At 40.8% G+C, this 115,343-nt stretch carries 104 protein-coding genes, 1 tRNA gene and 1 riboswitch (2 of these 106 running past the window's edge); of the genes, 48 read left to right on the top strand and 57 right to left on the bottom strand.

What is annotated here, in order from left to right; all coding sequences use genetic code 11:
* On the bottom strand, positions 1–786 hold the 5' portion of the coding sequence (locus AC570I_RS16610) for a helix-turn-helix domain-containing protein (protein ID WP_497406366.1). It extends 129 nt beyond the left edge of the window; 786 of the gene's 915 nt are visible here — the first part of the coding sequence; it begins with the start codon at positions 784–786; its stop codon lies off the left edge, out of view.
* 179 nt (positions 787–965) lie between these two features.
* Here AC570I_RS16610 and AC570I_RS16615 point away from each other — a divergent pair, with 179 nt between their 5' ends.
* Both AC570I_RS16615 and fabF read left to right on the top strand, forming a co-directional pair.
* Entirely contained in the window at positions 966–1,577 is a 612-nt protein-coding gene (locus tag AC570I_RS16615) for a TetR/AcrR family transcriptional regulator (protein WP_497406367.1), read from the top strand.
* A gap of 226 nt (positions 1,578–1,803) precedes the next feature.
* Positions 1,804–3,054: a beta-ketoacyl-ACP synthase II gene (gene fabF, locus AC570I_RS16620; protein ID WP_497406368.1), complete on the top strand. Its 1,251-nt coding sequence runs from the start codon at positions 1,804–1,806 to the stop codon at positions 3,052–3,054.
* Here the strand turns inward: fabF and AC570I_RS16625 are convergent, their stop codons facing one another.
* Entirely contained in the window at positions 3,055–3,705 is a 651-nt protein-coding gene (locus AC570I_RS16625; RefSeq protein WP_497406369.1) for a YceH family protein, read from the bottom strand.
* Between the two features lie 174 nt (positions 3,706–3,879).
* Between AC570I_RS16625 and AC570I_RS16630 the strand changes: the two genes are divergently transcribed.
* From AC570I_RS16630 to AC570I_RS16650, 5 genes are all read left to right on the top strand, one after another.
* Positions 3,880–4,503 (top strand): (2Fe-2S)-binding protein, encoded by a 624-nt coding sequence (locus tag AC570I_RS16630; protein WP_047800539.1) that lies wholly within the window; start codon positions 3,880–3,882, stop codon positions 4,501–4,503.
* Positions 4,500–5,483, top strand: a complete 984-nt coding sequence (locus AC570I_RS16635) for an FAD binding domain-containing protein (RefSeq protein ID WP_497406370.1) — start codon at positions 4,500–4,502, stop codon at positions 5,481–5,483. Before AC570I_RS16630 ends, AC570I_RS16635 begins: the two co-directional genes overlap by 4 nt.
* A gap of 2 nt (positions 5,484–5,485) precedes the next feature.
* Positions 5,486–7,615, top strand: coding sequence for a xanthine dehydrogenase family protein molybdopterin-binding subunit (locus tag AC570I_RS16640; RefSeq protein ID WP_497406371.1), 2,130 nt, complete (start codon positions 5,486–5,488; stop codon positions 7,613–7,615).
* Between the two features lie 73 nt (positions 7,616–7,688).
* Complete coding sequence (locus tag AC570I_RS16645) at positions 7,689–8,741, top strand: NAD(P)-dependent alcohol dehydrogenase (protein WP_497406372.1); 1,053 nt, start codon at positions 7,689–7,691, stop codon at positions 8,739–8,741.
* Positions 8,742–8,850: 109 nt separating this feature from the next.
* On the top strand, positions 8,851–9,186 hold the full coding sequence (locus AC570I_RS16650; protein ID WP_497406373.1) for a Dabb family protein: 336 nt from the start codon (positions 8,851–8,853) through the stop codon (positions 9,184–9,186).
* Between the two features lie 76 nt (positions 9,187–9,262).
* Here AC570I_RS16650 and AC570I_RS16655 read toward each other — a convergent pair whose 3' ends face one another.
* The 3 genes from AC570I_RS16655 to AC570I_RS16665 form a co-directional block, all read right to left on the bottom strand.
* A complete protein-coding gene (locus AC570I_RS16655) occupies positions 9,263–10,507 on the bottom strand; it encodes a homoserine dehydrogenase (protein ID WP_497406374.1) in 1,245 nt (414 codons plus the stop codon).
* 131 nt (positions 10,508–10,638) lie between these two features.
* A complete protein-coding gene (locus AC570I_RS16660) occupies positions 10,639–11,697 on the bottom strand; it encodes a homoserine O-acetyltransferase family protein (RefSeq protein ID WP_497406375.1) in 1,059 nt (352 codons plus the stop codon).
* A gap of 27 nt (positions 11,698–11,724) precedes the next feature.
* Positions 11,725–13,056 (bottom strand): O-acetylhomoserine aminocarboxypropyltransferase/cysteine synthase family protein, encoded by a 1,332-nt coding sequence (locus tag AC570I_RS16665; RefSeq protein ID WP_497406376.1) that lies wholly within the window; start codon positions 13,054–13,056, stop codon positions 11,725–11,727.
* Positions 13,057–13,342: 286 nt separating this feature from the next.
* Positions 13,343–13,453: riboswitch (SAM riboswitch) on the bottom strand.
* Positions 13,454–13,666: 213 nt separating this feature from the next.
* On the opposite strand from AC570I_RS16665, the gene AC570I_RS16670 reads away from it, so the two are divergent.
* Positions 13,667–14,674: a hypothetical protein gene (locus tag AC570I_RS16670; RefSeq protein ID WP_497406377.1), complete on the top strand. Its 1,008-nt coding sequence runs from the start codon at positions 13,667–13,669 to the stop codon at positions 14,672–14,674.
* Between the two features lie 52 nt (positions 14,675–14,726).
* Here AC570I_RS16670 and AC570I_RS16675 read toward each other — a convergent pair whose 3' ends face one another.
* Entirely contained in the window at positions 14,727–16,997 is a 2,271-nt protein-coding gene (locus tag AC570I_RS16675; RefSeq protein ID WP_497406378.1) for a glycosyltransferase family 4 protein, read from the bottom strand.
* 140 nt (positions 16,998–17,137) lie between these two features.
* On the opposite strand from AC570I_RS16675, the gene ku reads away from it, so the two are divergent.
* Positions 17,138–17,908 carry a non-homologous end joining protein Ku gene (gene ku / locus AC570I_RS16680; RefSeq protein ID WP_047800529.1) on the top strand — a complete coding sequence of 257 codons (771 nt, stop codon included), beginning with the start codon at positions 17,138–17,140 and terminating at the stop codon, positions 17,906–17,908.
* A gap of 61 nt (positions 17,909–17,969) precedes the next feature.
* Here the strand turns inward: ku and dnaB are convergent, their stop codons facing one another.
* Positions 17,970–19,535, bottom strand: coding sequence for a replicative DNA helicase (gene dnaB / locus AC570I_RS16685; RefSeq protein WP_497406379.1), 1,566 nt, complete (start codon positions 19,533–19,535; stop codon positions 17,970–17,972).
* Positions 19,536–19,731: 196 nt separating this feature from the next.
* Here dnaB and rlmB point away from each other — a divergent pair, with 196 nt between their 5' ends.
* Positions 19,732–20,499: a 23S rRNA (guanosine(2251)-2'-O)-methyltransferase RlmB gene (gene rlmB / locus AC570I_RS16690; RefSeq protein ID WP_497406380.1), complete on the top strand. Its 768-nt coding sequence runs from the start codon at positions 19,732–19,734 to the stop codon at positions 20,497–20,499.
* A gap of 82 nt (positions 20,500–20,581) precedes the next feature.
* Here rlmB and AC570I_RS16695 read toward each other — a convergent pair whose 3' ends face one another.
* The 3 genes from AC570I_RS16695 to AC570I_RS16705 all read right to left on the bottom strand — a co-directional run bounded on the left by AC570I_RS16695 (position 20,582) and on the right by AC570I_RS16705 (position 22,597).
* Positions 20,582–20,794, bottom strand: coding sequence for a hypothetical protein (locus AC570I_RS16695; protein WP_047800526.1), 213 nt, complete (start codon positions 20,792–20,794; stop codon positions 20,582–20,584).
* A gap of 158 nt (positions 20,795–20,952) precedes the next feature.
* Positions 20,953–21,330 carry an SRPBCC domain-containing protein gene (locus tag AC570I_RS16700; RefSeq protein ID WP_497406381.1) on the bottom strand — a complete coding sequence of 126 codons (378 nt, stop codon included), beginning with the start codon at positions 21,328–21,330 and terminating at the stop codon, positions 20,953–20,955.
* Between the two features lie 76 nt (positions 21,331–21,406).
* Positions 21,407–22,597, bottom strand: a complete 1,191-nt coding sequence (locus tag AC570I_RS16705) for an acyl-CoA dehydrogenase family protein (protein ID WP_497406382.1) — start codon at positions 22,595–22,597, stop codon at positions 21,407–21,409.
* Between the two features lie 112 nt (positions 22,598–22,709).
* On the opposite strand from AC570I_RS16705, the gene folB reads away from it, so the two are divergent.
* Complete coding sequence (gene folB / locus AC570I_RS16710) at positions 22,710–23,078, top strand: dihydroneopterin aldolase (protein ID WP_497406383.1); 369 nt, start codon at positions 22,710–22,712, stop codon at positions 23,076–23,078.
* 3 nt (positions 23,079–23,081) lie between these two features.
* Complete coding sequence (locus AC570I_RS16715) at positions 23,082–24,491, top strand: FAD-binding oxidoreductase (RefSeq protein ID WP_497406384.1); 1,410 nt, start codon at positions 23,082–23,084, stop codon at positions 24,489–24,491.
* A gap of 55 nt (positions 24,492–24,546) precedes the next feature.
* Here AC570I_RS16715 and AC570I_RS16720 read toward each other — a convergent pair whose 3' ends face one another.
* On the bottom strand, positions 24,547–24,987 hold the full coding sequence (locus AC570I_RS16720; RefSeq protein ID WP_497406385.1) for an acyl-CoA thioesterase: 441 nt from the start codon (positions 24,985–24,987) through the stop codon (positions 24,547–24,549).
* Between the two features lie 116 nt (positions 24,988–25,103).
* Between AC570I_RS16720 and AC570I_RS16725 the strand changes: the two genes are divergently transcribed.
* Both AC570I_RS16725 and AC570I_RS16730 read left to right on the top strand, forming a co-directional pair.
* On the top strand, positions 25,104–25,538 hold the full coding sequence (locus tag AC570I_RS16725) for an Hsp20/alpha crystallin family protein (protein ID WP_047800520.1): 435 nt from the start codon (positions 25,104–25,106) through the stop codon (positions 25,536–25,538).
* A 239-nt stretch (positions 25,539–25,777) separates the two neighbouring features.
* Positions 25,778–27,094 carry a nicotinamide mononucleotide adenylyltransferase gene (locus tag AC570I_RS16730; protein WP_497406386.1) on the top strand — a complete coding sequence of 439 codons (1,317 nt, stop codon included), beginning with the start codon at positions 25,778–25,780 and terminating at the stop codon, positions 27,092–27,094.
* Between the two features lie 57 nt (positions 27,095–27,151).
* On the opposite strand, the gene AC570I_RS16735 is transcribed toward AC570I_RS16730, so the two are convergent.
* The 8 genes from AC570I_RS16735 to AC570I_RS16770 form a co-directional block, all read right to left on the bottom strand.
* Positions 27,152–27,850 carry a LytR/AlgR family response regulator transcription factor gene (locus tag AC570I_RS16735; protein ID WP_497406387.1) on the bottom strand — a complete coding sequence of 233 codons (699 nt, stop codon included), beginning with the start codon at positions 27,848–27,850 and terminating at the stop codon, positions 27,152–27,154.
* Entirely contained in the window at positions 27,847–28,863 is a 1,017-nt protein-coding gene (locus AC570I_RS16740) for a sensor histidine kinase (RefSeq protein WP_497406388.1), read from the bottom strand. The genes AC570I_RS16735 and AC570I_RS16740 overlap by 4 nt, the downstream gene beginning before the upstream one ends.
* Positions 28,864–29,050: 187 nt before the next feature.
* Complete coding sequence (locus AC570I_RS16745; RefSeq protein WP_497406389.1) at positions 29,051–30,274, bottom strand: ABC transporter permease; 1,224 nt, start codon at positions 30,272–30,274, stop codon at positions 29,051–29,053.
* An 11-nt stretch (positions 30,275–30,285) separates the two neighbouring features.
* A complete protein-coding gene (locus AC570I_RS16750; RefSeq protein ID WP_047800516.1) occupies positions 30,286–31,032 on the bottom strand; it encodes an ABC transporter ATP-binding protein in 747 nt (248 codons plus the stop codon).
* Positions 31,032–32,225 carry an efflux RND transporter periplasmic adaptor subunit gene (locus AC570I_RS16755; protein WP_497406390.1) on the bottom strand — a complete coding sequence of 398 codons (1,194 nt, stop codon included), beginning with the start codon at positions 32,223–32,225 and terminating at the stop codon, positions 31,032–31,034. Before AC570I_RS16755 ends, AC570I_RS16750 begins: the two co-directional genes overlap by 1 nt.
* Positions 32,226–32,267: 42 nt before the next feature.
* Positions 32,268–33,560 (bottom strand): TolC family protein, encoded by a 1,293-nt coding sequence (locus AC570I_RS16760; RefSeq protein ID WP_497406391.1) that lies wholly within the window; start codon positions 33,558–33,560, stop codon positions 32,268–32,270.
* 326 nt (positions 33,561–33,886) lie between these two features.
* A complete protein-coding gene (locus AC570I_RS16765) occupies positions 33,887–34,909 on the bottom strand; it encodes a S66 peptidase family protein (RefSeq protein WP_497406392.1) in 1,023 nt (340 codons plus the stop codon).
* A 392-nt stretch (positions 34,910–35,301) separates the two neighbouring features.
* Positions 35,302–35,472: a hypothetical protein gene (locus AC570I_RS16770; RefSeq protein WP_156166772.1), complete on the bottom strand. Its 171-nt coding sequence runs from the start codon at positions 35,470–35,472 to the stop codon at positions 35,302–35,304.
* A gap of 349 nt (positions 35,473–35,821) precedes the next feature.
* On the opposite strand from AC570I_RS16770, the gene AC570I_RS16775 reads away from it, so the two are divergent.
* Positions 35,822–37,117 (top strand): DEAD/DEAH box helicase, encoded by a 1,296-nt coding sequence (locus AC570I_RS16775; protein WP_497406393.1) that lies wholly within the window; start codon positions 35,822–35,824, stop codon positions 37,115–37,117.
* A 61-nt stretch (positions 37,118–37,178) separates the two neighbouring features.
* On the opposite strand, the gene AC570I_RS16780 is transcribed toward AC570I_RS16775, so the two are convergent.
* Positions 37,179–37,589: an organic hydroperoxide resistance protein gene (locus tag AC570I_RS16780; RefSeq protein ID WP_497406394.1), complete on the bottom strand. Its 411-nt coding sequence runs from the start codon at positions 37,587–37,589 to the stop codon at positions 37,179–37,181.
* Positions 37,590–37,947: 358 nt separating this feature from the next.
* Here AC570I_RS16780 and AC570I_RS16785 point away from each other — a divergent pair, with 358 nt between their 5' ends.
* The 3 genes from AC570I_RS16785 to AC570I_RS16795 are packed head-to-tail and all read left to right on the top strand — an operon-like array spanning position 37,948 to position 41,789.
* Positions 37,948–40,353, top strand: a complete 2,406-nt coding sequence (locus tag AC570I_RS16785; RefSeq protein WP_497406395.1) for a T9SS type B sorting domain-containing protein — start codon at positions 37,948–37,950, stop codon at positions 40,351–40,353.
* Entirely contained in the window at positions 40,353–41,348 is a 996-nt protein-coding gene (locus AC570I_RS16790; RefSeq protein WP_497406396.1) for a PorP/SprF family type IX secretion system membrane protein, read from the top strand. The genes AC570I_RS16785 and AC570I_RS16790 overlap by 1 nt, the downstream gene beginning before the upstream one ends.
* Positions 41,349–41,789 carry a hypothetical protein gene (locus tag AC570I_RS16795; protein WP_497406397.1) on the top strand — a complete coding sequence of 147 codons (441 nt, stop codon included), beginning with the start codon at positions 41,349–41,351 and terminating at the stop codon, positions 41,787–41,789. It begins immediately after the preceding gene.
* On the opposite strand, the gene AC570I_RS16800 is transcribed toward AC570I_RS16795, so the two are convergent.
* A complete protein-coding gene (locus AC570I_RS16800) occupies positions 41,779–43,896 on the bottom strand; it encodes an FUSC family protein (protein WP_497406398.1) in 2,118 nt (705 codons plus the stop codon). The two genes, AC570I_RS16795 and AC570I_RS16800, sit on opposite strands and share 11 nt — an antisense overlap.
* A gap of 852 nt (positions 43,897–44,748) precedes the next feature.
* Between AC570I_RS16800 and AC570I_RS16805 the strand changes: the two genes are divergently transcribed.
* On the top strand, positions 44,749–46,101 hold the full coding sequence (locus tag AC570I_RS16805; protein WP_497406399.1) for a PhoH family protein: 1,353 nt from the start codon (positions 44,749–44,751) through the stop codon (positions 46,099–46,101).
* Here AC570I_RS16805 and AC570I_RS16810 read toward each other — a convergent pair.
* Positions 46,098–47,309, bottom strand: a complete 1,212-nt coding sequence (locus AC570I_RS16810; RefSeq protein WP_497406400.1) for a TCR/Tet family MFS transporter — start codon at positions 47,307–47,309, stop codon at positions 46,098–46,100. The two genes, AC570I_RS16805 and AC570I_RS16810, sit on opposite strands and share 4 nt — an antisense overlap.
* A gap of 323 nt (positions 47,310–47,632) precedes the next feature.
* Here AC570I_RS16810 and gyrA point away from each other — a divergent pair, with 323 nt between their 5' ends.
* The 3 genes from gyrA to AC570I_RS16825 all read left to right on the top strand — a co-directional run bounded on the left by gyrA (position 47,633) and on the right by AC570I_RS16825 (position 52,583).
* Positions 47,633–50,221 (top strand): DNA gyrase subunit A, encoded by a 2,589-nt coding sequence (gene gyrA, locus AC570I_RS16815; RefSeq protein WP_497406401.1) that lies wholly within the window; start codon positions 47,633–47,635, stop codon positions 50,219–50,221.
* 25 nt (positions 50,222–50,246) lie between these two features.
* Positions 50,247–51,335, top strand: coding sequence for a tetratricopeptide repeat protein (locus AC570I_RS16820; RefSeq protein WP_047800501.1), 1,089 nt, complete (start codon positions 50,247–50,249; stop codon positions 51,333–51,335).
* Positions 51,336–51,434: 99 nt separating this feature from the next.
* Positions 51,435–52,583, top strand: a complete 1,149-nt coding sequence (locus tag AC570I_RS16825; protein ID WP_497406402.1) for a tetratricopeptide repeat protein — start codon at positions 51,435–51,437, stop codon at positions 52,581–52,583.
* Between the two features lie 177 nt (positions 52,584–52,760).
* Here the strand turns inward: AC570I_RS16825 and hemF are convergent, their stop codons facing one another.
* Together hemF and AC570I_RS16835 are read right to left on the bottom strand one after the other, a co-directional pair.
* Positions 52,761–53,654 (bottom strand): oxygen-dependent coproporphyrinogen oxidase, encoded by an 894-nt coding sequence (gene hemF, locus AC570I_RS16830; RefSeq protein ID WP_497406456.1) that lies wholly within the window; start codon positions 53,652–53,654, stop codon positions 52,761–52,763.
* Between the two features lie 146 nt (positions 53,655–53,800).
* Entirely contained in the window at positions 53,801–55,027 is a 1,227-nt protein-coding gene (locus AC570I_RS16835; protein WP_497406403.1) for an MFS transporter, read from the bottom strand.
* Positions 55,028–55,508: 481 nt separating this feature from the next.
* Between AC570I_RS16835 and AC570I_RS16840 the strand changes: the two genes are divergently transcribed.
* The 3 genes from AC570I_RS16840 to AC570I_RS16850 all read left to right on the top strand — a co-directional run bounded on the left by AC570I_RS16840 (position 55,509) and on the right by AC570I_RS16850 (position 58,081).
* Complete coding sequence (locus AC570I_RS16840) at positions 55,509–55,994, top strand: PaaI family thioesterase (RefSeq protein WP_497406404.1); 486 nt, start codon at positions 55,509–55,511, stop codon at positions 55,992–55,994.
* 9 nt (positions 55,995–56,003) lie between these two features.
* A complete protein-coding gene (locus AC570I_RS16845; RefSeq protein WP_047800497.1) occupies positions 56,004–56,633 on the top strand; it encodes an AlbA family DNA-binding domain-containing protein in 630 nt (209 codons plus the stop codon).
* Between the two features lie 68 nt (positions 56,634–56,701).
* Positions 56,702–58,081 carry an MATE family efflux transporter gene (locus AC570I_RS16850; RefSeq protein ID WP_497406405.1) on the top strand — a complete coding sequence of 460 codons (1,380 nt, stop codon included), beginning with the start codon at positions 56,702–56,704 and terminating at the stop codon, positions 58,079–58,081.
* On the opposite strand, the gene AC570I_RS16855 is transcribed toward AC570I_RS16850, so the two are convergent.
* The 8 genes from AC570I_RS16855 to AC570I_RS16890 form a co-directional block, all read right to left on the bottom strand.
* Positions 58,062–58,796, bottom strand: a complete 735-nt coding sequence (locus AC570I_RS16855) for a hypothetical protein (protein ID WP_497406406.1) — start codon at positions 58,794–58,796, stop codon at positions 58,062–58,064. The genes AC570I_RS16850 and AC570I_RS16855 overlap by 20 nt on opposite strands.
* Positions 58,797–58,834: 38 nt before the next feature.
* Positions 58,835–59,518 carry a pseudouridine synthase gene (locus tag AC570I_RS16860; protein WP_497406407.1) on the bottom strand — a complete coding sequence of 228 codons (684 nt, stop codon included), beginning with the start codon at positions 59,516–59,518 and terminating at the stop codon, positions 58,835–58,837.
* A gap of 33 nt (positions 59,519–59,551) precedes the next feature.
* Positions 59,552–60,454, bottom strand: a complete 903-nt coding sequence (locus AC570I_RS16865) for a histone deacetylase family protein (RefSeq protein WP_497406408.1) — start codon at positions 60,452–60,454, stop codon at positions 59,552–59,554.
* Positions 60,454–61,314, bottom strand: a complete 861-nt coding sequence (locus tag AC570I_RS16870; RefSeq protein WP_497406409.1) for a bestrophin family protein — start codon at positions 61,312–61,314, stop codon at positions 60,454–60,456. The genes AC570I_RS16865 and AC570I_RS16870 overlap by 1 nt, the downstream gene beginning before the upstream one ends.
* 6 nt (positions 61,315–61,320) lie before the next feature.
* Positions 61,321–62,616 (bottom strand): kynureninase, encoded by a 1,296-nt coding sequence (gene kynU, locus AC570I_RS16875; RefSeq protein WP_497406410.1) that lies wholly within the window; start codon positions 62,614–62,616, stop codon positions 61,321–61,323.
* A 65-nt stretch (positions 62,617–62,681) separates the two neighbouring features.
* Positions 62,682–63,170, bottom strand: coding sequence for a pyridoxamine 5'-phosphate oxidase family protein (locus tag AC570I_RS16880; protein ID WP_497406411.1), 489 nt, complete (start codon positions 63,168–63,170; stop codon positions 62,682–62,684).
* A 50-nt stretch (positions 63,171–63,220) separates the two neighbouring features.
* Complete coding sequence (locus AC570I_RS16885; RefSeq protein ID WP_497406412.1) at positions 63,221–63,826, bottom strand: DNA-3-methyladenine glycosylase; 606 nt, start codon at positions 63,824–63,826, stop codon at positions 63,221–63,223.
* An 11-nt stretch (positions 63,827–63,837) separates the two neighbouring features.
* A complete protein-coding gene (locus tag AC570I_RS16890; protein ID WP_497406413.1) occupies positions 63,838–64,314 on the bottom strand; it encodes a GAF domain-containing protein in 477 nt (158 codons plus the stop codon).
* An 81-nt stretch (positions 64,315–64,395) separates the two neighbouring features.
* Here AC570I_RS16890 and AC570I_RS16895 point away from each other — a divergent pair, with 81 nt between their 5' ends.
* Positions 64,396–65,082: a DUF3291 domain-containing protein gene (locus AC570I_RS16895; RefSeq protein ID WP_497406414.1), complete on the top strand. Its 687-nt coding sequence runs from the start codon at positions 64,396–64,398 to the stop codon at positions 65,080–65,082.
* Positions 65,083–65,127: 45 nt separating this feature from the next.
* Complete coding sequence (locus tag AC570I_RS16900; RefSeq protein WP_497406415.1) at positions 65,128–65,379, top strand: hypothetical protein; 252 nt, start codon at positions 65,128–65,130, stop codon at positions 65,377–65,379.
* A gap of 237 nt (positions 65,380–65,616) precedes the next feature.
* Here the strand turns inward: AC570I_RS16900 and AC570I_RS16905 are convergent, their stop codons facing one another.
* Entirely contained in the window at positions 65,617–66,387 is a 771-nt protein-coding gene (locus AC570I_RS16905) for a queuosine precursor transporter (protein ID WP_497406416.1), read from the bottom strand.
* A 148-nt stretch (positions 66,388–66,535) separates the two neighbouring features.
* Here AC570I_RS16905 and AC570I_RS16910 point away from each other — a divergent pair, with 148 nt between their 5' ends.
* From AC570I_RS16910 to AC570I_RS16930, 5 genes are all read left to right on the top strand, one after another.
* The gene (locus AC570I_RS16910) at positions 66,536–67,762 is read left to right on the top strand and encodes a multidrug effflux MFS transporter (RefSeq protein ID WP_497406417.1); all 1,227 of its coding nucleotides are present in this window, start codon (positions 66,536–66,538) and stop codon (positions 67,760–67,762) included.
* A gap of 120 nt (positions 67,763–67,882) precedes the next feature.
* Positions 67,883–69,028, top strand: coding sequence for a methionine aminotransferase (locus tag AC570I_RS16915; RefSeq protein ID WP_497406418.1), 1,146 nt, complete (start codon positions 67,883–67,885; stop codon positions 69,026–69,028).
* 22 nt (positions 69,029–69,050) lie between these two features.
* Complete coding sequence (locus AC570I_RS16920; protein WP_497406419.1) at positions 69,051–69,854, top strand: nitrilase family protein; 804 nt, start codon at positions 69,051–69,053, stop codon at positions 69,852–69,854.
* Positions 69,855–69,995: 141 nt separating this feature from the next.
* Entirely contained in the window at positions 69,996–71,030 is a 1,035-nt protein-coding gene (locus AC570I_RS16925) for a glycosylasparaginase (protein ID WP_497406420.1), read from the top strand.
* Between the two features lie 71 nt (positions 71,031–71,101).
* Positions 71,102–71,878, top strand: coding sequence for a copper homeostasis protein CutC (locus tag AC570I_RS16930; RefSeq protein WP_497406421.1), 777 nt, complete (start codon positions 71,102–71,104; stop codon positions 71,876–71,878).
* A gap of 4 nt (positions 71,879–71,882) precedes the next feature.
* Here the strand turns inward: AC570I_RS16930 and AC570I_RS16935 are convergent, their stop codons facing one another.
* The 3 genes from AC570I_RS16935 to AC570I_RS16945 all read right to left on the bottom strand — a co-directional run bounded on the left by AC570I_RS16935 (position 71,883) and on the right by AC570I_RS16945 (position 73,955).
* Entirely contained in the window at positions 71,883–72,287 is a 405-nt protein-coding gene (locus AC570I_RS16935; RefSeq protein ID WP_316800333.1) for a DUF983 domain-containing protein, read from the bottom strand.
* 85 nt (positions 72,288–72,372) lie between these two features.
* A complete protein-coding gene (locus tag AC570I_RS16940) occupies positions 72,373–72,921 on the bottom strand; it encodes a Crp/Fnr family transcriptional regulator (RefSeq protein ID WP_497406422.1) in 549 nt (182 codons plus the stop codon).
* A 47-nt stretch (positions 72,922–72,968) separates the two neighbouring features.
* Positions 72,969–73,955 carry a D-alanine--D-alanine ligase gene (locus AC570I_RS16945; protein WP_497406423.1) on the bottom strand — a complete coding sequence of 329 codons (987 nt, stop codon included), beginning with the start codon at positions 73,953–73,955 and terminating at the stop codon, positions 72,969–72,971.
* Between the two features lie 213 nt (positions 73,956–74,168).
* On the opposite strand from AC570I_RS16945, the gene AC570I_RS16950 reads away from it, so the two are divergent.
* The 5 genes from AC570I_RS16950 to AC570I_RS16970 all read left to right on the top strand — a co-directional run bounded on the left by AC570I_RS16950 (position 74,169) and on the right by AC570I_RS16970 (position 77,597).
* Positions 74,169–74,939, top strand: coding sequence for a PASTA domain-containing protein (locus tag AC570I_RS16950; RefSeq protein WP_316800330.1), 771 nt, complete (start codon positions 74,169–74,171; stop codon positions 74,937–74,939).
* A gap of 41 nt (positions 74,940–74,980) precedes the next feature.
* A complete protein-coding gene (gene mltG / locus AC570I_RS16955; RefSeq protein WP_497406424.1) occupies positions 74,981–76,012 on the top strand; it encodes an endolytic transglycosylase MltG in 1,032 nt (343 codons plus the stop codon).
* Entirely contained in the window at positions 76,012–76,419 is a 408-nt protein-coding gene (locus tag AC570I_RS16960; protein ID WP_316800328.1) for an acyl-CoA thioesterase, read from the top strand. Before mltG ends, AC570I_RS16960 begins: the two co-directional genes overlap by 1 nt.
* 8 nt (positions 76,420–76,427) lie before the next feature.
* Entirely contained in the window at positions 76,428–77,417 is a 990-nt protein-coding gene (locus AC570I_RS16965; protein ID WP_047800474.1) for a YihY/virulence factor BrkB family protein, read from the top strand.
* A 95-nt stretch (positions 77,418–77,512) separates the two neighbouring features.
* Positions 77,513–77,597 (top strand) — tRNA-Ser (locus tag AC570I_RS16970).
* 264 nt (positions 77,598–77,861) lie between these two features.
* On the opposite strand, the gene AC570I_RS16975 is transcribed toward AC570I_RS16970, so the two are convergent.
* From AC570I_RS16975 to AC570I_RS16990, 4 genes are all read right to left on the bottom strand, one after another.
* Positions 77,862–79,082: a DUF4374 domain-containing protein gene (locus AC570I_RS16975; protein WP_497406425.1), complete on the bottom strand. Its 1,221-nt coding sequence runs from the start codon at positions 79,080–79,082 to the stop codon at positions 77,862–77,864.
* A gap of 18 nt (positions 79,083–79,100) precedes the next feature.
* The gene (locus tag AC570I_RS16980; RefSeq protein ID WP_497406426.1) at positions 79,101–81,452 is read right to left on the bottom strand and encodes a carboxypeptidase regulatory-like domain-containing protein; all 2,352 of its coding nucleotides are present in this window, start codon (positions 81,450–81,452) and stop codon (positions 79,101–79,103) included.
* 334 nt (positions 81,453–81,786) lie between these two features.
* Positions 81,787–82,179, bottom strand: coding sequence for a response regulator transcription factor (locus AC570I_RS16985; RefSeq protein WP_047800471.1), 393 nt, complete (start codon positions 82,177–82,179; stop codon positions 81,787–81,789).
* 42 nt (positions 82,180–82,221) lie between these two features.
* On the bottom strand, positions 82,222–82,986 hold the full coding sequence (locus AC570I_RS16990; RefSeq protein WP_047800470.1) for a DeoR/GlpR family DNA-binding transcription regulator: 765 nt from the start codon (positions 82,984–82,986) through the stop codon (positions 82,222–82,224).
* A 155-nt stretch (positions 82,987–83,141) separates the two neighbouring features.
* Between AC570I_RS16990 and AC570I_RS16995 the strand changes: the two genes are divergently transcribed.
* From AC570I_RS16995 to AC570I_RS17005, 3 genes are read left to right on the top strand one after another with little or no spacing between them, the layout of a single operon-like run.
* Positions 83,142–84,749 carry a glycerol-3-phosphate dehydrogenase/oxidase gene (locus AC570I_RS16995; RefSeq protein ID WP_497406427.1) on the top strand — a complete coding sequence of 536 codons (1,608 nt, stop codon included), beginning with the start codon at positions 83,142–83,144 and terminating at the stop codon, positions 84,747–84,749.
* A 28-nt stretch (positions 84,750–84,777) separates the two neighbouring features.
* Entirely contained in the window at positions 84,778–85,452 is a 675-nt protein-coding gene (locus AC570I_RS17000) for a 3'-5' exonuclease (RefSeq protein ID WP_497406428.1), read from the top strand.
* Between the two features lie 3 nt (positions 85,453–85,455).
* Positions 85,456–86,988, top strand: coding sequence for a DUF294 nucleotidyltransferase-like domain-containing protein (locus AC570I_RS17005; RefSeq protein ID WP_497406429.1), 1,533 nt, complete (start codon positions 85,456–85,458; stop codon positions 86,986–86,988).
* A 25-nt stretch (positions 86,989–87,013) separates the two neighbouring features.
* Here the strand turns inward: AC570I_RS17005 and chrA are convergent, their stop codons facing one another.
* Positions 87,014–88,237 (bottom strand): chromate efflux transporter, encoded by a 1,224-nt coding sequence (gene chrA, locus AC570I_RS17010; RefSeq protein ID WP_497406457.1) that lies wholly within the window; start codon positions 88,235–88,237, stop codon positions 87,014–87,016.
* Positions 88,230–88,565: a tetratricopeptide repeat protein gene (locus AC570I_RS17015; protein ID WP_047800467.1), complete on the bottom strand. Its 336-nt coding sequence runs from the start codon at positions 88,563–88,565 to the stop codon at positions 88,230–88,232. Before AC570I_RS17015 ends, chrA begins: the two co-directional genes overlap by 8 nt.
* 127 nt (positions 88,566–88,692) lie before the next feature.
* Here AC570I_RS17015 and AC570I_RS17020 point away from each other — a divergent pair, with 127 nt between their 5' ends.
* The 5 genes from AC570I_RS17020 to AC570I_RS17040 all read left to right on the top strand — a co-directional run bounded on the left by AC570I_RS17020 (position 88,693) and on the right by AC570I_RS17040 (position 93,832).
* Positions 88,693–89,430, top strand: a complete 738-nt coding sequence (locus AC570I_RS17020) for an electron transfer flavoprotein subunit beta/FixA family protein (RefSeq protein ID WP_497406430.1) — start codon at positions 88,693–88,695, stop codon at positions 89,428–89,430.
* Positions 89,431–89,505: 75 nt separating this feature from the next.
* On the top strand, positions 89,506–90,474 hold the full coding sequence (locus AC570I_RS17025; protein ID WP_497406431.1) for an electron transfer flavoprotein subunit alpha/FixB family protein: 969 nt from the start codon (positions 89,506–89,508) through the stop codon (positions 90,472–90,474).
* A 51-nt stretch (positions 90,475–90,525) separates the two neighbouring features.
* Complete coding sequence (locus AC570I_RS17030; RefSeq protein ID WP_047800464.1) at positions 90,526–91,137, top strand: bifunctional nuclease family protein; 612 nt, start codon at positions 90,526–90,528, stop codon at positions 91,135–91,137.
* A 163-nt stretch (positions 91,138–91,300) separates the two neighbouring features.
* Positions 91,301–92,686, top strand: a complete 1,386-nt coding sequence (locus AC570I_RS17035; protein ID WP_047800752.1) for a nucleoside permease — start codon at positions 91,301–91,303, stop codon at positions 92,684–92,686.
* 24 nt (positions 92,687–92,710) lie between these two features.
* A complete protein-coding gene (locus AC570I_RS17040) occupies positions 92,711–93,832 on the top strand; it encodes a DUF3667 domain-containing protein (RefSeq protein WP_497406432.1) in 1,122 nt (373 codons plus the stop codon).
* Positions 93,833–93,864: 32 nt separating this feature from the next.
* On the opposite strand, the gene AC570I_RS17045 is transcribed toward AC570I_RS17040, so the two are convergent.
* The 14 genes from AC570I_RS17045 to AC570I_RS17110 all read right to left on the bottom strand — a co-directional run bounded on the left by AC570I_RS17045 (position 93,865) and on the right by AC570I_RS17110 (position 110,152).
* Positions 93,865–94,494, bottom strand: a complete 630-nt coding sequence (locus tag AC570I_RS17045) for a DUF6266 family protein (RefSeq protein ID WP_497406433.1) — start codon at positions 94,492–94,494, stop codon at positions 93,865–93,867.
* 269 nt (positions 94,495–94,763) lie between these two features.
* The gene (locus AC570I_RS17050; RefSeq protein WP_047800462.1) at positions 94,764–96,053 is read right to left on the bottom strand and encodes a citrate synthase; all 1,290 of its coding nucleotides are present in this window, start codon (positions 96,051–96,053) and stop codon (positions 94,764–94,766) included.
* A 136-nt stretch (positions 96,054–96,189) separates the two neighbouring features.
* Positions 96,190–96,717 carry a DUF3347 domain-containing protein gene (locus AC570I_RS17055; protein WP_497406434.1) on the bottom strand — a complete coding sequence of 176 codons (528 nt, stop codon included), beginning with the start codon at positions 96,715–96,717 and terminating at the stop codon, positions 96,190–96,192.
* A gap of 96 nt (positions 96,718–96,813) precedes the next feature.
* Positions 96,814–97,356: a hypothetical protein gene (locus AC570I_RS17060; RefSeq protein ID WP_047800460.1), complete on the bottom strand. Its 543-nt coding sequence runs from the start codon at positions 97,354–97,356 to the stop codon at positions 96,814–96,816.
* A gap of 145 nt (positions 97,357–97,501) precedes the next feature.
* Entirely contained in the window at positions 97,502–98,020 is a 519-nt protein-coding gene (locus AC570I_RS17065) for a hypothetical protein (RefSeq protein WP_047800459.1), read from the bottom strand.
* 133 nt (positions 98,021–98,153) lie between these two features.
* Entirely contained in the window at positions 98,154–99,065 is a 912-nt protein-coding gene (gene miaA / locus AC570I_RS17070) for a tRNA (adenosine(37)-N6)-dimethylallyltransferase MiaA (RefSeq protein ID WP_497406458.1), read from the bottom strand.
* A complete protein-coding gene (locus AC570I_RS17075; RefSeq protein ID WP_497406435.1) occupies positions 99,049–99,852 on the bottom strand; it encodes a hypothetical protein in 804 nt (267 codons plus the stop codon). The genes miaA and AC570I_RS17075 overlap by 17 nt, the downstream gene beginning before the upstream one ends.
* Positions 99,853–99,909: 57 nt before the next feature.
* Positions 99,910–100,272, bottom strand: a complete 363-nt coding sequence (locus AC570I_RS17080) for a hypothetical protein (RefSeq protein ID WP_497406436.1) — start codon at positions 100,270–100,272, stop codon at positions 99,910–99,912.
* A 50-nt stretch (positions 100,273–100,322) separates the two neighbouring features.
* Positions 100,323–101,417 carry an MBL fold metallo-hydrolase gene (locus AC570I_RS17085; RefSeq protein ID WP_497406437.1) on the bottom strand — a complete coding sequence of 365 codons (1,095 nt, stop codon included), beginning with the start codon at positions 101,415–101,417 and terminating at the stop codon, positions 100,323–100,325.
* 113 nt (positions 101,418–101,530) lie between these two features.
* Positions 101,531–103,087, bottom strand: coding sequence for a SusD/RagB family nutrient-binding outer membrane lipoprotein (locus tag AC570I_RS17090; protein WP_497406438.1), 1,557 nt, complete (start codon positions 103,085–103,087; stop codon positions 101,531–101,533).
* Between the two features lie 26 nt (positions 103,088–103,113).
* Positions 103,114–106,482 (bottom strand): SusC/RagA family TonB-linked outer membrane protein, encoded by a 3,369-nt coding sequence (locus tag AC570I_RS17095; protein WP_497406439.1) that lies wholly within the window; start codon positions 106,480–106,482, stop codon positions 103,114–103,116.
* 208 nt (positions 106,483–106,690) lie between these two features.
* Positions 106,691–107,851 (bottom strand): FecR family protein, encoded by a 1,161-nt coding sequence (locus AC570I_RS17100; RefSeq protein WP_497406440.1) that lies wholly within the window; start codon positions 107,849–107,851, stop codon positions 106,691–106,693.
* Positions 107,852–107,977: 126 nt separating this feature from the next.
* The gene (locus tag AC570I_RS17105) at positions 107,978–108,568 is read right to left on the bottom strand and encodes an RNA polymerase sigma factor (RefSeq protein WP_497406441.1); all 591 of its coding nucleotides are present in this window, start codon (positions 108,566–108,568) and stop codon (positions 107,978–107,980) included.
* Between the two features lie 231 nt (positions 108,569–108,799).
* Positions 108,800–110,152, bottom strand: a complete 1,353-nt coding sequence (locus AC570I_RS17110; RefSeq protein ID WP_497406442.1) for a Gfo/Idh/MocA family protein — start codon at positions 110,150–110,152, stop codon at positions 108,800–108,802.
* Positions 110,153–110,301: 149 nt separating this feature from the next.
* Here AC570I_RS17110 and AC570I_RS17115 point away from each other — a divergent pair, with 149 nt between their 5' ends.
* Positions 110,302–111,315, top strand: coding sequence for a LacI family DNA-binding transcriptional regulator (locus AC570I_RS17115; RefSeq protein WP_497406443.1), 1,014 nt, complete (start codon positions 110,302–110,304; stop codon positions 111,313–111,315).
* Positions 111,316–111,333: 18 nt separating this feature from the next.
* On the opposite strand, the gene AC570I_RS17120 is transcribed toward AC570I_RS17115, so the two are convergent.
* Positions 111,334–112,290: a helix-turn-helix transcriptional regulator gene (locus tag AC570I_RS17120; RefSeq protein ID WP_497406444.1), complete on the bottom strand. Its 957-nt coding sequence runs from the start codon at positions 112,288–112,290 to the stop codon at positions 111,334–111,336.
* A 77-nt stretch (positions 112,291–112,367) separates the two neighbouring features.
* Here AC570I_RS17120 and AC570I_RS17125 point away from each other — a divergent pair, with 77 nt between their 5' ends.
* Entirely contained in the window at positions 112,368–114,431 is a 2,064-nt protein-coding gene (locus AC570I_RS17125; protein ID WP_497406445.1) for a TonB-dependent receptor plug domain-containing protein, read from the top strand.
* A 26-nt stretch (positions 114,432–114,457) separates the two neighbouring features.
* A protein-coding gene (locus AC570I_RS17130) for an HmuY family protein (protein WP_497406446.1) crosses the window boundary here: on the top strand, positions 114,458–115,343 show its 5' portion. 194 nt of this gene lie beyond the right edge of the window; only the first 886 of its 1,080 coding nucleotides appear in the window; the start codon lies at positions 114,458–114,460; its stop codon lies off the right edge, out of view.

A 115,343-nucleotide genomic window follows, 5' to 3' on the forward strand; every position in this document is an offset into this window, starting at 1 on the left:
CGCTTTGGCTTCGCTTAATAAACGTTCTGTTATATAGTGTGTTGTGGTCTTTCCTGTAGTCTCTTTGATAGCCCGGTTGAGGTGATTTACGTGAACAGAAAGTTGAGCGGCATAATCCTTTGCCGATCGCATGGTGAAGCGCTGGGAAGGATTTTCAATTGGAAACTGGCGTTCGAGTAGTTCGGTAAACACTGAGGTGATACGCGAATTTGCGTCAGGATGTTTGTAAAGTACTTCCGATGGGTTAGTCTTTAATGCAAAGTGCGTAATTTCAGTTGTGTAATTTCTCAGCAAATCGTATTTATAGATGTAATCGCTGTTAATTTCATCCAGCATTTTTGAAAATATCGCCGAAATGTGTGCGTCCTGTTCATCATCCAGAACGTACGCTGGTTTGCCGCCCAAGGCAAACATAGGCAAGTCGCCAATCTTTCCCCGTATCTTTTCATTGAAAAAAGCTTCTGTGAAAATACAGAAATAGCCACGGACGTCGGTAATTTTGCCGCTCGCCAGTTCCCAGGTATAGGGTACCAACGGATTAAAAAACATAAGGGCAGTGCCATTTATCTCCACGCTTTTGTCGGCGTAGTGATAAATATTATGTCCGCGATTCAACGCGATTTTATAGAAATCCCGCCTGCTGTAGTTCATTGGAGGTTTATCATCGCCAAGGCAGTCTTCCATTCTGAAAACATTAAAGTGTCCAATATCTTTTTGTAAAGTGTCTGGAAGGAAATCAAATTTCTTCTGGTAGAAGTCTGCAAGGCTTTCAATTGTACTCATCATTCAAAGTTACAAAATTCAAACTAATAATAAAAAAGGCACTACCTGCAGAAAAAATTTGTAGAGCATCTGAATAGAATACTTACGCCAGTTCAACTCTGAAATTAAAAAGGAGATTACAATGATAAATTAATTTGCATGTAATATACCGATCGGTATATGATTGTCGAATCAAATTAAACATGATGACAAAGGCAGAGCAGACCATAAATTTCATTGTTGAAAAAACAGCATCGATCTTTAATACGAAAGGTTACGCAGGTACTTCGCTGAATGATATTACTGCAGCAACCGGCTTAACGAAAGGCAGTATTTACGGCAACTTTGCGAATAAAGACGAAGTAGCACTTGCTGCATTTGACTACAATTTCGCTAATAACGTTTCAAATATTGAATCGGAAATGAGTAATAAGGGAACAACCAAAGGGAAACTATTGGCATACGTAAGTATCTATGAGCGCTTTTTATTTAGTGGGATTTCAATAGGGGGTTGCCCGATTTTGAACACCGCCACCGACGCAGATGATACCCATCCCGCCTTGCGTGAGCGGGCTATTAAAGCAATATTGGCGTGGAAAAAAAGAATTATTGCATTGGTAGATGAAGGGATAATTAGTAAGGAAATCGACGAAGCGCATGATCCTGAACAAATTGCGTTGACGATCATTGCAATGATAGAAGGTGGTATCATGATATCAAGATTAACGAATAAAGCAGATTATTGGAGCCTGATTATGGATTCTTTAAAAAAGTACATCAACAGCCTTGACCTTGCCAAGCTATGCTGCAAGTAATGCGGCGCTTCACTCTTACACTACATCTTTAAGATTGAGTTTGGAAGGTACACCTGTAAAGGTATTTAATTAATGCAACCTAATTTGATTATGCCGGTAGGGAGAAGTTTTGTCCTAATTATGCGATAATAAGGATAGGAATTGGCACCTTTGCGGCGATAAGTAAAATGCATTGGGTTTAAATTGATGCATAGCCTGCACGCAGGAGAAAATTAAAAATAATAAAATGAAACGAGTAGTCGTAACTGGATTGGGGGCTATAACCCCGCTTGGAAACACAGTAGAAAACTTTTGGAAGAATATTTTAGATGGTAAAAGTGGCGTCGGGCCCATCACTAAATTCGATACCAGTAAATATAAAACCAATTTTGCTGCTGAAGTGAAAGATTTTGACGCAGCTTCTTTCATTGATAAAAAGGAATTAAAAAAGTACGATCTGTTTACCCAGTATGCCATCGCTTCAACTGATCAGGCCATTGCAGATGCGGGTTTAGACTTCGCTGCAATGTCAGATGATGAGCTTGCTGAAGTTGGTGTGATTTGGGCAACGGGAAATGGAGGTATCTCTACCTTTGAGCAACAGCTGGCGGAATTTCACCAGGGCGATAAAACGCCAAGATTTAATCCATACTTCATTCCAAAAATGATAGTGGACATTGCGGCTGGAGTAGTATCTATTCGCCATAAACTTCGTGGTCCGAATTACTGCACCGTATCAGCATGTGCTTCTTCGAACACGGCTATCATCAGTGCTTTTGATACCATCCGTTTGGGTAAAGCAAATGTTATGGTTGCCGGAGGTTCTGAAGCGGCAATCACAGAGGCTTCTGTGGGGGGCTTTAATGCAGCACAGGCACTTTCAAAACGCAATGACAGTCCTGAAACCGCATCACGACCATTTGATGTTACACGTGATGGATTTGTAATGGGTGAAGGGGCAGGAGCATTGATTCTTGAAGAGCTCGATCATGCTTTAAACCGCGGAGCAAATATCTACGGAGAAATTGTAGGCGGTGGGATGGCTGCCGACGCTTATCACTTAACAGGAACCCCTCCGGATGGAATTGGCGCAACCCTGGGGATGAAAAAAGCCTTAAGTGACGCAGGAATATCAGCTGATAAAATCGATTACATTAATGCGCATGCAACATCTACGGGTTTAGGCGATATTAGTGAACTTGTAGCTGTTAAAAATGTTTTCGGCGATTTGCCTGTTGTTGTTGGGGCATCAAAATCTATGACCGGGCATTTACTCGGTGCAGCGGGTGCCGTTGAAAGCCTGATTAGTATTCTGGCGATAAGAGATGGAATAATCCCTCCAACAATCAATACGCAACAGCTGGATGAAAAAATTCCCGAAGGACTTAACATTATTCTTGGAAAACCGATTAAAAAGGAAATCAATTATGTTCTTAACAATACCTTTGGTTTCGGCGGGCATGTTGCCAGTACAATTTTTAAGAAATACGAAGCTTGATTATTTGTCCATTAAAAGATTAACTACTTCTTTTAATTCCTCTAATTCTTGCTCTAATTTTAAAATACGATTTTCCAGTTCTTCATTGGGCTGGAAAATTGCTGTTTGAAAGCCTTCCTGCTCAGTCTCCTGAATTTCGCCCTGTTCTCCAAGCAGATGTGTAAACCTGGCTTCTTTTTGCCCTGCTTTTTTCGGAAGCAGCTTTGCAAATGCAGGTTCCTCTTCTGTTAATTTCTGTAACTGCTCCACGATTTCCTCGATGCTCTCAAACTCGTGTAAGCGACCTGAATTACTGTTGATTTCACCGGGCGTGAGCGGCCCCCGCAAAAGTAGCAGACAAAGTATTGACAGTTCTGAGGGCACAAGCGGATAGACGATACCCATATTATGTTTGTATTTGATTACCCTGCTTGAACCGCCGGTTGCTGTGGAAATGAGGCCTTTGATCTTAAGCGAATTTAAGGTTAATGTTACGGTTTCTTCATCGTAGTTTACAACCGGGTTTCGCGAGCTTTTCTGATTACACGCGGCGGTTAAGCTATTTAATGTCATTGGGTAATAATCGGGAGTGGTTCTGCTTTTCTCAATCAATGACCCTAATACGCGTTGTTCTTCTGCTGATAAGTCAGGTAGCGGCTTAATATCTTCCATTCGATAAAAATATATAAAGAAGCCGAATCCCGAAATTAATTTTATCAAAAAATGGATGGTGAGTTTCATAAATATTACACAGTAGAATTATTCTAAATTCATCAATCAGCCTTTTTTATCACATGGATTGACGAACTTTAAAACAAACAACATCTCAACAAAACATTTTTATCTATGCAACCATCTGATAAGGAATTTAATCCCGGCGATAGCCGGCGGGATTTTCTCAAGAAGAGCTCATTAATTACAGCGATTGCGCTAACTCCTGCTGTAGCGGTTAAAGCCGCAGAAAGCCAGGCAGATGAACGTTTCGCTGAACTGTTTGAAAAAATTCCATTGAATATAACGGTTAATAATAAGGCTTTTAAAACTTCTATTGAGCCGAGGGTAACGCTGCTGGATTACCTTAGGGAAGAACTTCACTTAACCGGTACGAAGAAAGGCTGTGATCACGGTCAATGTGGTGCATGCACAGTTCATATAGATGGCGAACGTGTAAATTCTTGCTTAAGTTTAGCCGTAATGAATGAGGGAAAAAAAATCACGACAATCGAAGGTTTGGCCAATGGCGAGGAACTGCACCCTATGCAGGCTGCATTCATTAAGCACGATGGATTTCAATGCGGATATTGTACACCCGGTCAGATTATGTCGGCAGTTGCCTGTGTAAATGAAGGACATACCGGTACCCGGGCAGAGATAAGCGAATATATGAGTGGAAATATTTGCAGATGTGGCGCTTATCCCAACATTGTTGATGCCATTATCGATGTGGTGAAAGGAGGTTCGAAACCATGATCAATTTCCAGTATCTACGTACTACCTCAGCGAAATCGGCTTTGAGCCTGATCGCAAAGGACCAGAACTCAAAGTTTATTGCAGGTGGAACCAATCTAATCGATTTGATGAAAAGGGGGGTATCTTCCCCTGAGAAACTGGTGGATATCAATCACGTGCCCTTAAAACAGATCGAGATGCACAAAGACATGATCATCATTGGCGCCCTGGCATCTAATACTGCTGTTGCAGAACATGAAATTATTAAAGATCATTTGCCGCTATTGGCCATGGCTTTAAACGCAGGCGCATCGGCACAGTTGCGCAATGTTGCTACTGTAGGTGGTAATATGATGCAGCGCACCCGTTGTGGCTATTTTTATGATACTGAGATGCCCTGTAATAAAAGGCAGCCAGGTTCGGGATGTGGTGCTGTTGGTGGGTTCAATAGGATGCATGCTATTTTTGGGACTTCAGATAAGTGCATAGCCGTTCATCCTAGCGATATGTGCGTTGCCTTAACAGCCCTCGATGCCACAGTAGTAATTGCCGGCCCTAAAGGAGAACATAAGATATTGTTTAAAGACTTTCATCGCCTGGCAGGAGATACGCCTCAGTTAGACAATAATTTAAAGGCAAATGAAATGATTGTGCGGCTGGAAATTCCTTTGAACAGTAAAGGCAGGAATTCGCATTATCTAAAAGTAAGAGATAGGGCATCATATGCTTTTGCGCTGGTTTCGGTAGCTGCAGGATTGGAAATAGCCAATCATATTGTAAATGATGTTCGTTTGGCTATGGGAGGTGTTGCCCATAAGCCCTGGAGGCTAACTGCTTCGGAGGATTTTTTAAGAGGTAAAGAAGCATCGCTCGAAAATTTTGAACAGGCAGCAAAAATAGCCATGAAAGATGCAAAAAGTTTTGGAGAGAATGATTTTAAGCTGGTGATGGCACCCAATACAATTATTGAAGCGTTAACCCTTGCAAAATCTAAAGTTTAACTATGCAAACAGCTATTTTGAAAGATCAGAACGATCGCGTCGACGGCATTGATAAAGTTATGGGAAGGGCGAAATATTTTGCCGAATATAACTTGCCTGGCCTAACCTATGGTGTGCTGGTTACCAGCACAATTACAAAAGGAAAAATCAGCTCATTTGATACCAGGGCTGCAGAAAAAGCACCTGGGGTAATATCGGTGATTTCTCACCTGAATAAGCCATCTGCCCCGGCTTATGAACAGGACGGGGGACCGGCAATGAAGATTTTTTATACAGATAAAATATTCTTTAACGGACAACCCATCGCTATCGTAGTAGCAAATACATTTGAAAGGGCAACTTATGCTGCTTCATTAGTTAAAGTAGGATACGAAAAGGAAGATTTTAACACTGATTTCGAAAAGGCTGTAAGCAATACGAAAGCAAAGAAACTTCAGGGTCAGCCTGATTATAAACGTGGAACAGAGAATGCATATAAAACTGCTGAGGTAAAAATTGAAGCGAACTATCATTTGCCAATTGAAACGCACAACCCGATGGAGTTGCACGGCATTATTGCTGATTGGCGCCCTAATAATCAGCTCACTGTATATGCCAAAACCCAGGGCGTAAAGGCCACTCAGGGAGCGATAGCCAATGTTTTTAAAATACCTGTAGAAAATATTCAGGTAAATTCTGAATTTGTTGGCGGCGGCTTTGGTATGGCTTTGCGTACCTGGCCCCTTGAAATCGCCACTGTTATGGCGTCAAAGCATATTGCCAGGCCGGTAAAAGTAGTGATTACCCGTATGCAAATGTTTACCATGGTTGGTAACCGTCCGGCCGCGATTCAAACCATTGGTTTAGGTGCCAAAAAAGACGGGACTTTAACAGGCATTACTCATCGTGCATTTGGTGAAACATCTGCCTATGAAAACTTTACAGAGGGCGTTGTTAATATGGCTAAATTCATGTACCAGTGTGATCATGTGAACACTCAATATACTGTTGTTCCGGTTGATTTAGGTGTACCTATCTGGATGAGAGGACCAGGTGAGGCTACGGGCGCATTTGCTTTGGAAAGTGCCATTGATGAAATGGCGCATGCCCTGGATATGGATCCGCTTGAGTTTCGGATCAAAAATGATCCTGAGAAAGATCAGCAAAGAAATAAGCCATTCTCAGATAAAAATATTAAAGAAGCTTACCGGGTTGGTGCAGAAAAGATTGGTTGGAGCGAACGGAAGAATAAACCCGGAAGCCTGGTTAATGGTCAATGGAAAGCAGGCTTTGGGGTTAGCATTGGTGTATTTAATGCCAACAGAGGCAGAGCCAGTGTCAAAGCGATACTAAAGTCAGATGGAACCTTATTGATGCAGAGTGCAACGAGTGATATTGGACCGGGAACTGGAACTGGCATGTCGCTGATTGCTAGTAAAATACTATCTATACCGGTAGAAAAGATTAAGTTTGAGCTAGGAGATTCCTCATTACCTCCTGCACCAAGTCAGGGAGGTTCGGCCACGCTTTCTACTGTAGGGTCGGCAGTAAATGATGCCTGTGTTTCCCTCAAATCAACTATCGCTGAACTTGCGGCCAATTCCAACATGGATGCTACTGCAAATTTCGTTGATGTATTAAAAAAGAATAATCTGCCATCTATCGAGGTCACTAAACAAAGTCAGGCAGGAAAGGAACGCGACGAATATTCCATGTATTCTTTTTCTATTCACTTTATAAAAGTAAAAGTGCATAGCTTAACGGGGGTAGTTAAGGTAGATAAAATTGTTTCTGTTGGCGATTCAGGAACCATTGTAAGTCCGAAAACAGCGCGTAGCCAGATGGTAGGCGGAGCGGTAGGTGGCGTAGGTATGGCGCTTACGGAGGAATCCGTGATAGATCATCGTTATGGGAGATATATCAATAATAATTTCGCTGATTATCACGTTCCCGTTAATGCCGATATCCCGGAGATAGAAGTGCACTTTATCAATAAACCTGATCCTTATATTAATCCCATGGGTGCCAAAGGAATGGGGGAAATTGCCCTCATCGGTTTTTCTGCGGCTGTTGCAAATGCCGTATTTAATGCCACAGGAAAAAGAATCAGGACTTTGCCAATTACCCCTGATAAGATTTTGACATCTTCCTGAAAGATGTCTTAAATGAATCAGATATGACGAAGCTTAGGCCGTTATCCTTTAGCTTTGGCCAAATTTTAATAATATGATAGCTGCAAAAGGATACGCTGTTCACAGCCAAACCGATAAATTGGCTCCATGGAATTTCGAAAGAAGAAATGTAGGGCCTAAAGATGTTTTAATTGATATTTTATATAGCGGAATTTGTCATTCCGATATCCACCAGGTTCGTAGCGAATGGGGGCCGGCACGTTACCCGATGGTTCCAGGGCATGAAATTGTTGGCCGGATAGCTGACGTTGGCGCTGAAGTAACTAAATTCAAGGTCGGACAGCTGGCGGGGATTGGGTGTATGGTAGACAGCTGTAAAGAATGTCCGACTTGCAAAGGTGGTCAGGAACAATTTTGTGAGAAAGGTGAAACGGTATGGACTTACAACAGTGTAGAAAGAGATAAAAAAACACCTACATATGGTGGGTACTCGAATAAGATTGTTTGCACAGAGGAGTTTGTAGTAAGTGTTGCCGATACGTTGCCGTTGGCTGGTGTAGCGCCGTTGCTTTGTGCAGGGATTACAACCTATTCACCGATCAAACGATGGGGCATTACTAAAGGTCATAAAGTTGCCGTTCTTGGTTTGGGCGGATTAGGTCACATGGCTGTGAAGTTTGCTGTTGCTTTTGGCGCAGACGTTACGGTACTGAGCACATCTCCTTCTAAAGAACAGGATGCCAAAAAACTGGGTGCGCATCATTTTGTGATCACTAAAGACCCCGAAGAACTGAAAAAATATGCTAAGCATTTTGATTTTATTATCGATTCGGTATCCGCACCTCACGACTATGAGATGTATCTGAAACTTTTAAACGTGAATGGTGTACATATTTGTGTCGGTTTACCTCCAGAGCCTTTAAAATTCCCAGGTTCGGCATTAATGCATGGCAACAGAGCGCTTACTGCATCGAGTATTGGTGGAATAGCTGAAACTCAGGAGATGCTGGATTTTTGTGCTGAACATGATATTGTTTCAGAAGTAGAAGTCATTAATATCAATTATGTAAATGAAGCTTATGAAAGGGTATTGAGCAGTGATGTGAAGTATCGTTTTGTAATTGACATGGATACGGTTGAAGGATAAGTTTTAATCCTTAAGGGTAACTATTTATAATATTATCTTAAAGCAGTATTTTAGAATACTGCTTTTTTTTTCGGCAATCATTTTTATATTTAGGATATATTTAATACAGATGATAGAAGATCTAAACGATAAAGGGAAAATCCAGCATTTTGTAATGTTTTGGTTAAAGCCACAGTTGAGCAAGACAGAAGTGCTTGAATTCGCGAATTTTTTTGAACGTCTGAAACCAATTGAACTCATCAAAACTTTTAGTTACGGGTTAGCAGCAAATACACCAGTTCGTCCGGTAACAGATAATTCATTTACCTATTCACTTACATTAACTTTTGATTCTATTGCAGATCACAACGCCTATCAGGAAGATAAGGTTCACCTGGATGCAGTTGAAGCATTTTCGAAAAACTGGTATCGCGTTGTGGTACATGATACCGTTATTTCAGTTTAGCTATACGCAAAAGGTCGGAATCGCTCCGACCTTTATGCTTAACAACAAAACAAATAAAAAAATTAACCTTAAAAAATTATATCGAAGCCAGTTCGGCTGAAAATACATTTTCAGCAACTTGCTCTTGCTTATAGATTTGTCTGCCAGTATAAGCTACAAACGTGGTTTTATCTAATAAAAGGTCCCGATTTTTAATCAGGCTTCCCAGGCTTACTGTTCCGATAATATATTTGTATTCATTTGCAGCATATCGCTCACTAATGTCATCAAACTCAAGCAAATGTACCAGCGCTTCGTCTGCATAACGTAGATAAATTTCCAGTAAGATATCTTCCGTATGATTGACCTTATTTTCCGAGTGATATTTTTTATACTCATAACGATAATCATACCTTAATGCTGCAATGTCTGAAAGAACTGCAGCACCTGTTGGATGTCCGCCCGCTCCCTTGCCGAAGAAAAATTGTTTGTCGGCAAATGCTGCCTGTACCGTTACAGCATTATATTCATTTTCAACATTATAGAGGAAATCGTCTTTGGCTACGAGCTTAGGAAGAACGTAGGTAACTACATCGCGGGTATTCACTTTACGTGCAGTAGGTACCAGTTTAATTTTAAAGTTTTTCTCCCGGGCATACTTGATGTCGTGCTGGGAAAGGTTTTGAATGCCTATGTTTAAGATAGCATCTGGATTTATAAATAGACCATATGCATGTGAGGTGGCAATGGCTAATTTGTACTTCGGATCATATCCACCCACGTCAAGAATAGGATCTGTTTCAGCAAAACCTAAATCCTGAGCTTCTTTTAATGCTGCGTCATAACTTTGATTTTCATTAAAAATTTTCGAAAGAATGTAATTCGATGATCCGTTAAAAATGCCACTCAATGCATGGAACAATTCGTTATCATAATATTCTTCCAGGTTTCTGATAATTGGTATACTGCCGCAAACTGCACCTTCGTAAAGTAAAGATGTTCCGTGTTCTTGCTGTAAGGCGACTAATTCTTCCAGGTGTGTAGCGATCATCTTCTTGTTAGCCGAAACCACGTTCTTGCCATTCTTTAAAGCAGTAGTTACAATTTCATATGCAGCGTCTGCATCATTGATCAGTTCGACAATGGTGTTAATTTCTGAATTATTTAAAATCTCATTCCGATCTGTTGTAAATAAATCCTTATTTAGGGTGCGCTTCTTCTTCGGGTCTTTGATTGCAATTTTAATGATTTCCAGGTTCAGGTTCTGGCTCTGGATAATATCCAGTAAACCCTGTCCTACAACTCCAAAACCAAATAAACCTATTTTTAAATTCTTACTCATGTTGTTTTATTGTATCAGATAGCGGGCATCCAACTCGAGAGTACCTTGATCATTTGACTGGTATGCCGCTGAAATGTTTTTTTGTTTAATTTATGGTTATAATTTTCTATTTTAATCGCCTGTTTATTGATTTAAGCGGTGTGTTGCAGCTTAATGATTTTCTTGTTTCTGCTTTCTTTAATAAATGTCCCGATGATATTGGTTAAGGCATTTGTTTCAATTAAAAAGCCGTCATGTCCATATTGAGAACTGATGGCGGCGAACTCCGCATTTTCAATATGATCAGCCAGGTATTTTTGCTCAGAAATCGGAAACAAAAAGTCGTTCTCGATACCGATTACTAAGGTGTTTGATTTGATTTGTTTCAATGCTTCAGCGATACTCTTCCTGTTGCGCCCAACATTGTGGCTGTCCATTGCCTTTGTGAGATAGTAATAGCTATAGGCATTAAAGCGGTTGGTTAATTTTTCACCCTGGTAATTCTGGTAAGATGATGCACGGAAGTGATCGGTTTTCTCATTTACACTTTCAACCTGTGTACTTCCATATGCATTATAGGTTCTATAGCTCAGTAATGCAATACTCCTTGCTGTTTTTAACCCTTTCAAGCCACCGCCCGGCTGATTAGCATAAAAGGTCCTATCGCTGGTAATGGCCAGGCGCTGACTTTCATTGAAAGCAATTCCCCAGGGAGAATGCACTGCGTTTGTGGCAACCAAAATCAGGTTCTCCATTCTAGCGGGTTCAGAAATGGCCCATTCTACGGATTGCTGTCCGCCCAGCGAGCCCCCGATTAGGAGTTTAATATCTTCGATGCCCAGGTGTAAAGCAAGTAACTGATGTGCTGATACAAAGTCCCTGATGGTAAACTGCGGAAATGACAGATAATATGGTAATCCGGTGGAAGGGTTTATACTTAGCGGGTTTGTGGTGCCATAGTTGGAACCCAATACGTTGGCGCAAATGATGTAGTGGTCATTCGGATTAAACAAGGCGTTTTGACCAAACAAGCCTTCCCACCATTCAAAAACATCGGCATTAGCTGTTAATGCATGGCAAACCCAGATGACATTATCCTTATTGCTGTTTAATTTGCCATAAGTTTGATAAGCGATTTGCAGATTCCGGATTTTCTTGCCGTTTTCTAATTTGAATGCTTTGTCGTAATGATATGTTGAAACTGTGCTCATTGTAAAATGTGATATGAGAAACTTTAACTAGGCCTGTAATGAATCAGATGATAAATTGATGTTTATCGCAGCAAATGCCTGTTCAAAATCAGATTTGATATCGTCGATGTGTTCAATACCTACAGAAATCCTTAGGGCATTAGGTTTAACCCCCGCGGCTAACTGTTCTTCTTCACGTAATTGTTGATGGGTAGTGGCTGAGGGCTGAATAATTAGCGTTTTGGCATCGCCAACATTAGCAAGGTGTGTAACCAGCTTTAAACTATTAATTAATGCTGTTGCCGTTTCCTTTGATCCGTTTAGCTCGAAAGATAAAACTGCGCCAAAACCATTACTCAGGTATTTTTTTGCCAGATTATTGTATTTGCTGCTAGGCAGGCCGGGGTAGGAGACTTCTTTAACTGCAGGATGGTTTTCCAGCCATATAGCCAGTTCAAGGGCATTATCAACATGCCGCTGAACACGAAGGGACAATGTTTCCAGACCTTGTAAAAGAAGAAATGAATTAAATGGGGAAAGCGCCGGACCAAGATCTCTTAGTCCTTCTACGCGTGCACGGATGATGAACTGAATATTTCCAAATGGACCATCAACACCAAACACATCGCTGAAAACCAAGCCATGATATCCTTCGGATGGCTCACTGAACTGAGGAAATTTTCCATTCCCCCAGTTATAATTACCTCCGTCTATAATCACTCCGCCAATACTTGTCCCATGTCCGCCTATCCATTTAGTGGCAGATTCGACCACGATATTTGCACCATGCTCCAAAGGTTTAAATAGATAGCCTGCGGCTCCAAAGGTATTATCAACGACCAAAGGTAATTCATATTTTCTAGCTATTGCGGCAATTTGTTCGAAATCAGGCACACTGAATGCAGGATTACCAATGGTTTCTAAATAAATTGCTTTTGTCTTTTCCGTAATTTTTTCTTCGAATTCTTCAGGTCTGTCTGGATTAGCAAAGTCTACCTGGATTCCCAGGCGTTTAAAAGCAATCTTAAACTGGTTGTAGGTGCCACCGTAGATATGTGATGAGGAAACCAGGCTATCGCCAGCTTCCAAAATATTATTCAATGCAATAAACTGCGCTGCCTGGCCGGATGCTACCGCTAAAGCGGCAACGCCTCCCTCTAATGCGGCAATACGTTTTTCAAAAACATCGTTAGTCGGATTCATAATCCTGCTGTAGATATTACCAAATTCTTTTAACGCAAATAAGTTAGCACCATGCTCGGCACTTTTAAAACCGTAAGAGGTGGTTTGATAGATAGGAACAGCTCTGGACCCGGTTGTCGGATCTATTTCCTGTCCTGCGTGAATTTGTAATGTTTCGAATTTATATGGAGTTGACATTTCTGAATTGTTTGAATGAGTGAGTATTTAATTTAAAGGAGGTGGATAATGATTTGATCAGTAAAGATCATTATGCTTAATCCAGTCAGGTTGCGTATCCTGGTATGCCAGGACCTTCCAGTTTGAAACAGATACAAAAAGGGAAGATTTATAAACTTACTGCATGCAACAGCACATACAAGTACTCATTCTAGGGGTACTGCAAAGCAAAGAGAAAGCGGTAATGTATGATTTACTTAACTTAGATTCGCCCTGCGATTGAAGATATAATGTTTTCATCAGTTAAAATTTATATTTCCAAATAACACCATGTTAATTGGTCTGGAATTGGCACCTTCTCTTTCTGAGGGTTGCCAGTGGGTCTCTGAGCCAGTCTCTCGCCACTTCTTTATAAATCAATCCGATTAAGATTGACTTTTATTTAGCTCGTCTGCCAAATAATATTTCAAATATCAGAATTAAAAATTAAATGACAAAATTAAATTCTGAAAATTATTCATTCATATGATCAGTTGCAGATTGTTGAGGTGCTTTCAACCTCACTGTTCCAGTGTTAACAAAAAATTAATAGTTAAAATACTATGTTTGTGTTACCTATAATCTATTCATTATGAAAAACACTAAAAATATTTGTTTTACCATCCTCTTTATGGTGGCAGGATTCAGTAAATCTAATGCTCAGTTCGGTGGTTTAAAAGACAAGTTGTTACAAATGGGAGCTGCTAAAGGTGCTAAAGCTTTGGGCGTAGATCAGCTATTAAAGCAACCTGCAGCAATTACAACTTCTTTTGAAGATGTAGATAGGGAAGGGGAAAAATTGCCGGAGTTCAACTCAGGGGTAAAATTTCAACCTTTATATTTATTGCCAAAAAATTCTGAAGGAGGATACGTTTTATGCGAAGGCTTTTATGAGATGACCAATAAAAGCTATTGCTTGAAAGCAGGAACATTTGCACCATCAAAAGGCGATGGATACATGTTTGCACCTGTACTAGGACCAAAAGAAGAAGTTGTTGTAGCCATTTTGAAAAGCGCAGAAAAACATCCTGAGGTAAACCAACATGATATTCAGTCACTGTTATGGACTATCATCGCCAGAACTATGTTTGCTGACTACTCGGGATCGGTAAAAGTTACCGCACTTCAACTGCTCAGCACAAAGCAGCTTACCCAATTAGAGGGTGGAGCACTCGGGATATTGCCTTTTGATGTGATGGAAAAAGCAAAAGATCAGCTTCCATCGGGTGTTCGCACCGTTTTTGAGGCAGAAAATAACATTCGCCAACTGGTTTCATCTGGCAACTATACCTATGCCGATCTGGAGAAATATGCAATTGTTGCAGGTATGGCGCCTCCCAGATCCGACGTCCCAAGCGGTATCTGGACAAAACATCCGGATGGATATTATATTCGATATTTTCCCTCAGGATATGCAATCACAAAAGTTCAGGTATATGTACCTAAAGAGCTAATGGCAAATGGGCAGAAAATTATATATGATGCAGCGGGCGACATTGCCTGCCCTGCGAATACAGGGTCACAGCGACTGGCTCAAACAAACGAGCCATTAAATGCAGATTATTCAATCAGAATAAACACAGCCTGCAAACCAAAATAAATAAAAAAGCCTGTCTTACGTAGGCGAGACAGGCTTAAATAGTAATATTCTTTTAACTAACTTTCCCTTGCTCTACCAGGGGGGAAGACAGCGTTTGGTATTCTGATTCAGCTGCTTTTAACACCGCCAGGTGAGATATAAAGTAAGCCAGTGTACTCTCTGCTCCCTGATTTCTATTTACGCTATTGAATTGAAGACCATCAGCACAGCCATTTGTTTCAAAGTCATATAAAGGGATGTGTAAACTATTATTGCCTAGAAACCATTCATAACTGGTGTGCATGAAGCTTAAATACTGATCATCTTTGGTGATCTCAAAAGTTTTTGCGTAAAGTAGTACCATCGCCATGGTTTCAATTGCCTGCTGATCGTAGATTGGATTTTTACCATGTTTTTTCATCCAACCGGCATTGCCGACCGGATTTAAATATCCGTTTTCAAATGAAAAAGTATTTAAGAAAGCAATACTTTCCATTGCAATACGATAAGATTCAACATCACCAGTAGCTTCCGAATGATATAAAAGTGCCAGTGGCAGAATGGCATTATCATAAGTCAGGATATCTTCATACCAATGCCATTCTCCATCTTTATTTTTAGCGTAGGCTTCTTTCAAAGAATTTGCCAATCTGTTTATTTCTCCGATTAGCAACTCATCGCCTCGGTGTACAGATAAATAATGAGCCAATCCTATAATGGTATTCGCCATGCCACGCAAATATTTCAGATCCTTAAAATGCATAATGGAGTGCGAGAATAATTCCCTTCCGAACTCCCGGTAAGAATTATTTGGAGCTGCAGATATCAGGTATCCCAGCGACCAGATTGTTCTTCCAAAAGAATCCTCAGAGCCCACTTCATCCAGGTAATTTCGATTGAAACTTAAAAAATTTCTAAAATTACCATCTTCACACTGCATATACTGGATAAAACTCAGATATACAGGCATTAGTTTCACAGCCTTTTGGTTTTTATCTTGCTCGTAGGCCATCAACGTCATAATTAACGCCCTTGCATTGTCATCTATACAATATCCCTCTTTCAAATTGGGAATGCCAAAACGTGCATGCTGAATGATCCCGGTATCATCTGTTAGCAATGAAATATGGTTCAGGTTCAATGCAGGCATTCTTTCCACATCGATAATAGGAGGGATGGAACGCTTAGGTTTCCTGTCATCTGTAAGTGCACTTTCAAGTGTTTCCAAATATACATTTCCAATTTGTGGCCAACGTAAATTCAAGCCATATTGGTAGGCGTTATTTTTCAGTTTAAGGTGCTTTTGTTCGTCATTCAACAGTTCCTTCAGGATTTCGGCAAGCTGCTTATCATTTTTAAAGTCAAACAATCTCCCTCTATCATCTGCAAGTAATTCCTGTGCATGCCAGTATGGTGTAGAAACAACAGCTGCACCGGCACCAACCGCATATGATAAAGTTCCGCTGGTAATTTGTGCCTCATTTAAGTAAGGGGTAATGTACAGATAACAAGCGGTAAGGTATTGATGTAATTCATCCTCAGATACAAATTTATTAACAAAAGCGATGTTTTTCTCTACTCCCAGATCTTTAGCAAGTGTTTTAAGGCTATCGCGGTATTCTTCTCCATTGTGCCTTACCACCCCTGGATGTGTGTTGCCGAGAATCACATATAATACTTCTGGATGTTGCTGGACGATACTTGGAAGGGCTTTAATAACAGTTTCCAGGCCTTTATTTCGGCTGATTAGACCAAAAGTAAATAGCACTTTCCTTCCTTTAAATAACTCGCTTCGTGAAACTTCATTATCCATTAACGGTTCTAAATCCGGAACGCCGTGCTCAATTAATTTAATAGCAGTTTTCGGAATCTGATAGATGCTAGTCAGGAATAAAACTGCCTTTTTACTCATCACCACTATTTTCGAGGATTTTGCAGCAATTTCTTTGATAATAGTTTGCTGCATAAAATTCGGTTCTTTTAAAACCGTATGTAAAACCGTAATAAATGGCTTCTTCAATCTGTTGATAAACGACAATAAAAATACGCCGCTATTGCCACCATATATACCAAATTCATGTTCGATGATACAGGTATCAATCTGACTGTTATTGATAAAATCTGCGGCTTCTATATAATCCTGTTGATTCTGTTGTCTGATTACAAATTTAACTTCTTCCGGGTATGCATGTTCATCAAGACTTTCAGATTCGTTCAATGCAACAACAAAACTTTCGCTGGCTTCATAGGAAGGATTTAAACTTAAAGCATTAACTAAATTCTGATTAAATGTGGCTAATCCACATTCACGTGGCGGGTAGGTGGAAATATAGGCGATCTTCATATGTACTTTTATAGATTAAATGCACATTAATAACATATTTATTGGGTAAATGGTTTTAAAATACGCTTTTTAATCAAAATAAGAGTAAAACAATATGTTTTAAGTACATGTTATTCATGCACATTTAAATATATTAGCTCATGAGATCGATTTGGAAAGGTTCAATTGGCTTTGGTTTGGTAAATATTCCGGTTAAATTATTTTCCGGTGTACAGGGTAGTCATCTGGATTTGGACATGTTGGATGAACGCGATCATGAAAAGATCAGATTCCAGCGGGTAAACGAGAAAACCCACAAAGAGGTTCCTTTTGATAAAATTGTAAAGGGTTACTTTCTAAAAGACAGGTATGTTATTCTGGATAAACATGATTTTGAAGAAGCTTCGCCAGAGAAGACGAAGATGATTGAACTGGAAAATTTTGTTGACATGAAAGAAATTAATCCTGTTTACTATGAAACTTCCTATTACACCGAACCTGAAAAACAAGGTAGAAAGGCTTATGCATTGTTACTGAAGGCACTTGAAAAATCCGGTAAAGCCGGTATTGCGAGGTTTGTGTTGCGTAATACTGAAAACTTGTGTGTTATTCATCCCATGCAAGGCGTTATTGTAGTCACGAAGATCAGATTTGAACAGGAAATCAGAAATTTATCGGAGATTGAAAAGGTAGAAGACATCACCATCACTAAAAAAGAAATGGATGTAGGATTGGCTTTGATTAAGCAGTATACCTCGAAATTTGACCTTAGTGCGTTCAAAGACGACTATAGTGATGAGTTACTTAAAATTATCAAAGCTAAAGCAAAAGGTAAGCGCGCCACAGTTAAGAAAATGAAACCACAGAAAGCATCGGGTGATGATCTTTACGAGCAGTTGATGCAAAGTTTAGGAGCAAAGAAAGGAGCTTAAAAAATCATAAAAAAAGGAAAAGTTTTAGCTTTTCCTTTTTTGTTATAATACCAGCTGGGTATTAAAACGGTGGATCATCATCATTATATTCGTCCATTTTTGAAGGACGGATAATCACATTACTTTGTTTCTCAAAATCCTGAGAGGGATACATGCCCGCCGACGGATCAGCAGCTGCAAATGAAGTAGGAGCAGCAAAATCTTCTTCTAAATCGGCAAACTTTACAAACTTACCAATGAATCGTAAGGGCACAATGCCAGTTTCACCATTACGGTGTTTAGCAATGATTACTTCACCTATACCGGCTTGTGAGCGGCCCTGCTCGTCTTCGGTAATACCATAATATTCCGGACGATAAAGGAAAAGTACCATATCGGCATCCTGCTCAATAGATCCCGATTCACGTAAATCGGATAGCATGGGGCGTTTACCTTGCAGTCCGGGTCTGCTTTCTACAGCACGACTCAACTGCGATAAAGCAAGCACAGGAACATCTAGCTCCTTGGCTACAGATTTTAGTGCCCTTGAAATACTACCGATCTCCTGCTCACGATTACCGCCACCTTTACCGCCTTCACCTTTTCCATGCATGAGCTGAAGGTAATCGACAATAACCAATTGAATATCATACTGAGACTTTAATCTTCTGCACTTTGCCCTGAACTCGAAAATATTCAAAGCAGGGGTATCGTCGATAAGCAGCGGAGCTTCCGTTAACCTGCCGATTTTACTATGTAGCTGCTGCCATTCCCATTCCTGTAAATTTCCCTTTCTTATTTTTTCCTGTTCAATTTCTGCCTCTCCGGCAATTAAACGATTCACCAGCTGGACTGATGACATCTCCAATGAAAACACCACGCAGGGCTTCTGGAAATCCACAGTGGCATTTCTTGCACAGGTAAGTACAAAAGCGGTTTTTCCCATCGCAGGACGGGCTGCTATGATCACTAAATCCTGTTTTTGCCATCCACCTGTAATTCTGTCCAATCCGGTAAAGCCCGTAGGCACTCCAGTTAATCCATCAGTCTTGGTTCTTAGTTCTTCCAGATTTGCAAGAGATTGCTTGATGATATCCTCCATTTTCTGAGTATCCCTGCGGAGGTTGTTTTGGGCAATATCAAAAAGTCCTTTTTCTGCGTGATCAAGAAGATCGAAGATATCAGTTGTATCTTCGTAAGCGTTCGTAATGATGTCCGTAGAAATCCGGATCAGTTCACGCTGTATATATTTCTGGGAAATGATACGGGCATGAAATTCAATGTTAGCTGCAGAGGCTACACGATTTGTAAGATTGGTGATGTAATATGCGCCGCCAACCATTTCAAGTGCACCCATTTGACGTAATTCCGATGTCACCGTTAAGATGTCTACCGGTTTTGATTTCTCAAACAGCATATGTATAGCTGCAAAAATCTTCTGATGGGCCTCATGATAAAACACCTCAGGTTTCAGAACATCGATTACAGCTGATAGGGCATCTTTTTCAAGCATCAGCGCACCTAACACCGCTTCTTCCAAATCCAGTGCCTGGGGAGGTAATTTTCCCATTGAGCTTACCGTTTTGCTTAGTCTTGCTTTGCGCGCTGATATGCTATTTTTTCCGCCTTGTTCGTTATCCATACTCATTTTACAAAAGTAGTTAAATTTTGACGCGATTGGCTGAACAAGTTACTAGCTGTTTGTTAACAAATTGATCGCGAATAAGATTTGTTTATAGGGTTTTCCATCGCTCAACACTTTGTGAGCTATAAATCGTTAATAAAGGGGATATAGATTATGCCTGAAGCATTAAATTGAATACTTTTGTAAAATATTTTGAAACATGAATAATTTTAGAAGACCGCAGAGAGCAAAAGAAAATAATGAATTTGTATTTGGTATCAGAGCCGTAATTGAAGCCGTAAAAGCAGGTAGAGATATTGAAACCATTTATCAGCAACGCGGTTTAGGCGGCGAACTGTTTCTTGAGCTTAAAGCACTTTTAAAAGACACGCTGATTCCGCTGAATTCTGTACCAGTAGAGAAGCTGAACAGAATGTCAACCAAAAATCATCAGGGGGTGATTGCTGTTATCTCTCCGATCACCTACCAGAATATTGAAGATATCGTTCCAGCCATTTTCGAAAAAGGGGAGGTTCCACTAATTTTGGTTCTGGATAGTGTAACCGATGTGAGAAATATGGGGGCTATTGCACGTACCGCTGCGTGTGTAGGTGTGCACGCCATTGTTGTTCCGTTGAAAAATGCAGCTCAGATCAATGCTGATGCCATAAAAACATCGGCTGGTGCACTGTTTAGCATCCCGATTTGCAGACATTCCAATCTTCATAAAACTTGTTTGTTTTTACAGGATAGTGGATTACAGATCGTAGCCTGCACAGAGAAAACAAATGATTTGATTTATGCACCTGATTATACCATGCCAACTGCAATTGTAATGGGTTCTGAAGATGAAGGGATTTCAAATGAGTTACTTCGGGTAGCAGATCATTTAGCCAAAATTCCTATGAATGGGAAAATTGAGTCGCTCAACGTCTCTGTTTCTGCCGGTGTAATTTTATATGAGGCTGTGAGACAGAGAACAGAGTAAAGCATAACAAACGCTGCTAAGAATACAATACATAAATAGTAATATTAAGAGAAGGCCATCTGATTTGTCAGATGGCCTTTTGCTATTTCTTTCTCGAAGTAACAAATACAACAACCCCGGCTATCAGTATAATTCCCCCGGCATAAGGTGGCCAGTTTACGCTTTTCTCTCGGTCAGCAGATATCTGTATTGGGCCAGCGTCCACAATCTTTTCCTTTTTTGTATAGCTGAAACCTGTCCACACCAACATGGCAATGCCAATTACGATTAATATGAGGCCTATAGTTCTGTTCATAGTTTTTATTTCATGAACAATTATACGTTTTAGATTGTTTTAAAATGACTGGCCTACTAAAATATTTCGGGCAAAATTGATCAGGGCTGTTCTGCATATAGCAATTGAAATGCCCGATAGCTAGATGATAAATTGCTTTGATTGAACGTAATTAATATCTATTCATCAAAGAAATCTACTAATCCTCCGAGGTAGTATTCTTCAATACCTTCCGTAAAATCTTTATAATCTTCATCAGGAATATTGGTTTGTTTAAACTCAAGTGATGTGCCTTTCTTATCCTCATGAAGTTTAATGGTTACGATTGATGGCTCACCATCCTCGCCAAAATACCATTGTTGTACAATTTTTTTATTTGGTTCAAATTCAATATTTTTTCCAACGATGTCTCCATCCCAGAAAGAGAACTCTGTACCTGGTTTTTCCTCAAATTCTACCTCCGCACCTGTCCACAGCTTGATACTTAAATCTTTTGTAAGCGCCAGATAAACTTCTTCAGGAGGTGCAGGGATGTAGGTGTATTTTTTAAAATCCATGAGCGATGTGCAAAATTTATTATATAATGTAAATTTAATATTTGGTAAAAGCTAGCGATTGCAAATATAAGCGATACTACTTAAAAGCATTTAATCCGGTTACATCCATACCGGTAATTAACAAGTGTATGTCATGAGTCCCTTCATATGTAACCACTGATTCTAAGTTCATCATGTGACGCATAATGGAGTATTCGCCAGTAATCCCCATGCCGCCCAACATTTGCCTCGCATTTCTGGCGATATCTAAAGCAATTTCTACGCTATTTCGTTTTGCCATGGAAATTTGTTCGGCAGTAGCTCTGTTTTCACTTTTTAATGTACCCAGTCGCCACGCCAAAAGCTGACCTTTGGTTATTTCTGTAATCATTTCTGCAAGTTTCTTCTGTTGTAGTTGAAACCCACCAATCGGTTTACCAAACTGTACTCGTTCCTTTGAATAGCGTAATGCCGTATCATAGCAATCCATAGCAGCGCCAAGCGCACCCCATGCAATACCATATCGCGCTTGATTTAAACAACCTAAGGGACCTTTTAGTCCACTAATTTCGGGGAACATGTTTTCTTTTGGAATCTTAACATTATCAAAAACAAGTTCACCGGTTGCCGATGCACGTAAACTCCATTTGTTGTGAGTTTCGGGTGTAGAAAAGCCTTCCATACCGCGTTCTACAACCAACCCGCGTATTTTACCGGCTTCATCTTTAGCCCAAACCACCGCGATGTCAGCAAAGGGCGCATTACTGATCCACATTTTAGCCCCATTCAATAAGTAATGTGTCCCCACATCTTTAATATTCGTAGCCATTCCCCCGGGATTCGATCCATGATCTGGTTCAGTTAAACCAAAACAACCCATAAGATCGCCACTTGCTAATTTTGGCAGATACTTTTTGCGTTGTTCCTCACTTCCATACGCATAAATCGGATACATCACTAAAGAGCCCTGTACCGATGCCGTAGAACGAATACCAGAATCTCCTCGTTCAATTTCCTGCATCAATATGCCATATGATATGTAATCCAGACCCGCACCGCCATATTCAACAGGAATAGTCGGGCCGAAAGCACCCAAATCTGCTAATCCTTTAATCAGATGTTTAGGAAATTCAGCTTTCTGGGCATAATCTTCTATTACAGGGCTAACCTCTCTTTTAACCCATTCTCTGGCTGTTGCACGAATCAATTTATGTTCTTCTGTTAATAACTCGTCCAATAAATAATAGTCTGGCGCCTCGTAAAGGTCTTTTTTTACTGATTTGCTCATCTTCGTTTTCTAATCTGGTTATTCAATCGGGTTCATTTCAAAGGTAACAATTTACAACATTGGGCATGAAATTCATTAATAAAAATTTAATTTAGCGGCATACAAAATACAAATGGCGAAACTGGAACAAATTGTTGCTTTAAAAGACGTGAAATGCTTCGCATTGCACGGCTATTATCCAGAAGAACAGCTGACTGGAAATCACTTTATTGTGGATCTGGAAACCCGTTTCAATCCGCAGGGCTTCGACGACGATCTGAGTGAAACGGTAAATTATGAGGATCTTAATGCCATTATATGTGCAGAAATGGAGAATACACAAAAGCTTTTGGAGACCGTTCTCAATAATATCATCTCAAAAGTTGTTGACCGTTATCCCTTTGTTGATGGGGTGGATGTAAGTATCAAAAAATTAAATCCACCAATGCCAGGACAAATCGGCCATTCTTTTGTTAAATTATCCTACACCTCAGACATTTAGAAAATGAGCTTCACCAAAATTAATACTGAAATTTTAGCCGAGATTCAGCTGGCTTTAGGCATAGAAAAGGTATTTACCGATGCAGATAGTCTGGACCAGTATAGTCATGATGAGACGGAAGATTTGCGTTATCAGCCGGAAATTGTGGTGAAACCTGTTTCGGTTGAGGATGTATCGCAGCTGTTGAAGATCTGTAACAGCCACAATGTTCCGGTAACTCCGCGTGGAGGGGGGACAGGATTAAGTGGTGGCGCATTACCAATTTATGGAGGTGTGTCTTTGTCAATGGAAAAGTTTAAATCAATCATTGAAATTGATATTAATAACTTACAAGCTACCGTTGAACCCGGTGTAATTACAGAAGATTTCATAAACGCCGTAGCAGAAAAAGGTCTGCTTTACCCCGTTGATCCGAGTAGCAAGGGTTCATGTTTTATTGGTGGAAATGTTGCACATGGTTCCGGTGGACCGAGAGTAGTAAAATACGGTACTATTCGGGAATATATACTTAACCTGGAAGTGGTTTTACCTAACGGAGAAATCATCTGGACTGGTGCCAATACCCTGAAATATGCTTCTGGCTATAATATCACGCAGCTAATGATAGGCTCTGAAGGTACCTTAGGTGTTGTTACAAAAATTGTGACCAAGCTTTTACCCAAGCCTACTCAATCCGTTTTAATGATGGGCTCCTTTAGTACCAACGAGGATGCCTGTGCTGCGGTCTCCGCTATTTTTAGGGCTGGGGTAACGCCCTCCGCATTGGAATTTATGGAGCGAAAAGGAGTAGAGTGGGTGATCAAATTCGATGACATCAAATTTGATTTGAAGGATGGGGTAGCCGCTTTACTGATGATCGAATTTGATGGTGATGATTTAGATGATATTTTTAAGAACTGTGAAAAAACCAACGTGGTGTTGGAAGAGCATCATTGTACAGAAGTGTTATTTGCTGATACCGCCACACAAAAAGAAGAGCTTTGGAGAATGCGCCGGACAATGGCCGAATCTGTAAAGGCGAACTCCGTATATAAAGAAGAAGACACTGTTGTTCCGCGTGCAGCGTTACCAAAGCTGATCGGCGGCATCAAAGAAATAGGAACTAAATATGGATTTGAAAGTGTTTGTTACGGGCATGCAGGTGATGGTAATCTACATGTAAATATTATTAAAGCCGGAATGAGCGATGAAGACTGGAAAGATAAATTAAGCTTTGGTATTGCAGAAATTTTTGAACTCACTGCCGCACTGGGAGGTACCTTATCAGGTGAACATGGCATTGGGTTGGTTCAGAAAGACTTCATGCCAATTAAATACTCCGAAATTCACTTGAATTTAATGCGTGGTATTAAGCGTGTGTTTGATCCGAATGGAATATTAAATCCAGGTAAAATCATGCCGGATACCAACTGATTATGAAGACTGCACACATGCAGAAGATCTGTGTGCAGTCCTTTTAATCAATATCTTATGATTCTAGCTGCTCGAATCCGAGCATCTTTCTCTTTTCAGCCTCTGGAATAGTTGTTGGCTTACCTGTTGCATAGTCGATGGCAATGCATACTGTTTTACCTTTGCTGCAAATCTCTTCTTCGGTCCCTCTTATCTTGACAATCTGGTATTCGAGATCGAAACTGGTATTTCCAATTCTGGATGTCTTCACATGAATAGCTATTTTATCATGCATAACCACTGGTGAAATATAATCAAGTTCGGCATGGGCAATTACAATTCCAGTTTTCTTCCAATCCCAATGAATAACCTCTTCCCAATACTTTGTTCTGGCAATTTCAAGGTAGGTGAAATAAACAGAATTGTTTACATGTCCCATCATATCAAAATCAATGAAGCGTAAATGAATGTTCGTTTTGAAGTTAAATTTGTCCGAAAAGGCTCTTATGTATGACAAATTGTCTTTTGATTTTGATTTGTTTTGCCAAAATGTCTTAAAAATCATAAATATTTGGTTTGGTATGTAAGTTGAATAAAGGTTAATATCAAATTAAAAAATAAAAAAAAAGAGATATGACACTAGTAAATTTTAACAACAGAACACGCAACACAGCTCCTTATTTTAACAATGTTTTCGATTCATTGTTTAGCGATGCGATCACTAAAAATAAAATGGTTGATAAATCGCCCAATGTAAACATACATGAAAACGGGAGTGCTTATGTAATTGAGTTGGCCGCTCCTGGTTTGAAAAAAGAAGATTTTCAAATCAACCTGAAAAAAGATACACTTTCAGTTTGGGCAGAAGTTAAAAAGGATGAATCCCAGGTTGCAAAAGATTTTACCCGTAAAGAATTTGACTACAGTTCTTTCGCAAGGTCGTTTAATCTACCAGAGCAAGCTGACGGAGATAAAATTACTGCTGAATATAAAGATGGTATCTTAAGCATCAATATTAGCAAAAAGGACAATACCGCATCACTGCACAAAGAAATTGTGGTATCGTAAATAAGATATTCCATGAGGGGATTTTCATAATAGTTTAGGTTTTTATTGTGGATCCTGGAAGGGCCGAAGGAGAGATAAGTGGTGTAGAATTGCCCTTAGGTTTCACAATTATTGAGGTTTAGGTTTATAAGGTTGGTATCGGATGATATCAACCTTATTTTTTTGCCTGCAGTATTTAGACTGATTTTAAGTTGAATTCTTAAAACTGCCTTAACATCAAAATTTTGTACTTTTGCCGCATGGAAAGAGAAATTCTGGATACTAAACGCAAAGCATTAAAAATTAATCTTGACCCTAGAATTTATGGTACTTTCGCCGAGATTGGGGCAGGACAAGAGGTTTCAAGGAACTTTTTTAATGCTGGCGCAGCATCTGGAACGGTAGCCAAAACCATGTCTGCCTACGATATGACTTTCAGTGATGCAATTTACGGCGCCGAAGCAAGCGGCCGCTATGTAAGTCAGAACAGACTGCTGCAAATGCTCGATCACGAATTCGGACTGCTCAATGAACGATTATCTGGTGAAAAGTACGAAAGCAGAACGTTTTTTGCTTTTGCCGATACGGTTACTACTTTAAATTATAAACGTACCAATGAGCCACATGGGTGGGTTGGACTTCGTTTTCAAAATGAACCTGGCGGAGCGCCGAATGAAATTTACTTCCACGTTCGTTTATTAGATACAGATGTGAGTATGCAACAACGGGTGTTGGGCATCATTGGTGTAAATTTACTTTATGCCGCATTTTACCACAATCAGGATCCCAAGCTAATGGTGGAATCGCTGGCCGATAACCTCACCATTGGCTCAGTTGAAATTGACCTGATTTCAGTTAAAGGTCCTGCATTTCCTGGTGTTGACAATATACTTCTTAATTTGTACATGATTATGAAGGATTTCTCAGCAGCAGCAATCTTCGATGCAGACGCACATCCGCGTCAGGCTAAAGATTTATTATATAAAAAAGATATCATGATTCTGAGGACCAAGTATGGACAGAAATCATTGCCAAACTTTAATTTATTTAATAAAGCTACAGATCAGTTTAAACGTACCAATAAAGTTGAGGATACTAATCTGGCCGTTATGATTGAAGTGTTATTAACAAATGTTTTAACAGATGATCAGGAGACGCCAGATGATATCGATCTGGAAGCGGTGGCCAAACGTACCCAAGACATGTGTGACACGGGGAATATTGTGATTGTATCTAACTTTACCCGCCATAACAGACTGGCGAAATATTTGGCCCGTTGTAAGCCGAAAAGTGTGGGGCTAGCCACAAACATCAATAACCTTAAATTTGTGTTTAATTCTACCAACTTCAAGGGCGAAAATTATTCCGGACAGCTTTTAAGTTATGTGAATGATATGTTTAATACCAATGTACGCCTCTTTGCTTACCCTTTCCTGGATAAAAAAACCAACGAAGTAATTACAACGGCAAATATGCCCATTACACCCGAAGCCAAACCATTATTTGATTTCTTACTGATAAACGGCTACATTACTGATATCAAAGATTACAGCGAAGATGAAGTAAAAACGGTGTAACAATTCGGAGTATTCGTCTTAACAGTATGCAAGTGATGCCCAGTGGGTTAAGGCAGTTTATTTTATTAGACGTTCAATTACACCTTTGAAGCTATCGCTAACGGGAAGCTCTTTTTCGCCTACAAAAACCGCATTTTTACGTATGGCGGTTATCTTTTCAATATTCACAATAAAGGATTTGTGAATTCTTTCAAAATTACCCGGTAACTCTTCTTCAATGGCTTTCATACTCATGCGAACTATAGCAGCCTTCGGACTTGTAAAAGTATGAATCTGAATATAATCCTTTAAACCTTCTATATAAGTGATTTCGGCAAAATTTACCTTCATTAAGCTGTATCCAACATTAACAAACATATAATCTTGCTTAGGCTGATGATGTTGCGTGACAGGCTGCTTAAGCTCAAACAAATCCCTGGCCTTATTACAGGCTTTCATAAAACGATCTAACGATACTGGTTTCATGAGGTAGTCTATAACGTCGAGCGCAAATCCATCAAGGGCATATTGTTTATAGGCAGTAACAATGATAACCATGGGCTTATTAACGAGGCTTTGAATAAATTGAAGGCCGGTAATTCCTGGCATCTGGATGTCGATAAAAATCAAATCGATGGGCTGTTCCTGCATGATCTTATTTGCAGCAAAGGCATCATCACAACTTGCTACTAACTCCAGAAAAGGGATACGACTAATGTTATCTGCCAGTAGTTGCAGCGCTAATGGTTCATCATCAATGGCCAGGCATCTTATCATATCGCTAATTTTAAAGTTAAGTTTACATTGAACCATCCATCATTTTTCTCAACAGCCAGGTGGTGGTTATTTCCATACAATAAATTGAGCCTCCGTGATACATTTGCTAACCCTATACCGGATGCCCCATCTTTTACCTCGTGTTCATCCAGACTGTACTTATTTCGAACCACAAAAGTCAATTTTTCGTCTTCGGTTTTCAAGTCAATAAAAATCTGGGGATTTTGGATCATGCCTACCCCATGCTTAAATGCATTTTCGATAAAAGGAATTAACAACATGGGCTCAATTTCGTCAAAGTCACTTTTAATAGCAATATTTGTTTCAATAGACACTTTCTTCCCAAATCGTTGTTTTTGCAAATCAATATAAGCCTGCAGGTACTCTGTTTCTGTTTTAATAGCAACTTTTTCCTCATCTGTCTCATAAAGCATATACTGCATCAGCCCGGATAGTTTCATCACTGTGGGTTCCAGTTCATTGCTTTTTAAGCGTACCAATGCTACAATGTTGTTTAATACGTTAAAAATAAAATGCGGGCTAATTTGTGAACGAAGAAAGGATAGCTCAGTTTTCATGTTTTCCTGTTCACGCTGCAAAACACGTTTTTCTTCGCTGATTCGGTCAGAAACCATGGTAAACGCCGTACTGGCGGCAATTGTTAACAAGAAAGTTGGCGTATTAAACCAAAGGGTTCTACCTAGGTTAAAGTCTAAATCAGGTAATAAGTTACGAAACAAGAGGGCATGGATTGTTATCGCCATCAGCAATGAGGCAACGAAAAATAAAGCATACAGCAGGTACTTTTTTCTGTAAAAAAAAGCTGGAATCAGAATCATGCTGTTCAGATAGAAAATGGCTATCCAGTAGAAGTAACTGATGAAATTAAGTCTTATAAATTGGGTTTCTTCATAATGAGTAAGCGAACGGGGAGGCCGTCCCCTGTTTACATTTAGAATATACGGTAGTGTAATCAGCACTACCCATACTAAAATGTGCAATGTCAATTTCATCCATTTGTTTGAAAAGTTAATGGTCATTGTTTTTGGTCTGGCAGTCTGCATGGCTAAGTTATTATTTATTCTCTTTTAATGATGATTTGGGATATGAAATAATTTCCTTTGACCACTCTTGCCATAGCAACGGAGTAGTGTATCGGAACAAGTAATCTCTCAACCTACAAGCCCCGATACTGGATTGCTACTCGTATCTTAATGCATCGATCGGATCTAGATTTGATGCTTTCTTAGCTGGATAATAGCCGAAGAAAATACCGGTAACGGCACATACAATAAAGGAAATAACAATTGAGGATTCGGAAATGAGGATTGGCCAGTTCAGGAAGAAAGAAATGAGGTAAGCAGAACTTACGCCCAGAATTACCCCTATAATACCGCCGGTGATACTGATTAAAATTGCCTCTATTAAAAACTGCATTAAAACATCTTGTCCCCGGGCACCGATTGACATACGTAAACCGATTTCCCTGGTACGCTCTGTAACCGATACGTACATAATATTCATTATGCCTATACCACCTATCAAAAGTGATATACCCGCAATTGCAGTCAACAAGACCGTTAACATACTACTTGTCGAGCTGATGGTACTGATCAGTTCAGCCTGTGTACGTACTTGGAAATCATCACTTTCTGCTTCCGTTAATCTATGACTTTCTCTAACCGCATCAGATATTTCGGTTGTAGCAGCGTCACTGCTGGCTTCAGTAGTTGCCGATGCGTAAATGCTTTGCAGATAGTTTGTTGCTGTAATTCTTTTTTGAACTGTGGTATAAGGGGCCAGGATAATATCATCCTGGTCTTGACCAAAGTTACTTTGTCCCTTTGCCTCCAGAACGCCGATCACCTGAAAAGGAATGCTTTTGAACCGGATAATCTGGCCAATCGGATTACTTCCATCAGGGAAAAGGTTATCAATAACTGTTTGCCCCAGGATACAAACCTTTGCGAAGCGCTTTACATCTTTATCTGAAAACAAAATTCCGTCGTTCAACTTCAACTGCCGGATATTGATATAATCAGTGCTTACCCCGGTGATGGTAGTAGGCCAGTTATACGCACCTTTAATCGCCTGCCCGCTGGTAGATACTACAGGAGATAAACCATTGATGTTTTTTGACTGTAGTTTTTCAATGGCGGTGACATCTTCCATCTTCAAAGTCTGTATGCTGCTTCCCTGTAAACGAACGCCTCCGGGCTCGTTACTTTGCGGCATAATGGTGATCGTATTGGAACCCATTCCCGAAAGTGACGACCTGATGCTTTGCTTCGAACCTTCACCAATTGCCATCATGGCAATTACCGCTGCAACCCCGATGATTATGCCCAGCATGGTTAAGAATGCACGGAGTTTGTTTCGCTGCAATGCTAAGAAAGCAATTCTTAATAAATTTAAAATGGCCATGTTTTCATTAATTAATAATCATCTGACTCCGGTAAACTGTCTAAAGCTTCCCTTGCCGAGCGCTGATTGGTATTTATACTGTCCTTTTGTATTTTTCCATCTCTCAGCATAATTGTTCTGGTGCTGAATGCGGCAATATCAGGCTCGTGTGTGACAAAAACGATAGTCTTTCCTTCCTTATTCAATTCTTGCATCAATGCCATAATTTCGTATGACGTACGGGTATCCAGGTTTCCCGTTGCTTCATCAGCCAGTATCATCACCGGATGATTAACCAATGCCCTTGCTATCGCCACCCGTTGCTGTTGTCCACCCGAAAGCTGACTTGGCGTATGATCAAAGCGCTCTGCTAGCTTTACCGATTCGAGTGATTTTATCGCCCTGTTTTTTCTTTCTTCTGCAGAGATGCTTTTATTGTAAAATAATGGCAATTCTACATTTTCCAAAGCCGAAGTTCTGGGCAAAAGATTGTAAGCCTGGAATACGAAACCAATTTTTGTGTTTCTTAATCCGGCAAGTTCATCACGGTTTAAACTCTTTACGTCAACACCGTCAAGCAGATAATCGCCATCGCTCGGTTTATCCAAACAACCTAGAATGTTCAGGAGTGTCGTCTTACCCGATCCGCTGCTGCCCATGATGGTTACAAACTCGCCCGCCTTGATATCGAAAGTGATACCTTTCAGCGCCCGCACCGTTTGGTCGCCCATCACAAACTCACGCTTCAAATCCTTTATATCTAATATTTTTTGTTCCATTATTTTTTCCTGTTGCCGCCCGGACGTTTGGGCATGAAAGGACTCGATTGAGCCTGACTTGCTGCTTCGCTTTTGCCCATGGCTTGTGAACCCGTAATAATAATATCCGATGATGTTAAACCTGATATAACTTCAATGTGAGTATTATCATTTAAACCTGTTTTAATCTTTTTCTGAACCAATTCGTCTGCGCTTTTCTGCACCCAAACATAGGCTTCATCTGCAGCGGCAGGCTTTTTATCCGCATTAACCCAGGTCATTTTGTACTTGGCATTCAAAGTTGAATCGGGACTATATTTAGCTGCCTTAGCTGATATAAGCAACGCATTATTTACTTCTTTAGTGAAGATGGTAATGTTCGCAGTCATTCCGGGCTTCAGCTTATTATCATTATTAGAGGTATTAATGATAGTTGTATAAGTAACCACATTGGATGATATAGTCGGGTTTAACCTGATTTCCTCAATAGTTCCTTTAAAGGTGTCATTCAAAAAAGCGTCTACCGTAAAAGTCGAACGCTCACCTTTAGCAATATTACCTACATCGGCCTCATCTACCGACGCTTCAACCTGCATCTTGGTCAAATCTTTGGCGATGCTAAAGATGGTAGGCGTACTAAAACTGGCTGCAACCGTTGTACCTTCACTTACGCTTCTGGATAGTACAGTTCCATCAATAGGAGAGTAGATACTGGCAAGTGACAAGTTTTTCTGTGCTGAAGCCAGCTGCGCTTTAATACTGTTTACTGAGGCTTTAGCGGCGTTAATGGTATATAAAGCATTGTCATAATCTGCCTTACTAACCGCACCAACCTTGTATAAGTTGCTTTGTCGGCTAAAGTTACCTTGTTGATAAACCAAGGCACTCTGTGCGCTCACCAGATTAGCCTGGTATTGATTTACTGATGCTTCGAACAGCGTTTTATCAAGTTCAGCCAGTAGTTGCCCTTTTTTTACCTTTGAGTTGAAATCGGCATATAGCGTTTTAATTGTTCCTGATACCTGGGTACCCACCGCGACGGTATCAACTGGCTGAACTTTACCTGTTGCTGTAACGTTTTCAGAGATATAACCTATACTTGGTTTTTCTGTTTGAAGCACAACAACCTGCTCCGTTTTTCGGAGGGCGAAGTACCAGACGGCAAAAGCTGCTATTGCTATGCCGATGATGATAAATATGGTTTTCTTCTTCATGATTAAATATTAAATTGATCCGGCAATAGCCATTACCATGTTTTAATTAGTTATTGGAACTCCTGTATAAAAATTATATATTTTGGTGTATAAACTGGCCGTATATTTTGCCTGAACGAAAGCCTGCAACGCCTGCACATATAAATTCTTCTGCTGGAGATTCTCAACGATGTTATTAGTGCCTTCCTTTAAAGCCGCATTTGAAATTCGCAGCGCTTCACTGGTATAGGTGAACTGTTCCTGAGCAGCCGCAAACTGGCTATTGGCGTTTTGTACATTAATGTAAGCCCGCTCCACATTCTGCGTGAGCGTGGTTTTTGAATCTAATAGCGACAAACGAGCCTGTTCAATATTAATATTCGCTTTCGCCACATTGGTCTTTGTTACTCTTCTATCGAAAATCGGTATAGATAATGTCAGCCCCAGATTCTGATAAAAATTGTTGTTAAGCTGATACGAATAACTACCTGCACTATTGTTGCTATATCCGGTATACAGTGAACCGCCCAGGCTCAATGTTGGCCTTAAGGTCGATTTGGCTTTTGCCAGTTCAATATTCTGAAGCTGAATGTTTAGTTCTCCGCTTTTGATTTCAGGTCGCGTTCTCAATGCTTTATCCTGTGCCGACGCCAGGTTATCTAAAACCTGTGGTGTTTGTACAGAATCGGCACTGACTTCAAACGCTTCTGAAGTGGGAATTTGCAGCAATTGTTTCAGTGTTAAGATATTTTGTTGCAAAGTGTTCTGAGCTGCAACTAAAGTATATTTATCATTTGCATAAGTAGCTTGTAATTGTAAAAGGTCTTTCTTCGCGATCGTGCCAAATTTAAATTGTTGCGCTGATTGTTTTACCTGTGCTTCACTTGTCGAAAGTAGATCCTTAAGGTAAGTGATATTTTCTCTCGCCAGAAGAATATTTAAATAGGCTTGCGTGATGGATATGGTAATGTCGTTCTTTGCCGCCTCAACAGATAAGTTCGCCGTTTGTACACTTAGTTCTTTTGCTTTAATATCATTTTTTAAATAGCTTCCATTATATAACGTTAAATCTGAGCTTAGCCCTAAGCCACTGGTGTTCTGCAACCCGGATTTATAATTCGTTATCGCCTGGGATACATTACCAGTCAGATTTGGAAGAACAGCAGATTTGGATGCGATTAAACTTTGCCCTGCAGTTTGTGCTGTTAACTTTAGCGTATTGATGCTGATATTTTTTTCCTTTGCGTATTCAATAGCCGTTTTTAAATCCCATACTTTTGGAACTTCCTGCGCCTTCGTTATGTACGCGACAGCAAGGAGCGTAAGTATAATAATATATTTAATGTATTTGCTCATGGCGAATAAATTTTGTGTCGTTTTATGATCTGATTAACACAAAAATATATCCTCAAAGCATGTCAGTTTTTCAAATGAGACACAGGGACGAATTGTTGAGACGTAAGTCTAAAATTATGAGATATCGGAATGATGATGTACATCTCTTTGCTGTACTCTTATTCGTTAGGGTGAGCGATTTTTGTATAATTGGAGTTAAGAGATTTCAGTTTTGGATGTTTTAATAGTTGTCCACCTGAATTCAAGTGTCATTGGCATGCACGGCTTAAGACAGGCTTTAGACGAAGATTTGAAATGGTTGATCTAGTGGTTCGAATAGCACTTACTTAAAGCGAAAGCAATTGCGTCCCGGATCCATTAACAGTTAAACTATGCTTCAATCCACACCTTAATGCAAAGTTGTTTCTTTGATGTCCAACCGGAAAGTCAAAAGCAATTGGATAGTTGTATTCCTTAACTTTTTCAAGAACGATGTCGTAAACGTCTTTACCGAACTCCTCGCCGGCGTCATCAGGTTTCACTTTGAACCCACCAATAATCAGTCCGCGAAGGTTTTCCAACTTGCCGCTTCGCTTTAAATTCCATAGCATTCTGTCAATACTGTAAAGGTATTCCCCGGTATCTTCAATGAAAAGAATTTTATTCTTCGTATCTAAATCTGAGTTGCTTCCTGCCAGTGTCTCAATAATGCTTAAATTTCCTCCAACCAGAATCCCTTCAGCCTTTCCGTAGCGGTTTTTGGAGTGAGCAGGTGCGTTATAGTGCATTTGAGCTCCTGATAAAGCATTTTTTATTGAAAGAATAGTTTCAATTTGTATCGGCTCCGCCTTCACCCAATCACTTGGGAAGCTATTGCACATTTTAGAATGGATAGATGCTATTCCATAATTTTTTGCCAGATGGCAGTGAAGAACCGTGATATCACTGAATCCGATAATCCATTTGGGATTTTTTCTGAATGAAGAGAAGTCCAGTCGGTCAATAATCCTCACAAAACCGTACCCTCCACGGGCACACATAATCGCTTTTAGGTTAGGGTCATCAAGCATAGTCTGAAAATCCGACATTCGCTCTTCATCAGTTCCGCCATAAGTATAGTCGCGCTTGCCAATGGTTTTACCTATCTTTATATTAAAACCCCAGCTTTGCATCTGCAAAACTGAAGGCTGAATCTCTTCTGGCGATATGTATCCCGCGGGACTGCTGATTCCTATTTCATCTCCATTTTTGAGGTATGAAGGAACCTTAAAAGCTGAGCTTTCTTCTGCATTCGTGCGGGCCAGTATTTTAAAATTAGGAAAGAGAATCACAGATGCAATAAACGAAGAAAGGAAATGTTTTCTTTTCATTCTAATCAAAAAGGATTAATTTAAGCTAATATAAGATTAAATTTTATGGACCAAGAGAAAAGGGATTTATATCCATAAATCCCTTTTTTAAACCAAACAAATTAATCTGTAAAAGATTAGTATAATGTGAATTATATAAGTAACCAGGATTCAAAAAAAAAGTTTTAACATTTCAGAAAAATTTGACAAAAGTTGAAAAAAGTTAAGGCTATCCCTCGCGGATAGCCTTTGCTAACAACAAAACAAATATAAGATAACCAAATCTTACCTGACTTTGAGCAGAAATCAGGGAAAGTGATATGAAAACACTTAGTGGCCTAGTAATGGATTCGAACCATTGTGTAAAAGTTTATGAAACTTCAACCTTCCAATCGGTCAACTGGCCGTGCATGCTAAACAGGTTTAAGCGATAAAAAATCTTTCAGTTCTATAATCTCCTCCCGAATAATCGTATCTTCATCTTCGAGTGCTCCACGCTCATTTCGCTCGATATCCAAATCTTTGACAGAATTTGCAAAAATTGGATACTCCTCAATTGCCGGGTATTGAAAATAGATTGACATGATCTCCTGCGTTTAATTGTTTAACATATGATTTAGTTATTGATTAAGGTTCAGCAAATATATAAATAAGAATATAATATCTACCTATTTAGTAGTCTAATGTTGAGTAAATTTTGTAATTTACTGTTTATCAGTGCATTATTTTTTTGTAGGTGTCTCCAAATCCGTATTTATCGCTGAAATTGAGGTCGCAAATCTTCTGAAATGGCTTTTTCATGATAACGAATTATGGCTAATAAGATTGATATTCAGGCTGTTTCTCACTATTCTTTTCTTCACATTCAATTCATTTTCTGAAAAGCTAATTATTTTAAGGATATTTGCATTTTAAAACATTAACATAGTACACGTGTCATTAGATAAATTAAAACTAAGTAAGTCGCTTGTTGCTTCAATGACTGAAGCAGGATTTCTGGCTCCTAAGGAAATTCAGGCAAAATCAATGTCCAGAATTTTAGGCGGTCATGATGTAATTGCAATTGGGCCGGAAGGAGCAGGGAAAACAACAACTTATGTTTTAGCAACATTGATGAAGTTAAAGTATGCTTTCGAGGAAGCGCCAAGAGCTTTGATTCTTGTTCCTGATATTGAGCATGTTGACCATGTACTGGATCAATTCAAGTTACTGAACAGGAACAGCACCTTCAGAATTTTAGGGATTGACAGTCGTGGAACCATAGACAATCAAATGAATGAAATCACAGATGGATGTGATATTATTGTTGGAGTACCGGACCGTGCACGTGCCCTATATCTCAAATTGGCATTAAACACCAATAAAATTCAGTTGTTTATTGTAGATAATGCTGAGCTGATCGTTAAAAAAGGTTTACAGTTGCCGGTTGTAGAATTGGCTAACAGCGCATATAAATCTCAACATCTTGTATTTACAGAACTGATGCATTCAAAACTTGAGCACATGATTTCACCATTCATGAAAGATTCTGCGACAACAATAGAAGTTGATGATATTGGTGAAAAACAGGCAGAGGTTTACCCTCAGATGTTATATCAGGTCCCAAATTTCAGAACCAAGCTTAATCTCCTTACCATTTTACTCGATGATAAGGATGTGTTCGATAAAGTTGTTGTATTCGTAAATACGCGTTTAACAGCACAGACTGTTTTCAAAAACTTCGAAAACAAACTTGAAAACGCTGTGAGTATTTATCGCCCTTTGTTCTTTGATGATTTTGGATTTGACGAAATTGAGGATTTCAAGGACAATGACCAGTCAAGAGTATTAATCGTAGCCAATGAAAATGCCGGCGAACTGGATATATCCGGAATTCCGATTATTCTCCACTTTGATTTACCTGAGCAAAAAGAAGTGCTAATTCATCGCATAGTTAAACAAGGAGACGATGAAGTCGTAGCCATCGCTTTTTCAACAGACATTGAATTAATCGAGGTGAAGAAGATAGAACAGGCAGTAGGTGAGCGCATGGAGGTAATGGAGTTGCCAGAAACACTTAAAATAGCGGATGTGGCTCCAAAGACAAATAAAAAGAAACATGGTGAAGAAGATACTTCCGATCGTGGAGCAGCTTTTCATGATAAAAAGGCCAGTAACCTTAAAGACTATAATTATAGTGCTGGCATGAAAGCTAAAATGACCTGGAAGAACAAAAAAGGGCTATCCTAAAAAATTATATTCAAGTTTTGTAGAAAAGGAACGCCAATAATTCTCAGCGTTCCTTTTTTTATTATACTGCCGTAACCCGAACCTCTATATTTCCCTTAACGGCTTTTGAATAGGGGCAGGCTCTGTGCGCCTTATCTGCAAGTTGTTGCGCTTCTTCATGCGATATACCTGGTATATGAACATCCAGATCTGCTGATAACACAAATGAATTTCCATCTTTATTGAAGGATACAAGTACTTTAACTGAGGCTTCACTAACATCTACACCATCACGTTCAGCAACTGAACCTAAGGCGCCCAGATAGCAGGGACCCCATGCGGCTGCGAATAATTCTTCAGGATTCGTAGCGCCACCCTGACCTCCGAGTTCTTTCGGTTTTCGAAGTTCGAAATCTAAAATCCCGTCTCCCGACTTAACATGACCATCTCTTCCACCCGTAGCTGTTACTTCAGCCGTATATAGCTTTTCCATAATTTTCTTTAATTTTTTAATGCATAGTCAATAACAAACCGGCGCCTGCATTGTTTAGTTTTTGACCTATGCCTTCAGTGTTCACTTCATTTTATAAGTATTTCATGTAAAAAAGTGATATTCGGTACAGCAGTCTCGGTAATCATAAATGAGTGATACTTTAAAGAAGGATAACTCATAGGATTCTGTAAGTCAGTAGGTTGTTTTGTGTAAGTTGCATTTATAGGGAGTTGATTTTTCATAACATCGATATTGTAATATATCATTTGGTGTAAAAAATATCGGTCTTCTATTGACGCTAACACGCTCGATATACTAAAATAATATTTTTACATTATAACTATTTAAATCGTTCCCGTTGATTAAAAGAGTTTTTTTAGTGTTACTCGTTGCCTGTATAGCGATGGTGACCAAAATGTATGCGCAATCCTGTCCGGAGAACATTGGTTTTGAATATGGAAATTTTCAGAATTGGAAAATCTATGCGGGTTTTACAAACGACAAAGGTGTCATGACGATTAATCAGATTGACAATCCGGTGTCGGGAAGGGAGAATATTGTCACAGATAAAGATGCAAGAGACATATATGGTGGATTTAAACTGGTACCTGAAAATGGAGGGAACTTTTCGGTTAAGCTGGGGAACAATGGTACCGGCGGTCAGGTTGATCAAATCTCTTATCTCATAAATATTCCTGCCAACAGGCCAGAATTCACGTTAACCTACCAATACGCTGTAGTACTGGAGGATCCTAATCATTTAAACGAAGAACAACCCCGTTTTATAGCACGGGTAAAAGATCTCGAAACCAATCAATACATACCGTGTGCTTCATTTGAATATGTCGCCACCTCAGATCTTCCCGGATTCCAGAAGGCGAAGTCTAACGCAACGGTGATATATAAGGAATGGACCCCGGTAACCATCAACCTTTCCGGTTACCAGGGAAAACAGTTGCTGATTGAGTTCATAACTTCCGATTGTACACTTGGTGGCCATTTTGGATATGCCTATGTCGATGTCAATAACCTTTGCGGGGAATTAATCGTAGGAAATACTTATTGCAAAAGAACAGAGGAATTGAGCATGTCCGGACCAAGTGGTTTTCAAACCTATACCTGGTATAACGAAGACCGTTCTGTTAGATATGGATCAGGACAATCCATTACGATAAAGCCCACCCCAGCCGAAGGTTCCAAAGTTATTCTTGATGTTGTTCCCTATACCGGTTTTGGTTGCCCAAGCTCCATAAGTACAGTCATCCATAGTGTCGATTATCAAGTTCAGGTATCGGCACAAAACAGGGTTTGTCAAAATGCTGAAATTGATCTCACCAGTTCATCTTTTATCCTGAATAAACTTGCCAGCTTTACCTATCTGGCCTACGCCGATAAAGATTTAACACAGCAATTGACGGGTTCCACCAAAATCTCTCAAAACAGTACCTTCTATATCAAAGCAACCAATTTTAGCGGGTGTGAAAGCGTGAGCCCCATTCTTATTTCCGTGTTTGATATGGCCGATATCACCGTAAAAAACCCCGATCCTGTCTGTTATAATGAAACTGTAGACATTACGCTCGATGGGTTATATTCAAAGTCATCAGAAATCACACGGAGTTATTTTGCAGATAAAGAAGCCTTAAAACCAATCGAGGATCCTAAGCACATCAAAACATCAGGTACCTACTACGTGAAGCTGACAACCAACATGGGCTGTAGCAAAATATTACCGGTTCAAGTGAACATTAACCCTATTCCTGTTCTTAAAATCACAAATCCTGCTGCAGTTTGTTTCCCTTCGGTTGTTGATATTACCAACAACAGTGTTTTTGAGGGGAGCGACAATACTTTTAGTTACAGCTTCTATCAGGATGAAAACCTCTCTATTCCGTTAACAGAAAGCAAGAGCATAACCAAAGGCGGTAATTATTATGTAAAAGCAATAAATTCCAGAGGATGTATGGTTAGCGGTAAAATTGTGGTGATCATTAACGAGTTGCCGGTGCTTTCAGTCAAAGATCCAGGCGCAGTTTGCTTTCCGGAGAAACTTGATATCACAGATGCCAGCTTGTACAACGGAAGTACTGAAAAACTAAACTACAGTTATTACTATGATGAAGCACTGCTGAACAAAATCGGAAATCCAAGGGCGATAAGCCAAAGCGGAGTTTATTACATCAAAGCGGTTAACGCTTCAGGATGTTATGCTACAGGAAGTATTCACGTAACAATAAATACCCCACCAACCATAGTTTTAAATAAGCCCAAACCAATCTTTGATTCGGAATTTGTCGACTTGACCGCCGCGAACATTATTAAAGGAAGTAAAGATTTCGAAAAAGTGAGCTACTTTGAAGATGCCTCTTTAAGACATCCATTGTCAAATCCATCTAAAGTTAATAAGGCAGGCATTTACTACATTGCACTTCAGAATGAAAAGGGATGTATAGTTTCTGCACCAATAGAACTCGACATTCTTCCAACACCTAAAATCATTGTGCCTACAGCGTTTACTCCCTATAAGGAAACGAACAACAGACTATATCCTTTTTTGGTGAGTGTTCAGAAACTAACCAGCTTTAAGGTCTTTAATAAATGGGGAATCTTGGTATATCAAACTGAAACATTGGCAAACGGAGGATGGGATGGTCAGTTTAAAAGTAAAATGCAACCCTTGGAAACCTTCTCCTGGTTTGCAGAAGGGGTAGACACGTTTGGAGGTAAAGTTCAATCGACAGGAAAAACCATATTAATATTATAATGAAAAGAGCGGTACTTATTTTATTAATTTCTTTCGCAACATTATGTTGCACGGCTCAGGATCCAAAGTTTTCGCAGTACTTCGCAGCGCCATTAACCTTAAATCCAGCATACACGGGCTTTTTTGATGGCGAATACCGTATAGCTGCAAACACCCGTCAGCAATGGGGAAATTTAGGAGATCCTTATAATACGTACAGCGTTTCCGGAGATGTAAAGCTAGTTGAAGATGAAAACTTTACCAATAGTGTCTTCAGTTTAGGATTAAGTGGGTTGTTTGACGAATCTTTTAACAAAGTGCTGAAATCACAGTATATCAGTGCCAGCTTTTCTTATTACCAGTATCTTGATGTTGAGCATAAATTTAAGTTTGGCCTCGCGCCGCAGGTATCCTATGTATCCAGGTATCTCGACTACAATAAACTCACTTTCGCATCACAATATAGCGACGGTGGATTCGATCAGTCCATGCCGAATTACCTGGATATTAAGAATGATAAAACCAGTTATTTTGACCTGGCTATAGGCGCTAATTTTTCTGCGAATTTCGAGCGCACAAGCTTTGCTTTCGGATATGCGCAGTATCACTTGAACAAGCCTCAGGAAAGCTTACTAACCAGCGGTAGCGAGCTTGTCGCTTCGAGGAAAACGGCTACGGCAAGCATGCTTTATCTGTTAAATAATAACATTGATCTTAACCTCACAGGTGTTTATAACGTTCAAAAGAACAACAATGATGCAATCATGGGAACCGTAATCGGACTAAAACCTAATGAGGACACTAAGATGAAGCTTAATTTTGGCCTGTGGTATAAATTTAATGAGGCTTCGTTCTATCCTTATCTTGGGGTAGGGATGGGCAACATTAGCGCCGGAATAAACTATACTGTTTATGGAAACAAGCTGCTCAGTGCTACACCGCGTACCTATGAACTTTCTTTCATTTACCGTCACAATAATTTCAAGGGTTTTAAAGTTCCCTGCCCAAAATTCTAAATGATGAAAAATACCCTATATATACTTTTATTAATATTATCTGGTACAATTGCGAATGCTCAACAGCGCAAAATAAGTATCGACTACCAGTATTTTCGCGATGTTAAAAATTATTACGCATACGATTTATTCCGCTACTCAGGCAGTCCCGACAATCAAGTAATGCTTAATTTCACCACAAATGCTGCATTCAAAAAAATAGAGAAGATTTACATTGTGGCTGGTGATGTGGAGATTAAACTTAAATTCAGACAAAGGGATGAAGTAGTTAAATCTGATAATCCCGAACAGAAATTTTATCCGGTAGCTTTTGATATAGATAACCTGTTAGAGAATAAGCTGGACTGTCAATCCCGGATTGTTTTTAAGCTCGATAATGGTATTTCGTACACTTTACCGTTCAACTGGTGTAATGCATTGCTTACAAAACCTAAATCTTGATCTTAGCCGATAATTTATAGAGGTCGTAAGCCACCTTCTGAATCAAATCAAATTGTTCAGGCACTAAATCTTCACCCTTTTTGATCATGAGCCCGCTATCACTTATTCTGATTAAAGGAACATTATCTGTTGTAGTTTTATTGAGGTTCAGGTTCTCGATGGCCATGTCAAACAGATAGTCTGTATTTCCCGACATTGGTTTTAGGGCATCAAAATTATCGAAAATAAATTCATGCTCTTTATTGTACAGCGATAGGGTAGCAATATAAGACGACAACAAATGATTTAGAGTAGTGAATTGATGCACTTCTTTAATGAACAACTGTTTGCTCTTAGGTTCAGAAAACATTCTTTGAAATAAGGAAGCCAGATTGGCTGTGCTTACGTAAACTTCCTTTCTCGCCAGCTTGTATTCCGTTCTGTTATAATTTTTCTCAAAGTACAATCTGGCTACCTGCTCATAATAGGCTTTATTGGCTTTCAGTATATTGATCATTGCTTCCTTCAGTTTCTCATGTTCCCAGGTTGGAAACAGTGAGTAGCTCGCCAGCAGCGCAATACCAGATCCGATAAACGTGTCATATATTCTTTCCCGCGCCAGTGCAATGGACCCCATACCCAAAAAATCAAATAAGATCAGGATATAAGGGGTCATGAAAAGCACACTCACCACGTAGTTTTTTCGCTGGAAACTGTAACTTCCGATCATGCAGATCAGTAAAATGACAAACAAGGTATGGCGATCGTCGATATAGGTAAGTACACCCATACCTACAAACGCCCCAATGGTTGTGCCGATAAGTCGCTGATAATTGCGCTCTTTTGTGAGGCTGAAACCCGGTTTGGAAATCACAAGAATCGTAAGTAAAATCCAGTAACTGTGCGAGAAATTCAATACCTCTGCCACAATAAAACCGAGCATCATAACAACTGTTACCCTTAGCGAGTGCCTGAAGGTAGACGAACTATAAGTCAGGTTGTCTTTAAAAAGATCAATATCAAATTTTTGCCGGGTAACAAACTTATCTCTGTCAACTTCAGCCTGACGAATATCCTTGCTGGTTCTGATTTTAAAATAACTGTAAATGGTTTTAACCCTGGCTAGAATATTTTCAATATTTACTTCAATGTTTTTAAGGGCGATGATGCCTATTGTACTATATTTCTGGTCAGTATTCTCTCGCTCAAGCTGATTAATCTTAATCTTTAATCGCTCAATTTCAATTAACAACCGTTTTGAAAGATTGGGCTTTCCGCCACTTTTAAGTGCAAAGGCAATATCATCAAGTGCATAAGATATCCGCTTAATCGCCATCTCATAATCCTTCAGAATACCAGCTTTGTCAAATTGTTCGTGAAGCTGCTGGTAATTGTAATATGTCGACATTACCTGCTCAAACAAATCAACCATATCTACAAATACCAGGAGTAGAAAACGCCCTTCAGGACTTGAATCCCTTACAATTTCCCGCGTTCTGAATAATAGCTCCCTTACAGCATCCTGTTTCTCATGTACAGAAACCTGCAGCTGAAGCAAATCAGCATAGGTCTTGTCATAATTGGTGTTTTGATGGTAAAACTTCGCCTTTTCCCTTAAAAATTCCGCTACTTCCCATATTGAATCGCTTAATGATTGCTGAAGTAAACGGAAGGGGCGTAGCCTGTAAACAAAATAACTTAAGCCAGTATACCACACGCTTCCGGCCAATACCAGAAAGGAGTGCCTGATCACGTCTTGCCAGGGTCTGATATCATCGATGCTTAATACAATAATCAGTAACACGGCCGTACCAACAGATGCCGCTCTTACACCGTAAATATAGAACATCGAGAAGATAAAACTCGAGGCTGCCAGTAACGCTGCAATGAAATAATGGTTTTTATTGGTTAAGCCTGTTAAAATGGAGAATACAAAAATCAGAACCGTTGTAACCAGCATTGCATTGCGTCTGTGAACCATTGGCCCCGGAGTGTCAACAACACTCACACATAGGGCACCCAGGGAAAGTGTCATGCCATATTTAAGCATTCCAAACTGAGCCAGAATTAATGAAGGTAGCAGCACACCAATCGTAATGCGCAGCCCATCTGCGAAATACGTACTCAATAAAAAATCTTGTATATTTCTAATGGGTTGCCTGATCTGCATGGTACAAAAATAACATAATACCATCGCTTTTTGTTGGCGCAAAAATTTAACTTTTTACTGAATTCTCAGTTTTTAAGCAGAAAACTGTTAAAGCGCTGATTGTCATGTTGATAAAATTTGTTAGTAACCCAAAGATCCAGAAATGTGAACAACAGAGCTGATGTTGGTTTAAAAGGATTGATGGCCGGTTTTTTTTTGTTTAAAGTGTTGATAAACAGCAAATATTGGTAAATAAAATTGTTTATAAAACAAATGCTTTTTTATTTGCTTTTCTACAGCAAGTGTACTAAATTAGATCATATCAAAAACGAAGTACTTTGAATTCTGAAAACGTCCAAAAGAAATAAAGAGCCGAAAGGCCCCTATCTCGGACAGTTTACATAGGAAAACAATCAACTGAAATGGGTCAAACCATTAACAGCATATGGCTTATCTTCGGAAAAGCATATTAGAGATTGCACAGGCCTAAACAGAGATTATCGAAAGCTAAGCAGTTTAAGGACTTAATAGACGGAGATAAATTTTCACGTATCGCAAAAGCTTTAAGCCTAACGATAACGGAAAGATCAGCGTATTTAAAATTTGATGCCTTAATCGAAGCTATGGCTTACATTGAGGTTAAAAACGGGGAAACTGAATCGAAAGAAAATAGGCCCCGTTTTTTATTTATAAAGCATTTCGTCGCTCTCCATAGCACTTCGATCGCATGATGCCGAGGGTTGTGAAAATCCGTAGCCATTTACAGAACTGATGATAACTTAATTCTATTATATCACAGGTAATTCTCTCTGTAAATCACTAAATTTACTTATGGCTAAAAAAAGTAAATCAGATTCTAAATCCGCTAAAAAGATTTTTGTACTGGACACTTCCGTTATTCTTTACGATCACAATGCGCTAAATAATTTTCAGGAGCACGATGTTGCCATACCCATTCAGGTTCTCGAAGAACTGGACAATTTTAAGAGCGGTAACGATACCCGAAACTTTGAAGCACGCAGCTTTATAAGACTGATCGATAAAACGTCAAAAGAAAAACTCATCAGCGATTGGATCTCAATGGGTGCTTACGGTTCTGGAAAATTTAAAGTCATCCTGAATGAAACACCTCTAAAAATTGATGCAGAACAGATTTATGGAAAAGGCAAAACCGATCATAAAATTCTAAATGCGGCTTTAAGTTTAAGAGAAGAAAACCCTGATAAAAAAGTTGTACTGGTTTCGAAAGATATTTGCCTGCGGCTGAAAGCCAAAGCCCTCGATTTATTTGCAGAAGATTACGAAACAGGCAAAATCAAGAATGTTGATGAGCTATACGCCGGTAAAACAGAGTTACTGAACTTCGATATTGATATTATTGATCAGCTAAAACAAGATAAGGTAATTGAAGTGCCCGATAACGCACTGTCCCTTAAAATTGGAAATCACTTTTATATACTGAAGAATAAGCGTAAATCAGCAAATGTTTTCTATAACCATCAGTTAAAAACATTCTCTTCCGTTTCAACTGATGCCATCTTCAGGATTAAGCCAAAAAATATCGAACAGGCATTTGCCATTCACGCACTGCTCGATCCGGATATTAGCCTGGTAAGCATTCAGGGCAATGCCGGAACAGGAAAAACGTTGCTCGCTATCGCCAGCGCACTAGAGCAGCGTAAACACTTCAGGCAAATATTTGTAACCCGCCCAATCGTTTCATTAAGCAACAAAGACATTGGCTTTTTGCCAGGAGATGCAAAATCAAAAACAGATCCTTTTATGGCTCCCATCTGGGATAATTTACGCTTCATTAAGGAACAGTTTATTGGCGACGATAAGATGTCTGGGAAAATTGATGAGCTTATTTCTTCAGAAAAAATAGCCATTGCACCGCTGGCATTCATCCGTGGACGAACCCTAACCAAAATATTCTTCATTGTTGACGAAGCACAAAACCTGACACCACACGAGGTGAAAACCATTATCTCCCGGGCAGGGGAAAATACAAAAATCGTATTTACAGGTGATATCTATCAAATCGACACGCCATACCTGGATGCGGAAAGTAACGGACTTTCTTACCTGATTGAAAATGCCAAGAACCATCCGCTATATGCACACATCACCTTGCAAAAAGGTGAAAGAAGCGAATTGGCTAACCTAGCTAATGCCTTGCTTTAATGATATTTTCTTAACGACCTAAGGGCTATGAATAATCCGATTAAAGTCAATACAGCACTTAGTATAAATGGTGCGCCCGGAAAATACACCCGCGCCTTACCTTCTATAAAATAGGCAAAAATATGTGTCATTGCCCAGGGTGCAAATATTGCAGCGAGACTTTGCAAACCCGTTAAAACACCTTGCATTTCGCCTTGTGCATTTGCCGGAATCTGGTTCGATATTAAACCCTGCATGGCCGGTCCGCCGATTCCAGCAAGCCCATACGGAAGCATAAAGGCAAACATCATCCAACCTTTCGTTGCAAAAGCAAAAGCCACAAAGCCGATCACGTATAATATCAAACCAAAATAAACCGCTTTTTTATCTCCGATTTTAGGCAAAATGATCCTGATCAATCCACCCTGAACAACACCAATCACCAAACCAACAAAGCCGAGGGAGTAACCCACCCATGAAGCATCCCAGTTGAATTTTTCCATAGTGTAGAATGTCCAGTTCGATTGTACGGAATGACTGGCGAAGTAAAGCAGAAACAAAGTAATCATCAGTCCCAGTAATGCCGGATACTTTCCGATACTCCTTAATGAGCCAATTGGATTTGCCCTTTTCCATTCAAAAGGTCTCCGTTTTTCAACAGGTAAAGATTCAGGTAATATAAAATACCCATACAGCCAGTTAATCAGAGACAGTGCTGCTGCAACCATGAAAGGCACCCTGGTACCAAAATGACTAAAGGCGCCCCCTAAAACCGGTCCTAAAATAAACCCTACTCCAAAAGCAGCACCAACCAGACCGAAATTCTGTGCCCGCTTTTCAGGTGCCGACACATCTGCAATATATGCCTGGGCAGTGGTGAAACTCGCACCGGTAATCCCGGCGATGATTCTGCCCACAAACAACCATATAATAGAAGGTGCGAAGGCCAGGAAAATATAATCGATGCCCAGTCCAAATAAAGAGCTCAACAAAACCGGGCGTCTGCCAAAGCGATCACTCAACGCACCTATAATAGGAGAAAAGATAAATTGAACTGACGCATAAGCCAGAGTAAGCCAGCCGCCATACTCAGCAGCCAATCCAAAGCCTCCGCCCGTAAAATCTTGTATAAGTTTTGGCAAAACCGGAATGATAATCCCGAACCCCGTGAAATCAATCAGGAGGGTTACCATAATAAAGCTCATTGCAGATTTCGTTTCTTTTGCCATTATCGTAAAGGTTTGAAACAAAAGTATCAGAAATAGTTTAAATTGTAAATTTTAGTTCCATAAACCCTATTTAAGCTTACTGGTATGCCTAACCTGAAATCTACCTTTATTATCAACCCGGTCTTCACGTCATCCAGTTTTTTTAGAATACGAAACGCCTTAAACTGGCCTTCAGTAAATTAAAATTTTGCCGGAGTTGAAAAACCTATATCGAAGGCCAAAACTTTTCCACAATGCCTTATTCCGCTATATTTTTGCTAAATTCGCAAGGTTATATAATACCCTTTTTTAAAAGTCGTCTTCAAACACGAGAATAATAATTTATGGCAGAAGATTTAGAGAATCAACAAAACGACAAAATCATTCAAATTAATATAGAGGAACAGATGAAGTCGGCCTACATTGATTATTCAATGTCGGTAATCGTATCAAGGGCTCTGCCTGATGTACGCGATGGATTGAAACCTGTACACCGCCGTGTGCTATATGGCATGTTGGGCTTAGGTGTTACCAGTGGTAAGCCTTACAAAAAGTCCGCTCGTATCGTTGGTGAAGTTTTAGGTAAGTATCACCCTCATGGTGATGCCTCAGTATACTTTACTATGGTTCGTATGGCTCAGGATTGGAGTTTACGATACCCAATGGTCGATGGACAAGGTAACTTTGGTCACATTGATGGTGATTCGCCGGCAGCAATGCGTTATACAGAAGCAAGGTTCAGTAAACTTGCCGAAGAAATGGTTGCCGATATCAATAAAGATACCGTTGATTTCCAGTTCAACTTCGATGATACGGAACAAGAGCCTACAGTGTTGCCTTCAAAAATCCCTAACCTACTGGTTAACGGATCTTCAGGTATTGCAGTAGGGATGGCCACCAATATGGCCCCTCACAACCTTACCGAAGCCATTAATGGCGTTGTGAACTACATCGATAACCGCGACATCACTGTTGAGGAACTGATGAAGTTTGTTAAAGCACCTGACTTTCCTACCGGCGGTATTATCTACGGTTATAATGGTGTGAAAGAAGCCTTTGAAACGGGCCGCGGAAGAATTGTTATGCGCGCCAAGGCTGAAATCGAAAGCATTAAAGATCGCGAGGTCATCATTGTTACTGAAATCCCTTATCAGGTAAACAAAGCCCAGATGATTGAGCGTACAGCTGAATTGGTAGGCGAGAAGAAACTGGAAGGTATTTCAAACATTAAAGATGAATCAAATAAAGATGGTATCCGCATCGTTTACGAAATTAAACGCGATGCAAACGCCTCAATCGTTTTAAATAACCTATATAAGTATACAGCCCTTCAAACCTCTTTCAGTGTAAACAACATTGCACTGGTAAAAGGTCGCCCGCAGTTATTGAATCTGAAAGATTTGATTACTCACTTCGTTGATCACCGCCATGAAGTAGTCATTCGTCGTACCAAATTTGAATTAGCTGAAGCAGAGAAACGCGCGCATATCTTAGAAGGGTATTTAATCGCTTTAGATCATTTAGACGAAGTAATCAAATTAATTCGTGCATCGGAAACACCTGATGAAGCCCGCTTAGGCTTGATGGAGAAGTTTGGTTTGAGCGATCTGCAGGCCCGTGCCATTCTGGATATGACGCTTCGTCGTTTAACAGGACTGGAACGTGATAAGATCAAAGAAGAATATGCTGAACTCATGAAAACCATCGATTATTTAAAATCTGTACTGGCCGACGAAGGTTTGCGTATGCAGATTATTAAAGATGAGCTCGAAGAAGTGAAGCAGAAGTTTGGCGACGAACGTAGAACAACCATTGTTCACTCTGCCGAAGACATGAGTATGGAAGATTTCATCGATGATGAAGAGGTAGTGATTACCATTTCTCACGAAGGATATGTAAAACGTACCCCAGCTACTGAATTTAAAGCGCAGGGTAGAGGAGGTAAGGGCTCTAAAGGCAGTACTTCAAGAAACGAAGATTTTATCGAGCACATGCTCGTGGCTACAGCCCATAACTACATGCTCTTCTTTACCGAAGCAGGAAGATGTTTCTGGCTTAGGGTTTATGAAATTCCTGAAGGATCAAGAACAAGTAAGGGGAGAGCCATTCAGAACATCATCAATATTCCAAAAGATGAGAAAATCAAGGCTTACATTAAAGTTAAGAACCTTAAAGACCAGGAATACCTGGAAAACAACTTCATAATCATGTGTACTAAAAAAGGTACCATCAAGAAAACTTCTTTAGAAGCTTATTCACGCCCACGGGTAAATGGTATTAATGCAATTAATATTAATGATGGTGATGTTTTATTAGAAGCATGCTTAACCACCGGTGAAAGCGAGATTGTAATGGCCTTACGCTCAGGCAGAGCCATTCGTTTCAACGAAAAAACTGTTCGCCCTATGGGTAGAACGGCGACAGGAGTGCGTGGGGTTAGATTAGCAAATGAGCAGGATGAAGTTGTTGGCATGATTGCTGTTAACAGTCCCGAGGTAACTGTATTGGTAGTTTCAGAAAAGGGATATGGTAAACGTACAGATATTGAAGATTATCGCGTTACAAACCGTGGTGGTAAAGGAGTAAAAACCATTAACGTTACAGACAAAACGGGACAATTAGTTTCAATTAAAGACGTTACTGACAGTGAAGATTTAATGATCATCAACCGTTCAGGTATTGTAATTAGAATCCCTGTTTCAGCTTTAAGGGTTATGGGCCGCGCCACTCAGGGTGTACGCTTAATATCATTAAAAGGTGATGATGAAATTGCTTCAGTAACCAAAATCGATCACGAAGAGGATGAAGAGGAAACAATAGATTTAGAAGGCGTGTTGGTACAAGATGGGGAAGAGGTAGAGGCGGATACCACAGAAGCAGATGAAACTGATGACGAATCTGAGGCCGATGACGAAACGGAAGAAGAAAATTAACTAAATTAAGATTAGAATAAAAATTATGAAAAGAGTATTTCTAGGTATAATTTTAGCAGGAACGGTAAGTTCTGCATTTGCTCAGAAAAGTGAAGTTAATGCAGCAAAAAGCAATTGGGGTATCACTCAGTTCATGTTGCAAAACCAAAAAGGCCCTCTAGATAAGAAATTGGAGTCTATTAAAACTGGTTTAGCACATACTGACAAAGCAATTGCTGACGAAAAATCGAAAGTAATGCCAGAAGCATGGTCGTACCGTGCGTTATTCGCGTCATCTGCCGCAATCATTGATTCTACCAGTACAGCAAATGCCGATGCCAACATCAAAATCGCTCAGGAAGCCATCGAGCAAGCTAAAAAGTTAGATGCAAAAGGTTCAGAAAAAGACAATATCGCTTTAGCTGAAACTAATGTGACCAATGCGATCAGAAACGGTGGGGTAGTGGCATATAACAAAAAAGATTACAAAACGGCTTACGAGAAATTTGTTGCAGCAACCGTGATCAATCCTCAAGATACTTCTATGTATTTAAATGCTGGTATCGCTGCCAGAAACATCGAAGATTATCCGGGAATGATTACGCAGTTCAAGAAAGTAATCGCGTTAAATTCTCCGCAGTCGAAAGATTTGTATTCAGAAATCATCAGCACCGTATTAAGTAAACAAAAAGATACAACCGCTGGATTAGCTTTAATTAAAGAAGCTACCGCAAAATTCCCTGATAATACGGATTGGATCAAAACGGAAACCCAGATTTATATCGACAGGGGAGATGCTGCCAAATCAGAGCAAATGCTTATTGCTTTAGCTGCGAAAGAACCTAATAATCCTAATTATCAGGTACTATTAGGAAATATTTATTTCTCTCAGGCGTTGAAATTACAAAACGAAAGAAATAAAATCGATCAAAAGAAAGTAAAAGAGTTCAATGAAGTAACCGTTAAAATGAACGCTTTATTAGATAAATCTTTACCTTTCTACAAAAAAGCATTAGATATCGACGGTAAAAATCAGGGCGCATTGGAAACACTTAAAACCATCTACGCTTTCAGAAATGATACTAAAAACTACGATGACATCAAAAAACGTTTAGACGCACTTCCTAAACAATAATTAAACTGATCAGTCAAAAAAAGAGCTCCGAAATTTCGGAGCTCTTTTTTTTATGTCTATTTTTATAGTTTATTAAGATTTTACCTATTTCAGTACGATATGCAAAATTCCTTTAAAACAGCAGTTGCGGCAGTCTTATTTTTATCCTCCCAGGCAGTGATGGCTCAAAAGAGCCAGATTCTTATTGCACGAAACTCAGTGGGCAAACTACAGGCATCTATCGCCAATAAGGAAGATTCAAAAAAACAGCTCAGTATTGTTTCAGATGGATTGAAAGCAATTGAATCTGCAGAGAAGGACAGTAAAACAATGAAGTGGTCTGAAACGTGGTCTATCAAATCTTACTTAACATCATTTGCCGCACTAATTGATACTGATGCAGCCAACTCAAACAAATTCTACGATGCCGCAATCGAGGCCATTAATAAAGCAAAATCTTTAGATAAATTCGACGACAATTCTGGACTCATTAAAGCCTCTCGCCATAATATCCTCATTAAAAAGCAATATAAGGCCAATGAGTCCTATTTTGCAAACGACTTTAAAGAGGCATTTACCGATTTAAAAGAGGTAAGTGATAGCTTTCCAGCAGATACAACTCTGGCTTTAAATACCGCAATCTGTGCGTATCAGATACAGGCTTACGATGAAGCATTAAATTACTTCAAAAGAGCTAAAGAAAATGGAATAAGAAACGCAACGGTATTCCAGAAAATGGCACAAATGTATGTAGTTAAGTCTGAAAATGAAACTGCAATCAGAACACTGGAAGACGGCCTGGCCCTAAACTCTTACAACCGTTTACTTACCAATGATTACATTAATTTGTTATTGGATACCGAAAATTTCAGTAAAGCCCAGGGTTTAATTGAAAATAACTTAAAAGTAGAAAAAGGAAATAAACTGCTTTATTTCTTGTATGGTTACCTGCAACAGTACGGAGGAAACAACTCCACCGCAATATTGGCTTATGATAAAGCTTTATCCAGTGATCAGAATTATTTTGACGCGCTATACCAGTTAAGCCTGGCGTATATCAATTCAGCTAATGAAACGCTAAAGAAAAGCGAAGCTGACAAGGCTACAAAATACAACGGACTCATTGATCAGGCACAATATGCTTTGCAACGTGCCAATGAAATCAATCCCAACGATAAGAAAACTGTTCAGTTGCTTATCGAAATCTATACCAGGAAAAAAGCTACCGATAAAGTGCAGGAGCTTAACCGGAAATTACAGGAACTTTAAATTTAATTAAACTCACCGACTCAAAAGAGTGGGGTTGATAGTAATCAACTTAACATAATGTTAATTATGAGTCCTTATAATATATTATATGAAAGGAGGGCTTTCGCCATAAAATACAAACAGCCGGCTACCACATAATCGTTAACCGGCTGTTTCGTGTATATTCTTATTGCAAACTTAAATCCAGTTGATTCCCTTTTTAAGCAGTTGCAGTGTTTTGTATTCTTCAGAAGCAACAGCTGGTTGTACATTGTAACCCCAATTGGCTTGCGGCGGCAAACTCATTAAAATCGATTCAATCCGGCCATTGGTTTCAAGTCCAAATTTAGTACCTGAATCATACACCAGATTAAATTCCACATAGCGGCTTCGCCGCTGATATTGCCAGTCTTTTTGAATCTCAGTAAACGATTTGTCGCGGTTTCGATCAATAAGCTCAGTATAAATAGGCAAAAATGTTTCTCCGATATTGACAGAAAAATCCAGAATTTCTTCCCAGGATAAATTGGTTTGCTCAGGTTTTAACCGGTCGTAAAAAATTCCACCAATGCCCCGGGTTTCCTCACGGTGTTTAATATAAAAATAATCATCAGCATGCTGCTTGAATTTAGGATAGAAATCTGGATTGAATTCGTCACAGGCATTTTTTAATTTGTGATGGAAAAAACGTGCATCATTTTCGAAAACGTAATGAGGTGTTAAATCGATGCCGCCACCAAACCAGCGGGTTTCCTCATTTAATTCAAAATACCGAATATTCATGTGAATAATCGGCACCAATGGATGGTTTGGGTGAATCACAATGGATACTCCCGTCGCAAAAAAGTCGTCTTCAGTTACGTTAAAAGATTTTTTAATCGCCTCTGGCAGCTTTCCGTAAACAGCTGAAAAATTAACTCCGCCTTTTTCGATAATTGACCCGTTTTGCATGATACGGGTGCGGCCGCCTCCCCCACCAGTTCTCTCCCATAATTCTTCTTCGAATTTACCCGTGCCGTCGGCAATTTCTAATCCTCTGCAAATTTCATCCTGAATTTGCCTGTAACGTGCTGCAACTTCTTCTTTAAACATCGCTGATCTTCTATCTGAAAACAAATCTAAAGCTATTCCACTACCAAATTTCATTTATATTTAGATAGTACATTTAATTGACACAGCAATAACTGCCTCGCAAACAGGTAAATTTTAGTTGACTATCTCCAATTGCGCATAAAAACCTATTCTTCCAGGTAATTTAAATCTTTATTGAAACTTTCTTTCAAAGATACCACCGAAATCATGGCGATAACGGTTACGATCGCCATTAAAATAAAGCCGGCAATGACAATATTATACTGATGAACGAAAAATTCGAATAAGACTGTTATCGGAATTAACGCGCCACGCACGAAGTTCGGGGCGGTTGTGGTAACGGTCGAACGGATATTGGTTCCAAACTGCTCGGCAGCAATAGTTACGAAGGTGGCCCAATAGCCAACGGCGAAGCCCATAACTAAACAAATCAAAATAAAGTTGCTTTCGGTAAGGTCTTTACTGGTAAGGTATAATATAACGGTTAACACCGATAGCGTCTGGAAAATTAAAACTGTCTTTTTACGCGACTTCAGTAGTTGTGCAAGGAAACCACAAACAACATCGCCAACAGCGATGCCAAAATAGGTGTACATGATACCGGTGCCGGCATTCAGCACATCTTTCGCACCCAACGCTTTGCCTATTTCCGGGCTTTGAGTAACCAGGATACCTACAATAAACCAAAGCGGTAAACCCAGGCATATACAGGCCAGGTACTTCAAAAACCGCTTGCGATCAGAAAAAAGCATAAAGAAGTTGCCTTTGGATACGTTTTCATTCTGCTCTGCGTGTTTAAACATGCCTGATTCAAAGGTGCCAACACGCAAAAGCAGCAGCAGTAATCCCATTCCACCTCCAACAAAATAAGAGGTTTGCCAGGTAAAGTGCCTGCCTATTGTAGCTGCCGCTGCCGCACCAAGCAAGCCTATCCCTGCCACAACCATCGTACCGTATCCCCTTTTTTCTTTGTCCATGGTTTCCGTTACCAGCGTAATACCGGCACCCAGCTCACCCGCAAGGCCGATACCAGCGATGAACCGGATAATCGCATAACTGTGTACATCAGTAGCAAAACCATTAGCGATGTTCGCCAGCGAATACATTAAAATAGAACCAAAAAGTACTTTGATACGGCCGAACTTATCACCGATAATGCCCCACAATAGTCCGCCTAATAAAAGGCCAAACATCTGCATATTAATTACATACTCTCCGTCTGTTCGCATCTGTTCTGGAGAAACACCGATGTCTGCAAAACTTTTTAGTCTGACTACAGAAAATAATACTAAATCATAGATATCTACGAAGTAACCAAGGGCGGCTACAATAACTAAGAAAATGACGTTTCGGCTGGTGGTTTTGGAATTCATTTAAATACTTGGTTTAACCGCTGAAAGTACGAATTAGCGCAAATATTTAAAATAGATTATTAAAATAAAAAACCACTCCTGGTTGGGAGTGGTTTTCGTATTTCCTACATTGGAGGCATTTTCTTAGTTGTGTCTGGTGGCATCGTCTTCGACGTGTCAGGAGGCGTTGTCGTTTTTGTCGTATCCATCGGTGTGGTAGTGGTCGAATCCGTCATAGTACTGTCTGATGAACCAGCCATATTTTTAGACGAATTGCATGCTGATGTGGCAATCATTAAAGTACCAGCAAAAGCAAGACTTAAAATTATTTTTTTCATAGTTTTTATTGTTATCTGTATTGCTTAACAACCTAAGTGTCATTTGGTTTTAATTTTTTGTTCATCCGGTAATAAAACTGCGACATAAAGTCGAACGATAAATATGACATAAACATCATCCCCAAAACTTTAAAAGGTGATAAAACTTTCTGATATTAGTAAGTATGATGATTTCTCAAAAAACACTCAAATGGGTAATGCGTTTGTATCCGCCATTATTCTTTCAGCGCATTTGGGTGCAGAAGTTTGATGAAGATTTTCGAAGCTGTACAGTAAAAATCAGCAAAAGCTTCTTAAATAAAAACTACAACGGCTCTATTTTTGGAGGAACAATTTATGCTGCTACAGATCCTTTCTATGCACTTTTATTCGATCAACTTATGCAGCGCAGGGGTTTTAAAGTTAGAGTATGGCTCAAAAGCGCTTCCATTCAATACCTCAAGCCAGGCCGCTCTAATCTTTACTTTACCATTCGCCTTACCGATGCAATGGTCGCTGAAGCTGAAGAAGCTTTAAAAACCGTTGGAAAGTTTGTCAAGGCTTACCCAATGGAAATCACAAATAAGAATGGTGAGCTTTGTGCCACCGTTATGAACGAAGTTTATGTCAGGAACCTGCATCAGGGCGAAGAGCCAAGGGTTGCTTATTGATATGTAATTATGCCGAGTATTAAAAGTTTGATTCTGCAGGGCGAAGGTGTCAGGCTTGATTTTAAGAAAACCATAACCAACACCGAAAAAATTGCCAAAAGCTTAGTTGCCTTTTCCAATAATAAGGGAGGTAAATTGCTCATCGGGGTGGCTGATGATGGATCGATAAAAGGTGTAAAATCCGAGGAAGAAGAAAAATACATGATCCTAACCGCTGCACACCAGTGTTGTAAGCCTGCAATTGAGCCATCTTTTGAAGAGATTTACGTTGATGATAAACTCGTTTTGGTCGTTAATATTCCCGAAAGTGACACCAAGCCGCATTATGCAATAGATGATCAAAAAAAATGGTGGGCATATATCCGCATTGATGATAAAAGCGTGCTGGCAAGCAAAATTATAGTCGAGGTGCTCAAAAATGAACATAAAGACAATGGGGTACTCATCTCCTACTCTGAAAACGAAAAGAAATTGTTGGAGTACCTGGATAAAAATGAGCAAATCACGCTGAAGGAGTTTAGTAAACTACTTCGCTTATCATACAGGAAAGCCCAGAAAATTCTCGTCAACCTCGTTTTAACCAACGTAATTAAAACCCACACTACAGAAAAAGAAGAGTATTTTACGGCTGTAAAATAATCCATAATGTAACTTACTTACATCTGTCTGCCTTTTTTGATACTTAAAAAACCGACCTTTGCAGGCTTATGTTAGCAAAATTCTATTCCAGATATAAACCTTATTATAAAGAAAATCTACATTTAGCCCTACCAATCGTCGGCTCACAAGTGGGACACACCCTTGTGCATATGGCCGATAGCGTTATCGTAGGGCACTTTACCGATACAACACAGCTTGCTGCCGTATCGCTCGTAAATAGTATTTTCATCCTCATTATGGTAATTGGATTAGGGATCTCCTATGGCTTAACTCCGCTTATTGCCCAGGAACATGGCCGCCAGAATGATGAGGAATGTGGCAGATTGCTTTCCAATAGTTTAATCATTAATGTATTTGTTGGCATTATACTCTACATGCTTGTCCACTTTGGAGTGCTGCTAATCATCGATCACCTGGGCCAAACACCTGCCGTGGTTACTTATGCGAAACCTTACCTGGGGCTGCTCTCCGTTTCCATTATTCCTCTATTGGTTTTCCAGACTTTTAAGCAATTCGCAGAGGGACTAGGATTTACCAAACAGGCCATGTTCGTATCTATATGGGGTAATGCAGTAAACATTATCCTCGGGATCGTATTTGTAAAAGGAATGTTCGGCATCAAACCTATGGGCGTTAGTGGTGTAGGTTTGAGTACGCTAATCGACAGACTTTTAATGGCAACGGTAATGGCCATTTATGTATTAAGGTCAAAACATTTCAAAAAATACCTTGCTGGTTTTAAAATTACATTCATTGATAAATTAAGGGCAATGAAGATTATTAAAATTGGTGCTCCTGTAGCGATGCAGTATTCTTTCGAGATTAGCGCTTTTAGCGGCGCTGCCGTGTTAATCGGTACAATCGGTGCAGTGGAGCAGGCAGCACATCAGATTGCCATCAGTCTCGCTGCAATGACTTATATGATCGCAAGCGGCATTGCGTCAGCGGCCACCATCAAAACCGGGAATAATTTTGGGAAGAAGAATTTCGCCGATCTTCGGAAATCGGCAATTGCAAGTTATCATGTCATTCTCCTTTTTATGAGCTGTACAGCCATCATATTCGTTTTGGCGCATCAGGTTTTACCGTTCATATACACCGAAGATCTGAGTGTGGTGAAAATTGCAGCACAACTGCTCATTATTGCAGGTTTCTTTCAGCTTTTCGATGGTACCCAGGTTGTGGGTTTGGGTGTACTCCGCGGTATCGGAGACGTAAATGTCCCAACAATAATTACTTTTCTGGCTTATTGGGTCGTGGGTATTCCCGTAGGTTACCTGTTAGGTTTGAAATTTGGACTAGGCGTTAACGGAATCTGGTATGGTTTAACAATAGGATTATTAACCGCATCGGTACTCCTCTTTCTAAGGTTTCAAAATAAAACAAGAATGCTTAATGGCAACACCATTATTTTCCCCCAACATTAACCACTACACCAACTGTAAAAATTGAATTACCTGCAGTCATATAATCCCTGTTTTTAAGGCCTATATTACTACTGGTAGTATATTGTAGCTGAATGTTTTTGCTCAGGCCCATTCTGGTAAAGAAAATCGGCTCAAAGAAAATATTGTCTTCCTTCGGCTGTACAATTCCATTCACGAAAAACCTGTCCATCTTCACATGGCTGATCCTTAAAGCTGTGCCGTAATTGATGGGAAAATCCTTGCCGAAAAGATGTAGATTGTTTTTACGTTTTGAGCTGTAGTTCACCTGCAGAAATGATTTGCGGTAGTCTACTTCCTGAAGCTCAGAACTCACCAGCACATCATTTTTAAAGTCCCGGTTAGTAATATCACTCCACCCTTTTCCCACACCACCATAAATTTCAATAATCCGGTTGTTGTCCGGCCCAAAGGTGTCAAAATAACCTCCGCCAATTTCAATCAGCTTGTGGCTAAAATCTTTACTTCTGCGCTCACTTTGCATAGTAGAGCCACTGGCAAGTATTCCGATATGATCAGAGATAGCATATGCCCCATTAATACTGGCATTTCCTTTTAATGAAATGTGTCCGCCACCACTAAATTCACCTTGCTTGCTAAGCATCGGTGTATTTGGAACATTGGGCATGTAAACGGAAGAACAACCCGAAGCAAAAAGCGCTAATACCGGAATAGCGAAACGTAAGTATTTATTCATAGATGTTTTATAAACAGCATTTCGAGAGAAAAATTGTGCTAAAGTTTCATTTTCATCAAATCCATCACCCTTTTAAATTCATCATGAAGATCAGCCTGGATATGTACCTGATCTCCTGTCTTCGGATGGAGAAAACTCAACTCTGAAGCATGCAGCAACATCGTCGTCATGTCCCACTTTTCCAGGAACAGTTTGTTTTGCTTATTGCACCCATGCGTTCGGTCGCCAATTATGGGATGGAAAATATGACTAAAATGCCTTCTCAACTGGTGCATTCTGCCGGTTTTAGGGTTGGCTTCCACAAGAGAATATCTGGATGTGGGATGTTTACCCATGGGAACATCAATCTCGGCCCGCTGCAAGGTTTTAAATGCCGTAAATGCCTCTTGCATCGTCCCATTCTCCTTCGCCAGCGGATGATCAATATCCATTGCCTCAGGTGCGTAGCCCCGAAGTATGGCCAGATATTTCTTATTCGTCTGTGTATTCATAAATTGCTGTTGCACAGCAATTTCGGTTTCTTTATCAAAAGCAAACAATAAAATCCCGCTCGTCTTCCGGTCTATTCGGTGAGTGGGGTTAACATGCCTTCCAACCTGGTCACGTAGCATTTGAAGCGCAAATTCCGTAGCGTCTTTTGCTATGGAGGATTTATGCACCAGTAGCCCGTGTGGTTTATTAATAGCGATTAAATGCTCATCCTGATAAACGATTTCCAACATGCCGCGAAGATAATCATATTTTGGGGATCAAGTCTACTCAAATAAATCAAAAGCCAGCCGGTACGTGTTACAGTGCGCATCCACAATATCTTTGATATCTTGCGAATAACCACCACCCATACTGATTTGCATGGGCAGCCCCTTCGTTTTACAGTACTGAAGAACAATCCGGTCCCGCTCCTTACAACCATTTCGGCTTAGCGAGAGTTTGCCCAGCTTATCGGTGGCCAGCACATCAACGCCTGAAAGGTAGAAGACGAAATCCGGTTTTGATCGCTCGAATGCTTTTTTCAAATTACATTCCATAATCGAGAGATATTCCTCATCCTCAATACCATCATTCATTGGAACATCCAGATCTGAAACCTCTTTTCTAAATGGAAAATTTTTGTCGCCATGTACGGAAAACGTAAAAACACGGGGCTCTGTGGTAAAGATCTCTGCAGTCCCGTTTCCCTGATGTACATCTAAATCGATAATTAAGATTCGCTTGGCTAAATTTTTATCCAGCAGGTAATTAGCTGCAATTGCCTGGTCGTTAAGCAAACAAAATCCCTCACCCCAATTGCTGCCGGCATGGTGGGTGCCACCCGCAACATTAAAAGCAATTCCAGCTTCCATAGCATACCTCGCTCCCTCAATCGTACCCTGTGCAATCATCAGCTCCCTTTCCACCAGCTTGGCGCTCAAGGGAAAGCCGGTTCTGCGCTGGTCTTTAGGTGATAATGTTAAATCACGAAGCTGCTCCCAATAGTTTTTTTCGTGCGTCAACAGGATCGTTGCCTCATCAACAAGTCCCGGCTGAAACAAATGTGCCTGTGATACGGTTCCCTCATGCAGCAATTGTTCAGGAATCAGCTCATACTTTAACATCGGAAACCGATGCCCCTCAGGAAGCGGATGCGCGTAAATGGGATGCCAGGCAATCTTAATCATTAACTTAAAATCTCCTCCACGTGTTTCTCAATATTGTTGCAAATGGTGTCCACAGGCAGGTCATTTGCATCGTATCCAAACGGATCTTCTATTTCTTCAGCTATCAGCTCCAAACTAGCTAATACATAGAGGATAAAAGGCACAATTAATACCAGGTAATAACCCAGACTGAATACCCATCCGATTGGAATGGTAAGCACATAAATGAAAATAAATTTCTTGATAAATGCACTGTAAGAAAAAGGGATTGGTGTATTTTTAATTCGTTCACAGCCACCACATATATCCGTGAACTGATTCACATCAGCAGTCAAAACAATTAGCTGCTCCTGCGAAATGTGACCTGCAGCAGTCAAATCGTAAAGCCTGGATATCATGCTGCTCGCAATCTGGTTAGGGATATGTTTCCCTTCAGTTACCTCAATCAGAAAACTGTTCTTTCCAAAGTATTTCTTTTCACGCAAGTGTTCCTTTAAAGCAAAAGCATATTTGGGTATACCATATTCAAAAAAGCGCGTATCCTCTTCAGGAAGTTTCAGCGCTTTGATTTTCATCGCAAAATTCCTGCTCACATTGGTTAGTGCGCCCAGGAGCTTACGGCCATCCCACCAACGATCATATGAGGTATTGGTTCTGAAAACCAAGAGCATCGAAATTACAAAGCCAAGCAGGCTGTGCATCATGCCGATATTGCTTACGTAGTCGCTTTTGGATAATTTAAAAACATGAAGTTCCAGAAACGAAATCACCCCCGAAAAGGCCGCTACACTCAGCATCAGCGGCCACAGTTTTCTGAAAGTATCCGCTTTATGGATATGGAAGATAAAATTAAACCAGTCTTTCGGATTATAGTTGATCATCTTGTGTTATTGAAGATTCAATACTTTTTTTGTTACGGCAAGCAGTGCCTCTCCCGTCAGGTAAATATCCTCAAAAGAATTGTACAGGGGAATTGGGCTTAAACGAATCACATCCGGCTCCCGCCAGTCTCCCAGAATATGATTTTCAACCAGTCCGTCAAAAATCATTTTCCCTTTTTGCTTTGCAATGATGGATAGCTGCGCCCCCCGGGCACTGCTGTCTTTCGGAGTGATAATTTTATATTGCTCCGTTCCAATTGCTGTATTAACCTGTTCTATAATGAATTCTAGATATTGGGTTAAAGCAATACTTTTAGTTCTTAATGGTGCTATAAACCCTGCATGCTCAAAAATTTGCAGAGATGCATGGTAGAGCGCCATCGGCATCACCTGGGTACAGCTCACCTGCCAGCCGTCGGCTCCGGCTTCAGGAATAAAACCTTTGGTCATTTTAAAACGCGTATTTTCCTGGTATCCCCACCATCCTGCAAAACGGTTCAGTTCCGTGTTGCCAAAGTGCTTCTCATGAACAAATATCCCGCTGATTCCCCCGGGGCCTGAGTTCTGGTATTTGTATGAACACCAGCAGGCGAAATCCACATCCCAGTCATGCAGTTTAACAGGTACATTTCCTGCGGCATGCGCAAGGTCCCATCCTACAATTGCACCAACCGAATGTCCCGCCTTTGTGATAGTCTCCATGTCATACCATTGACCAGTGTAGTAATTTATGCCACCAAAAAGCACAAGGGCAATTTCCTTGCCATTCGCTTTGACTTGCGTTACAATATCTTCTGTTCTAAGGTTATCCTCGCCTTCCCTTGGAAATACCTCTATAATCGCTTCTTTCGGGTCAAATCCGTGAAATCTCACCTGACTTTCAATAGCGTATTGATCGGATGGAAAAGCACCACCCTCCATTATAATCTTGAAACGTTTCTGGGTAGGACGATAAAAACTGACCATCAGTAAGTGTAGATTCACTGTCAACGTATTCATCGGACATACTTCAGCAGGTAAAGCTCCAACAATCGGCGCCATCAGTTTTTTCAGTGCTTTGTGGTAAAACATCCAGGGTTCATCGCCGTCAAACCAGCCTTCAACCGCGTAGTTTGCCCAATTGTCAAGTTGCTTGACTAAAACATCTTTAGATACTTTAGGTTGAAGCCCTAAAGAATTACCGCATAGGTAGATAAAATCCTTTCCCTTCTGTTTCGGAAATAAAAACTGGTCCCGGAATGCGCTTAATATATCAGCCTGGTCCAGGCTTCTGGCAAAGGCCAGATTGTTTTCTAAATTCATCGCCCCAATAATACAAAAAAAGCAGGTATTGTTGCCAATCCTGCTTTTCAAAGGGTATCTTTTGTTTAAAACTTTAATGTGTCATGTTTTCCCATGTCCGGGGTATCGCCGGTGACTACTGCTTTTAGTATGCTAAATAAAACCACGATTTTGGATGACGATGCATCCCAGTATTCTGCTTCTTCGGGGGTAACCTTAATTAAGATCATTCGTGGATCTTCAATTCCGTCAGGAAACCAGGCTTTGATAAAAGGCGAGAAATAAGCTTCCTTACGCACTTTATCGTCCACCAGCTCAGCTTTCCCTTTTACGGTAAGATAAGTGTTTTTAGAGGGTTCGCTATAGGCGAGCAGCACGTTGTTGTCTTTAGAAATTTCCTTCGATTTTAGGGAGTATTCATTTGTATAAAACCAGATACTGCCGTCGTCTTCTATTTTCGCTGTGCCCATTGGTCTGCTGCCAAACTCATCTTTAGTAGAAAATGTAGTAAACATGCAGGTGCGGACACCCTCTGCCATTTCTTTTAAAATTGATATGTTTTTCTCGTTTTTCATTTTATGAGGTATTTAAATGAATAACAAGAGTGGATAGGAAATGTTTGATCCTAAACCTTATTCGGCTTGCTTACAAACTTATTGCCTTTTACAAAGAATCTCCAGGGCAGTAGTGCATGCTCTTTCGCATAGGCAATGCCCACACGTGGTGTTGCAGCAATATCTTCCTCCCCATATTCAATCTGATGATCTTCAATCCATACTTCCGCCCCAGATAAATCTTTTTTGTTAAAGGTCCTGTCGATACCCAATGCTTTAGCTGCCGATCCGGGTCCTGACGATATTGCTGCTTTGGTTGCAGGCATATTCCTCCGCTCCTCCATAAATTCCTTGCCAATCAGCGGCTCAATTGCCCTGATCAAAACCGCGTGCGGATCTCCTTCAATTGACGTTATCACATTGAATAGATGGTGCATCCCATAGCAAAGGTATACATAGGCTATTCCTCCGCTTTGATACATGGTTTCTGTACGGTTAGTTCTACGCCCACCGTAGGCATGTGAAGCTTTGTCATGGATTCCAAGATAAGCTTCTGTTTCAACGATAACTCCGGCAGAAACCTGACCATCGATATTCGTAAAAAGCACCTTACCCAGTAAATCCTGCGCTACACCTACAGCATCCTCATTCAAATAATAGTCTGCAGAAAGTTTCAATTGATATAGTTTTACTTTAGTAAAATGGAGATAACCTGTTCAAGATAAGTCTGATCTGTTTCATCAAAATGGTTCAGGAACTGACTGTCCACATCCAGCACGCCGATTACTTCATGACCTTTAATAAGCGGTAGAACAATTTCAGATCTTGATGCCGATGCGCAGGCAATATGCCCCGGGAACAGATCAACATCTGGAACGATTAGTGTTTTAGCCTCATTCCACGACGAGCCGCAAACTCCTTTACCTTTTTGGATCCTCGTACAGGCCACGGGCCCCTGAAACGGACCCAATACCAGCTCGTCCGCTTTAACCAGGTAAAATCCTACCCAAAACCAGCCGAACTGCTCCTTCAGTGCAGCGGTAACGTTAGCCAGGTTGGCTACAAAATCCGTTTCGCCATGCAGCAGTCCCTCAATTTGCGGAAGCAACGACTCATATTGCGCCGCTTTTGTTGTATTTCTGTTTATGATTAAATCTTCTGCCATAATCATCAAAGTTAAGAAATAACCGGGAGTTTGCTATCCTGCTTAATTTGTTTAGTTTTGACCGCTTATTCCATTTCTTATATGATCGTAGCATTAACCATAACTAGATTCAAAAGCCATTATATACCCTTTGCTTTCATGGGGATGGCGCTGCTGCGTTTGCCACTGTGGCTTAATGGTAAATGTGGTTTTTGGAAACTCATGGGAAGTGGTAAAAATGCGCAGGTAGATCTCGGGCCCGATTTCAAACATTGGGCATTGCTCACCACCTGGGCGAACCGCGGCGATTGCGATCAATTTTATCAGCATGCTTTCCCTGTTAAATGGTTCCGTAAATTTGGTGCAGAAGAGTTTACGATATTACTCAAGCCTTTATCTTCTCATGGTAAATGGTCAGGAAAACAGCCGTTTATATTTGATAAAAATCAAGAGAAGATGTCCGGTCAAATAGCAGTCATCACCCGTGCAGCCATTCATTTGGGGAAGGTTAAAGAATTCAGAAGTAACGTCAAAAGGGCGGCTGAAGCCATGCGTAAAGCTGATGGTTTCGTACTTTCTGCCGGTATAGGTGAAAACCCATTTTTAGATCAGGCAACTTTTTCCATTTGGGAAAGCCCAGAAGCCATGAAGAAGTACGCTTATCAATCATTCGATCATTCCGATGTGATCAAACTGACCAGAGACCGTAAATGGTACAGTGAAGAACTCTTTGCCCGTTTTGCTATCATAGAAAGCACAGGTACGCTAAATGGTCAATCAATAAGTTAAATCCATTCACAAATTCACTCAATCAATAATTCAATATCAAACACTATGAGAGTCATCGCCGAACTTCCGCATCCCGAATGTAAGATTTCCATCTTTTCCATGAACCAGAAATTCATCATTAAGTTTGAACAGGGTACTTTTGAGCAAAGCTACAAACTAGCCAAACTTGATCTGAGTGGTGGCGGTGTAAATGATGTATTCGAGATTCTTGACGAAGAATTTATTGCCACGGTAATTGAACGGTTTAAATTAATGCGGACTGACTTTACGGCGGCTTATAAAAGACATCAATTTTAGATGTAATCAATTTTAACTACCTGATTTTCAGTTTTTAATTCTGGTGTTCAAAATATTATTCTGCGATTAGGGCTATTAAAGGTTGTAACGCCATTCAATATTCTCTAAAAATACTTTAAATGACTTTTCTTAATCTGCTGGATCATAGTAGTATAAATAAATGCACAAAATAATATTCTACTATTGATTTTCGCCAAATATCTTTTACTTCTTCTTTTGTCTAAATAGAAATATACCTTAGCCCCGACCAGCCATATCCATTAATTTCCGGGCTAAATCTTTTCCCAGGTAACCATCAATTATGGCATGAACAATATATAGGATCGGAGTCATTAAGATGGCAACTATAAATTTGTAGGTATAGTTTACCAGGCCTATAGCAGCCACCATTTGCCAGCTGTAATGATATTGCGGGTTCAGATAGAAAGCAATAAATATAACCACAAAGCTATCAATAAGCTGAGATACCAATGTAGAACCTGTTGCCCGTAACCATAAAGCCCGCTCCCCTGTTATCCTTTTAATTCTATGAAAAATTAAAACATCCGCCAGTTGCCCAACAATAAAGGCTATAATCGACCCAACAATGATCCACATCCCCTGACCAAAAATTCCTGCAAATGCGTTGTTCATGTTCAGGTCCTCACCATTTATTTTCTGGTGTACCCAAAAATCTGCAGCACTTAAATGCATAGATCCCCAAACCACTATAAATGCGAAGGCAATCAGCACTGATGTAAGTATAGAAAGAAACCTCACCTGTTTCACACCGAAATATTCATTGATAATATCCGTCATAATGAAAATGATTGGCCAGGTTAAAACACCTGCAGACATTACAAACGAAAGATTCGGTACGCCGAATAAGTTGATATCGAACTTTTTAAAACCAAGGGTTTCTTCTACACTGAATAATTTGACGCCAATAAATTCTGATAAGATCGCATTGGCCACAAAAAAACTCCCCAGGATGAGAAGTAAACGGCTTTCTTTAGTTTTAAAAGTCATAGCCCATAAATCTAAAGATAAATCGTTTCAATTCTCAGGTTTTAAATGTTAATTTTTAAAAGCAATGACCTTTTTACAATCGTTCGACTATAAAAATAGGTTAAGAAGTTAAATCTCCCAATCTTTGCGCCGCTCAAAACTAGCAAACATGGCTCAGAAAAAACATTTCTTCCTCATTCTCATATTAGGTTCACTGGCAGCACTCGGTCCTTTTTCTATCGATATGTATTTGCCTGGCTTCGTCGACATTGCCAACGATTTAAAAAGTACAGAATCTATAGTTGCCTTGTCCCTGTCCAGTTTTTTTATCGGTATATCGGCAGGCCAGCTCCTATATGGACCCCTTTTAGATAAATATGGAAGGAAGAAACCCTTATATTTCGGATTGGCCTTATACATTGTCGCTTCTTTTCTGTGTCTGGCGGTTACCGATGTAAACCAGCTGATCATATTGAGATTTGTGCAGGCCATCGGGAGTTGTGCTACTGCCGTTGCGTCTGTGGCTATGGTTCGCGATCTTTTCTCTGTAGAAGACAGTCCAAAGGTCTTTGCATCGCTTATGCTCGTGATTGCCGTTTCCCCTATGCTTGCGCCAACTGCGGGTGGATATCTTATCTCAGCCCTGGGTTGGAAATATGTATTCGTATTTCTCGGCTTTATGGCCATTGTTATTCTGCTGGCCTCCAAATTTAAACTTCCCGAAAGCTACAAGCCCGATCCAAATTACTCCTTAAAACCCAGGCCGATCATCAATAGCTTTTTGTCTGTTTTAAAGGAGCCACAGTTTTCCACTTACGCACTCATCAGCTCCATTACCTTCTCTGGTTTGTTTGCCTATGTTTCTTCATCGCCAACGGTTTTCATGAAGATATATGAGGTAAGTAAAACGGGCTATGGCTGGATCTTTGCTCTGCTGTCTGTTGCATTTATCGGTTCAAGTCAGCTGAACAGCATGATTTTGAAATGGTTCAGCAGTAAACAGATTGTAACCTGGGCACTATTGGCTCAATGTGTTTTCAGTTTAATTTTCCTGGTTTTTGCCTTCAATAACTGGTTAACCCTATATTCAACCATTGGCTTTATCGCGCTGTTTTTATGTTGCTTGGGTTTCATTAATCCAAATGCTGCAGCATTGTCTCTGGCGCCGTTCACTAAAAACGCCGGTAGCGCATCAGCTTTAATGGGCGCTACACAAATGGGTTTAGGCGCTTTAGCATCCGTAATAGTCAGTTTATTTAGTGAACATTCAGTGGTGCCCATGCCCTTGGTGATGACTATTGCTGCTTTCACTGCTCTATTGTGTTTTCTCATCGGCAGAAGATTTATCAAAAATGAAGTCGCAGCCTCAGCTGATGCAGCCGTTGTTGGTCATTAATCTGTTTCTGCCCCAATAGTCATTTTAAGCTAATCTTTGGTTTTCTAAAATGTCTCAGGTGGTGAAAATGCGCCCCATCCTACCACTTCTTTCTCTTTTTTTACTACTTTCGCTTATAACATGTTGAACATACAATCAAAACTTCCTGGTGTAGGCACCACCATTTTCTCGGTGATGTCGAAACTCGCGGCAGAACACAAAGCCATAAATCTATCACAGGGTTTTCCCGATTACCCCAGCGACCCCAAATTGACTGAGCTGGTTCATAAAGCCATGAAGGACGGTTTCAATCAATATGCACCAATGCCAGGTAATATCCTTTTGAAGGAGACTATCACCCAAAAGGTGCACAACATGTACGGCATCAGCTATAATCCCGATACCGAAGTGACTGTAACTGCCGGTGGCACCCAGGCTATTTTTACCGCCCTTGCCACTATCATCAACCCTGGAGACGAGGTCATTATATTTGAGCCTGCCTACGATTGTTACGCACCCACCATAAGACTTTTCGGAGGTCTGGTGAAAACCTACGAACTTACCCCACCGGCTTATGGTATCGACTGGGATATGGTGAAGAAGCTTTTCACGGCAAATACCAGGATGATCATTCTGAATTCTCCGCAAAACCCATCCGGTAGCATATTATCTGATGATGATATGCAGGCGCTGATCAAACTTGTCAGCGGAACAGACATTTTGATCCTGAGCGATGAAGTGTATGAACACCTGATTTATGATGGCCAGCAGCACAAAAGTGTAATGCTTTATCCTGAATTAAGGGAGAGAAGTTTCATCGTTGCCTCTTTTGGAAAACTTTTGCACGCCACTGGCTGGAAGCTAGGATATTGCCTTGCACCCGAAAAACTGACCAAAGAATTTAGGAAAGTACACCAATTTAACGTTTTCAGCGTTAATAGTCCCATGCAGCAAGCCATTGCCGAATACCTTCAGGATCCGGAAAATTATACAGGCATCACTTCATTTTTTGAGGAGAAACGAAATTACTTTAGGGGATTGCTGGCCGCAAGTCGTTTTGACCTATTGCCCTGCCATGGTTCCTATTTTCAGAGTGCAAGTTACGCGCACTTCAGCGATGAAAAAGATACAGACTTCAGCATCAGGCTGATCAAAGAATTTGGTGTGGCCACCATCCCGGTTTCAGCATTTTACCAGAAATCAACCGACCACAAAATTATAAGATTTTGTTTCGCCAAAGAAAACTCAACCCTTCTGCAGGCGGCAGAAAAATTAAAGAATGTTTAACTCATCCCGTTAAAATAAACATATGGAAGCACCTCTTTACACTCAAATAGAGAATCTGAAAGTTACTGTTTTTCAGGCTTACCTGTTTTGGGAAAACATCGAGAAGAATTTACAAAACCTCACTCTTCGTTTATCTATGGGCGTGCGTGAAAAAACGGATCTGATTGTTTTACCTGAAATGTTTAACAGCGGCTTCAGCATGAACGCCGAAACCCTCGCCGAAGAGATGGGTGGCTTTACCATGCAGTGGATGCAAAAAATGGCCCATCAGTACAATTGCGTAGTCACCGGAAGCCTGATTATTAAGGAAAACGGACAATACTATAACCGGATGATCTGGATGGAGCAAAATGGCGAATATCAGAAATATGATAAGCACCATTTATTTGGGATGGGTGAAGAAGACGAGAACTTTAGCGCAGGGCATGATAAACTGATTGTAACCCTCAAAGGCTGGAAAATAAGACTGGCAATTTGCTACGATTTGCGTTTCCCGGTATGGTTACGAAATCAAAATGAGGAATATGACATTCTCTTACTCATTGCCAGCTGGCCTGATAAGCGTTCATCACACTGGAAAGCACTGATCCCCGCAAGGGCGATCGAAAACCAGAGCTACGTAATTGGCGTTAACCGCGTAGGGCACGATGGCAACCAGATATACCACAGTGGCCATTCCATGTGTATCGATCCTTATGGAAGTACCATCTATTATAAACCTGAAGATGAAGATCTCTATACCTTCAGTATTAATTATGAGGAATTGGTAAAGGTAAGGCGACAGTTTCCTTTCTTAAAAGATGCAGATCATTTCACCATCAGTTAAGTAATTCTGATCAAACCAACGATTAACCACTCACTAGCCTAACGATTATGGGTCTGACTAGTTAAACGATTAACCAGTTCAGCAAACTAAGTAATGAATTATTGAACCGAAAAACAACAAACAAACCCTATCATAACACCAATGTTTAACCGCCGCAAATTTATAAAGGCCTCTGCCCTTTCAGCAGGATTACTGGCTATTGACAAAACCAGTATCGCTGATGCCCTTCCCGGATCAACAGCCATCAAAGCCAATCTACCCATTGTCATTTCAACATGGGACTTCGGTATTGCCGCCAATGCCGATGCATGGAAAGTACTTTCAAAAGGTGGAAAAGCCCTGGATGCCGTAGAGCAAGGCGTCTGGGTACCCGAAGCTGATGAAAAAAACCAGTCAGTGGGTTATGGTGGTCTGCCCGATCGTGACGGAAAGGTTACCCTGGATGCCTGCATCATGGATGAACAAGGCAATTGCGGTGCCGTACTCGCCCTCGAACACATCAAACACCCGATATCTGTAGCCCGTAAGGTAATGGAAAAAACACCTCACGTCATGCTTGCAGGTGATGGTGCCCTTCAGTTTGCTTTAGAACAGGGTTTCAAAAAAGAAAACCTGCTAACCCCTTCAAGCGAAAAGGCATGGAAAGAATGGCTCAAAACAGCAAAGTACGAGCCTGTAATGAATATTGAAAATAAAATGTACGAAAAAGCTGCCCCACAGAAACTACCGGGGAATCAATACAATCACGATACCATCGGAATGCTGGCAATAGATGCCCAGGGAAATATTTCAGGTGCCTGTACTACCAGTGGCATGGCCTATAAACTGCATGGCAGAATTGGCGATAGCCCGATTATCGGTGCCGGCTTGTATGTCGATAACGAGGTTGGCGGCGCAACGTCAACAGGTGTTGGTGAAGAAGTAGTGCGTAACGTAGGCTCCTTTCTTGTAGTTGAACTCATGCGTCAGGGATATACTCCAGAAGCCGCTTGTAAAGAAGCCGTTATGCGGATCATAAAAAAGAAACCAGAAACAGCAAAAAATATTCAGGTCGGCTTCCTGGCCATCAATAAAAAAGGTGAGTATGGCGCTTATGCCATCCAGCAAGGCTTTAGCTATGCTGTTTGTAATGCCGAAAAACAGGACCTGTTAATTAAAGGAAAAAGTTATTATTAAAATATCTTGCCGCAGGTGATGAGTATTAATGATGAATTGATCTGTACAACTGCGGCTTACCACCTCATCAAATGAATCAGTTTCAATCAAATTCAAAGGGAGTCTGGGCACTGGAAGTTTGTGCAAACGGCTATGAATCAGCGCTGGCTGCACAGCAAGGCGGAGCTATCCGTGTGGAGTTTTGCGATAATCTCGCTGAAGGCGGTACCACCCCGAGTTATGGTCAGCTTGCCCTGGCCAAGAGAAATCTTGATATCGAAATCTGGCCGATTATTCGTCCCAGAGGAGGAGATTTTTTATACTCTGATATTGAGTTTAACTTGATGAAAGAGGATGTAAAAAACTGTAAGGCATTAAATTGTGATGGAATAGTCACTGGTTTATTGAATGCGGATGGTAGCATTGATAAAGTACGTACTGCCGAATTAATAGAACTGGCCAGGCCCCTCCCCGTTGCTTTTCACCGGGCGTTTGACATGACCAACAACATGGAAAAGGCGCTTGAAGATCTGATTGAACTGGGGATTGTAAGGGTGTTAAGCTCCGGTGGAGAAACCACTGCATCCAAGGGCGCAGAAACCTTAGCCAGGTTGGTTGCACAAGCACATGGTAGAATTAGCATTATGCCCGGTGCCGGAATCAATGAAAATAATATCACTGAACTAATTCAGCGAACGGGTGCAACTCAGTTTCATGCTTCAGCCAAAACTTTCGTGGGCAGTAAAATGGTTTTCAGAAATGAGTCGGCAAAAATGGGAACCATCGATGATGAATACCAGTATGAGCTAACATCGCCCGAAAAAGTCGAAGCCCTGGTTAACGTAATTCAATCATTTTCGAATTCCTGAGCAATCAGGCTTTTGCCTGATCTCCGCTTCCCGGTATGAAATGAAGTCCCGGGGTAAGGTAGTGAAGTAAAATCACTCTCGAGTACCGGTAATTAAAAGGCGAACATAACAGCACACCGAATAAAATCAAGCCCACATAGTACCACAGATTTTCATAAACCAAATCCAGTCCCAGTACATACGATGCCACTCCTATAGTAATGATTTCGGCCACGTTCATCGCGTAACTCACAAACATGGCAACATAAAAAAAGCCGGGCTCCCGCTCAAATTTAAGATTGCAGTGCGGACAGTTTACATTCGTTTTCTGAAGTCTGAAAGAATACGCGTTCCCGGAAAAAATTTCTCCTTTACGGCAACGTGGACATTTGCACTGAATAAAAGCCTGAAATTTAGATAGCTCTGCCATGATGTATTTATTTATAGTACAAATGTAGGTTTTTAAAACGCCCTGCATTATGACCTATATCATGTTTTGAACAATATTTTAAAGACTAAGGTTTTACTATTTTCCCTTTAATGGTTTGGATCTTCCCTTTTTCTGCAAGCAATTTTACGCCCCTGATTACGGTTTCAACCCTCAGTCCGGTCATATCAGCCAGATCCTGTCGCGTAACCTTCAGGTGGTCACCCGGTTTCATATCCGCCAATAGATAATTGATCATGGTGAGCAGCCGGTGTTCAGCTTTTTCACTGGCAAGCTCCTCCAGCATCATCGATTTATAAAACAACCTGTTGCTTAACGTGTGGATCAGCTCCAGACTGAAATTAGGTTCATTTCCAATCAGGCCGAAAAACTGTTCCCTGTCCACACGAACAATCTCCGAATCTTTACTTGCGATGGTGTAAGCCAGGTAACGGCGGTTTAAAATCAGCGCAGGCTCACCGAAGTATTGGCCAGTTTTAAAAATGCCCTGAATAAACTCCTTGCCATCTTCACTAACCGTAACCATCCGCACTTCACCCGACTTAATGAAATACACATAACGTGGAAGCGCGCCCGGCTCGTAAATTACCGCATCCTTTGGATATTCCTTAGGCATAAAGCCTTTATTAATGATGTGCTGAATACCCATAAATGCGTGTACCCTTAACCTAAGGTTTCTTTCATTAAGTTCGTATAAAACTGTTTCAGGCTAATGCCCATTGCAGCCACCTGCTGCGGAATAAAACTGGTTGCCGTTTGGCCAGGGATGGTATTAATCTCGATAAAATAAAATTTACCTGTACCTTCTTCCAGAAAATAGTCTACACGGACAACACCCCTGCAGTTCAATTTAACATAAATATCTTTAATAATCTGGTGCACCCTGGCGTATTCCTCATCGTTCATATCGCCGGGTGTAATTTCCTTAGTTGCCCCCGGGGTATATTTGGCCTCAAAATCGAAAAATTCATTCGAAGGAATTACTTCGGTGGTTGGCAAAACGGTAATCTCTCCGTTGGCCTTAAATACACCAATGGAAAACTCCCTTCCGCTCACAAATTCTTCTATTAAGATCTGATTATCTTCTTTAAATGCTTTTTCAATCGCTTCATCCAGGTCGTCGGCATGTTTAACTTTGGTCATCCCGATACTGCTGCCGCCACTATTTGGTTTTACGAAATAAGGTAGCTTTAAATCTGCTTTGATTTGGCTAACACTATAATCTCCCCCCTTAAAAATCTGTACCGATCTGGCAACGTTTAAATTTGGAATACCATCCACAATGGCTTTTGTATAACCTTTATTCATCGTGATGGACGAGGTAAGCGCATCGCAGGTAGTATAAGGGATATTGAGCATATCAAAGTAGCCCTGAAGTTTACCATCTTCACCCGGAGCACCGTGGATGGCAATGAAAACGCCTTCAAACTTTATTTTGCGACCTTCCAGTGTAATCGAAAAATCGTTCTTATCAACTGCTATCTTCACCGAATCTGCAGGCTCGTAAAACCAGCCCTTATCATTGAGCATAATCTTATAAACATCGTACAAGTCGGAGTCGATATTTTGCGCAATCGTAGCCGCACTTTTTACCGAAACTACCCATTCGCCTGTAGTGCCGCCTGTTAACAATGCAATAGTCTTTTTCATGATGAAAATCCTTTATATAAATAGAAATTGATAAGTAAATATATCCTCAAAAATATAAATATCTTTGTGCTTTATTTAATTTTGAGCAACAGAAATAGAAATTGATGGTATCGTATTTGCGGTTATTGAATCGCAAACCATTCATTGATGACTATTGAAAAATTAAATAAGTACATTTGATTTTATACGAATAAACCCCAGCATTTACCATTCATGTCTAAATTTATAGATTATTTAAAAACCAAGTCTTTCAGAAGCAATCTATTAGCCGCAGTATTAACCGTGATTGGCCTTTTGCTGATTGCATTTTTCAGTCTGAGATATTACACTAAACACGGTCAGGGACTAAACGTACCAACAGTAAAAGGTTTGTCTTTTGAACAGGCTGTTCAGAAACTGGAAGAGGCGGGTTTAAAATATGAAGTTGATTCTGTTTTCATCATGGACCAGCCTGCAGGCATTGTGATTGATCAGGATCCCGATCCTAATACTTTTGTTAAAGATAACAGAACCATTTACCTGACCATCAATGCGGGTAAAATACCAAATACCAAATTCCCTGATATTGCATTTAAAACATTGAGGGAAGCACAGGCCATTATTGAAAGTTCCCGGTTAAAACTGGGTGATACCACCTACAAACCCGACGTAAGCAGAGATGTAGTATTGGAAGCCTCTTTTGGCGGCGCACCCATCCAACCCGGAGACATCATCCCCGTAGGATCAAGAATTAATCTGGTACTGGGTGATGGCAGAGGTAACGAAGAAGTAGATGTACCACAGCTGGTGGGCTTAACCGTAGATGAAGCTAAATTCAGCTTGAAAGGTTCCAATTTAACTTTGGGCAATATCATCTACGAAGGCGCCATCACCGACAGCGCAAATGCAGTAATCACCAGGCAAGATCCTATGCCTGCCGATTCCTTAACCAAGGTAGCCATCGGAACAAAAATTAATATTACCTTATCTAATAAACAACCATAACTTTCCGTTAAAGAGAAATGACTGATACAGAAAAAAAGACCATGAGTACTGGAAAAAAAGTTTCGATAACCATCGCCCTGATCATTGTACTGGTGGCGGGTTATTTTGCGTTAAACCTGTACCGCCTGTACTTTGCCCCTAACATTACTGAGAACCAGAAATATTTATATATTAAAACCGGGAGTAGTTACGATCAGCTGGTGGCTAACCTGAAACAAAAAGACATCGTAAAAAGTATCTCAGCCTTCACCGCTGCGGCCGGAAAAATGAACCTGGCAAATAATGTAAAGCCGGGCCGCTACCGCTTAACACATGGCATGACGAACAGAACGCTGATCAATATGATTAAAGCAGGCAACCAGGATCCCGTTAAGCTGAAGTTTCAAAATATCCGTAAAAAAGAAAACTTTGCAGCCTATCTGGCCAGCAATCTTGAAGCCGATTCCCTCAGCTTTATTCAGGTGCTGGACTCCACTGCACTCATTAGTAAATATGGCTTCAATCAGGATAATATCTATGCGATGTTTATTCCAAACACCTATGAAATGTACTGGAATATCTCGCCTGTTGAATTCTTTGAACGTATGCACAAGGAATATGATTCCTTCTGGAATGCTGAGCGCAAACAGAAGGCAGCCAGTTTAAATCTGACACCGGCGCAGGTCTACACCCTTGCATCCATAGTAGATTCCGAAGCACTTTACGATAAAGAAATGCCCATCATTGCCGGTTTATATCTGAACAGGTTAAACAAAGGTATTTTATTGCAGGCAGATCCTACTGTAATTTTTGCCAATAACGATTTCACCGTAAAAAGGGTAACCGGTAAGTTGCTTCAGGTGCAATCGCTTTACAATACTTACAAATATGCAGGTTTGCCTCCGGGCCCGATCATGATGCCAAGCATCAAAGCCATCGATGCCGTATTAAACCGTGATCAGAACAATTATATTTACATGTGTGCCAAAGAAGATTTTTCAGGATACCACAATTTTGCCGAAACCAAAGCACAACATGAAATTAACGCCAGGAAATATCGCGAAGCTTTAAATAAAAGAAATATCTTCAGATAATGTTTACTTACGAAACTAAAGTGAGGGTTCGCTATGCTGAAACCGATCAAATGGGTGTAGTACACCACGGTAACTACGCTCAATATTATGAAATTGCCCGAACGGAATGCTTTGAAGCCTGTTCAGGCATGTCCTACGAATCAATGGAAGCTGAAGGGGTTATGCTCCCTATTCTCGAAATGACCTCGAAGTTTTTGAAGCCTGCTTTATATAATCAGGTGTTAACAGTAAAATCGATTGTAAAAGGTTTGCCGACCGTACGGCTAAAGGTCGATTACGAGATATATAATGAGTCAAACGAGTTGATTAATATCGCTTCAACCACACTGGTTTTCGTAGACAAGGTAACAAGAAGACCTTGCCATCCGCCAAAAAGTTTTATGGAGCATGTTAGTCAATACTTTTAGTTAATTCAATGGAATGGTTACACCGGCAATTATTACATCTTAAGTTCTATTCGAGGTTTATCGAATGGACTAAAGGATGCATATTACCCGGATTTAGCCCGCTTCCACTGTATACAGTTGCCACTTTCTTTTTTCGGGAAATAGGAAAAGACACCCTGGTAAATAAATCCTCTTCACTGGCGTACAGCTTTATGCTGGCCATTTTTCCAGGGATTATCTTCCTCTTTACACTCATCCCATTTATCCCGATCAATGGATTCCAGGATCAGCTGCTGAACTTAATTCAGCTGGTGTTGCCCCGCAATGCCTACGAAGCCTTTGAAACAACACTAAAAGATATTGTTAAAAACCAGAATACAGGATTACTATCTTTCGGATTTTTATCAGCTATATTTTTTGCTACCAATGGCGTTAAAAACCTGATGAAAGCTTTCAACAAGTCGTCCCTGATCATCGAAACGCGGAGCTGGCTCAGGCAGCGCCTCATTGCCTTTATTCTTACTTGTGTTATCTGCTTCTCTATTATCGTGTGCATCAGCGCCATGGCTATTGGTGAGGTACTGTTAACGAGTATTAAGGATGAGTTACACATCAAAGCAGGCTTACTGGTTTACATCATTCAGTTTTCGCGTTGGGCAATTCTGGCCGTGTTGTATTTCACCACCATCTCCATTTTATACCGTTATGGGCCATCACATACCAAAAAATGGAAGTTATTTAGTGCCGGTGCCTGGTTAGCTACCCTCCTGGCATTTGTGACCATCTGGGGCTTTTCTTTTTATATTAATCACTTTGCTTCATACAATAAAGTTTACGGATCCATAGGTACTTTAATCGTGATTATGATCTGGTTGTACCTCAACTCCCTCATTCTGCTGATTGGTTTTGAGCTGAATGCGAGTGTTGATGTGAGTAAAAGAAGCGTGAAGATTATCCGGCCCACCTTCAATTTATTCAAAAAATCAGCTCCTATCGAGGATGATTTGCATAAGAAATAATTTTTTCCTCCTCATTGTTAAGTAATTATCAATTTAATATAAAAAAAAGACCTCCGCAGTTTGCAGATTTAACCAGAGTTCGTACTTTTGCCTCCGGAAAGCTGGCAGAGTGGTCGAATGCGGCAGTCTTGAAAACTGTTGACTGTAACAGGTCCGGGGGTTCGAATCCCTCGCTTTCCGCACAAAAAACGAAAGCCCGACGATAGTCGGGCTTTCGTTTTTTTCAATCCACCTAATGTCTACCTCAACTCCACCTTTTCTCTACGTCCAATCTACACCAACCTGCGGTTAGTTCCGGGATAACCTCGAGTCAACTGGCCAACGAACTCAAGAGGACAGCATCCCTCCCACAAAAAAAGGATGCCCATCATCAATGAACATCCTTTTCTTAATTCCTGTACAAACTAACTACAGACCTTACAAAGTAGTGGTCCCCCAGGATAATTAATTTACATGCTGGATCGCTGTGATTAATCCACCTTCAACTTTTAATCCTCTCGTTGCTGTGCGTGTTGACGCATTTATCTTGTAAACCCAGGTAGTACCATCAGTTAAGTTTACCCCAACGTATCCTGTTGTTCCATCTTTTGGCGAATAATTAGTAGTTGTAATGCTGGCAACGCTTGCTGCATCAGGAAAGCCGCTTACCAGGTTTACTGTTTTAGCAGATACGTCCACAACTGCAAGTCTTTTACCTGTGGTATAAGCACCTTTAGTCGCCTTTGGTTCAACATTGGCTATAAATTTATTCGCACCAACATATAACCAGTTGGTAATTACATAACCGTTTGAAGCGGCTTCAAAATCCATGTAGTAAGTTTGATCAAACTCAGTAGTTCCAGATTTAATCCTGGTAATTGCAGATGGTTTCGTAGAAGTATATACACCACCCTTAACAGCCACAGATGATGAAAACGCATATGTATCGCCATTTTCAACTACGCCTAAGCCATCAGTAAAGTACCTGCCAATAAAACTTGTTCGGGTGTCCTTAATGGTTTTTTCGTAGGTCATTGAAGGATATGAATAAACTGCAATACCTGCATAATCCGGGTACTCGGTTTCAAAAGTACGGCCGGTGATGGAGAAGAATGGCGCAAACACCTTCGTGCCAACCTGAGTCAACCAGCTAAAGTGAGCAATTTCGCCATTACCAGATGGTACAACAGCATCTAAAGTACCCTCAGCGGTTTGTTTGTTCGTTTCCGAACTCACAATATACCAGTTAGCCAGAGTTGCCCCTGTAGCAGCATAAGTTCTGGGAACCTTAACCATCAGGATATCATTGTTTACAGGCGCAAAGGCCTGAACAGTGGCAGCTGTAAAATCATTTAGTTTGGTCAGTTTACCACTTTGAACCCCGTAAACGGTTACAGCACCAGGATTTCCCTGACCGTATAACATACTGAAAAACTTATTGCCCAGAGTTACATAGTAGCGGTATGTACCATCTTGTTCTACACCATTACCGATAATAGAAACTGATCCCGATTCAAGGTTGCTTGCCGTTACCAGATAGTCGGCAACGCCTGTCGAAGCTACAGGAGTAACTGCAAGTACATAGTTGCCCGGATTTTCAGGAACGTCATCATTGCTTTTTTTACACGCACTAAATGCAGCCGTAAATGCCAGCGCTACCAGCGCTTTTGTAATTGTTGATTTCATATTGGTTTTTTTAAATGATTAAGATTTATTAATGAAGTACCGAAGGTTGAGGTAAAAACCACGACCAGGTTTTTGCAAGCTGAAATTGTCGAACAGCGGTTTGTCGGTAATATTTCTCGCTTCAAATGATATGTTGTAGCGGCCGTTTTTCATGCTGTACACGAAATTTAGATCATGAGCCAATTGCATAGGAATCACTTTTTTATCTGCGCTCGCCTCTTTGCTTCCCAGACTTGGCCAGTATAGCCAGAATGCATGGACGTATAGTAAATTATAGCCTATCGTTAAGTTGTTGCCTTTTTTGCCGAAATCGGTCAAGGTGGTACTTACATCGGTATTACCAAAGAGATATGGGATATTTGGCATCTGGTCAAGGTAAACTGGACTTTCGCCATTGTAACCCGGCTCGTATTGCTGTAAGTTCTGCAAATACTGATAGGTAATGGTTGTTCCTGCAGATAACCAGTTCTTATAAGAGTATCGTATTTCTGCATCTGCTCCAAGGGTACGAACGCCTTCCCTGTTATCTGCAATCGTTTTAGTCTGGTTATTGTTAAGCCTGTTATAAATAAAATCGGCAGAATAACGGTAAACACCATTAGCAGTTACCGAAAAGCGGTTGATTTCGTTAACCTGAAAATTATAAATTAAACCTACATTCAGATTATCACTTCTCTCAGGCTTTAATGCAGGATTAGCTTCCTGATTTTCAAGGTCACCAAAAATTTCGGTTGCCTCAGGCATTCTGTTCGTGAGTTCGTAAGAAGTTCTGAGCTGTACATTCCGGTTGAAGAAGTAAGCTAAAGCAAGTCCGTAACCCAACTTCTCGGTCGAAGACGAGATGCCTCTACTGCCAATCACATTATTCTGATAGATATATTTCCCGAAAACACTGCTGCTCCATTTGTTATCTACAGCATAGCTATAACCGAAACCCAGTACATTTTTGTTCACTTTTTTAGCCGGATCTAAAGCGTTGTTAGCCGGATAGAGAATATTGTCCGTTTTGCGGTTAAAAGTGGAAAATACATTGTTTACAGCTACAGAATGATGAGGCGCAATCTGATAGCTGACCATTGCTGTAGCCAGACCATTGTTATTGGTAAACTTGGAAAGCTGACCACCTTCGCGCTCCCCCATGGTGGCCTTTGGATCACGTATACCATCCCAGTCATATTTCGCATAGGCCGTATCAATCGTTTTTTCGAAACCCAGATTATAGTTGGCATTTAGCGTTACATCTAAACCCTTAACCAAATTGGATTTTTTGTATTTTAATGATGGCATAATTATCGTTCCGCGCCTGTGCAGCTGGCCGAAAACAGCATCAGGCCTTGCCCCTGTTTGTATCTCCTTGTAGTTTTGTCCCAGCGTAATGCCCAGCAGAAGATTATCAGCAAACTTTTTACCTACCAGGCCAACATTTGCAATCAGCGTTTCGTTATGGTAGGTATCATTGAACCTCCTTAAAGAAGTTGCCGTAGTTCCCTGAACGTTTGCAAGCAAGCGCTGCGGTAAATCTGTCTTATAATCATTATCCGAATAATTCTGAAACGCACTCAGTTGAAAAGTAACCCCCGATTTTGTAGTTGCAGCAGCATTAACCACCGAACGGTGGGTGTTGAAGCTTCCATACGAATACGATGCATCGATATAATTCCTTTTAGTGTTCCCGGTTACAATGTTTACCGCACCGCCCAACGCATCTGAGCCCAGCCACATCGGCACTACGCCTTTGTATACCTCTACCCTTTCTGCCACATTAATTGGAATATTATTGATCTGGAAAGAAGATCCGAAATTATCCATCGGGATCCCGTCAATAAAATAGCGGATATGATTTCCGGAGAAGCCATTCAACGAAACATTGAAGCTCGATCCTACTCCACCGGTTTCGCGTACACGTACACCGGCAACCTTATCCAGCGCACCCGAAATATCCAGCGTGGTGTTGTAAAGTTTTGTCGCATCGATAGCCGTAACATTAAATGCCTGGCGGTTTACCTCCTGCGCTTTCGTGCGGCCCAGTACGTTTACTGTTTCCATTTGAGCTGCATCTTCAGCAATAGTCACGTTCAGTTTGAAGTCCTGTCCCGCATTCAGTCTGATGTCCCTCTTTTGTATTTTGAAGCCTATTGCGCTGATGTGAATGCTGTAAGCACCGGGTGCAATGTTCGTGATACGGAAAACGCCGTTAGCATCCGAGATTGTTCCATAGTTTAATTTTTGAATTTTGATGGTGGCCCCTGGAATGGGGTCGCCATTATCCCCTTTAACAACTCCTGAAACAGTGGCGGTTAAATTTTGGGCGTAGCTGAAAATTACGTAGGCACATAGTATACCCGTTAGCAAAATTTTCTTAATTTGCATGACTTTTAACAGAGATTAAAGGTGAGCCGGTTTCCGGTTAGCCACACGGGTCCGAAACCGTGTGGCATTTTTTTTATGTCGCAAATATAGGGGTTATTTAGACTTGATCCAAATAAGAAAGATTAAATGTCCAATCAACTTAAAGCTCTTGAAAACGAATGTGTTAAGGGCATCCGCTGCTTAAATCACCCAAAAATGTTACAATATGGTGCAAATGATCATCAATACAAGCTGCCATTCTAGCGAATGGATGAGGAGAAATCCTGAGAAAAAGAAAAAGGGTTAGCCATTTCAATGGCCAACCCTTTTTCAATATAGGTGGTGTTAAATCTCTTTATGCTTTCGTAGCGCTTTTCGATTCGCTCTTTTTAATCTGTGCATTGATGCGGTCCAATACATCGTAAATGTCGAATGGTTTACTGATATAATCGTCAGCGAACGCATCTATTGCCTTCTGCTCACTGTTATTCTGTGCCGACATCACAATAATCGGAATGTGTTTAGTAAATATATCTGTTTTTAAATCCTCGCAAATCTCTGCGCCGTTACCATCTGGTAACATCACATCCAATAAGAAAAGATCAGGCATGGCATCCTGAATGTTTTGTTTCAATTCTGCAAATGATGATGAAAGCTGAAGTTCAAAGCCTTCTTCCTCTAATAAAATCTGAATTACATTTCTAATTTCCTGATCATCTTCAAGGATGTGTATTCTCTTTTTTTCCATTTCTCAATTATACGTTTGGGTTAATTCGAATAGGGTTGGTTTCTATACGATAGTAACAGTAACACCTAAACCCTCTAAATGTTTTACAATTTGTTCAGAAATTCCTTTATCTGTGATAATGTGATCTATTTCTTCCAGTCCGCAGATCTTTCCAAATCCCCTTTTACCGAATTTAGTAGAATCAGCCAGTACAATCGTCTTCTGCGACACACTGATCATCTTCCTGTTCAAATGGGCCTCCATGGCATTGGTAGTGGTTAAACCAAAATCCAGGTCTATTCCATCCACACCTAAAAACAGTTTGTTAAAATAAAAATCCTGCAGGATCATGTCTGCATAAGGACCTAAAACTGACGATGAACTTTTACGTAAAATCCCGCCCAGTTGAATAACTTCAACATTTGGTTCCCTTTGCAGTTCAAGCGCTACGTTCAATGCCGAAGTAACAACAGTTAAATTTGCTGTTGGTGTAATGTTTTTTGCAAAATAAAGGACTGTTGTACCTGATGCAATGGCAATGGAATCATTATCGTTTAACAGCGCCGCCGCCGCCGCTCCTATCTTGTTTTTTTCAGATGATTGTATCTTCTCTTTCTCATTTACCGGGCGGTCAACAGTGTACGGATTGTTAACGGTGGCGCCCCCGTGTGTTCTAAAAAGTAAGCTCTTATCCTCCAGAAGTTTTAAATCCTTTCTTATTGTAACCGACGAAACTTTCAACTCCTTACACAAATCAACAACATTAATGTACTGGTCACGTTGTAAACGACTCAAAATAAACTGGTGCCTTTCAGCCAAATTCATCATAGATATATATAATTAACTTGGTGCAAAATAGCAATAAAAACATTCTCACAAATATTTTACATCATTATTTAATGATTTTTTAATCCTGTGCCTTGTATGCTTGTGATTTTTATTTTATATAATTACCCATTGTTTCGTTTTGTTGCATTTTGTTAATGAAGAGGTTCCATCAATCACATATTCCACCCGGTACAGTTTTCGATATCATCATCATTGGCGGTGGTGCAACCGGATTAGGAACTGCTTTAGATGCGGCCTCCAGAGGATTTAATACCCTTCTGGTCGAGCAATCTGATTTTGCCAAAGGCACCTCCAGCAGAAGTACCAAACTGGTTCATGGAGGGGTGCGCTACCTGGCACAGGGTGATGTCGATCTCGTAAAACATGCCTTAAAAGAACGTGGCCTTCTGTGTCACAATGCCCGGCACCTTGTCAGTAAAGAAGAGTTTCTGATCCCTTGTTACAGCTGGTTTTCGGTAATTAAATACCTTGCCGGACTCACATTATACGACTGGCTCGCAGGGAAATACAGTTTTGGAAAGTCGAAATACTTTTCCCGAAAAAAGAGTATAGCCAAAATGCCTGGTATAAAAGAAAAGGGCTTAAAGGGATGTATCAGATACTATGACGGGAAATTTGACGATGCCCGCCTGGCCGTTAATCTGGCGCAAACGGCCGTGCGATACGATGCGACATTGCTTACATATACCAAAGTTACCGGATTAACCACAGCCAGTAGCGGAAACATCAATGGTGTGGTAACGGAGGATGTGATTACAGGTAGTAAATCAATCTTCAGCGCCAGGGTTGTGATCAATGCCACGGGTGTGTTTGTGGATGATATCATCAAAATGAGTAGTGCGCAGGCCCGGCCAATGGTTCGCCCCAGTCAGGGAGTACATATTGTACTGCACAAGCACTTCCTGAACACTGAGGCAGCGCTCATGATTCCCAAAACCTCTGATGGCAGGGTTTTATTTGCTGTTCCCTGGCATGGTCATGTTTTGGTGGGCACTACCGATACCCCTTTAAGGGAACATCTTCTGGAGCCCCGGGCACTTCAGGAAGAGATTGATTTTATTTTAAAAACCGCAGGATTATACCTTACACAAAAGCCATTGGCTGAAGATATACTCAGCGTATTTTCCGGACTCCGGCCATTGGCGGCAACTACCAACTCCGCAAAGAAAAGCACAAAGGAAATCAGCAGAGACCATAAGCTGGTTGTATCGCCCCAAAACCTGATCACCATCACTGGAGGTAAATGGACTACCTATAGAAAAATGGCAGAGGAAACCGTAGAACTGGCCGTCAGCCGCGCAGAGCTGCAATCCAGGACTTGTGTCACCCACAACCTCACCATTCACGGTTCAACGGAAGCGACTGACTGTCACTATCTGAATATCTATGGTACCGACCGGCTAAAGATAGAGCAACTGATCATGGAGAATCCTGCACTAAATCAGAATCTTCATCCCGGTTTCCCCCACGTGCAGGCAGAGGTGGTATGGATCGCGCAACATGAAATGGCTGAAACGGTGGAGGACATACTAGCGCGCAGGCTAAGAGTACTATTTGTAGATGCGAAAGCTGCAAAAGAGATGGCTCCCACCGTCGCTAAACTTATGGCTACCGTTTTTCAGTTCGACCAGGCCTGGGAACAAGCTCAGGTGCAGCAATTCCACGAGGTGGCCAATGGCTATCTCGGCGACTTCCAATTCTCAGCAAAATCGCTATCTTTGGAATCAGGTGATCAATGTTAATCTGATCTCAACAGCTAATCCAAATATAGTGCAAGATTTTTTCTTATTTATCGATACTGAAACTTCCGGTTTGCCAAAAAACTGGTCGGCTCCCTACGATAAGGAAAAGAATTGGCCCTATATTATACAGTTAGCCTGGGTGATTTTTGATCAGGAATACCGGGAGGTTAAGCGCGCTAATTATTTTATCAAGTGTAGCGATTTTAAAATTGAAAAGTCATCACAGAAAATACACCATATTACAGAAGCATTTCTGATGATCAATGGTGGTTCGCGTGAGGTGGCACTCGAAGCTTTAAATCAGGACCTGATCAGTTATCAGCCATTGGTTGTCGGCCATTTTATGGAGTTCGATTACCACATGGTCAACGCCGAGCATCAGCGCATCGGGAAACCGACTGAATTGAACCATTTACCGTTGTTTTGTACCATGAAAGCGAGTGCACCCTTTGTAACAAACCCCTCAAAAGAGCTTTTAAAGCTTAATGAGTTTTACGAGGCCTTATTTAATGAAGAGCCTGAAGCTTTTCATCAGGCCCTTGCCGATGCATTTAATACCTCGCGTATTTTTTTCGAGCTTAAAAGAATGGGTAAAGTGACAGCGGAAAGCATTACTAAACAGAATAATAATTTTACCATTAACCATAAAGGCTCAAAACCGGAAACTGCTAAAAGTTTTATCAGCCGGTTATTTTCATTTTAATCTATGGATGAAAACTTCAGCAAATCACAGGAAGACGTCGCCGCCTCACTGGTAGCAGCCGTGAGCGATCAAACTGCCGTATCCAGTAATTATTTACTTGCTGATCAGCTTTATAATACCAGGATCAACGATCTCGCCTATAAAAAGATCATCAGTTGCCTGCCTGAAACCCCAATATATCTGGCGGCACAACAGATGGCCGCCAATAAAACCAGCTGTCTTTTCATCAGAAATCACAATCACGAATATTTAGGCTTCGTGACCGATATTACGCTTCGCGATCGGGTAATTGCCACCCAACTGGATTCGCAATCGCCCATCAGTAACATAATGGACGAAAATATTGTGAGCATAGCCAGTGATGTATATGTGTATGAAGCACTCCTGCTCATGTTTAATACCAAATCGCGCTACCTGCTCGTTAAAAACGGACATGAATATGTAGGTTTTCTCAGTAAAAACAGGTTATTAAGTGAACAGGCCCAATCTCCTCTGGTCTTCATCCAGTCGGTGAAATCAGCAGCCAATACCACCGATTTAAGGTCCAAATGGCGCAAAGTGCCCGGCATCGTTGCCCAGCTGCTCGCCCGTGGCGTACATGCCGAAATTGTAAACGAGGTGGTAACAACCATTGCTGATGCCATTTCCAATAAAATCATTGAGGATGTGATTGCTAAACTCGGTCCTCCACCAGCTAAATTTGTTTTTATGGTATTGGGTAGCGAAGGACGAAAAGAACTTACGCTTAAAACCGATCAGGATAACGCCATTATTTATGAGGACACACCTGAAGAGAACAGGGCAATGGTACGGACCTATTTTCTTGATTTTGCCACGCAGGTTTCTGATAAGTTAAACTACGTTGGTTTCGTATACTGCGATGGAGATTATATGGCCACCAACCCCAACTGGACCCACTCCCTGTCGCACTGGAAATACAATTACAAAAACTGGATTGAAGAGGCCTTACCCGAAGCTGCCGTGAAGTTTGCCGCTTTCTTTGATTGCCGGGCCATTTATGGCGACTATAGTATTATGCAGGAGCTGCGGCTGTTCGTTGATGATGAGCTTAAAAAACCGATAGAGAAATTCTATGTATACCTGGCCAAAAATGCTTTGCTGTATGAGCCACCCCTCACCTATTTTAGAAACATCAGAACACAGAAAATAGCAAGTAAAGAGGTTTTTGATATCAAAACAGCCATGACGCCGATTGTGGATCTGGTGCGCGTGTATGCGCTGCAAAATCGGATCTTTCAGAAAGAAAATACCGGCGAACGCCTGAGGGCATTGAAAGACATGGGCGTATTTAATGATACACAATTCAACGAGCTGATGCAGTCTTACTACTACCTGATGGGCTTGCGTTTGAAAAATCAGTCGCGACAAATTATTGATGCACGTGCCGCCCCCAATAATTTCATCGAAATCAACAGCCTCACTAAAATTGATAAGGTTACCCTGATCGAAATTTTTAAAACCATTCAGAATTTCCAAAGCGGGATTAAAATGAGGTTCACCAACAGCCTGGGCTAATGGATTTGGTTATGCTTCGAAAAGCTTAAAACAAATACCCGATCAAAATCCCGATCAGCACAATAACCGGCGGACTGATTTTAGTGAAATTCAACAGCAGAAAAGTAGCCACCATAATGCCCATAAAAAGCCAGTTAAGGCTCATGGGGATTAATAAAAGGATAAATGCCGCAATGATAAAGCCTACACTTACGGCATTGATACCAGATAAACTATGACGGATTCTGGATATCTTTTTTAAATCATCCCAGAACGGAACAATAAACAGCACCAGGATTAATCCCGGCAGGTTAATCCCGATCACCCCAATTAAACCGCCCAGTATTTGTCCGGTCATGCCATAGCCAAAATTTCTCATGCTCAGGGCACCCAGATAACTGGTGAAAGAAAACGTAGGGCCCGGCAGTGCTTGCTGTAAGGCAAACCCCGATAAAAAACCGGAAGAGCTCAGGTAGTGCTTCATCTCTACAAACTCGGTAAACATCAGTGGCACCAATACCTGCCCGCCACCAAACACCAGGATCCCGTTACGGTAAAAGTTTTCCAGTAAACGTATAGGCAAACTGAAAGGAGATGTTCTGTTAATTACCGCACCAACCATCGCAAACAGCAGCAGCGCACCCAGAAAGTAAATCATTTTTCTCGGGTTGATGTTGGAGAATAACTTTACCCGGAGCTCGGTTTCTTCTTTCGGTGTTTCAATAGCCGAAGAAATAATTCCCCCTACCAGAATGGCCAGCGGAAAAACATAAGCGTTGCGTAATACAAATGTAGCCACCACTGCACCGACAGCCAGAAATACAGATACCTGCGAAGTGAGTACTTTTTTGCCCAGTTGCCAGGCACCATAGGCCACAATTCCCAGCGCAATGGGCTGAATGTATTCTAATATATCATTAAACTTCTGCTTCTGATCCAATAAGGCATAACTGATGGCGGCAAAAGTCATGACCGCTGCCGTAGGCAAAATCCAGATTAGAAAGGTGATAACAGCCAGTTTAAGCTTACCTACTTTCCAGGCAATACCAACTAAAGTTTGCGTAGAGGCCGGCCCCGGAAGTACCTGAGCCAATGCATTTAATTCTAATAACTCCTCCTCTGAAATGAACTTGGTACCCTGCACAAAGTATTTTAAAAGAAGTGCCAGATGTGCCTGCGCACCACCAAAGGAGGTAAACGTAAAAAAGATAACATTTCTGATGAAAAGCCACTGCCTCTTGGCGGCTATAGGTTTTGCCGGACTAATCATCTTCGTAATCCAGGCCTGCTGCGGTATTGTAAGCGCCTTGTAACTCCGAGAATGCATGCATATCCCGCTTGTTCCGGGCTACCACCATCCCTTTCTGGTAAACTTCAATCGCCTTCTCTTTCTGATTGTCTTTTTCCAGCAACTTGCCAAGGTGATAGTACGTGCCTACATAATCCGGGTGCTCATCAGTTAACTTAAGGTAAAAAGAATAGGCTTTTTCCTTATCATCCTGAGCGTTATACTCTGTGGCTAAGGCATATAATATAAACGGATCGTTAGGATCACTTTCTAAAAACTCCAATAACTTGGCTAAACGTGTAGATGACATTTTATTTCCTTGCTTTTTTAATTAAATTTGCAACAGACCTTATATATAATTCAAAACAAATATGAAACATTTATAGGCATCTTTATTGCTTGTTCAGATTCATATCACTTAAAAATCAATTTAACATATGAAAATATTAGTTTGTATCAGTAACGTGCCCGACACGACGACAAAAATAACTTTTACCAACGATAATACCGAATTCAATACTGCCGGAGTTCAGTATATTGTTAATCCTTATGATGAAATTGCATTATCAAAGGCTATTGAACTAACTGAAGGTGGTAAAGGCACCGTAACGGTGATCAACGTTGGCGAGGCAGCTAACGATCCAACCATCAGAAAGGCACTAGCCATTGGTGCCGATGATGCGGTACGTGTAAATGCTGCTCCACGCGATGCCTATTTTGTAGCAAAGCAAATTGCTTCTTACGCTACAGATAAAGATTTTGATGTGATATTAACCGGCCGGGAATCCATCGACTTCAATGGAAACCAGGTTGCCGCTATGGTTGGCGAGTTTTTAGACATCCCTTCTGTTTCCATCATCAAGAAACTCGATTATGACGGAAGCACAGCAACCATCGAAAGAGAAATTGAAGGCGGAAAAGAAGTGTTAACGGTTACAGGAAAATTTGTAGCCAGCTGCGCTGAAGGTGTTGCTGAACCTAAAATCCCGAACATGCGTGGTATCATGAGTGCCAGAACAAAACCTTTAACTGTTGTAGAGGCGGTTGCAATTGATGCCGTGACCAAAGTAACCAAATATGAAACTCCTGCCCCACGTGGTGCTGTAAAATTAATCGCTGCAGATCAGGCTGAATCTTTAATCGGACTATTACACAGCGAAGCTAAAGTAATCTAATCCGGATTTCCTGAAGGGAAATATTAATTATCCAATCGTTACACCATCCTTTTTTAAGGATCAAGAAATAAATATATGTCAGTATTAGTATATGTAGAGCAAGCTGAAGGTAAATTTAAAAAGTCTGTTTTTGAAGCAATTTCCTATGCCAAAGCAATTGCCGATCAGCAGTCAACTGGTTTAACTGCCATCTCCATTGGCGATGTGGCCGAAATCGAATTAAAAGAATTAGGTAAATACGGTGCATCGAAAGTGTTGAATGTAAGTGCTGAGCAGTTGAAAACCTTTGTTAACCAGGCTTATGCCAGCGTAATTGCTGCTGCAGCTGAAAAAGAAGGCGCAGATATCATCGTGCTTTCCAACTCTTTCTCAGGTAAAGGTTTGGCGCCACGTATTGCGGTAAAACTCCAGGCCGGTTTAGCAGACGGGGCCGTTGAGCTTCCAAGCACTGACGGAAAGTTTGCCATTAAAAAAACAGCCTATTCTGGAAAAGCTTTTGCCATTACCGAATTGACATCTGCCAATAAAGTCATCGCATTGAATCCGAATGCATTTGGAGTAAAAGAAAATGCCACAGACATCGCCATCGAAAATTTTGCTGCTGATGTAAAACAATCCGATTTAGGTACGGTGATCAAAGATATCGTTCGTGCTTCGGATAAGGTATCATTACCTGATGCTGAACTGGTGGTTTCGGCAGGGAGAGGATTGAAAGGCCCGGAAAACTGGGGAATGATTGAAGAGCTTGCAGGCTTATTGGGTGCTGCAACCGCTTGTTCTAAGCCGGTTTCTGATGCCGATTGGAGACCTCACTCAGAACACGTTGGACAAACCGGGATTGCTATCAGTCCTAATTTGTATATTGCAATCGGAATTTCAGGAGCGATCCAGCATTTAGCGGGTGTAAGCTCCTCAAAAGTGATTGTTGTTATCAATAAAGATCCTGAAGCACCTTTCTTTAAGGTTGCAGATTATGGCATCGTGGGCGATGCTTTTGAAGTTGTTCCTAAATTAATTGAAGCTTTAAAAGCACATAAAGGGTAAGACTGATAAGACCTTATGGGTTTTCAAAACCTGTAAGGTCTTCGTTTATATATGAAAAAAGTTAAGTTAGATATTGTAGGTTTATCTTACAGTCAGACACAATCCGGCGCTTATGCCCTGGTTTTAGGTGAAGTAAACGGACGCAGGCGCCTCCCAATTATTATAGGTGCCTTTGAGGCGCAGGCCATTGCCATCGAAATTGAGAAAATGACCCCAAGCAGGCCCTTAACTCACGATTTGTTTAAATCGATGGCCGATACTTTTCACATCAATATTCAGGAAATCATTATTTATAATCTGGTAGACGGTGTTTTTTATGCCAAACTGATTTGTAGCGACGGGAAAAATACGCATGAAATTGATGCCCGCACATCTGATGCGATTGCTCTCGCCGTGCGCTTCGATGCCATGATTTATACCTATGAGTTTATTCTTGCTTCGGCAGGGATTGTAATTGAAGGTAATGATTTTCTTTTTCTGGAAAATATGGACTCTATTGCCAAAGAACCTGAAGCAGAAAGCATGACAGCCACCGCGCAACAGGGATTTGGGGATTTAACCACTGAAGAGTTGCAGCAAAAATTACAGGAAGCTATTGCCGATGAAGCTTATGAAAAAGCTGCAAGGCTTAGAGATGAACTGAATAAACGGGGAAAATCATAAAACCGGGTGAATTTTCATCTTTTTTAATGAAAACAACCGATAAAATACAGCCATAAATAGAACAGGCCCAAATTGTTTAAAATAATTTGGGCCTTTTTTTAAATATCTTTTAAAATAGTTCTATATTCAACCTTTACTTTCAAAAATCAAACAACACGATATGATGAATGTTAAGTTTCGCTTAACGCTGATGAGCTTTATGCAGTTTTTTGTATGGGGCGCCTGGTTAATTACAATTGCAAATTATTGGTTCGGAACAAAACAATGGGATGGTACACAGTTTGGTGCCATATTCGCGACCATGGGATTTGCATCCTTGTTCATGCCTACCTTAACAGGAATCATAGCAGATAAATGGGTAAATGCAGAAGTATTATATGGTATCCTTCATATCTTATACGCAGCTGTACTCTTTTATCTTCCGCAGGTGGAAAGTCCGAATGCCTTTTTCTGGACCATCTTGATAGCCATGTGCTTTTACATGCCTACCATATCATTAAGTAATTCAATATCATACACCACTTTGAAATCGGGTAACCTTGACGTGGTTAAAGACTTTCCACCCATCCGCGTATGGGGAACGGTAGGTTTCATTGCAGCCATGTGGATTACCAACCTGAGTGGTAGTAAAGCAAGTGCAAATCAGTTCTACATTGCAGGTACGGGCGCATTATTATTGGGTATTTACAGCTTCAGCTTGCCTAAATGCAAACCAAGTAAACTGATATCCGAGAAAGCTTCACTGATGCAAACTTTAGGTCTGGAGGCCTTCAAGCTTTTTGCAAACTACAAAATGGCTTTGTTCTTTATCTTTTCCATGTTTCTGGGTGGTGCATTACAGCTCACCAATGCCTACGGCGACGTATTCCTGGATGAGTTTAAACACTTTCCAAGATATGTAGATTCTTTTGTGGTACGCTATTCTACCATCATCATGTCGATATCTCAGGTATCAGAAACCCTCTTCATTCTGGCGATTCCGTTCTTTTTAAAGCGTTTTGGAATAAAAAAAGTGATGATTATCGCCATGCTTGCCTGGGTGTTCCGCTTTGGTTTGTTTGCCTATGGCGATCCGGCCGGCAATTTATGGATGATTATCCTATCCTGTGTAGTTTACGGTATGGCCTTCGATTTCTTTAACATCTCAGGTTCGCTGTTCGTGGAAACTTCCACTACCCCTAAAACCAGATCTTCAGCCCAGGGCATGTTTATGATGATGACCAACGGATTCGGTGCAGTTTTCGGTAGTCTGGTTTCAGGATGGATGATTGATAAATATTTTACCAGATCATTTTCAAACATACAAGCCACATCAGAATTTGTAGGTGCTGAAAGTACCAATAGCCACCTCATTGATTTTGTAAAAAGTCAGGGCGTTAGCATCCTTGCAGACGGCTCCTTTGATAAAGCCATCCACATGAAAGACTGGCACCATATCTGGCTGTCGTTCACCATATATGCTTTATTGATTACCATTCTTTTTGCGCTGATGTTCAAACACAAACACACCATCGCCGAAGAAAAAGCCATTGATGCCATTAGCCATTAAAATTTTTTATCTCGAAATACGCTCATGTCTGCCGGAAAATATAGAAAAGAACACAATTGCCTAAACTGTGGATCGCATGTAGAAAAACATTATTGCAGCGACTGTGGTCAGCCTAATTTAGAACTTAAGGAAAGCTTCTGGGGCTTTATCAGCCACAGTATCGCCCACTATTTTCATTTCGACAATAAGTTCTTCCAGACTTTAACTCCCCTGCTTACTCAGCCTGGGCAGGTAACGCTAGATTACCTCGCCGGTAAACGTGCACGTTACATCAATCCGGTGAGCATGTACATTTTTGTTTCCATTGTTTATTTTTTGGTGGCTTATTCACCTGAACATAAATCTAAAGAGAAGGAACATGTGAGCGTAGAGACACAAAACAAGCAGAAAGCGGCTTTAGATTCTGTAGACAAACGCTTAGGCGCCGCTGGTATTCTTAAGCATGCCCCGGGCATTGCCAGCGATGTAAGACAAGGCATTAAAGAAGACATTGATAAGGGTACTTTTAAAAGCATGACTTTTAATCAGCAAAGCGCTGTGCTTGCTGATTTAAAAAAGCAAAACAAAGCCAGCCGCTCTGATTCACTTGCCCGCATTATTACAAAGTTCAGTGTAATTCATGATGAACGTAATGATTCTACCTACGAAGCTTACCTTAACAGGCAAAAGCGTTTGCCCCTTTTGGAAAAAGACAACTGGTTTGAGCGCATGATCAAAAAGCGCTCGATTACCCTTGGCGCAAAGTCAGAAGTGATTGAAGAAACCCTGGAGCACAACAGGCCTAAGCAATACTTCCTGCTCATGCCCTTACTTGCCCTATTCATCATGTGGAATTTCCGCCGTAACCACATTTACTACCTTGACCACCTGATTTTTACCATACACGGGATGACGGCTTATTTTATCATCTCCATTTTTACCCAGCCAATTATCAAATACATTTTCGGTACAGACTCCATCATATCTACAATAATAAAAATAGGTGTAGTCGTATGGATTTGCTGGTATATGTTTAATGCACTTAAGGTCTTCTATCAACGCCAGAAAGTAGTGGGTAAAATGCTTATGATTTTTATCCTGTACTATGTGGCCTTCCGCTTAACCGAAATGATCATGCTCAATCTCATCTACTATGTAGCGGTGTAATCTCCCTTTTGCGATTGCACCACTTCTATGCCTTACAGTATTTTTATTTCACCCAGGTATTTGCTATTGCTTCTACTTTTGCGGTCTTCTGATACGAACGCGATGTAAGCATGAACTTTTATACCCGAAAAACGCTCGCCTGCATTTAGCGTTGCTGTTCCAACCTGACGTCGGCACCCGGCAGTTTCAAATTTCGCTTTACGCTGTTCCGGATTGTAGATTACCAGCATCACCCGGTCATCGTATCTATAAGGCCCTTCTTTACTCCAGTTAAAAGTAACTGAACCTTTTTCATTGCTGCTTACTTCAAACTCCGCTGCCATGGATTGCTGTCCATAACTTAGCAATACCTTGGCAGGGTCCATGTAAAATCCTGCATCATCTGTGATCAATGCATTTTTTGAATTGTAGGATTTTGCTGCTAAAAACCCCTGATAGGTTTGTGCATAGCCCTGGAACCCCACCCGCAGAAATTCTGTTAAGGGGTCGAACCATTGCTGAACATATGCAAACTTACGCTGATTTGCGAGTTCCTTTTCTGAAAAAGGGGTATGCCTTTCTCCTACTGTACGAATCACCTGCTGCCCAAATAAAGGGTAGCTTACTACTTTTCCGAGTTTTCCTCTGAATCCTCCGTTGAAGCCCTTGTCTAAAATTCCCATAATCTGTTTTTTTTATACAATCATAGCAATTAGGAATAATATCTGCAAGTTGATTTACAGGGACTTAACCCGGATTTGAAGGGGGGTTAGTACGGAAATGCCCCTACTAACCCCCTACCACCCTCCTATAAATCCCCTGCAGAGCCCCCGCCAAGGCAGTAATTGGGGGGTACCCTGCAATACGTTTGCAATTGTGTAAAAAAGTATTAAAAAACAAAAAAGCCACAGGCTCCATGAACCTGTGGCTTAACATATTATCTGTATTTAGCTTACTTTCTGTCTTTGATATTTACAAAAGGTCTGTCAGTTTCACCAACATAAATCTGGCGCGGACGGCCAATTGGCTCTTTGTTTTCGTGCATTTCTTTCCATTGTGCAATCCATCCCGGTAAACGGCCCAATGCAAACAATACGGTAAACATTTCTGAAGGGAAACCTAATGCCCTGTAAATGATACCTGAATAGAAATCTACGTTTGGATATAATTTTCTGTCGATGAAATACTGATCGGTTAAGGCCGCTTCTTCCAGTTTTTTGGCAATCTCTAATACGGGATCATTGATGCCCAGGTTTTCCAGAATATCATCGCAAGCCTTTTTAATGATTTTAGCACGTGGATCAAAGTTCTTATACACGCGGTGACCAAATCCCATCATCCGGAACGGATCGTTTTTATCTTTCGCTTTTGCGATCCATTTCTCCGTATCACCACCGTCAGCTTTAATCAGTTCAAGCATGTCGATTACAGCCTGATTGGCACCGCCATGAAGCGGACCCCATAATGCTGCTATACCTGCTGCTACTGATGCATATAAATTACAATCTGATGAACCAACAATACGTACAGTTGATGCTGAACAGTTCTGCTCGTGATCGGCATGCAGGATCAATAACTTGTTCATGGCATTAACCACAATCGGATTTACTTCATAATCTTCGGTGCGCTGTCCGAAAGTCATCCAAAGGAAATTGGTTACGTAATCGTATTTGTTTTTAGGATAGATAAGCGGGTTGCCTAATGACTTCTTATAGATGAAAGATACGATAGTTGGTAATTTAGCCAGTAACTTAATGATGGTTAAATTTTGCTCTTCAGCAGTTTGATTCGGCTTTAAACACTCAGGGTAAAATGTAGATAGAGAGAAAATTAGTGAGCCCAGCTGACCCATTGGGTGAGATTTGGAAGGATAGCCGTCAAAAAACTTCTTCATATCCTCATGAATCAAAGTATGTTTGTTGATCTCAGTCTGTAAATTTTCTACTTGTTCTTGTGTTGGAAGATCACCATAGATAATCAGGTAGATAACCTCAAGGAAGCTTGATTTTTCTGCAAGCTCTTCGATTGAATATCCCCTGTATTTCAGGATACCTTTTTCTCCATCTAAAAATGTGATTTTACTTTTTGTCGAACCAGTATTTTTAAAACCAGTATCTAAAGTGACAAAGCCTGTTTGATCTCTTAACTTAGAAATATCGATGGCTTTTTCGTCTTCTGTTCCTGTTATTACTGGCAATTCTATTGTCTTACCATCAACTTTGATCTCTGCAATATCTGACATATTATTGTATTGTGTTTATAGCTTTCTAAATTATATAAAATTAATATACGGGCATAACAAATCTGTTAATTTAATATGAAAATTAAGTCGGTGTGACGTAACAATCATGATTTGATTAAGATTTTCTGCTGTTTTCTTATTTGGTTTTAATCTCCTCTACTACGCTGCCACATTCCAGCATCTCATCACCGTAGTAAGGATTTCTGATTTCCTTTTCCGAAGATAACCAGTCGCCGCCATCCCCTTTGTTTGCCATCGGACAATGTTGTACATAGACTGTGCCTTTTTCAAGCTGACTACTTTTAACCAGTGCAATGATATCCGCGCTAAGTGTGGTGAAATCTTTACGTTGCGCAGTAAGGTCAGCTTTTGAAGCAATCTTTCCGGCAATTAATGCCGTAGGCTCACAGCCAGCGTAACCCGCTAAACTTTTTTCAAGACTTTGTGCTGCCGACTGTGCCTTTGAGGAATCCGATTTTACTAGCGCATTTTTTAGGTCGAAATATTGAGATAGGATCGTATTCTTTTGTGCGTCCCTTATTAAAACATCCCGATTTGCCGTAGCTGATTTAGTGGTAGAATCTGTAATGCTTTCTGATTTTTTTTCTGATTGATTACAGGCAAGTAAAGTGGCTAAAATGGCAATGCCGAATATTTTTTTCATTGTATTTGGTTTTCGGCTCAAAATAGCAATTATAATATTAAATCAATAAAAAAAGCCCTGCAAACTGCAGGGCTTCCCGATTAAATGATGTTTTAATTATAATTTGAAATTATAAGCTAATCTCAAATTAAACTGACCTGTTTTCATGAAATACAAATCTGATGAACTGTTATTCACATATCCTTCGTATTTAACGCCAAGATCTAAACCATTTTTCCATTCGTATCCTAAACCACCAGTGTAGATGAAGTTCATATTGGCGCCATCTTTAACTGCCAAGCCTGATCCAAGCTCGGTAGCCAGGTACATCCTCTCAATTGGAAATACTCTAACACCACCTAATAAAGGGATGAATTCAAATTTCAACGGACTGCCTTTCCATTTTAAACGGGTGTAACCACCAGATGCAGTAACGGCCACAAAAGGACTTAAGTCATACTGTAATCTTAAGTCTGCTCCATAACCATAATCCATTTCCGAACGATCAGGAAATAAGCCATAATTTACGCCAACACCTACTTTGAATGCCATGCCACTTCCTGCAGCTGGTGTTTCCATGGTTTGAGCCTGTAAATTTGAGCTTGCGAAAATTGCAACTGCCGTTGCTGCTGTTGCAAAGAATTTAGTAATGTTTTTCATATTCGATATGTTATTTAATTATTAGGTTTATCATACTTACGCAGAATGGTATCAATCAGATTTATTAATTTTCATTTTTTTCAAAATGTCCTGAAATAAAAAAAGCCCCGCACATGTGCGGGGCTCTGTATAAATGTTATATTTATTACAAGCTAAATCCGTAGGCCAGACGTAAACCAACATAACCTGTGCTTCCACCGTCTCTGGCTAAACCTTCATATTTAACCCCAAGATCTAATCCATTGCTCCATGCATAACCTAAAGCCGGAGAATATACAAATGATGTTCCTGCGCCTTTATTGGTTCCAAAACCGGCACCCAGTTCTGCTAGTCCGTAAACGCCTGATCCTGAATCGTTGAAGAAATATTTGGCACCTACTTTAACCGGGATATAACCGAAATCAGGAACATCAACGCCTGTATTACCAATTTCCTTACCCAGGAAACGGGTATAACCTGCTGTTACCGGAATCGATAATTGTTTATCTACATCAAACTGATAACGTAAGTCTGCGCCTAAGGCCACACCGTATGCATCACTTGTAGGGATACCACCAATAATTCCTATGCCTAGTTTTTGTTTATTTTGAGCGTTAGCATTTGTAGAAATAAATAAAGCTACTACAGCTGCTGAAGTAGCTAAAATTTTAGTAATTGTTTTCATTTTAAGATATCGTTTTATTAGGTAAAATAATATGCTTCACCAATTACAAAGGCTGTGCCAAAAAATCGGCAATTTATAGCAAATAGCTATAATTTGGTCATAAACAGCACTTAAAAGAATAATTTAATTTACTTTAAACCTTTTGCAGGATGAGCTGTTTTAAAAGGTTGGTTTCAGCGCCGGCATCGAGCCAGTTTATGCTCACTCCATCCTTTTCCATCTTTCTAAAAAACGTATTCTGGCGTTTGGCATACTGGCAAATGGCTATACCAAGTTTGTTTCTTAGCTCCTCGAAGTCGAGCAAACCGTCAAGGTATTGCGCGATGAATTTATACTCCAGGCCATAAAATACCAGCATATCAGTGGGAATTCCTTCAGCAAGCAGCACTTCTACTTCGGCAATCATTCCCTCATTGAAACGATCATCCAGCCGCTTTAATATTTTAGAACGCGTCAGGTTGACTTCACCCTTCAATCCGAAAACAATGGGTCTCAGTTCAGGGCGGGCAACTACCTCAAGTGTGTTCGATTGCAGGAACGCTTCTATTTCAATTGCACGGATTAGCCTCTTCTTTGAAGACAGATCCACGAGTTGCAGATTCTGGCTCTTGCTAATCATGACCTGAAGTGTTTCTTTGGAAAGAAGTTCGAGTTCTTTCCGGAGTGCGTCGTTCACCGGGACAGCGGTGTAGGGTTGGTTTTGAAGCAAACTATGGATATACATTCCGGTACCGCCGCAAAGCACAGGGATTTTACCTTTAGCAGAGATGCTTTCAAAAGCCTGATAAAAATCATTCTTGAAAGCATCCACGTGGTACCGCTCCCCCGCATCCAGTATATCGATTAGATGATAAGGAATGTTTTGATTGTTGATCACATACTCGTTCAGGTCTTTTCCGGTACCGATATCCATTTTACGAAATACCTGCCGGCTATCGGCGCTGATGATCTCGGTGCCTAAAGCCTGGGCAACCTGAACGGCGAGCCGGGTTTTTCCTGAAGCCGTAGCACCCAGGATAATAACCAGGTTATAATCTTCCTTCATCACACCTCCATATAAATTTTAAACTACCGGTATTGAATACTTCCTTACCACTTACACAAGCATCCTTTTTGAGTTTACGGTTCCCTTCATCATCAAGGCAAAAATACTGCGGGGCAATGGCGTTGATAAATTTGAAATTCAGTTTTTCATACGCCTCTCCAGCCGACCAGTCGCGATCTGCGTAGCTCATGATGTCATTTGGCTGATATTGCGCTTCGAAATGTTTCAGGAGCTTACTTAGTCCACCCGTTACGGAATGGCCAGCCTGTACCGCAAAACGAATGAGCTCTGCTGATTTATAATTTTCACTGTGCTTCATTCTGCGCAAGGCCGAGAAGGTGGCCACGGCAACGAGGTTGTCCTTTGCAAATAAACCCAATTTGTAACGGCTGCTCACCGTTCCCTGCAGGTGATTCTCGTTCAGAAATTTATCTGCTACTGGTTTATCCAGTTTGATGACGCGGGTTTTCCGGCCATAGATCCGGATATTGTCGCCGAGAAGGGATTTTATTCTGGCTAAAACCTGTAGCGACCGGTTTAGCCATACATCCTCCCACAGATGTATGCATCTTTTTTGTTGAAGAAAATAACTTTGCTGCAATTGGATAAGCTGATCAACTTCGAAGTTATTATTTAAGGGGACCAGATTCAGAAAAAGCTGATCAGTATGGATTGCGAGCAAAATGAAACCGTCTTTATGGACTAACCGGCACGCTAAACTTTCGTTCTCCAGTGCAGATTGTAATTGTGAAATCCAGTAGGTTGCTGTTTGGGCGGGTGTTGTCAATAGTGTCAGTTTATCCGGTGACTTTCAATCACCGGATGCAAATTTAAGAACAGAATCTTAAATCCACTCTTTTTCCTTAAACTTTGAATGGGCTATTTCGACAAGGCTTTCCACTTCTTTGCGTTTTGAATCGTCTAGTGTGTTCGTTTTTAAGCCAGATTGCTCAGGACTAAACTCAATAAGCGCTTCATTTCCTGCTGAAAATGCTGTGGAGTTTATCTTCAGCTCTACCTGATCTCCACTGATATAGATACCGGCAAAAAATCTTTCTGTACTGGTTTTACCGTTTTCTTCCACATTCTTTTCACTGTATAGATCGTAACCTGATTCAGAATTTTCATGTACAGTATATCCACGTGATGCGTAGGGTTGTAATCCAGCCCTGATGGTTTGAAATATTTCGGTAAGATCGGTTTTCATAGCTTATACTTTAAGTACAAAACACCATAAAGTAGTTTTTGTTTAGGTTTTTAGCCTTGCAGCCACCATTTTGCCGTAGGCAAATATTTGTTCAGGTTGATAGTTTCTCCCAGCCGTGGGGTCACGATGGGGAAGTTTAAATCTTCCGCAGCCGCCACTACCCTTTTTACGGGCTCATCCCAGCTGTGCATGGCTAAATTAAATTTCGACCAATGTACGGGCATCAAAACTTTTGCTTTTAAATCTATTGCGGCCTGCACCGTTTGTTCCGGGAACATGTGTATATAAGGCCAGTAGGCATTGTACTGTCCGCATTCCAGCAAGGCCAGATCGAAGGGGCCATACTGATTGCCAATTTGTTGGAAGTGGGCGTCGTAACCCGAATCTCCCCCCAGGAATAGTTTCGACTGCTTAGATTGAAGTATGAAAGCCGACCACAATGTTTGGTTGCGCCTGAATTTTCTACCGGTGAAATGCCGGCCGGATACCGCAGTAAACTTCAGGCTATCGAATAAACTAACCGACTGCTCCCAGCATAATTCGTTAATTTTTGAAGCCGGTACACCCCATCTTTCCAGGTGTGAGCCTACCCCTATAGAGGTGACGATGGATTTACTATTGGGTGCGATTTTTAAGATACTCTGATAATCGAGGTGATCATAGTGATCGTGGGTGATAACAAGTACATCGATATCCTTAAAATCAGCAGCCTGTACAAAACCAGTGCCCTTGAAAGCTTTGCTCCCTATGAAAGAAAATGGTGAGGGGGTTTCGCTGAAAACAGGATCAACCAGAATCCTGTATCCGTTAATTTTAATCAGGTATGATGAATGTCCGAACCAGATCAGTTCCACCTCATCCCCGGCGGCTTTACCGTTGAGATCGGGCTTTACGAATGGAAGCGGATTTGACGGGGTTTTATCTGGGTTCTGATCAAATAGAAAAGCCTTCAATAGCGTAAAAAAGCTTACACCTTCGGGTTGCATTAGGGTAGGCGATAGATTTTGCAGTGCGCCATCCCTGTAATTTGATAAATGGTGAATTTGATCAAGGCGTGTACCTTTGGGTAAGCGGCCGAAAACCGGTAGGTTGAGCACTACGAACACCGCTAGTGCCAGGGTTAGGACTATATAGACAAAAATCATCTTAAAATTTTAGAGCGCTAATTTATATAAATAGAAACTAGCTTTTCGTCAGCCCAAAGCAAAAAAAGCCCTGATGAACTCAGGGCTTTGAAAGGTATTATTTTGGGTTTTGTTTATTTTAATAACCACATGATCTGGTTGTTGTCGTCATTTCCACCGTACTGACTGGCAATAGCCGCAGCAAGGTTGACTGAATTATAACTCAGTTCGTTTGACGGATACATCCATCGTAATGGTAAACTGGTTGATGGCGTGTTTAAGTTCGTTAAGGTATTGAGCTTAAATACAGGGTAACCTGTTCTGCGGTTTTCGAACCAGGACTGGTATTTATTTCCCTGCAGAAAGCTGGCCACATATTTCTGCGTGATCACCTGACCAATCTGCTGGTCGGTAGTACCTGCCAGTGCTAATGTAGCCGGAAAGGTATCAATGTACGTGGCATCCATTTTCATGTTGTGGTGATAATCGGCCAGATCGGGTGTATTGGCCGCAATGAAAGTCATCGATGATTTAATTCCATTGGCGTAATAGGTCTGTGCCGGTGTCCCAGAGATCCAACCACGAAGGGTTGCCTCGGCCAAAATAAACTGCAGGTCCCAGTAGTTGAAAACCCCTACCGGTTCAGCATTTACCAGATTGGTATAGCGGTTATTGATATCTGCATAGTCTTTGCCTACCCTGATGGTTTGCAAAGCGGAAAAGGCATCGGATGGCTCTACACCCGGATAGGCGGCCTTATCTGACTGGGAAACCCCGGCAGTTATTTTGATGGCCGAGGGTTTAGCATAATAAAACAAACGCCTGTCGTTGGTAACCTTAAGCGGTTCAAGCAGCACATTGCTAAGCATGGTATAGTTTGATTTCACAAAGGAGTTTCCTGAGCCCGCGGGTACATCACTCCAGGGATAATTTTGTCCGGCTGTAGCATTATAGGCCAGTGCGAAATTATCGTTGTAGTCTCTCATCAATAAGCGGTTTGCCACAATGTCTTTAAAGCGATCGGTAACCTTTAGGTCTGCATCGCCGGTTTTTTTGTAAAGATTCATCAGCACATGTAGCTCAAAACTATTCGTTAAGCGACGCCATTTTTCGGTGCTTCCAGCAAAGATCGGATCGCCCTCAAATGTTGCCCCTTCGGCAAATAAGGCGTTGGCCTGATCAAGCTCATTGAGGATGCCCAGGAAAACGGTTTTTTGTGCATCGTATTTGGGTTGCAAAATCCCGGCCGACTCTCCTTTTACTGCTTCTGTGTAAGGGATATCACCCACCTGCATGGTGCTGATGAAAAACTGCCATGCCCTCACAAAGTGCCCAAGGGCTTGATAGGATTTTCTCAATGCATCGCTGGTGGCATAATTCTCCATCGGGGTGATATTTCTTAACACGGTAATGCGATCAAAATCCGTGCGGTTAAGGCGATTGTATTGAAAGCCCTCCTGCCCTTCTCCCCAGGTGAGGTATTTGCCCAGTAGAAAAGGCTGCATAAATGCTTTTGTGGTACTGATGTCGCTCCGCGTAATGCTCAGGATCATGCTGGTGGCCAACATTGCTGAATTGACTTCAGTGGTTGAATTTGGATTGGTATTAATGGCTTCAAATTTACTGCAGCCACTGCTTATTGATATCAGTACAGATAATAATAAGGTATATTTTAAAAATTTACTTTTCATAACATCTTTTTAAATATGGTTGATCATTAAAAGCCAACTTTAACATTAAATCCAACCATTCGCATGGATGGTGAGTTGAGGTTTTCCGTATCCACATCCGGGTCAGAATACTTAAAGTTTGTCCACATGAACAGGTTTTGGCCGGTTAGGGAGAATGAAGCATTCTTTAAGCCTAACTTCTCTGTAAGTTTTGCTGGCACATTATATCCCAAAGAAATTTCACGAAGTTTTACAAAACTGGCATTCTGAAAACCGAGGTCTCCGCCCCTGAAATTCTGTGCATAATTTTGATATCCGACCTGAACATCGTTCACAGCGTATTGTCGCGTATCACTTATAATCTGACCATATTTATCGAAGGTTACTGTGCCGGAAACGACCTTTACGCCTGTGCCAACGTAATTGTTTAATTTATTTACTACCTGATCGTAACGGTATTGATTATCAGTTTCAGGCGCAGTTCCGGTATCGAACATTTTATCATAGATGTAGTTGTACATCCAGCCTCCTATACGGCCATCAATATTAATGCCCAGCGACCAGTTTTTGTAGCTGAAATTATTGATGAAACCAAAACTAAAATCAGGATCGGTATAACCCAGCACTTTCGAATAGGTACTTTTTACAGGCACACCGTTCTGGTGAATAACATTTCCACTTGGATCAGTTAACCAATAGGTTCCCGTATAGCTATCCAGTCTTTCGCCTTTTGCCGTCCATAAATTGTCAGGCGAATACTTGCTGTCCAGGTCGACAAAATACCGGTGCTGGTTCGACCAGTTAATGGTAGAATTCCATTGGAAATCGCTGTTTTTGATTACAGTTCCGTCCACTGTGATTTCCAATCCGCGTCTTTCATAGGTTTCGCCGAGGTTGACTAATGTTGTAGAGAATCCTGAAGTAGCGGCAATGCTTGCACTAGCCTGTCGATTATAATAAAGCTTATTAAAATAAGCCACATCAAAATGCAAGCGTCTTTTAAACATATATCCGGCCGCACCAATTTCATAGGTTCTTTGTGAACTTGGTAATAGATCAGACCCTAATAATGATGAAGGGTAGTTCGCAGAGTTAAGTGTATTCCATGCTGAAGTTGTAGTACCGTATGTCCTGTTGATGGCGTACGGATTAAAAGCCGTTTTAAATATAGCCCATGAGCCTCTAAGCTTGAACATATCAATCACCTTGGGCAGATCCACGAGTTCTGAAACGACTACACTTGAGCCTAGGGATGGATAAAAATAAGATCTGGAGGTTTTTGGTTGCGACGAATTCCAATCATTTCTGCCGGTAAAGTCAAGAAATACAGCATCCGCATACCCAATTGAGGCCCTTCCAAACAAACTGTTGAGTTGTTGGCTATTACCTCCCTGTGCAACAGTCGGAGGTTCAACCGAACCTGCAACTGAATAGAATGTTGGAGAAATCAATCCGTTTTTAGTTGTCGCTTCTAAAATTTGATTCTGGAAATAAAAAATAGTCCCTCCTGCTAATGCGTCAATAGTAACTTTATTTAGTTTCTTTTTATAATTGACTATCAAATCATTATTAGTACTAAATCCCACTGAATCACGTATAGAATACATCCCTTTCGCATTCCAGCCGCTACCGTTTACGGCTCCACCACGTGTACTGAAGATATTTGCTGTTGGATTTCGGAAGGAAGTTTTATTATTATAATTATCGTATCCTATTCTTGCCAATACACTCAAATCTTTACTGATGTTATAGGTGGCTGTAACATTTGCATTTACGGTGTTGTTCTGTATTCCATTGAGTTTTTCGTAAGCAATCAGGTATGGATTGTCGTACCAGTTGGTGTACATCCAGTTCTGGGTTTTATTTGGGACTTTCCAGTAGTCCTGGTAATCACGGATGTCATACTCTGTTCCCGTCCACATGACCAGCTGATAAAGATAACCTTGATTATTGTAACCCGTTCCCCATACCTGATCTGCCCATCTCTTGCTCACGCCCATGTGTCCTTCCAGTTTAAATTTGTCACTCAGCTTCATTTCACCAGCCATGGTTAGATTGACCATATTTAAATTCTGGTTCGGAAACTGGCCTTTGTTATAAATATCGTTTAAACCGATTCTGAAACTCCCATTCTCTCCCGATTGGGCGATGCTCAGATTATTGTTCAGTACGATACCATTAGACATAAAGTTCTTTAAATTGTCTTTTCCCTTTGATACCAATGGCATATTATCTTCAAACTGTTTTGTTACCGGATTCCAATCCCTGGCGGTGCCGCCCACATCCAACTTTGGTCCCCAAACATAATCGTTGTCAATTACGCCATTCTGACCGCGTGCATAAGAACTTTGTACATCGGGTATGGCCAGATATCCAAGAGAGGTCATGGTATTGCTATTAAAATCAACAGAGAATCCTTTTCCTGCCGAACCTTTTTTAGTCGTAATTAAAATTACTCCCCCTGGCGCTCTTGAGCCATATAGTGCTGATGCTGTTGGTCCCTTCAAAATGTCCATACTCTCGATGTCATCAGTTGGGATATTTCTTAGTGACATATTCCGATAAGGCACACCATCAATAACCAATAAGGCACCTTCACCACGTAGCTCAATCGTAGGTCGCGCATTAAATTCAGTGGAGTTTTTAACTACCAGTCCCGAAACTCTTCCAGTTAAGGACGTGCCGACGTCCACACCTTTCACGGTTTGCAAATCTTTTCCGCCAACCCTTTGTACTGCATAGCCCAGGGATTTCTCCGATCTTTTGATGCCAAGTGCGGTAACCACCACATCGGTTAAGTCGTTGGAAGCCGGCTGAAGGGAAATGCTGTATTCCCGCTGACTATCAATAGCAACTTCTTTGGCAGTATAACCGATATAGGAAACCACCAGGGTGACACCAATTGGTGCGTTGATGGTAAATGCACCGTTTCCATCAGTGGTAGCGCCTGTTTTGGTACCCTTGATTAAGACACTGGCCCCTACAATAGGCTGGCCGTTTTCATCCAGCACTCTTCCTTTTATGGCTTCAAAAGTCACGTTAACAGGCGTTTCCGTTTTACGCTTCAATACAATAGTTTTATTGAATATTTTATAGTTGAGCGGCTGATCTTTGAAACAGATGTTCAACACCTGTTCAATAGACATTTCCTTTACATCAATGCTCACCTTTTTGGCCCTTTGCAGCTCAAGGTTATCGTAAAGAAATACATACTCGCTTTGTTTTTCGATGGAACGAAAAACAACATCGATAGATACATTCTTCTGCTTCAGCGTGATGTTCTGACTATAAACACTGGCGCTAACCTGGCAAAAAGAAGCGAGTAAAATGATTGCAATTAGCTTCATTACAATTAATAGTTGTTTTGTTCTGCTTGCTATGGACGATGCCACATACAAGAATCTACTTAAATTCATACCTTTGAATTTGGGTTTTAAAACATTATGGCTTAGATCAATATTGTTTTCCTGCAGCGGAACTATCCGTGCAGGCATGTAGATCCCGAAAATCCGACGGGGAGTGGTACGAACACTTCCCGTTCTTTATTTTGAGATCAGCTTGGTGTGAAGGGTATTTTTAACTCATAGTTGTTGGTTATTTAATGATTAGTTTGGTTTTGGTTCTTTATTTAGGATTAATTGTTATTCTTCCGTTTTCAATCCGGCAATGTATGCCTGAGTAAGCCAGCATTTTAACCAGGTCTTCGGCGCTGGAGTTCCTGGGGATTTTACCTGTGTAAGCTTTTATTGGTATCTCACCATTGTAAATCACCTCCACATCGTACCATCGGGAAATCTGCCGCATAAAGGATTTCAGATCAGATCCGACAAACTGAAAGTAACCGTTTTTCCAGGCGATTACAGCCTCCGCGTTTTCTATAGGTAGTACTTTCATCTTTTGAGCGGATTTGTTAATACCGGCCTGTTCGCCAGGGTGCAATATTTCAGTTTTTGTATGGTTTTTGATTTCCACTGCGCCTTCGAGTAAAGTGGTACGCTCTTCATCTTCGTCGCTGTACGTATTCACATTGAAATGGGTGCCCAGCACTGTGATTACCGACTGGTCGGTGTGTACCACAAATGGCTTCAATTTATTCTTTGCTACCTCGAAGTACGCCTCACCTGTTATCGATACGCTTCTATTGGCACTAGTAAATGCAGTTGGGAATGTGATGGAAGAGCTGGCATTCAGCCATACCTGACTTCCATCGGTTAAAATTAAATGATACTGTCCTCCCCTTGGGGTCGTAATGGTGTTATTGGTAACGGCCTTGTTTTTTAGTGCGTTTGTAAAGCGATAGGTTACTTCCCCGCCGCTTGTCTTGGTAATGCTCACACCATCTTGCTGTGCCAGGCGGCCTTCGGCGCTTTCATTTAATATAATCTCCTCCCCGTTACCCAGTTTTAAAATGGCATTGTTCCCTCCCGGCTTAACCTGATGTTGGGCAGCGAGATCGGCAATGGGTTTAATTTGCGGGTGTGTGGGCTTTTGTAAGTATAGATACAAGCCACCAAGTACAATGATCAGCAACGTTGCCGCCCTTGCGAAAAGGGGAAATGACTTTCTTAGGATTTGTTTCTCTTTTGGTGATACATTTTCCTGATTAATGCGGTTGATTACGTTCGTGTAGATTTCACTCTTAATCGAGTTGAGATCAGCTTCATTTGATGAAAATTCTTCTCCCTCTACACTGGCGTACCAGTCTTCAACCAGCAATTTTTCTTCGGTGCTTGCAGTTTGATTGTTGTATTTCCTGATAAGTTGTTTGATGTAATCGTGTTCCAAAACAGTCGCTTTTATTAGATATACCCTGAAACTTTAGAAAGTACTATAGCCTTGCCAAAATTTATTCAGTTTACATGTGATACTAAATGCAAAGGGGCATCCTGTGATGAAAAAACACAGGGAAGGTTAAGACATATATCTGGCAACCATCAAAGCGAGCAGGGCAAGTGACGAGTCGTAATCGCTCACACGCAGCCTCAGGCGCTGATAGGCAGATTGGAGTTGGTTTTTAATGGTTTGTTCGGAAAGGGAAAGTTCTTCGGCAATTTGCCTGATGGACAGTTCATCTTCTTTTTTCATGAGGTAAATTGCCTTCATCCTTGCCGGCATCTTCATTACCTCATCGTCGATGATCGTCTTGAGTTCCTTTTCCAAAAGAATGTTCTGCGACTGGTGATCCGCGCGAATCCCGCTGGAGGATACTTTGTTGGCGTAACGGAGTTTTACATCATCCTGTGCGTAGAGTTTTAATGTTTTGTTCTTCAGGACGGCATATAGATAAGCCAATACACTGCCTTCCGTATCGAGCAAATCAATCTTATCCCACAAACAAACGAAAACTTCCTGTGCGAGGTCTTTAGCCACGTCAGTGTCGTTTACTTTTTTGTACGCATGATTAAAAATAATGTTCCAGTAAGCATCGAACACGAGCTGAAATGCCTTGCTCTTATTTAGCTTAACCAGGTAGAAAAAGTTACTTTCTAATTCCTTATACATATCCAATTCACAATGAGTTTAAAAAACACGTGTTTATTACAGTTTGGGTGTAAAATGATATTATAAAGGGATGGGGTTTACAGGTATTCATGATCGCTTTCAAATTAAAGGAAGTATCATTAAGACAGTATTAACCCATCGTAAACTTAATAAATAAAATTGGAATCAGCTAGTCTCAAAAACAAAAGGTATAAAAGTATCTCCTGGTTTTTTAGAGATACTTTTATGGGATTAATAATCGTCGTTTAGAGCAAATACGGGTTTTCTGCTCATCCACTTGCCGCCGGTAAAGTCGGGGAATTCGACTGTTTCATTGCCTAACTCAATCGATTGCTCACTTAACGGTGTAATGGCGCTCCATGCTGCGGCGTCATATATATCCAGCGGAGTAGCTTCGTTGCGTTTTGCTGCTTCGATAAATGCATGGATCACAAAAAAATCCATACCCCCATGACCAGCGCCCTGGGCATCGTTACCGTACTTTTTCCAGAGTGGGTGGTCATATTTATCTAACCACTCTTTGGCATTATCCCAGGTATGGGGTTTGCTCACCCCTTCTACGTAAATACTCTTATTGATGTCCATCCAAAGACCTTTGGTACCCTGAAACCTGAAGCCAAGGGAGTAAGGACGCGGCAGATTGGTATCGTGCTGAAGAATAATGGTTTCGCCGTTTGCGCAGTCGATTGTGGTGGTCACGATGTCACCCAGTCTGAAGTTGACTTTTGCATTCGGATGAGCTGCGCCGCCCTTATCTACAATGTAATTATGGAGACCACGGGATTTTGTAGCGAAGGAATTAAGTTTAAGGAACCGGTTACCCCGGTTGATGTTGATGCATTGTGCCACCGGCCCGATGCCATGGGTAGGATATAAATCACCATTGCGGTAAACCGAATGATTGGTTCTCCAACGCGCTTCAGAGAAAGCTTTTTCGCCAAACTCAACACCATGCCCGTAGGGGTTTACGCCATCATTAAATTTCACTTCCCTCAAATCGTGCTGGTAACCTCCCTGTAAATGCAGCATTTCACCAAATAAGCCCTGGCGAACCATGTTCAGTGCAGCCAATACGTCTCGGCGGTAGCATACATTCTCAAGCATCATCACATGGGCATCAGCTTTTTCTGTTGCGTGCACCACGTCCCAGTGATCCTGCAGATTAATTCCCAAAATCACTTCGGTAGCGATATATTTAATCCCGGCATCAAGGGCGCCTAAAATCATGGGTTTATGTAATTCCCATGGTGTAGCGATGATAACAGCCTTAATATTTTTGATTTCCAGCATCTTTTTCCAGGCATTTTCATCACCTGTAAAAATCCTGGGCATTGGTTTTCCGCTTTTAGAAATGATGGCTTTACTCATCTGAAGCATTTTGTCATCTACGTCGCAAATGGCAACCAGCTCTACATCATCCCGCCTTAATATCAGGCTTAAATGATTTTGCCCCCTCAGGCCTACTCCTATCATCACCACCTTTATTTTGCCATCAGCCTGAGCAGCAAATAGTGTTTGATCAGGAATGGTAGCGATAGCTGCGGTGGTTAATCCGGCATTTCGTACAAATTCTCTTCTGTTCATCTTTGTGTTGTTTTTGTTGATTTTTGATTCTCCGAATGTATTCATATTTTAAAGCGAACGGAAAGAAAAGACTTTTAAATAAGAACGCAAACGTTTGATTAATATGTAAATTAGTAAGTATAAGAATTTAATGTACTTTAGCTGATAGAATGCGATCAAAGCCAACAACCATCAAGGAAATTGCGAGAATGTTAAATATTTCTCCATCAAGTGTATCCAGGGGATTACATGATCATCCCAGTATTGGTGCAGTAACCCGCGAGAAAATTAAACAGCTTGCCAAGTCGTTAAACTATGAGCCGAACCATGCGGCTATACTTTTTCAGAAAGGCAAAACTTACACCATTGGCGTCATTTTACCTGAATTGTCTGAGCACTTTTTTTCTACTGCAATATCGGCCATTGAAGATGAGGCAATGAAAAAGAACTATACCGTAATCTTTGCCCAGTCGCATGACGATTACGACCTGGAGGTGAAACTGGTGGAAAAAATGAAAAATCAAAGGGTGGATGGACTGCTGGTATCCATTAGTAAAGATACCTCAAAGTTCGACCATTTTGAAAAGTTAAATACGTTCAATATCCCAGTGGTGTTTTTCGATCGCATTCCCCCTTTTAAAAATGTGCATTACGTAGCCTGCAGTCTGGAGAGTGCCACAGTGAAGGCCGTAAATTACCTGTTGAAAAAAGGCCACAGAACAATAGGTTTGATAAATGGCCCAACTACCTTGTACGCGAGCGAAGAGCGGAAGGAAGGATACATTCAGGCGATTAGTTATAACCGATTAAAATTTGATCCCACCCTGGTGGTTAATTGCGATTTAACGGAAAAAGGCACTATAGCAGCTGCGAATGAATTTATCAACCACAAGCGGAAGCCAACAGCTATTGTGGCCTTTAACGATTATGTTGCCTTATTTTTAATCAAATATTTTAAAAAGCTGGATGTGATCAATGATTTTGATGTAGTGAGCTATGCGAATTTACCATTCATCAGTTACCTCGACCATTCGCCGGTGGCTTCCGTAGAGCAGTACCCCTATTTGCAGGGACAAAAAGCAGCGAATATTCTGCTGGATCTGATCAGTAACCCCAATGTAGAGAATCAGGCCTATTTCAATACAATAGTAGAATCTGATTTGGTGGTGAACAACGAAAATTAGGTTCGTCAAACGTTTGCGCTAACTTTTGTTTAAACTTCCCGGCAGCAGATTAAAGTGTCGTTTAAATGCGGCGATAAAATGTTGCGGGTTTTTGTAACCCACTAAAAAGGATACCTCATTTACTTGTCTTCGCTCCTGTTGCAGGTAGAAACGGGCTTTCTCCATCCTCAGTTTATATAGGTATCCAAAAACCGTAAATCCGGTGAGCGCCTTAAAACCTTTCTTTAGCTTAAAATCGTTAATGCCCGCTTTACGCGAAAGTTCGATGAGTGAAAAAGGTTTCTGCAGGTTGTCCTCGACAATTTTTCTGGCAAGGAGTATTTTCTTTACGTCATCCTCTTTGATACCGGTAACCTGCACATCCTTTGGTTTTGCGGGTAAAAGCAACAGACTCATGATTTTCGATTCCAAATAAATCCGTTCGGCCCTGCCGGTGTAAGCATAATTGCTCATTTGCTGCAGTAATGCGTGAACTTCCAAAGGGATCTGCTCACCGGAAAAGCAAAAATAATGACCAGGGCATTCCTGATTTGTTATTTTTTGATGGTATTCCGGTGTGAGTTGCATGTAAACGAGTTCAGCATTTTTTGCAACCTGGAAATCCAGTTGAGTCATTTCACATAATGTGCTGCTTCGCTGTTGACTGGGGGAATAAAATAACGTTACGGCCTGATGGGGCTCGTGGAAATTAACTTCGCCTTCCATACAAAATACATAGCTGACCTGTTGATCAATACTTCGCAAACTAAACTCTGCTATGTCCACGGTTTTGATACTGACCCTGTTGAGCTGCACCCCTTCAAACCATTTTTCCGACCATAAAATCTGGTAGTCCGGATTATTTATAGTTGTTTCATTTTTCTGGATATCCATGTCTGTTTCAAGATGAGATGCATGAATGTTACTGTAAATGACTTTTCCTGTTTTGCGTGCTGAAAGCTGAATCTCCATTTGTTTTAATCCGTGTGACGGCATTAATTATCCGTTTGGCGTTATCTCCTTTTTGTGATTATGCACAAATTTGCACAATTATTTATAATTAGTCTAAATAAATGAGTAGATATTTATCTGTTGCCTTTTTGCTTTGGAGTTTTGCTGCTGTTGCACAGGATTTTAAAGTTGATACCACCCGGGCAAACGAATTAAAAGATGTGGTGGTAACAGGGCAATATGGCCCGCAGACCTTGAAAAACTCAGTGTATAACGTTAGAACAATCAGTTCTGAAAAGATCAGGCTTCGCGGGGCGACTAATTTGCAGCAGGTATTAAACACAGAACTTGGCTTTAGGTTCAGCAATGATTTGACGTTGGGCACTACAGATGTATCATTAATGGGCATGACCGGCAGAAACGTTAAAATTTTATTGGACGGGGTGCCTATGGTCGATCGGTCGGATACAAGGGAAAGCCTGGGCCAGATCGATATTAATACGATAGATCGGATTGAAATTGTAGAAGGGCCAATGTCTGTTGTATATGGAACGGATGCTTTGGCTGGGGTAATTAACATCATCACTAAAAAACCTGCAAATGCACTTTTTAACGTTAATGCCCGGATTCAGGAAGAAACGGTTGGTAAGGAATATAATGGATTTACTGGATCTGGGGTACATAACCAGAGCTTAAACCTGAGCTGGCAAAAAAATGGCTGGAGTGCGCTGGCAGGTGGAAGCCATAATGAGTTTGGTGGCTGGAACCTCCCTCCTAAAACGGCCACACTTGCGCAGTTTAACAATTGGGGTGCCTTTTGGAAACCGAAAGATCAATGGTTAGGAAATGCAAAAGTGGGTTATAAGAATGACAACTTTAATATCTGGTACCGTTTGGATGGTGTAAATGAAGTTATTGATGTACGTTATGGGATTAATGATCTCGGAAAAGGCAAACTCGCAGCCTATACTACAGACCGTTATACGCAGCAGTTGCAATCCGAATGGCGGGTAAACTCTAACCTACAGCTTACGGCAATTGCAGGTTATACAGGTTTACAAAGGGCTACGCGTACAGTGCTTCATGACTTTACCAATAATACAGAAGAATTAACCACTGCAGCCGGCGAACAGGACGTGGCTAAGTTTAACTCTGCCATTTTCCGCACCACCGCTATTTATAATCTTAATGACCTGGTTTCGTTTCAGCCGGGGTTTGAATATAACCGGGACGGTGCATCAGGACAAAGGATATCGGGAACACCTGTCATTTCTGATTATGCGCTATTTGTTTCTGCTGAAATCAAACCCATAAACTGGATGAATATCCGCCCGGGACTCAGGTTTATCAAAAATTCGATCTATGATGGACCGCCGGTCATTCCTTCACTGAACACGAAATTCAGGCTGAGTAAAACGCTGGATTTAAGGTTAGCTTATGCAAGGGGCTTTAGGTCGCCGGCACTAAGAGAACTATATTACTATTTTGTAGATGCCAGCCATGTCATTTACGGTAATCCAAACCTGAAGGCTGAAGAATCAAACAGTTTTAATGGTTCGGTGGCCTGGTCGGGTATTAGTACTGCAAGTGTTCAGTTTCGCTCTACCCTGGCAGGCTTTTTCAACAAGTTTAAGAACAAGATTGATTTTGCGCAAGATCCGTCTGACCCTAGTGTTACCAGCTTGTTTAACGTTACTAATTTTAAAACTGTTGGTACCACACTAGATAATACTTTGATCTACAAAAAATTTCAGGCTAACCTGGGCTTCTCTTACATTGGCAGCTATCATGATTACTCAGAGGATGAGCTATTCACTGGCAGTAAAGTGGTATGGTCTCCGGAAGTTTCGGCAAGCCTGAACTATAATTTTACGAGGCTTAATGGCGGTGTGAGTTTATTTTATAAGTACACCGGCGATAAACTGGGTTTTCAAACCACCACCGGCGGCTATCAGCAAACCAAAATATCGGGTTTCAGCTTTGCCGACTTTATGATTAATAAGAATATCAGGAAATTCCTGACCATTAATGCGGGAGTTAAAAATATATTCAACGTAACCCAATTAAACAGTACGGCTACTTCAGCTTCATCGACTAATCCGCACAGTACAACCACCGGAGCTGTTCCCCTGAGTTACGGAAGATCATATACGCTCGGACTAACTTATAACTGGAATAAAATTTAAATATAACTAAGAATCAAAAACAGAAAATGAACAAACTTAACTCAATGATTGCGATAACATTTATCGCCGTAACATTTGCAGCCTGTAAAAAAGATAGCGATGAACCTATTGTGGTAGTTCCGCCATCAGACGGGAGTACGCTTACACTGAATGGATTAGTTGGAGCAGAACTAGGGAGTGCCGCAGGAAATAGTGTTTATGTTGATTTTAGTACTGATAAGCAAACCGCTGTTTTAAGATCATCATGGGATTTAGGATTTTATAGCGGTGCTGACTTTAAAGTTGTTTTGAATAATACAACAAGCGCAGGAGCAAAAGTATTGACTGCAACAAGCTTAGCCGCAGTGACAGAAACTGATACACTCGGACTAACATTAGCAGTAAGCCAGGCTAGCCCGGCACCAGCAGACTTTAATTACTTTGATAAGATCGATGGCTCAGGCACAGTTATTCCAGCTATCTCTTCTACTGCCACTGATAATAAAGTAATCATATTAAATCGTGGAACGGGAGGAAGTATTGCTGCCCGCTCCTGGATCAAATTAAGAGTTACCAGGAATACTTCTGGTGGTTATACTTTACAATATGGAAAGATTAAAGAAACAACAAATTTTACTACTGTAGAGATTCCTAAAGATGGTACTTTCAATTTTAAATTTGTATCTCTGACAAACGGACAAGTAACCAGTGTAGAACCACAGAAAGCTGATTGGGATATCACCTGGGGATATTCAGTTTATCAAACGACTTCTAATAATGCCTTAGTACCATATAACTTTTCTGATATGGTGTTTATCAATAGCCTGGCTGGCGTTACGGCAGCAGAGGTATCTACGAGTGATTTCACCTACGCTGCTTTTACTGAAGCTAATCTTACAAGTTCAAAATTTACTTTCACGGGTTTGAGAGATG

It is taken from the genome of Pedobacter sp. A2324 (assembly GCF_059693705.1).

Excerpts from the sequence above, each read along its gene's own strand:
- AC570I_RS17085 (WP_497406437.1), bottom strand. The coding sequence starts at position 101,417 with ATGATTTTTGTCTATATAGTCCTAACCCTGGCACTAGCGGTGTTCGTA.
- AC570I_RS16660 (WP_497406375.1), bottom strand. The coding sequence starts at position 11,697 with ATGAGCACAGTTTCAACATATCATTACGACAAAGCATTCAAATTAGAA.
- AC570I_RS16820 (WP_047800501.1), top strand. The coding sequence starts at position 50,247 with ATGAAAAGAGTATTTCTAGGTATAATTTTAGCAGGAACGGTAAGTTCT.
- fabF (WP_497406368.1), top strand. The coding sequence starts at position 1,804 with ATGAAACGAGTAGTCGTAACTGGATTGGGGGCTATAACCCCGCTTGGA.
- AC570I_RS16835 (WP_497406403.1), bottom strand. The coding sequence starts at position 55,027 with ATGAATTCCAAAACCACCAGCCGAAACGTCATTTTCTTAGTTATTGTA.
- AC570I_RS16855 (WP_497406406.1), bottom strand. The coding sequence starts at position 58,796 with ATGAATAAATACTTACGTTTCGCTATTCCGGTATTAGCGCTTTTTGCT.
- AC570I_RS16990 (WP_047800470.1), bottom strand. The coding sequence starts at position 82,986 with ATGATGAATTTGGCTGAAAGGCACCAGTTTATTTTGAGTCGTTTACAA.
- AC570I_RS16870 (WP_497406409.1), bottom strand. The coding sequence starts at position 61,314 with ATGATCAACTATAATCCGAAAGACTGGTTTAATTTTATCTTCCATATC.
- AC570I_RS17065 (WP_047800459.1), bottom strand. The coding sequence starts at position 98,020 with ATGAAAACAATTACTAAAATTTTAGCTACTTCAGCAGCTGTAGTAGCT.
- folB (WP_497406383.1), top strand. The coding sequence starts at position 22,710 with ATGGCGAAACTGGAACAAATTGTTGCTTTAAAAGACGTGAAATGCTTC.
- AC570I_RS17045 (WP_497406433.1), bottom strand. The coding sequence starts at position 94,494 with ATGGGAATTTTAGACAAGGGCTTCAACGGAGGATTCAGAGGAAAACTC.
- AC570I_RS17030 (WP_047800464.1), top strand. The coding sequence starts at position 90,526 with ATGAAAAAAGTTAAGTTAGATATTGTAGGTTTATCTTACAGTCAGACA.
- AC570I_RS17020 (WP_497406430.1), top strand. The coding sequence starts at position 88,693 with ATGAAAATATTAGTTTGTATCAGTAACGTGCCCGACACGACGACAAAA.
- AC570I_RS16890 (WP_497406413.1), bottom strand. The coding sequence starts at position 64,314 with ATGGCAGAAGATTTAATCATAAACAGAAATACAACAAAAGCGGCGCAA.
- AC570I_RS16930 (WP_497406421.1), top strand. The coding sequence starts at position 71,102 with ATGAATCAGTTTCAATCAAATTCAAAGGGAGTCTGGGCACTGGAAGTT.
- AC570I_RS16670 (WP_497406377.1), top strand. The coding sequence starts at position 13,667 with ATGAAAAACACTAAAAATATTTGTTTTACCATCCTCTTTATGGTGGCA.
- AC570I_RS16865 (WP_497406408.1), bottom strand. The coding sequence starts at position 60,454 with ATGATTAAGATTGCCTGGCATCCCATTTACGCGCATCCGCTTCCTGAG.
- AC570I_RS17050 (WP_047800462.1), bottom strand. The coding sequence starts at position 96,053 with ATGTCAGATATTGCAGAGATCAAAGTTGATGGTAAGACAATAGAATTG.
- kynU (WP_497406410.1), bottom strand. The coding sequence starts at position 62,616 with ATGAATTTAGAAAACAATCTGGCCTTTGCCAGAAGCCTGGACCAGGCT.
- AC570I_RS17005 (WP_497406429.1), top strand. The coding sequence starts at position 85,456 with ATGGATGAAAACTTCAGCAAATCACAGGAAGACGTCGCCGCCTCACTG.
- AC570I_RS16945 (WP_497406423.1), bottom strand. The coding sequence starts at position 73,955 with ATGAAAAAGACTATTGCATTGTTAACAGGCGGCACTACAGGCGAATGG.
- AC570I_RS16825 (WP_497406402.1), top strand. The coding sequence starts at position 51,435 with ATGCAAAATTCCTTTAAAACAGCAGTTGCGGCAGTCTTATTTTTATCC.
- AC570I_RS17120 (WP_497406444.1), bottom strand. The coding sequence starts at position 112,290 with ATGCCGTCACACGGATTAAAACAAATGGAGATTCAGCTTTCAGCACGC.
- ku (WP_047800529.1), top strand. The coding sequence starts at position 17,138 with ATGAGATCGATTTGGAAAGGTTCAATTGGCTTTGGTTTGGTAAATATT.
- AC570I_RS17080 (WP_497406436.1), bottom strand. The coding sequence starts at position 100,272 with ATGAAAACCGATCTTACCGAAATATTTCAAACCATCAGGGCTGGATTA.
- AC570I_RS16900 (WP_497406415.1), top strand. The coding sequence starts at position 65,128 with ATGAGAGTCATCGCCGAACTTCCGCATCCCGAATGTAAGATTTCCATC.
- AC570I_RS16705 (WP_497406382.1), bottom strand. The coding sequence starts at position 22,597 with ATGAGCAAATCAGTAAAAAAAGACCTTTACGAGGCGCCAGACTATTAT.
- AC570I_RS16975 (WP_497406425.1), bottom strand. The coding sequence starts at position 79,082 with ATGAAATCAACAATTACAAAAGCGCTGGTAGCGCTGGCATTTACGGCT.
- AC570I_RS16780 (WP_497406394.1), bottom strand. The coding sequence starts at position 37,589 with ATGGAAAAGCTATATACGGCTGAAGTAACAGCTACGGGTGGAAGAGAT.
- miaA (WP_497406458.1), bottom strand. The coding sequence starts at position 99,065 with ATGAAGGAAGATTATAACCTGGTTATTATCCTGGGTGCTACGGCTTCA.
- AC570I_RS17110 (WP_497406442.1), bottom strand. The coding sequence starts at position 110,152 with ATGAACAGAAGAGAATTTGTACGAAATGCCGGATTAACCACCGCAGCT.
- AC570I_RS16985 (WP_047800471.1), bottom strand. The coding sequence starts at position 82,179 with ATGGAAAAAAAGAGAATACACATCCTTGAAGATGATCAGGAAATTAGA.
- AC570I_RS16740 (WP_497406388.1), bottom strand. The coding sequence starts at position 28,863 with ATGAAATTGACATTGCACATTTTAGTATGGGTAGTGCTGATTACACTA.
- AC570I_RS16960 (WP_316800328.1), top strand. The coding sequence starts at position 76,012 with ATGTTTACTTACGAAACTAAAGTGAGGGTTCGCTATGCTGAAACCGAT.
- AC570I_RS16995 (WP_497406427.1), top strand. The coding sequence starts at position 83,142 with ATGAAGAGGTTCCATCAATCACATATTCCACCCGGTACAGTTTTCGAT.
- AC570I_RS16840 (WP_497406404.1), top strand. The coding sequence starts at position 55,509 with ATGATGATTTCTCAAAAAACACTCAAATGGGTAATGCGTTTGTATCCG.
- AC570I_RS16925 (WP_497406420.1), top strand. The coding sequence starts at position 69,996 with ATGTTTAACCGCCGCAAATTTATAAAGGCCTCTGCCCTTTCAGCAGGA.
- AC570I_RS16615 (WP_497406367.1), top strand. The coding sequence starts at position 966 with ATGATGACAAAGGCAGAGCAGACCATAAATTTCATTGTTGAAAAAACA.
- AC570I_RS16650 (WP_497406373.1), top strand. The coding sequence starts at position 8,851 with ATGATAGAAGATCTAAACGATAAAGGGAAAATCCAGCATTTTGTAATG.
- AC570I_RS16805 (WP_497406399.1), top strand. The coding sequence starts at position 44,749 with ATGGCTAAAAAAAGTAAATCAGATTCTAAATCCGCTAAAAAGATTTTT.
- AC570I_RS16950 (WP_316800330.1), top strand. The coding sequence starts at position 74,169 with ATGTCTAAATTTATAGATTATTTAAAAACCAAGTCTTTCAGAAGCAAT.
- AC570I_RS17125 (WP_497406445.1), top strand. The coding sequence starts at position 112,368 with ATGAGTAGATATTTATCTGTTGCCTTTTTGCTTTGGAGTTTTGCTGCT.
- AC570I_RS17015 (WP_047800467.1), bottom strand. The coding sequence starts at position 88,565 with ATGTCATCTACACGTTTAGCCAAGTTATTGGAGTTTTTAGAAAGTGAT.
- AC570I_RS16645 (WP_497406372.1), top strand. The coding sequence starts at position 7,689 with ATGATAGCTGCAAAAGGATACGCTGTTCACAGCCAAACCGATAAATTG.
- AC570I_RS16665 (WP_497406376.1), bottom strand. The coding sequence starts at position 13,056 with ATGTCAACTCCATATAAATTCGAAACATTACAAATTCACGCAGGACAG.
- AC570I_RS16625 (WP_497406369.1), bottom strand. The coding sequence starts at position 3,705 with ATGGAAGATATTAAGCCGCTACCTGACTTATCAGCAGAAGAACAACGC.
- rlmB (WP_497406380.1), top strand. The coding sequence starts at position 19,732 with ATGAATAATTTTAGAAGACCGCAGAGAGCAAAAGAAAATAATGAATTT.
- AC570I_RS16745 (WP_497406389.1), bottom strand. The coding sequence starts at position 30,274 with ATGGCCATTTTAAATTTATTAAGAATTGCTTTCTTAGCATTGCAGCGA.
- AC570I_RS16695 (WP_047800526.1), bottom strand. The coding sequence starts at position 20,794 with ATGAACAGAACTATAGGCCTCATATTAATCGTAATTGGCATTGCCATG.
- AC570I_RS16760 (WP_497406391.1), bottom strand. The coding sequence starts at position 33,560 with ATGAGCAAATACATTAAATATATTATTATACTTACGCTCCTTGCTGTC.
- AC570I_RS16765 (WP_497406392.1), bottom strand. The coding sequence starts at position 34,909 with ATGAAAAGAAAACATTTCCTTTCTTCGTTTATTGCATCTGTGATTCTC.
- AC570I_RS17115 (WP_497406443.1), top strand. The coding sequence starts at position 110,302 with ATGCGATCAAAGCCAACAACCATCAAGGAAATTGCGAGAATGTTAAAT.
- AC570I_RS16715 (WP_497406384.1), top strand. The coding sequence starts at position 23,082 with ATGAGCTTCACCAAAATTAATACTGAAATTTTAGCCGAGATTCAGCTG.
- mltG (WP_497406424.1), top strand. The coding sequence starts at position 74,981 with ATGAGTACTGGAAAAAAAGTTTCGATAACCATCGCCCTGATCATTGTA.
- AC570I_RS17090 (WP_497406438.1), bottom strand. The coding sequence starts at position 103,087 with ATGAAAAGTAAATTTTTAAAATATACCTTATTATTATCTGTACTGATA.
- gyrA (WP_497406401.1), top strand. The coding sequence starts at position 47,633 with ATGGCAGAAGATTTAGAGAATCAACAAAACGACAAAATCATTCAAATT.
- AC570I_RS16700 (WP_497406381.1), bottom strand. The coding sequence starts at position 21,330 with ATGGATTTTAAAAAATACACCTACATCCCTGCACCTCCTGAAGAAGTT.
- AC570I_RS16915 (WP_497406418.1), top strand. The coding sequence starts at position 67,883 with ATGTTGAACATACAATCAAAACTTCCTGGTGTAGGCACCACCATTTTC.
- AC570I_RS16880 (WP_497406411.1), bottom strand. The coding sequence starts at position 63,170 with ATGAAAAACGAGAAAAACATATCAATTTTAAAAGAAATGGCAGAGGGT.
- AC570I_RS16850 (WP_497406405.1), top strand. The coding sequence starts at position 56,702 with ATGTTAGCAAAATTCTATTCCAGATATAAACCTTATTATAAAGAAAAT.
- AC570I_RS16980 (WP_497406426.1), bottom strand. The coding sequence starts at position 81,452 with ATGCAAATTAAGAAAATTTTGCTAACGGGTATACTATGTGCCTACGTA.
- AC570I_RS16735 (WP_497406387.1), bottom strand. The coding sequence starts at position 27,850 with ATGATAAGATGCCTGGCCATTGATGATGAACCATTAGCGCTGCAACTA.
- AC570I_RS16810 (WP_497406400.1), bottom strand. The coding sequence starts at position 47,309 with ATGGCAAAAGAAACGAAATCTGCAATGAGCTTTATTATGGTAACCCTC.
- AC570I_RS16675 (WP_497406378.1), bottom strand. The coding sequence starts at position 16,997 with ATGAAGATCGCCTATATTTCCACCTACCCGCCACGTGAATGTGGATTA.
- dnaB (WP_497406379.1), bottom strand. The coding sequence starts at position 19,535 with ATGAGTATGGATAACGAACAAGGCGGAAAAAATAGCATATCAGCGCGC.
- AC570I_RS17055 (WP_497406434.1), bottom strand. The coding sequence starts at position 96,717 with ATGAAAAAAATATTCGGCATTGCCATTTTAGCCACTTTACTTGCCTGT.
- AC570I_RS16635 (WP_497406370.1), top strand. The coding sequence starts at position 4,500 with ATGATCAATTTCCAGTATCTACGTACTACCTCAGCGAAATCGGCTTTG.
- AC570I_RS16790 (WP_497406396.1), top strand. The coding sequence starts at position 40,353 with ATGAAAAGAGCGGTACTTATTTTATTAATTTCTTTCGCAACATTATGT.
- AC570I_RS16630 (WP_047800539.1), top strand. The coding sequence starts at position 3,880 with ATGCAACCATCTGATAAGGAATTTAATCCCGGCGATAGCCGGCGGGAT.
- AC570I_RS16655 (WP_497406374.1), bottom strand. The coding sequence starts at position 10,507 with ATGAGTAAGAATTTAAAAATAGGTTTATTTGGTTTTGGAGTTGTAGGA.
- AC570I_RS16755 (WP_497406390.1), bottom strand. The coding sequence starts at position 32,225 with ATGAAGAAGAAAACCATATTTATCATCATCGGCATAGCAATAGCAGCT.
- AC570I_RS16895 (WP_497406414.1), top strand. The coding sequence starts at position 64,396 with ATGATCGTAGCATTAACCATAACTAGATTCAAAAGCCATTATATACCC.
- AC570I_RS16940 (WP_497406422.1), bottom strand. The coding sequence starts at position 72,921 with ATGCCTAAGGAATATCCAAAGGATGCGGTAATTTACGAGCCGGGCGCG.
- AC570I_RS16640 (WP_497406371.1), top strand. The coding sequence starts at position 5,486 with ATGCAAACAGCTATTTTGAAAGATCAGAACGATCGCGTCGACGGCATT.
- AC570I_RS16935 (WP_316800333.1), bottom strand. The coding sequence starts at position 72,287 with ATGGCAGAGCTATCTAAATTTCAGGCTTTTATTCAGTGCAAATGTCCA.
- AC570I_RS16860 (WP_497406407.1), bottom strand. The coding sequence starts at position 59,518 with ATGTTGGAAATCGTTTATCAGGATGAGCATTTAATCGCTATTAATAAA.
- AC570I_RS16920 (WP_497406419.1), top strand. The coding sequence starts at position 69,051 with ATGGAAGCACCTCTTTACACTCAAATAGAGAATCTGAAAGTTACTGTT.
- AC570I_RS16965 (WP_047800474.1), top strand. The coding sequence starts at position 76,428 with ATGGAATGGTTACACCGGCAATTATTACATCTTAAGTTCTATTCGAGG.
- AC570I_RS16730 (WP_497406386.1), top strand. The coding sequence starts at position 25,778 with ATGGAAAGAGAAATTCTGGATACTAAACGCAAAGCATTAAAAATTAAT.
- AC570I_RS16905 (WP_497406416.1), bottom strand. The coding sequence starts at position 66,387 with ATGACTTTTAAAACTAAAGAAAGCCGTTTACTTCTCATCCTGGGGAGT.
- AC570I_RS17040 (WP_497406432.1), top strand. The coding sequence starts at position 92,711 with ATGTCTGCCGGAAAATATAGAAAAGAACACAATTGCCTAAACTGTGGA.
- AC570I_RS16770 (WP_156166772.1), bottom strand. The coding sequence starts at position 35,472 with ATGTCAATCTATTTTCAATACCCGGCAATTGAGGAGTATCCAATTTTT.
- AC570I_RS16795 (WP_497406397.1), top strand. The coding sequence starts at position 41,349 with ATGATGAAAAATACCCTATATATACTTTTATTAATATTATCTGGTACA.
- AC570I_RS16910 (WP_497406417.1), top strand. The coding sequence starts at position 66,536 with ATGGCTCAGAAAAAACATTTCTTCCTCATTCTCATATTAGGTTCACTG.
- AC570I_RS17105 (WP_497406441.1), bottom strand. The coding sequence starts at position 108,568 with ATGTATAAGGAATTAGAAAGTAACTTTTTCTACCTGGTTAAGCTAAAT.
- AC570I_RS17095 (WP_497406439.1), bottom strand. The coding sequence starts at position 106,482 with ATGAATTTAAGTAGATTCTTGTATGTGGCATCGTCCATAGCAAGCAGA.
- AC570I_RS16750 (WP_047800516.1), bottom strand. The coding sequence starts at position 31,032 with ATGGAACAAAAAATATTAGATATAAAGGATTTGAAGCGTGAGTTTGTG.
- AC570I_RS16725 (WP_047800520.1), top strand. The coding sequence starts at position 25,104 with ATGACACTAGTAAATTTTAACAACAGAACACGCAACACAGCTCCTTAT.
- AC570I_RS17035 (WP_047800752.1), top strand. The coding sequence starts at position 91,301 with ATGAATGTTAAGTTTCGCTTAACGCTGATGAGCTTTATGCAGTTTTTT.
- AC570I_RS16845 (WP_047800497.1), top strand. The coding sequence starts at position 56,004 with ATGCCGAGTATTAAAAGTTTGATTCTGCAGGGCGAAGGTGTCAGGCTT.
- hemF (WP_497406456.1), bottom strand. The coding sequence starts at position 53,654 with ATGTTTAAAGAAGAAGTTGCAGCACGTTACAGGCAAATTCAGGATGAA.
- AC570I_RS17025 (WP_497406431.1), top strand. The coding sequence starts at position 89,506 with ATGTCAGTATTAGTATATGTAGAGCAAGCTGAAGGTAAATTTAAAAAG.
- chrA (WP_497406457.1), bottom strand. The coding sequence starts at position 88,237 with ATGATTAGTCCGGCAAAACCTATAGCCGCCAAGAGGCAGTGGCTTTTC.
- AC570I_RS17060 (WP_047800460.1), bottom strand. The coding sequence starts at position 97,356 with ATGAAAAACATTACTAAATTCTTTGCAACAGCAGCAACGGCAGTTGCA.